This is a genomic window from Enterobacter cloacae complex sp. P2B (assembly GCF_014895985.1).
Lineage (GTDB): Bacteria > Pseudomonadota > Gammaproteobacteria > Enterobacterales > Enterobacteriaceae > Enterobacter > Enterobacter bugandensis.
Genome location: NZ_JADBQQ010000007.1, coordinates 1 through 114,659 on the forward strand (window position 1 = coordinate 1; position 114,659 = coordinate 114,659).

Consider the following 114,659-nt stretch of genomic DNA (forward strand, 5'->3'; position numbering starts at 1 on the left):
CCCGTCGCAGGATGGTGCAGCATGGAAGAATGCCGCAGGCGGCACGGCAAGCACGTTTACGCTGCCGGACAGCTATGCGGGTTACAACGTGCGGGTAATGGTAACGCCGAAGGGCAGCAGCCAGCCGTCGCTGACCGGTACGGTACAGAACAGCCCGGCGGTAGCGGTGTATGGTATGCCGTCTGTGACGGGGCTAAGGATCTCCGGCACGCCGGAGGTGGGGCAGACCCTGAGGGCGGAATATACCTTCACGGCAAACGGGGCCGGTACGGACGTCTCCAGCTTCCAGTGGCAGTGGAAGGATGGCCAGACGTGGAGGAATGTCGCAGGCGGCACGGCAAAAACGTTCACGCTGCCGGACAGCTATGCGGGTTATGACGTGCGGATGGCCGTGACGCCTAAAGGTTCAGGGCAGCCGTTATCTGGCACTGAGGCCTTTAGTGGTGCTGTTACCATAAGATCTAAGCCTGCGCCTTTCGTTACAAACCTGGGTTACAGTGGCAGTACCGGAGCCTGTAACAGAATAACGGCAACCTACACCTACAACGCTAATGGCGGTGCATCTGAAGGCAACACGATATTTCAGTGGAAGTGGGGAAGCACCGTCGTTTCCAACATAAAAAGCGTTACTTTAGGCTATTGGGGGGAAGTCACGCTTTATGTGACGCCAGTTAATAAGGACGGTATCAGAGGAAAGACGGAATCAAAAACGTTTAAAAATACGGGCTTAAGTAGCTGTGATTGGTAAACACGTTAATTCATTCTGAGGTGTTTTTGTAAACAAGGGGGCATAAGCCCCCTGAACTCTACCTGTCGAATATTTTACAAAGTGCAGGGCTAAAATTCATGAATAATGTCTATCCTGAAAAGCAAGCATCAATACTCATTGGCGATGCCGCCACGCAATTATCCTTGCAGGGGATTAATATTGATCATGTTTCGCTTAGTTATTATCTGGGTAAAAAACTTGAGTATGCCCGGAGTATTAATGATTGCTTGTACGCTGAAGTCATTTGTATTGCGCTATCAATGTTGAAGGAAAACGCTAAGTCATCCGGGCAGTGCTGCTGTAAATATAAGGAATGGATTGAGGTATCACTAGATTAAGGGATGGGCTTATTACGTTTTCAGATCTGCCTTTTACTATCTCGGGCGATTTTCACTTCTTCAGCAAAATCCAGTGCTTCTTTGTAATCAAAGCTACGCGTTTTGGCATTATGCCTGCCCGGTAACGGTGCCGGTATTTTCACCCCGAACAGCTTACCCGTCGTCATGAGCGCATACACTAATTCAGCCTCGGTGACATCGGCCATTTTCGCCATAACATTCGTCCTGATACAAAAACTTAACTTCACGTCTAGTCCTCCGTTTGCAAAAGATTTTCAGTCATGTTGCCTTCTGTAAAAATCGATAACGCTGTCGAGATTGGGTCGCATAAAGTTCATGGCATCAATGGTTTCGCACCAGCCCGACAGGGATTCATTTGCTTTTACATACCATGCGTGCTGCTCGCTTCGGGTGTGATGACCCGTGATCAAAACAAGCATGTCGGGTTTAATTCTTCTGATGAACTCCAGATACTTCACCAGATGCGTCTTCGTGCCAAACGTGTCAGCATCGATAATGCACAGTATTTTATCTCTGGCGATAAAATAAAATCTCGCTATTTCTTCAAGCCCTTTTTCGAATAAAAAAGAGTTTGTTCGCACGCAAACCCGAATTTTTTCATGAGTCTGTTTAATTGATGGTTCCATCTTATGTCTCGCTCATCATGGTAAAATATATGAGATGGCTATTAAGCCTACTATTCCTGCCTGAATAGTGGCAAGGCAGTATATTCATTCCTCAGAAGAAAATAAGACGGTGCTGGTCTTCTGATTAATAAGAATCTTCTCTGTATCTATGAGTTAAAAATAAATAAACGATGATTTTATCTGGTGGTATGTTTTACGGTCTGAAGCATTAAGATATGGTCACTGTTGCGTAAACTTGTTGTTTTTATTTTTCTCAAAGAGGATTTTTTCATGACAAAGACAGCCGTTGCATTAGCGACCACAGGCCGCAGGCAGCGGGGCCTGCGGATCGCTCTCTACCTGAAATTTCCAGTCGTAATACGTTTTTGCTTTGGCAAACTGTTTTGGATCGTGACGAAAGCCGACTTTTTTACGTGGCGTACCCTTTCCGAGACTGCGCACGCCAATCCAGCGTCCCTGAGGATCGAGGATCATCCCCCAGTTTTTACTCCCGGTTAGCGGGTCGGCGTAGTGCTGGCGCAGGTGATAAAGCGGTTTTCGCCCGCGTTTATCAATAAGCAGCTGTTCGAAACGCACGGGAAAACAGCCATCACCGTTGCCGCGGTAGGCCTGTATCGCCGCGCGGATTTGATCCCCGCGAAATAAAAGCTCAGCCTCCTGTTGCGCCTGATAACGCATCTGCACCTCATCGCGGCTTTTCAGCAGCGACAACGCCAGCGTAGAGAGCGCAATCAGCAGCAGCAGATAGGTAAAACCTCCCTGTTGTTTAATCGAACGCATCGCGATGATCCTGACCGGGTTTAGGCGGCGTCTCGACGTCAATAATTTGCCCTTCGTCATCGGTCTTCGCCTCCCAGATATCGCGGCGGTTGGTGATGGGATCCAGCGGCATCTGGCGCAGATAACCGGCCTCGATCAGATCCTCCAGGCTGTATGGCCCCGCCAGGCGATCGCGGCGATAGTGATCGATCGCGCTGCGCAGCGCATGCAGGTTATGCTCGCGCACCACCTCTTTGGCTCTGTCCGCGTGCTGGAAAAAACGTGGAGCGACCAGGGTCATCAATGTCGCGATGATCGCCATCACCACCAGCAGCTCGATGAGCGTAAAACCTTTTTCACCATTGCGCATAGGGCACTCCATTCAGACCGCTGGCCGTACTGGTACTACTGACATCAAACACGTCTTTCCCGCCGCCGCTGAAATCGCCGGGTGGCTGCGTGGATGCGCGTAACCGCCAGGTCTCTTCATCATTTTTTCCCTCGCAATCGCACATCGGATCGCGCGGTATATGGCGCAGGAAGTAGATCATCGCGCCAGTGGGCGATGTCTTATCCCGGACGCCTTCCACCAGGCTTTTTAGTGTCGGCGGATATCCCGATTCGCTGGTTTTTTTCTCAATGATGCCGTCCACGCTTGCCTGGTGATAACGGTCAATGGCATCGCGTAGCGTGCGCAGCGACTCACGTAGCTGCGTCTCCTGCTGCCGCTGATGGTAGTTACGCATCAGCGGCGCAGCGGCAGCGGCAAGCGTGGCGAGTAGCGCCAGCGTGACGATCATCTCAATCAAGGTAAAACCGCGCTGGCGCTGCATTACGATGCTCCGTTTTCCGTCTCTGACTCATCGAGGATCGGTGGCGGCAGCGTGGCCGCCCGGTCAGGGAAATGGGCCGGCGGCGCTAGCGCCGGTGCGGTAAACCCGCTGCCCGGCTCGTCGTGCTGCAGGTCGCGCAGTTGGATGCTGTCGCCCGTTAAATCGTCGCTGCCCATCTCAATGGTACTAACGTGGCTTCCCGGTAAATCGAGGTTGCGCTCAATGGTCGGCGTAATTAACAGCACCACCTCCGTGCGCTCTTTGTTGTCGGAATTGCTGCTAAACAGGCGGCCCAGCCCCGGGATGTCACTTAATAACGGCGTTCCTTTTTGGGTCGTGGTTTCATCCTGCTTGATCAGCCCTGCCAGCATCTGGGTCTCGCCGTTCATACTGCTGAGCGTGGTATTGGCTTCGCGTTTCGTGGTGCGGTAATACTTTGCTCCGTTCTCACCGGGTTCTTCGGCGCCCAGGGCACTGAGCGTGAACTTCACCTCCATTGAGATATTGTCATCCATACTGACTTCCGGGGTGACTTCCAGCTTCAGGCCGACGTCCTGATAATCCACTTTCTGTTGCGAAATCCCGTCATTGACGGTTGTGGTCAGTACCGGGATCGTTTGACCAATATCAACCAGCGCTTTTTTATTGTTTTTCACCCGGATCCGCGGGTTGGCCAGCACTCTGGCGTTGCTCAACACCTTTTTCATGTCAATGGTCATATTGTCGATATCGACCATGATATTTTTGGCGCTCAGGTCGCCCAGCGGGATCCCGCTTCCCTTTAAATCACCTTCTTTACTTTTCGCAAAACCCGCACTGATGGTTTGCGGCAGCTTCACGCCAAGCGCTTCGAGATCGTTGGTATTTACTTCCAGCACTTCAACGGCCAGCGTGACCTCCGCTTCAGGCCGGTCGAGCGTCACTAACAGGCGCTCCGCTTTTTCCACGTTCTCCTTTGGCCCGCGCAGGGTGACGGAGTTGGTTCGCTCATCAACGTGCACATCCTTCAGCTTGACCATATTGCGCAGGGCGACGTTGACCTCTTTTGCTTTCGCATAACCCAGGAAGATGGTTTTGACGACCACGTCGCGATAGATCTTCTCTTTTTGCGCGGTGGCGGGGTAGATCAGCAACGTATTGCTGTTCAGCACCTTCTTCCGCAGGTTATTCGACAACAGCAGCACGTTGATAGCATCTTCCGCAGTGGTGTGTTTGGCTATCAGGCTGCCGGTAGTGCTGGAGGAAATATCTTTGTCAAAAATGATATTGACCCCGGTCATCTGGCTGATGGTGTTAAAGATGGCCATCAGGCTGTGCTCGCGAAAATTAAGCGCTATCGTTTTTTGCAGTTCCCGGTTCAGACGCTGCTCCGGCTGGTTGATCCGCGACACCTCACGCATCAGGTGATCGCGCAGCGCGCGCGCCTGGGGCCAGTTGGGATCTTCTTCCAGCACCTGCTGGATTTTGTGCAGCGCGCGTGCCGGGTCGCGGGTGCTGTTAGCCACCGCCTCCTTATACAATGCGTCCAGCGCTCTACGGGCATCGAGTTTGCGTAAGCCCTGCAGGGCGCGCAGGTTGCCGGGCTCATAGGTAAGCGCATCGCGCCACATTTGCGTCGCCAGGGTGTAATTGTTCTGACGCACCGCGAGATCGGCGTTTTTCAGATAGTCATTTACCAGCTTTTTGCTGATGTCAGCCTGCTCGGCGCGAAGCGCAATATCCTGTGGGCTGGCGATGCGCTGTTGGTCTATCTCCTTAAGCCGCTTAACCAGCACCTGCGGCGAGGCGGTCACTGATTCCCGGACCGGAGGCGCCGCACGTTGTGCACAGCCGCTCAGTAGCGCGCATGACAACAAAAAAGTGAGAGCAATTGTTTTTTTCATGATTAATGTGTCGGTTCCGATTGCAGCTCATCCAGTTCCAGCCGCTGCTGGCTATGGGTGGGCTGCCATTCAAACAGGAGGTGGTCGTTCGCCACCGCTTTTAAAATCCAGTTGTTGACCGGCGAACTGCCGATCCAGATCCTGCCGTCCGCCCGGCAGCGCTCGCAGACCGGCCAGGTCTCTTTGCCATCCGTCAGCACAACGATCCTCTGACGGTTTTCCCACCAGGCACCGAGGAGCTGAAGCGGTAGCGGCGGTGCGGTTGGTGTCGCCTCTTCAGGCCGATCGTTTTCCGGCGGCTGTTCTGCTGCGTCTTGCGCCCTGCTATGTGGCGTTGAAAAGAGATCGATGCGCGTTGCGTGAGCCGTCTCCGGCTTTGCTGGCGCGGGGCGCGGGCGTGAGACCGGCTGCGCCTCAAGCGGCGCTTGCGATATCTCGTCATCGGCAAACTGGCTCCAGAAAACAGCACCGGCGGTCAGCACCAGCGCCAGCTGTAAATAGCGCGGCAGTTTCATGGCGACTCCTTCAACAGGCGAAGCTGCACGGTGGCGCTGAGCTGGCTTTCCGATGGCCCGGCGCGCCGCAGGCTTAGCTGCTCAATGCGTAACGGCAAAGTGCGGCTTAGCGTTTCCAGGGCGTCCATCAGCGGCAGATATTCACCGCGCAGCGGAATATCCAGCCGTAGCGCGGTTTTGCCGTCGTCGTTTTCCAGCTGATAGCGGCTGGCGTCGACCTTCATCCCTCGGCTCCTGAACTGCTCAAAAATGAGCCTGACCTGCTGATATTCTCCGAGGCTGATGCGGCTTTGCAGTTCCGGCTGCTGTTTATCCAGCGGCAGCGTGGTTTGTAGCTGCGCCTGGATCCGGGCAAGGTTCTCCTGCAAATGGATGGTGTGCGGCCGCACGCCGCCAAGCCATAACAGCAGCAGTCCTGCGGGCAGCCCGGCGAGCACGAGCGGAACCGTTCCGATGCGCCCGGCAAATAACGCCGCCTGCCAGCGCAGCACGGCGGGTTTATTCTGAAGCCGCATGGTGCGCCTCCGTCGTCACCTTGACGTCGAGTACCGCGTTAATCGGCCAGGCAGGATCGCCCTGCGCCGACTGGCGATGGTTCTCAAGCACCACATGCGCCGGCAACTGCTGTAGCCGCTCGCTAAAGGCGAGCAGGGCGTCAAGATTGCCTGCATTCACCGTAAGCCGCGCATCGCCTTTACTGGCAATGACGTCAATACTCAGGAGCGCAATATCAGGCGTCAGTACGCTGCCGATGTTGTCCAGCAGCTTGATGGCCGGTGGGACGGCCTGCAGTTGCTTAGCCTGGCGCAACCGGCGCTGCTCCGCTTCACGCAGCTGGCGCAGCACCTGCTGCCGTTGGGCGAGCTGCTGCTGTACCTGCGACGTCTCCAGCTCAAGGCGCTGGTGCTCAAACAGGCCATACATCACGGCACCGGTGAGCGGTAAACAGAGGAGTCCGGTTAACAGCAGCGTGCGTACGGCCCACGGGGAACTACGCGTAAACAGCGGCGTCATGAGGACTCTCCTGTAGCGCGACTTCCTGGTGATGCTCACCGTCGGTATGAATGACGTAGCCAGGACAGTCCTGCATTCCGCTTAGCCGGGCGATAACCCGCAGCTGGGCGTCCATCTCCTGCTGTGGCAGGGTGAGTGTCCAGACGTCGCGCCAGCTGTGGTGTTGACGGCTGGCAATCCGGCTATGGTGGGGGCTCATCGTCACAAACAGGCCGTTTTCCGGCAGTGCGGCGGCGAAGTGGCTAAACAGCTTTTGAAACGGCGTGACAACACCGCGAAACCGCAGCCGCTCCCGACGCGCCAGCGCGACAAGCAGGTGCCAGCAAGGTTGCTTCAGGCACGCGGCCAGCGCTGACTGCTGCCAGTTAAGGGTCTCGAAGCGCACCAGCCAGTCGACGGGCGGACTCGCGCGAAGAACCGCCTGCTGTTGGGCGAGCTGGAGCAGTTCCTGCGGTGTGGTCACGCCGTCATGCCAGGGCTGAATTAAAAACGTCAGATCGTCGGTATCGAGGTGAAACTCCACCGCGTCACGCCACGGTAAGACGGAAGGGCGCAGGCGCAGCAGCGTTTCGAGCGCGGCTTCAAGAGGCTCATCTGGCTGGCGTTCATGGGTGGCGAGAACCACGTTGTTGCGGCGCAACCGCACGGCATGAGGCCAGATATCGCACTGCCAGGTGCTAGTGAGTGATAACACGGTTCACCTCCTCCCAGGTGGTTTTGCCTTCGACCACGGCGCGCAGCGCGATGGTCGAGAGCGGAACAAAACCGTCATTCAGCGCCACTTCCTTTAGCTTGCGCCGGGGCGATCGCGCCAGCATTGCCTCTTTCATCGCATCGCTGAAATGCAGCACTTCCGCCAGCGCCAGCCTGCCGCGAAAACCGCTGTCGCGGCAGGTATCGCAGCCTCGCCCTCGACGCCAGCGGGGCGTGAGCTGCTGCAGCGGTCCGGATTGCCACGCCGCGAGAAGGTCATCTGTGGGCGTGGTGTCATCAATACAGTCCGGGCAAATCTGGCGCACCAGCCGTTGCGCCACGACGCCGTTAAGGGCGGTGATCAGGCTGGCGGGCTCCACCTGCATATATAAAAAACGTTCCAGTACGCTAAAGACGTCATTGGCGTGAACCGAGGAGAGCACCACGTGGCCGGTGAGCGCCGCCTGCACGGCAATGCCGGCGGTTTCACCGTCGCGGATCTCACCCACCAGGATGATGTCCGGGTCGTGACGCAAAATGGCGCGCAGGCCGCGGGCGAAGGTGAGCCCTTTTTTATCGTTGACCGGAATTTGCAGCACGCTGTTGAGCTGGTACTCCACGGGATCTTCAATGGTGATAATTTTGCATTCACCACTGTTGAGTTCGCTGAGTGCTGAATAGAGGGTGGTGGATTTCCCGCTCCCCGTTGGCCCGGTGACGAGTACCATACCGTGGGGCAGATGGGTTAACTGGCGAATCGCGCCCAGCGTGTGCTCATCAAAGCCGAGCGTCTCCAGGCGCAGGTTTTGATCGTGAGATTTATCCAGCACGCGCAGTACGGCATCCTCGCCATAGACGCCCGGCATAATGGACACGCGAAAATCGACGGGACGCTGGAGAATCAACGCCTTAAAGCGCCCGTCCTGAGGCGTGCGTCGTTCGGAAATGTCCATGCAGCTTAATACTTTGAGACGGGAGATCACCTGCTCCGCCTGCTGAAGCCCGGCGCAGTGGCGAATGCTGTGCAGGACGCCATCAATGCGGTACTTCACCATCAACCCATCCGCGACGGCACAAAGATGAATATCGCTGGCGCGGCTCTGCAGGGCATCAAACAGCGTGGCGTTAACCAGCTTAATGACGGCGTGGGGTTCACTGGCGATGGCCGATGGGGTGATCTCCAGCCACCGGGCCTCTTTATTCTCTTCACTCTGCTGCTGCTCCAGCTGATCGAGCGTGCGCTGCTGTTTTGCCAGTTCATCAAGGCGGGCATTAAGCTGAGAGAGCGGGGCGAGCGCGGGGAGCGCATTCACGTTATAGGCCCACTGGCGCAGCGCCAGTGAAAACGGATCGCCCAGCGCAACGTGGAGCTGACCGTTAACGCGCAGCGGCAATGCTCGCTGGCTGAGCGATTCGGTCAGCGGCACGGCTTCGAAATCCTCTTCGCTGTCGGCGAGCTGTGTGGGTGAGAGCGGCGTGAGCCCCAGGGAACCGGCGGCTTCTTCTAACGCGCCGGGGAAACTGTCCAGCAGTTCCGCCAGCGCCTGACAGCGCTGCTCGTCTGGCAGGTCGAAAAGGGGTTCTACAGACGGTGAGTGAGACATTATTGCAATCCTCCTGCCAGTTCAAAAATGGGCATGTACAGTAAAAACACGACGAGCCCAACGATGCCGCCAACGACCATCATCAGAATCGGTTCAAAAATTTTGCTAAAGGTTTCAATCGAGCGTTCCAGCGATTCGTCATAAAAAGCGGCGATCCGCTCGCACATGGCAGGCAGTTCGCCGCTGCGCTCGCCGACCTGCAGCAGGCGGCTGGCGACAGGGGTCGTCATCTGTTGCGCTTCCAGCATGCGGGAGAGCGACTCGCCAGCGGCGACGTCGCGGATAACCTGTTCAACCTGCTGACGATGCGTGGCGGGCAGGATCTCCCGGCTCAGCATTAACGCATCTGGCGCGGGAAGGCCGCCCTGTAACAGCAGGCCCAGCGTGCGGTAGAAACGCACCAGCACAGAAAGCTGATGCTGCTGGCGTAAGGCGGGAATGCGCAGCAACAAACCGAGCGCGCGCTGGCGCAGGCGCGGGCTGCGCACCGCCATCACGATGCCTGCGACCGCTGCCGCGCAACCGGCCAGCAGCAGCGAGCCATGGGTTTGCGTCAGGCGTCCCCACCAGAGGATAAGCTGTGCGCTGGCGGACGGGTTCTTCATCCCGTCAAACACCACGGAAAAACGCGGAATAATAAAGCCGAGCAGAAAGAACAGAATTATCCCGCCGGCGGCAATGACAATCGTCGGGTAGAGCAGGGTTGATTTAATCCGCTTGCGCAGAATTTCCATTCTTGATTCGTAAAACTGAAAACGCTTTAGCGCTTTGGGTAAGTGTCCGGTTTGCTCAGAAGAGGCAACGGTGTTAATCAGCAGAGGCGGAAACAGTGCTGGTAACGCCATCATCGCCTGGGAGAGTTGCGCTCCTTCGTAGAGCTTTTTAACCAGCGTATCCAGAACCAGCGAGGTGCCACCATCGCGGCTGCTTTCGCGCAGCGCTTCGACGGCCTCGACCACGACCAGCCCGGCTTCCAGCAGAGCGATAAGCTCCTGCAAGAACAGATTCAGTGGAAAGCGTTTCTCCTTGCGGGCGGGGCGTTCCTGTACCTGCAAAACGATGCCGCCGCCGGCAATAATGCGGGCGCTGGCATCATCAGGCGACGCGGCAAGTACGGTCTGATTGACGCGTTTCCCCCCCTGGAGGATGGTGACGGTATATGGTTTCATTTTGGCGACAGTGTATGGCTCTGCCTTTTAAGGCGGGCATAATGCGGAGCCACTTTTTTTATGTATTGTTGACGAAGCGCGCGGCGCTGGGGGGTATTTGCCGTTCCGGCGTTATACGCCCCCACCGCGTCCCAGGTATAACCAAAGCGCTGGATTTGACCTGCCAGGATCCAGGCGCCGGTCATGACACTTTGGCAAGGGTCGGTTAGCAGATCTTTTTGACTAATACGAAATTTACGCAGCGCATCGAAGTGAATGCTATTGATCTGCATCAGACCGACATCCATTGAGCCATCACGATTTTTGTTGATGGCCCGGGTATTACCGTTGGATTCCACTATCGCTATCGCCTGTAATAGCTCTGGCTCAATGCCGTAACGTTCTCCCGCCAGCTGCCAGCAATCGGCCCGGCAGGAAAATACGCTGAAGATAAACAGCGAATATATGGACAGGCGCAGCATATTCAGAACCCATAAGTGACAGGCTTACCGTCTTTACCGCCGGAGGTTATTTCGACTTCATTAATGGCGTCTTTTGTCCGGGCGGGGTTATGCCACTGGTACGGATTGCCCCAGGGGTCTAACGGCACATGCTGGCTAAGATAAGGGCCATTCCAGTTTTGCGCGTTGGAAGGCTTTTCAGTCAGCGCTTTCAGACCTTGTGTTTCAGTTGGATAACTGCCGGTGTCGAGGCGATATTGCCCGAGTGCCTCAGCAAGCGAGCGCATCTGGCGCATGGCGGTTTTCTCCTTAGCCGAGTCGACATTTGAGAAGACTTTTGGCCCGACAAATCCTGCCAGCAGCGCAATAATCATCAGCACGACCAGCAGTTCAAGCAGGGTGAAACCACCCTGTTTTCGCATCACGTTTGTTGCATATTTCATTGAGAGCGTCCCTAGTTGGATAATAGTTGTGATTAATTCCTGAATTTTCCCTGATAAAAGAGCGGGAACACAGGTATGCCATCTTTTTTAATTGGTGAAGATGGGAAAATTAAATAAAGAAGCGTCTTACAGGATGCGAGAATTCTCCCGCGCTGTCGTTGAAGTATTTATTATAAATGCGAGAGATATTTCTTATTTAACGCGGAGGGTTTCCTGATTCACCACTCTATTATCCCCAACGATCTCGGCGCTAAAAAAAAAGACAATTTGCGAGGTAATCCACAGGACTATCATCACAAAGCAATAAGGAACTTTGATGAAAAAACTTACATTATCTCTGTTAATTGGTAGCGCACTAATGGCGCAGTCGGCTTTCGCGGCGCAGGCACCGCGAGCGGTCACCTATCTGACCTCCTGGGGCGTTCCGGTCGAGTCCGTTGAGGATATGAAAGAGGTGAAAGCGGATACGTTCCTGCTTTCATTTGGTGGCTGGGATGCTAGCGGTAAGCTGTCCAGTTCCGATAATATTGTTGCAGTACCACAATATGATCCCTGGTACATTAATGCGCCAGCCTATGTCGTGTGGAGTCAGCTGAAGCTGGCGCACCCGGAGAAAAAAATGATGCTGGCGCTCGGCGGCGAGACGTATTCCGCGATGTGGTCTTATCTGAATAACGCGCAAACGCGAGAAACGCTGGCGCAGAATCTGGTGAATCTGCTGAATACCAACTTCCCGGTATATAAAAAGAACCTGAAGCCGGAAGAGATGGTTGGGGAATGCCTGAGCGCCGACTGGCAAGGCAAATGTAATATGGCGAACTACCAGAAGGCGGGTACCGTTCAGCTTGACGGCATCGATTTTGACTTTGAAAAGCCCGATCGCGTCACGCCAGAGGAAAATGCAAACCTGCTGGATCTGGCTGAACGGGTTCGTAGCAAGCTCAATGCGTCCGGCAGCAAAAAGCTGCTGAGCCTGACCACCTATCACGTTGGTGCTGACCCGGAGAACTGCACCAACAGCGCGGTAACCGAGAATTGTTCCTTCGTTGAGGCGGCTCGCTCTTCACACCATGGCGAAGTTCTGCCGCTGCTGACGCAGGGGAAAAACGTTTTCGATTTCTTCAACGTCATGGCCTATGACGCCGGCCCACGCTTTAAGTATGACGTGGCGATGGCTAACTACGCCCGGGCGGTGGGTGATAAGAGCAAAATCGTTCTCGGTCAGACCATCAACTCCCAGTGGGGGCCAGAAGGTCGCTTTGTTGAAAACCGACAGAACAACGTAAACCGTGCGGGCTGGCAGGCGGAAAACGGCTATGGTGGGTTCTTTATCTGGACGTTGGGTTCAAACGATCAGCAGCTGTCCATCCCGCAGCAGGTTGACTATTTCAATGAAATGAAAGAGCGCGCGGACCTGATGTCGCCTGAACGCCCGCAGGATACCGTCGCGCCAACTGCGCCAGCAGGACTGAAGGTGCTGAACAATGGCTTGACTATCACCCTTGCCTGGCAGCCCTCCACCGATGACCGTGGCGTAGTGGGATATGACATCTACCGTAATGACATCAAAGTCGGGTCTTCAACGGACACCCAGTGGACCGATAATGCGGTTGAGACCGGCGGTGTGGTGTACCACTACAGCGTGAAAGCACGTGATGCAGCGAACAATATCTCTGAAAGCAGCAACGTGGTTAAGGTAGAAACCGTACAGGTCGAAGAGGGACGTCCTGACGCGCCAGGCGGCCTGGCACTGGTTTCTTCGACGGAAAACAGCCTGACGGTGAAATGGAATGCGGTAGACAACGCGGTGAAATACCACGTACTACGCGATGGGGCGGAGTTACTCACCGTAAGCGGAACGCAGATCTTCGACAGCGGCCTGCGCGCGGGAACAACCTACAGCTACCAGGTGATCGCCGAAAATGCCAAAGGTCATCAGTCTCTCGCCAGTACACCGCTTAAAGCCACGACGAAAGAGGGGTCTGTAACGCCTGAGCCGGAAGGCGAGTGGAAAGTCGGTACGCGCTATAAGACTGGAGAAATTGTCACGTATAACGGCACACAGTATCGCTGCGTGCAGGGGCATACGTCTCAGTCCGACTGGGCGCCGACTGCGGCTGCGACGCTTTGGCAGCCTGTTCCTTAATCTTTCGCGGCCCTCGCAAGGGGGCCATTTTCAGGCGTAAGCACGCCTTATTTATTACTTTTTGTTAACTTATTGTTATCATTTACAGTGCAAAAAATTAACAATAGCACTATTGTAGTGCAATATTTGCACTGTTTTTGTGCGTTTCATGTTCTTTTCTGGCCTTTATCGTCTCAGGATGCCGCTTGCATCTGTAACAATACGTTGCTGTAACCCCTTCATTTACTACCGCTTTTTTAAATCTCTTTTGAACCATTAAAAAATTGGTTCGTTTATTGCTTAATCATTAGCACGATAAGTAGCACGCCATATCAATAACTTATCGTTCATAAAAAGAAAATAACGATGATAGTGAGCGAACCAATATGGAAAAACCGTCACGGTTTCTGGCCAATTCCAGCACCGCGCTTGAGCAACTGCGCGGGCTAATCAACCAGCATGAGTCAACACCAGGCACTCCGCTGCCCACGGAACGTGAGCTGTCGGAAACACTCGGCGTAGGACGACGCGAAGTGCGTCGCGCGCTGGACGTGCTGGAAGAAGAAGGGCGGATCTGGCGTAAACAGGGCAAAGGCACCTTTATTGGTCCGGCTGCCCCTGTTGAACCGCTGGCCCTTCAGGGATTGGTTCAGCAGACCAATCTGCTGGAAGTGATGGAAGCTCGTATACAGATCGAACCCGGCTTAGCCCGGCTTGCGGCACTGCGTGCCACCAGGGAAAACCTCGCGCTCATGCAGCGCATGCTGGAACGCATCGACAAGGTCAGCCCGGATGACCGCGATCTCAATGAACTCTGGGATAGCGCCTTTCACCGCGCCATTGCCGAGGCGGCGGGCAATCGCCTGATGCTCGGCCTGTTTGACGCCATTGACGCCGTGCGGCGCGAACCCGGCTGGCAGCATCTGCGTGAATTAGCCCGCACGCCCGAACGTGTCGACAGCTACAACGACCACCATCACAAGATCATGTCCGCGATTATCCATCGCCAGCCTAATGAAGCAGCGGCCGCCATGCGCGAACACCTGCTCAGCCTGCAAAACGCCCTGATTCAGGCGATCCACCTTGAGGACGATTTCACGCTATGACGACGATCCCGTTTAAGGACTCCACGCCTGTACTCCGGCTGAATAATCTCAACGTTAAGTTTTCCGGCTCGCCGGTCAGCGTCCTGGACGGCATTTCCCTGACGGTCAAAGCGGGCGAAACGCTGGCGCTGGTGGGGGAGTCCGGCTGCGGGAAAAGTATCACCTCACTGGCGCTGATGGGTTTACTGCCCGCCAGCGCGCAGATTGTCAGCGGCGAGATGCAGTTTCGCCGCCACGACCTGCGCAAGCTCTCGCCGCGGGAGTATGCCGACCTGCGCGGCAGCGAGCTGGCGATGATTTTCCAGGAACCGATGACCTCGCTCAATCCGGCCTTCACGTTAGGCGATCAGCTCAGTGAAGCGGTCATGCGTCACCAGAACGTTACTCGCCCGGAGGCGATGAAGGTCGCGCTGCAGATCCTTGAAAAGGTGCAGATCCCGGCGGCGGAGATGCGCCTCAAGGCGTATCCGCACCAGCTTTCCGGCGGCATGCGCCAGCGCGTGATGATTGCCATGGCCCTGATCAACCACCCTAAACTGCTGATTGCCGACGAACCCACCACCGCGCTCGACGTCACCATCCAGGCGCAAATCCTGACCCTGCTGAACACCCTAAAAGAGGAAACCGGCACGGCGGTGCTGATGATCACCCACGATTTGGGCGTGGTGGCCGAAGTCGCCCAGCAGGTGGCGGTGATGTACGCCGGGCAGGTGGTGGAGCAGGGGAGCGTTGAGGCAATATTCGCTGACCCGCAGCACCCGTACACCATCGGCCTGATGGGCTCGATCCCTTCGCTGGGCGCACGCAAAGGCCAGCTCTCCACCATTCCCGGATCGGTCCCGCTGCCGGAGTCCATGCCGAAAGGCTGCCGTTTCGCGACGCGCTGCCCGTTTGCGCAGTCGCGCTGTCATGATGAAAAACCGCAGCTCACCACGCTCGGCGCGGGCCATCAGGTCGCCTGCTTCCGCGTGCCGCTCGAACACCACATTGCCCTGGGAGAGACCGCATGACCACGCCCATTCTTGAAGCCCGGGACCTCAGCAAGCTTTTCCCCGGCCCGAAAAAACTCTTTTCCCCGGCCCGGTTTGTCACAGCGGTCGATCGCGTTTCGCTTGCCGTGATGCCGGGCGAAACGCTGGCGATTGTCGGCGAGTCCGGTTCCGGGAAATCCACCCTCGGCCGTCTGCTGCTGCGTCTGCTGGCCGCCAGCGAAGGACGCGTGTTTTATCAGGGGGAGGAGATTACCCACGCCACAGGCGCCCGTCTGAACCAGCTCCGGCGCGAGCTGCAGATTATTTTTCAGGATCCTTTTGCCTCGCTGAATCCGCGCATGACGGTGGAGCAGATCGTCGGTGAGCCGCTGTGGCTGCACCAGAACATGAAGAAAGCGGACCGTCAGTATCGCGTCGCGGAGCTGCTCAAGACCGTTGGCCTGCCTGCCGCCTGGGCCGGGCGCTATCCGCACGAATTTTCCGGCGGGCAGCGCCAGCGTATCGGCATTGCGCGCGCGCTGGCTTCGGGGCCAAAGCTGCTGCTGGGCGACGAGCCGGTTTCCGCGCTGGATGTGTCGGTGCAGGCGCAGGTGGTTAATCTGCTGGAGAGCCTGAAGCACCAGCTGGGGCTGACGATGGTGATCGTCGCCCACGGTCTGGCGGTGATCCGCCACATGAGCGACCGCGTGGCGGTCATGTACCTCGGGCAAATCGTTGAGCTTGCCACCGTCGACGAGATCTTTGACGCACCGCTGCACCCTTACACCCAGGCGCTGATCGCCTCGGCGCCGCAGATGCAGCCGGGTATTGAGCGCGACGCGCCGCTGCTGCAGGGGGATCTGCCGAACCCGGCGAACCCGCCGTCGGGCTGTCGCTTCCACACCCGCTGCCCGTACGTCACTGACGAATGCCGCCAGGTCGAGCCGATTAATCAGGTGCTCGACGGCGGGCGTCAGGTTGCCTGCCACCGCTGGCAGGAAATTAACCGCGATCGCAGCGTTATCCAGATCGCACCGCCATCCGCAGCCTTTCTGCGCCGCCGCGCGCTGTTTGAACACGCGGCCACTCACTCCTCCCTTCCTTCAAGGAACTCATGATAATGACAATGCGTAATTCTCTTTTGACCGTACTGGGAAGTGTTATGTTGCTTGGCGCGGCGCTGCCCGCCCATTCTGAAAGCGTGCTGCGAATCGGCCTGGGGGCAGACCCGGACATGCTCGACCCGCACCTGGCGCGCACCTACTATGGCCGCTTCGTGTTTGCCTCCCTGTGCGACAGGCTGGTGGACGTCGACGAGCATCTGAAGGTCGTGCCAGGTCTCGCGAAATCGTGGGCCTGGAGCGCCGACGGCAAAACGCTGACCATGGATCTGCGCGAAGGCGTGACCTTCCATGACGGAGAGAAATTCGATGCCGCCGCCGCGAAATACAACCTGGACCGCGCCCTGACCCTCAAAGGCTCCCTGCGGAAAAGCGAGATCTCCTCCGTGGAATCGGTAGAGGTCACCGGCCCGATGCAGATAGCGCTGCACCTGAAAACGCCGGACGCCGCGCTGCTGATGCAGCTTACCGACCGCGCGGGCGCGATGATGGCACCCGAGGCCGCGAAAAAGCCTGACTTTGCCGCCCATCCGGTCTGTTCCGGCCCGTACAAGTTCGACAGCCGCGTGTCGCAGGACCGCATCGTTCTGACCCGCTTCGACAACTACTGGAACAAAGGCGCCTACCACTTCGACAAAATTATCTATCTGCCGATCCCGGATGCCTCCGTGCGTCTGGCGAACCTGCGCGCGGGCGATCTGGATCTGACCGAAGGCATCGCCGCCAGCGACGTCAAAACCGTCGAAGCCGACAGCAAGCTGGCGCTGGCGAAGGTCACCGGCTTGGGCTATCAGGGGATCACCTTCAATATTAACAACGGCAAGGTCCCGGCGAACGATCCGTTCAAAGATGCCCGCGTGCGCGAGGCGTTTTCTCAGGCCATCGACCGCGATGCGTTAAACCAGGTGGTCTTCGAAGGCCTCTACACCCCGGCAAACCAGGCGTTTTCGACGGTGAGCCCGTATCACGTGAATCTGCCGGTTCCGCCGCGCGACGTTGATAAAGCCAAAGCACTGCTCAAAGCGGCAGGCGTCACCGCGCCGCTGACCGTCAACCTGCTGGTGCCGAACAACCCAACCTCGCAGCAGGTGGGTCAGGTATTGCAGGCGATGGTCGCCGAGGCCGGCTTCACGCTGAACCTGCAGATGACCGAATTTGCCACGCTGCTGGATCGCCAGCAGAGCGGTGATTATCAGCTGAGCTTCTCCGGCTGGTCGGGTCGCCCGGATCCGGACGGCAGCATCTACGGCTTTATCCACAGCAATGGCACGCTTAACGACGGCCGTTACAGCAACGCGCAGGTCGATGAGTGGCTGACGCAGGCGCGCCAGAGCACCGACCAGGCCGCACGCCAGCCGCTGTATGACAAGGTGGTGAAGCAGCTGCAAACCGACATGCCGATTGCCTACCTCTACTTCGAGCCGCGCATTTTTGGCTTGAACAAGCGCGTGCAGGGCTTTAAGCCTTACCCGGACGGCATCGTGCGTCTGGCGGGTTTGACGCTGGCCAAATAAACGTCCTGAGGAGAACCCATGCTGGAACTGATTTGCAAACGTCTGCTGCTGGCCGTCCCGACGCTACTGCTGGTAAGCATGATGGTGTTCGGGCTGCAAAAGCTGCTGCCCGGCGATCCGCTGATTGCGATGGCCGGTGAGGAACGCGATCCGGCGGTGATCGCCCAGCTGCGCGCGGAGCTGAACCTGGATGCGCCGATCCCGGTTCAGTATTTCCACTGGCTGACGCGGGCGCTTCAGGGCGATCTGGGCGTCTCCTTACGCACGCACGAGCCGGTGACCGAGCTTATCGCCAGCAAGCTGCCGGTTACGCTGGAGCTGTCGCTGCTGGCGATGATTATTGCGCTGGTGTTTGGCATCAGCATGGGGATCCTTGCGGCGGTGAACAAAAACAGCTGGGTCGATCACGGGGCGAACTTCGTGGCGATCTCAGGGATCTCTATTCCCCACTTCTGGCTGGGGATCCTGCTGATTCTGGTCTTCTCGGTGAACCTGCAGTGGCTGCCCGCGTCCGGCTACGTGCCGTTCAGTGAAGATCCGCTTCAGAACCTGCGCACGCTGCTGCTGCCCGCGTCCGTGCTCGGAACCGGGCTGGCGGCGACGCTGATGCGCCATACCCGCGCGTCGATGATTGCGGTGCTGAAAGCGGATTATATCCGTACCGCACGCGCCAAGGGGCTGCTGCCGAAGGCGGTCATTCTAAAGCACGCGTTTCGCAACGCGCTGGTGCCGGTGATCACCCTCACCACGCTGCTGTTCGGCGAGCTGCTGGGCGGCGCGGTGCTGACCGAGCAGGTGTTCACCATTCCGGGCTTCGGCAAGATGATCGTCGACTCGGTGTTCAACCGTGACTACGCGGTGGTGCAGGGCGTGGTGCTGATTGTGGCGATCGGCTTCCTGCTGCTCAACCTGCTGGCCGACGTGCTTTATGTCCTTATCAACCCGAAAATGCGAGGTTAATGATGGCGGAACTGACGACGCAAACCGTAGCCCCCGCGCTGCCGCGCGCGCAGAACCGGGTGCTGAAGAAATTCCTCGCCAATAAAAGCGCGGTGATTGGCGCGCTTGTGGTGGGTTTCTTTGTGCTGGTGGCGCTGCTGGCGCCGTGGATCGCCCCGTTTGACCCGGTTAAAGCCAACTTCCTCGCGGTGCGCAAAGCGCCGTCAGCGATGTACTGGTTCGGCACCGACGAGCTGGGGCGCGACATTTTGTCCCGCATTATCTGGGGAGCGCGAACCTCGCTGATGGCGGGCTGTATGTCGGTGGTTATCGCGGTGGTCATCGGCGTGCCGCTGGGGCTGGTGGCGGGCTACTTCCAGAAGATGTGGGACGGCGTCATCTCGCGCTTTATCGAGGCGCTGCTGGCCTGTCCGTTCCTGATCATGGCGATCGCGCTGGGGGCATTTTTAGGCCCGAGCCTGACCAATGCGATGATCGCCATCGGTCTTTCGGCGATGCCGATCTTCGCCCGCCTGACGCGCGGGCAGGTGATCGCCATTCGCAACGAAGAGTACATCGACGGCGCGCGGGCGATTGGCCTGCCGGATCGCTGGATCATCATTAAATACGTTCTGCCAAACGTGATGTCGCCGATCCTGGTTCAGGCCACGCTGGCCATTGCCTCGGCGATTATTGCCGAAGCCAGCCTGTCGTTTTTAGGGCTGGGGCAGCAGCCGCCCAATCCGTCCTGGGGGTCCATGCTCAATACCGCGAAAGGTTTCCTTGAGCAGGCGCCGTGGATGTCCGTTTTCCCCGGCGTGGCGATTTTCCTCGCCGTGCAGGGCTTTAATTTACTTGGCGACGGGCTGCGCGATGCGCTCGATCCGCGCCACGACTAAGGAGTCATGATGACCAAAGCGCTTGATTTTACGTCCGGTTACGCTTCACGCCGCCCGCCGATGATGGGCCACAACGCCGTTGCCACTTCGCAGCCGCTGGCGGCGCAGGCGGGAATGAAAATGCTGCAACTGGGTGGTAATGCCGTCGATGCGGCCATTGCCACCGCCATGGCGCTGACCGTTGTTGAGCCGACCGGCAACGGCATCGGCAGCGATGCCTTTGCCATCGTCTGGGACGGTGAAAAACTTCACGGCCTGAACGCGTCCGGGCGCTCGCCGGCCAGCTGGCATGCGGATCTGTTTGCCGGTAAAAGCGCAGTGCCGGAAATCGGCTGGGACGCGGTGACGGTGCCGGGTGCGGTGTCGGGCTGGGTGGCCCTGGCAGAACGCTTCGGCACGCTACCGCTGACCACGCTGGCGCAGCCTGCGATTGACTACGCGCGCAACGGCTTCCCGGTCTCGCCGCTGATTGGTCATCTCTGGCAGCGCGGCTATAACAAGCTGAAAGATCAGCCGGGCTTTAGCGCCTGCTTTGCGCCGGAAGGCCGCGCCCCGCGCGTGGGGGAGATCTTCCGTAACCCGGCGCAGGCACATTCGCTGGAGCTGATTGCCAAAACCAACGGTGAAGCCTTTTACCGCGGCGAGCTGGCGCAGAAAATTGCCGCCTTCGCCCAGGAGCACGGCGCGCACCTGTCAGCGGAAGATCTGGCAAACCATCGCGTGGATTGGGTTGACCTGCTGTCGCGCGACTTCGCGGGCGGCTCGGTACAGGAGCTGCCGCCAAACGGGCAGGGGATCGCCACGCTGATTGCGCTCGGTATTCTGGAGCAGTGCGGCATTGAGAAACATCATCCGGACTCCGTGCAGTCTCTGCACTTATCCATTGAAGCCATGAAGCTGGCGCTGGCGGATCTCGACCGCTACGTGGCGGATGAAGAACATATGGAGTTCGCAGCAAAAGAGCTGCTGAGCGACCACTATCTGAAGTCGCGTGCGGCGCTTATCGATCGCGATAACGCCTCTGACTTTGTGTACGGTTCACCGACGCAGAGCGGCACGGTCTACATCAGCACCGCGGACGCCAGCGGGATGATGGTTTCGTTTATCCAGTCCAACTTTATGGGCTTCGGTTCAGGCATTGTGGTGCCGGATACCGGAATCAGCCTGCAAAACCGCGGCTGCGGCTTTGTGCTCGATCCCAAACACCCGAACGCGCTGGCGGGCAGCAAGCGTCCTTTCCACACCATCATTCCGGGCTTTGCGATGGACGGCAACGGCCAGCCGCTGATGTCCTTCGGCGTGATGGGCGGCCCGATGCAGGCGCAGGGGCACATGCAGATGGCGCTGCGCATCATGCTGCACGGGCAAAACCCGCAGGCGGCCATCGACGCGCCGCGCTGGCGCGTGGTGCAGGGCAGGGAGGTGATCGTTGAATCGACGTTCGATCGCAACACCATTGCCGCGCTGCGCGAGCGCGGGCATCAGATCGTGGTGGAAGATCCGCTCCAGGATTACAACTTCGGCGGTGCGCAGGTGATCTATCGTATGCCGGAGGGGCACTACGTGGCCGCGACGGAGAGCCGCAAAGACGGGCAGGCGTTAGTGAGTTAAAAGAAGCGAGCAACATTGGTAGGCCGGGTAAGGCGTAGCCGCCACCCGGCATTTTTTCACCCAATGCTAAACGGATCCGCATCCTGCCAGGCCGGAAACTTCTCCCGATACTCCTTCAGCGCCGTTAACGATAATTCAGCATCAATGCGCGTCGCCTGATGCGGTTCGGCGGTGGCAATAATCTCGCCCTGAGGGTTCACCACCCGGCTGTCGCCGCGGTAGTGGTGGCCGTTGCCGTCCGTCCCCACGCGGTTACAGCCCACCACGTACGCCTGGTTTTCAATCGCGCGAGCCACCAGCAGCGCCTGCCAGTGCAGCGAGCGCGGCGCGGGCCAGTTGGCGACGTACAGCGCCAGGTCGTAATCGTTGCGGTTGCGCGACCACACCGGGAAGCGCAGGTCGTAGCAGACCAGCGGCAGGATGCGCCAGCCGCGCCACTCGAACACCACGCGTTCGTTACCGGCTTCATAATGATGATGTTCATCGGCCATGCGGAACAGGTGGCGTTTATCGTAAAAATGCACCTTCCCTTCCGGCTCAACCAGCAGGAAGCGGTTCACCGGGCCGCGTTCCGTCTGCAGTGCGGCGCTCCCGGCGATCAGCGCGTTGGTTTGCTGCGCTTTGGCATGCATCCAGGCGACCACCTCTTCCTGGGGCATCGACTGTTTCGCCGCTTCCATCGCAAAGCCAGTGGTAAACATCTCCGGCAGGACAACCACATCTCGCCCGGTAATCTCTTCCAGTTGACGATCAAAGTGGCGCAGGTTGGCAGGGCCATCCATCCACACTAAAGGCTGCTGCAAAATCGAAATCTTCAAACCAGGCACGATACAGACTCCTCAAACGACCCCTTTTTGACACTGTAGCACGTCATTACGAGAAAATGTGGCAATAAAAAACCCCGCACCGGGCGGGGTTTGTCAGAGCGAAGCGGGTTATGCCGCTTCAGGTTTGCGGTGCTTCTCCGGCAGCTTTACCGGCTGCGTCGCCAGCTCTTCCGGTTCGAAATCATCCACGTTAATACTGCGCAGACGGCTCTCTTCAGCTTTCACCAGCAGCGCAGCTTCGTCGTTATTGATAATGCCACCGGCCAGCGCCTGTTTCGCCAGTTCGTCCAGACGAGTAAACGGCAGGTTTTTACCCAGCTGTTTGCAGATTTTCTGGTGAATCGGGTCGGCGGCCATCACGTCCAGCAGCGCCTCTTCCAGCAGGCCCACCGGGTTATGCGGCGTTGGCGCCAGATACTGACCGCGGCCAATGCGGGAGCGGGTTGCGCTCGGAACCTGCAGGATCTTCGCCACCTTGTGGTCCAGCTTGTCGGACGGCGCCAGGTGATGACGACCGGTCGGGAAGATCACCATGCGCAGAGCGCCAGCCACGAAGCGGTTCGGGAAGTTCGCCAGCAGGTCGTCAATCGCCTGTTCCGCCTGATACATCGCATCCTGCACGCCCCAGTGCACCAGCGGCAGATCCGCTTCCTGACGGCCTTCGTCGTCGTAGCGTTTCAGCACCGCAGAGGCCAGGAAGATCTGGCTCAGCACGTCGCCCAGACGGGCGGAGATACGCTCGCGACGCTTCAGGCTACCGCCCAGCACCGCCATGGAAACGTCGGACAGCAGAGCCAGGTTGGCGCTCAGACGGTTCAGATGCTGGTAGTAACGTTTGGTCGCATCGCCGGTTGGCGTCGCGCTGGTCAGGCCGCGCGTCAGGCCCAGCCAGAAGCTCCGCACCTTGTTGCTGCCCACGTGACCGATATGTTTGAACAGCAGTTTGTCGAAGGCGTCCACGTCGTTATTCTGCGCAGCGGCCATCTCTTCCAGCACGTACGGATGGCAGCGAATCGCACCCTGGCCGAAGATCATCATGCTGCGGGTCAGGATGTTGGCCCCTTCCACGGTGATGGCAATCGGTGCGCCCTGATAGCCGCGCGCCAGGAAGTTGCCTTCGCCGAGCATAATGCCTTTACCGCCCGCGATATCCATCGCGTCAATAATCGACTGCTGCGCGCGATGGGTACAGTGGTACTTCACAATCGCGGACAGCACGGCCGGTTTTTCGCCCAGCATGATGCCGTAGGTAATCAGGGATGCAGCGGCGTCCATTACGTAAGCGTTGCCCGCGATGCGAGCCAGCGGCTCTTCGATACCTTCCATCTTGCCGATGGAGATTTTGAACTGACGGCGAATGTGGGCATAAGCGCCAATTCCCATCGCGACGGACTTCAGGCCGCCGGTTGAGTTCGACGGCAGGGTAATACCGCGACCCACCGACAGACATTCCACCAGCATGCGCCAGCCCTGACCGGCCATTTTCGGGCCGCCGATGATGTAGTCAATCGGCACAAAGATATCCTGGCCGCGGGTCGGGCCGTTCTGGAACGGCACGTTCAGCGGGAAGTGACGACGGCCAATTTCCACGCCCGGCGTCGAGGTTGGGATCAGCGCACAGGTAATGCCCAGATCCTCTTCACCGCCCAGCAGTTTTTCCGGGTCGGAGAGCTTAAAGGCCAGGCCGAGCACGGTGGCGATAGGCGCCAGGGTGATATAGCGTTTGTTCCAGGTCAGGCGCATGCCCAGCACCTGCTGGCCCTGCCACTCTCCCATACAGACCACGCCGGTATCCGGGATTGCGCCTGCATCGGAGCCTGCTTCCGGGCTGGTCAGCGCGAAGCACGGGATTTCCTGACCGCGCGCCAGTCGCGGCAGATAGTGATCTTTCTGCTCTTCCGTACCATAGTGCTGCAGCAGTTCGCCCGGGCCTAAGGAGTTCGGTACGCCGACGGTAATCGCCAGGATCCCGGAGACGCCTGCCAGCTTTTGCAGCACGCGAGCCTGCGCGTAAGCGGAGAACTCAAGACCGCCGTACTCTTTTTTGATGATCATCGCGAAGAAGCGATGCTCTTTCAGGTACGCCCACAGCTCCGGCGGCAGGTCGGCCATTTCGTGGGTAATAGCAAAGTCGTTCGCCATGCGGCACGCTTCTTCCACCGGGCCGTCAATAAAGGCCTGTTCTTCGGCGGTCAGGCGCGGCTGCGGATAGTTGTGCAGCTTTTTCCAGTCCGGGTTGCCCTGGAACAGATCGCCTTCCCACCAGGTGGTGCCCGCATCAATCGCTTCTTTCTCGGTGCGCGACATCGGCGGCATCACTTTGCGGAAGCCTTTAAATACCGGCGCGGAGATCATCGACTTACGCATCGGGGCCAGGTTAAACGGCAGCAGAATGATGGCAAGAGGGACCAAAATCCAGATATTCCAGAGACCTGCGACGCCAAGCGCAGCCGTCCAGGCCAGAAGAATCAGGCTGCTCAGGAATAAACTGACGCGGTGATAGAACAACACACCGAGCAGTACAACGGTTGCGAGAATGCTCAAAATCATCATAAAGAAAAGCTCCCTTGCTTGTAGGAGGTCTGACCACTTGTGATGATATGGTTGTAGTTGATGTGAATTCCTTTAGCAATGTGTTTACAAAATAATTACAACCTGGTTCACATTGTTCGCGTTTTCGCCGGCACAAAAAATCAAAACGCCGGACGATTCGCATGGCTTTAGCTTCTCGCTTTTCCCGCTATCCGGTACACTCCACTGTGTTATTTCATCAATACTGAAGGATTATCCTCATGTACCAGGATCTTATTCGTAACGAACTGAACGAAGCGGCGGAAACGCTGGCGAACTTTCTGAAAGATGATGCCAATATTCACGCTATTCAGCGCGCGGCGGTCCTGCTGGCCGACAGTTTTAAGGCCGGTGGCAAAGTGCTCTCCTGCGGTAACGGCGGTTCCCACTGTGACGCCATGCACTTCGCCGAAGAGCTGACCGGACGCTATCGCGAAAACCGTCCGGGCTACCCGGCGATTGCGATTTCCGACGTGAGCCACATCTCCTGCGTAGGCAACGACTTCGGTTACGACCACATCTTTTCCCGCTACGTTGAGGCAGTAGGCCGTGAAGGCGACGTGCTGCTGGGTATCTCTACCTCCGGTAACTCCGCGAACGTGATCAAAGCGATCGCCGCCGCGCGTGAAAAAGGGATGAAGGTCATCACCCTGACCGGGAAAGATGGCGGTAAGATGGACGGTACGGCGGATATCGAAATTCGCGTTCCGCACTTCGGCTATGCAGATCGCGTTCAGGAAATTCACATCAAAGTGATCCACATCCTGATCCAGCTGATCGAAAAAGAGATGGTTAAGTAAGACTTCGCTGGGGGCACCGGTGCCCCCCGCTGTTGTGGAGGTGATGTATGTGCGAACTGCTCGGGATGAGCGCCAATGTGCCAACCGATATCTGCTTTAGCTTCACCGGGCTGGTTCAGCGCGGTGGGGGAACCGGGCCGCATAAAGACGGCTGGGGCATCACCTTCTATGAAGGCAAAGGGTGTCGCACGTTCAAAGATCCACAGCCCAGCTTTAACTCACCGATTGCCAAACTGGTGCAGGACTATCCCATTAAATCCTGTTCGGTGATCGCGCATATTCGCCAGGCAAACCGCGGCGAAGTTGCGCTGGAAAATACCCATCCCTTTACCCGCGAGCTGTGGGGCCGTAACTGGACCTACGCGCACAACGGGCAGCTTACGGGCTATAAATCTCTGGAAACGGGCAACTTCCGTCCGGTGGGCGAAACGGACAGCGAGAAGGCCTTCTGCTGGCTGCTGCATAAGCTGACAGAACGTTATCCGCGCACGCCCGGCAATATGGCCGCCGTATTCAAATACATCGCGACGCTGGCAGCCGAATTGCGTGAAAAAGGCGTGTTTAACATGCTGTTGTCTGACGGGCGCTACGTGATGGCGTTCTGCTCGACGAATCTCTTCTGGATCACGCGCCGCGCGCCGTTTGGCGTTGCTACGCTGCTCGATCAGGATGTGGAGATAGACTTTCAGAAGGAGACCACACCGAACGATGTGGTCACCGTTATTGCAACGCAGCCGCTGACGGGCAACGAAACCTGGCAAAAGATTATGCCAGGCGAGTGGGTGCTATTTTGTCTCGGGGACCGTGTAATTTGACGCCAGCTGCGGGTGGACGACTTCGTGGCTCAGCGGTTTGCTGACCACGTAACGGCCATCGACGATAGAAACTACCGGCGGCTTGTGGGTCTGCTCAAAGTAGTCATAACCCGGCTTCAGCTGTTTCCAGAAATCGGCGTAGTAAGAGTACTTATGGCGCGCCATATTGGCATCGGTCATGCGGAACGGATAGATGCTGACCTGAACGTTAGGCTGCCCAAAGACCAGTGCGCCGGTTACGAACTGGAAAATCTCATCAATGCCGGAGTCGGTCATCGCGTAGCAGCCGACAGACACGCAGGCACCGTGGATCATCAGGTATTTCCCTTCATAACCGTGAGCACGGTCATAGGCGTTCGGGAAACCGATGTTGATGGCTTTATAGAAGCGGCTATCCGGCTTTAGCTGGTTACGCTGAACGTTGTAAAAACCTTCCGGGCTTTTGAAATCGCCCTGACGCTGTTTCGGGCCCAGCCCGCCGGAATAGTTACAAATTTTGTAGCTATCAAGCAGCTGATATGTTTCGCCCATTTTTACAAACAGATCGAGCGTGCGCTCTTCCTTGAAGATTTGAATATAAACCGGGGATCCCATTAACTGCTGTTTATATTCTTTGCTGATCGGCGTGGTGGAGCTGTTGCTGCTGAGCAGCCCGGCAAACGACATGCACGGAATCAGAAGCATCGCAATGAACAATGCGATTTTACGCATACTACAAATTCCTTGATAAAACCTGGACTAACTTGCCAGGACGGCAAAAGAGACCCGAAATCAGATTATTCTGTTAGGTGCGCTCACATTAGCACCGCTATAGATTTTCGCAAGAGCCGGGCGGTGAGTTTACAAATTAGTTTTACTTTATAAACCATCAAAAACGCGCTGGCTCCAGGAACTTTGCGTAATAGCTCGCATTTTGGCGCGCCCGACCGTGGATCCCCTGCCCGAGAGAAGGGGAAAATGTTACACTTTGCGCCCACTGGATCGTTGTTTATGGAAACCTGCTAACCACATGTTTAAAATAAAAAAAGGACTTAATTTGCCGATTGCAGGCGTGCCTGAGCAGCACGTCTCGTGTGGCGCAAGCGTCCGTCATGTCGCAATTTTAGGTGACGATTATCTGGGCATGCGTCCTTCAATGCTGGTGCAGGAGGGCGATCGCGTGATCAAAGGGCAGGCGCTCTTTGAAGACAAAAAAAATCCCGGCGTCATGTTCACGGCCCCCGCCAGCGGCACAGTGGTAGCGATCAACCGCGGCGAGCGTCGCGTGCTGCAGTCGGTGGTAATCCGCATTGAAGGCGATGAACAGCGTGAGTTTGCTCGTTATGATGCGGCAGACCTCGCGACGCTTAGCCGCGAAGATGTGCAGGCTCAGCTGCTCGCGTCCGGCCTGTGGACGGCGCTGCGTACGCGTCCTTTCAGCAAATCACCCGTTCCTGATACCGCCCCGGCTGCCATTTTCGTGACGGCCATCGACACCAACCCGCTCAGCGCAGACCCGCAGCCCATTATCCTGGCGCAGCGTAAAGCCTTTGATGCCGGGCTGACCGTTCTGACTCGCCTGACGCCCGGAAAAGTGCACGTTTGCCAGGCCAGCGGCGGCAAGCTTGGCGGCCATCCGCAGGGGCAGGTTACGTTTAATGAATTTTCCGGCCCGCATCCGGCGGGTCTGGTCGGGACCCATATCCACTTCCTTGAGCCGGTGAGCCTTAAAAAACAGGTCTGGCACCTTAATTATCAGGATGTCATTGCCATCGGTAAGCTCTTTATTACGGGTGAACTCTGCGCTGAACGGATTATCGCCATCGGCGGGCCGCAGGCCGCAAACCCGCGTCTGGTTAAGACGCTTCTGGGAGCAGACATTAATGAACTGCTGGCAGGGGAAACGAAAGAGGGTGAAAACCGCCTCATTTCCGGTTCGGTACTCAGCGGCCGCCGCGCTGTCAATGCGCACGCGTACCTGGGACGTTTCCATCTTCAGGTGAGCGTCGTTCTGGAAGGGCGTGAGAAAGAGCTGTTCGGCTGGGTTGTGCCTGGCGCAGAAAAATACTCCGTCACCCGCACCACGCTTGGCCACTTTCTGCGTCATAAGCTCTTTAACTTCTCTACCAGCACAAACGGCGGCGAGCGCGCGATGGTTCCGATTGGCAACTACGAACGTGTAATGCCGCTGGATATTCTGCCTACCGTGCTGCTGCGCGATCTTCTGGCAGGCGATACCGACGGCGCGCAGGCGCTCGGTTGTCTGGAACTGGATGAAGAAGATCTGGCGCTCTGTACCTATGTGTGTCCGGGTAAATACGAATATGGACCCGTATTGCGCGAGGTGTTAACCCGCATTGAGCAGGAAGGATAACCATGGGATTAAAGCACCTCTTTGAAAAAATTGAGCCGCACTTTACCGAAGGGAAGCTCAAAAAGTACTACCCGCTGTATGAAGCGACGACGACTATTTTCTACACTCCGGGTCTGGTGACGAAAGGGGCAGCGCACGTTCGCGATGCCATCGACCTGAAACGCATGATGATCCTGGTGTGGTTTGCGGTCTTCCCGGCCATGTTCTGGGGCATGTACAACGTTGGTCTGCAAACCATTCCGGCGCTGCATCATATGTACGACGCTCAGCAGCTGGCGCAGGTGATCCAGTCTGACTGGCACTATCGTCTGGCGCAGTCGCTGGGCGTGAGCTTTGCGGCTGATGCAGGCTGGGTCAGCATGATGACGCTGGGGGCCGTCTTCTTCCTGCCGATCTACATGACCGTCTTTATCGTGGGCGGCTTCTGGGAAGTGCTTTTCGCCATCATCCGCAAACACGAGATCAACGAAGGCTTCTTCGTGACCTCCATTCTGTTTGCGCTGATTGTTCCGCCGACTCTGCCGCTCTGGCAGGCGGCGATGGGGATCAGCTTTGGCGTGGTGATTGCCAAAGAGATTTTCGGCGGCACCGGACGTAACTTCCTCAACCCGGCGCTGGCGGGGCGTGCGTTCCTGTTCTTTGCTTACCCGGCGCAGATTTCGGGCGACCTGGTGTGGACGGCTGCGGACGGTTTCTCCGGCGCGACGCCGCTTTCTCAGTGGGCGGCAGGTGGCGGCGAAACGCTGGTCAACAATGCTACCGGCCAGCCAGTGACCTGGTTTGACGCGTTTCTTGGCAACATTCCGGGCTCTATTGGCGAAGTATCTACCCTGATGATTTTGATCGGCGGGGCCATCATCCTCTTTGGCCGCGTGGCGTCCTGGCGCATCGTCGCGGGCGTTATGCTCGGCATGGTGCTTACCGCCACGCTGTTCAACCTCATTGGTTCAGACACGAACCCGATGTTCTCCATGCCGTGGTACTGGCACCTGGTGCTGGGAGGTTTTGCGTTTGGCATGATGTTCATGGCCACCGATCCCGTCTCGGCCTCCTTTACCGACAGGGGGAAATGGTGTTACGGCGCGCTCATTGGCGTGATGTGTGTACTGATTCGCGTGGCCAACCCGGCCTATCCGGAAGGGATGATGTTGGCCATTCTGTTTGCCAACCTGTTTGCGCCGCTGTTCGACTACCTGGTCGTGCGCGCCAACATTAAGCGGAGGAAGGCGCGTGGCTGAGGTTAAAAATAACGACAGCATCAGCAAAACGCTGCTGGTGGTTTTGGTACTGTGTCTGGTCTGTTCCATCGTGGTTGCCGGTTCCGCCGTAGGGTTAAAGCCGCTGCAGCAGGAACAGCGCGCGCTGGATAAACAGCGCAACATCCTGGCCGTGGCCGGGCTGATGCAGGAAGGCATGACGAAGGACGACGTCGCCGACGTGTTTGCTGAACGCATTACCGCACGGCTGGTGGATTTAAAAACCGGCGAGCTGATGGATAAAGACCCTGCGAAATATAACCAGGCGCTGGCATTAAAGGATCCGCAGATGAGCACCGTGCTTGACGCCTCGCAGGATCCGGCTGGCATTAAGCGCCGCAGCAATATCGCGGAGATTTACCTCGTCCGTGACGAGCAGAAGCGCATACAGGAAATCGTGTTGCCCATCTACGGCAACGGCTTATGGTCAATGATGTATGCGTTTGTGGCACTGGATACCGATGGCCGCACGGTCAAAGGTATTACTTATTACGATCAGGGCGAAACGCCGGGGCTGGGTGGCGAAGTGGAAAACCCTAACTGGCGTGCGCAGTTTATCGGTAAAAAAGTGCTTAATGATAACGGTCAGCCTGCGCTGAAGGTGGTGAAAGGAGGCGCGCGTCCTGGGGATGAATTCGCCGTGGACGGTCTTTCCGGCGCCACACTCACCTCTAACGGGGTGCAGCACAGTTTTGATTTCTGGATGGGTGAACTGGGCTTTGGTCCCTTCCTGAAGAACGTACGTGAAGGAGCGCTGAACAATGGCTGATACGGGTGAACTGAAAGAAGTTAAAAAGGTGCTGATTGGCCCACTTTTAGCCAATAACCCGATAACCCTGCAGGTGCTGGGTGTGTGCTCGGCTCTGGCGGTAACGACCAAGCTGGAAACGGCGGTGGTGATGACGCTGGCGGTAACGCTGGTGACGGCGTTTTCCAGCATGTTTATCTCGATGATCCGCCACCACATCCCCAACAGCGTGAGGATCATCGTGCAGATGGCGATCATCGCCTCGCTGGTGATCGTGGTCGATCAGCTGCTGCGCGCGTTCGCCTATGAAACCTCCAAACAGCTTTCGGTGTTTGTCGGGCTGATTATCACCAACTGCATCGTGATGGGGCGCGCTGAAGCCTACGCCATGAAAATGCCGCCGCTGGCGAGCTTTATGGACGGTATCGGCAACGGCCTGGGCTACGGCGTGATCCTCCTGACGGTCGGTTTCCTGCGCGAGCTGATTGGCAGCGGCAAGCTGTTTGGCGTTCAGGTGCTGGATACGGTACAGAACGGCGGCTGGTATCTGCCGAACGGCCTGTTCCTGCTGGCCCCAAGCGCGTTTTTCATTATCGGTTTGCTGATCTGGCTGATTCGTACGCTGAAGCCTGAGCAGCAGGAAAAGGAGTAACCGACAATGGCTCATTACCTGAGTTTATTTGTGCGCGCGGTGTTTGTTGAAAACATGGCGCTCGCCTTCTTCCTGGGCATGTGTACGTTCCTTGCCGTCTCTAAAAAGGTCTCGACGGCATTTGGCCTGGGCGTGGCGGTCACCGTTGTGCTGGGGCTTTCGGTTCCGATTAACAACCTGGTGTTCAACTTCGTGCTGCGGGACGGCGCGCTGGTGGAAGGCGTCGATCTTAGCTTCCTGAACTTCATCACCTTCATCGGGGTGATTGCGGCGCTGGTACAAATCCTGGAGATGATCCTCGATAAGTATTTCCCGTCGCTGTACAACGCTCTGGGGATCTTCCTGCCGCTGATCGCGGTGAACTGCGCCATCTTCGGTGGCGTCTCGTTTATGGTTCAGCGCGATTACAACTTCAGTGAATCGGTGGTGTACGGCTTCGGTTCCGGTATCGGCTGGATGCTGGCGATTGTCACTATGGCGGGGATCCGTGAAAAAATGAAATATGCCAACGTGCCTGCGGGGCTGCGTGGCTTAGGGATCACCTTTATCACCACCGGCCTGATGGCGTTGGGCTTTATGTCCTTCTCCGGTGTGCAGCTATAAGGGTTAACAGATGGAAATTATTCTTGGCGTGGTGATGTTCACGCTGATAGTACTGGTGCTGTCAGGGCTGATTCTGGCGGCGCGCGCAAAGCTGGTTAATTCCGGGGATGTGATCATTGATATCAATGACGATCCGCAGAACCAGATCCGCACTCCGGCAGGGGACAAGCTGCTTAATACGCTCTCGGGCAACGGGATTTTTGTCTCGTCAGCCTGCGGTGGAGGCGGCTCATGCGGGCAGTGTCGTGTGACGGTGAAAGAGGGGGGCGGTGATATTCTGCCTACTGAACTGTCGCATATTACGAAGCGTGAAGCGAAAGAGGGGTGCCGCCTGGCGTGCCAGGTCGCGGTGCGTCAGAACATGAAGATTGAGCTGCCGGAAGAGATTTTCGGCGTGAAAAAATGGGAGTGCGAGGTTATCTCGAACGATAACAAAGCCACGTTCATTAAAGAGCTCAAGCTGCGTGTCCCTGAAGGGGAGAGCGTCCCGTTCCGTGCAGGTGGGTATATCCAGATTGAGTGTCCGGCGCACACTGTGGCGTATGCGGACTTCGACGTGCCCGATGAGTACCGGGCCGACTGGGATAAATTTAATCTCTTCCGCTTTGTTTCCGAGGTAAAAGAGCCCGCGCTGCGCGCCTATTCCATGGCTAACTACCCGGAAGAGAAGGGCATTATCATGCTCAACGTGCGTATCGCCACGCCGCCGCCAAACGTGCCTGACGCGCCGCCGGGCGTGATGTCGTCGTATATCTGGTCCCTTAAGCCAGGCGACAAGGTGACGATCTCCGGTCCGTTCGGCGAGTTTTTTGCTAAAGATACCGACGCGGAAATGGTCTTTATCGGCGGCGGTGCGGGTATGGCCCCTATGCGCTCGCACATCTTTGACCAGCTCAAGCGTCTCGGCAGCAAGCGTAAAATCAGCTTTTGGTACGGTGCGCGCTCGCTGCGCGAAATGTTCTACGACGATGAGTTTGAACAGCTGGCGCGTGAGAATCCGAACTTTACCTTCCACGTGGCGCTCTCCGATCCGCAGCCGGAAGATAACTGGACGGGCTATACGGGATTCATTCACAACGTGCTGTATGAAAACTACCTCAAACAGCACCCGGCACCGGAAGACTGCGAGTTCTATATGTGTGGTCCGCCAATGATGAACGCCGCCGTGATCAAGATGCTCAAAGATCTCGGCGTGGAAGATGAAAACATCCTCCTTGATGATTTCGGAGGCTGATTATGTTGACCTTTCTGGCAACCTTTGCGGTGTTTTTGCTGGTGGTGTTCGGTATGTCTTTAGGCTGGATCATCAAGCGTAAAAGCATTCAGGGCAGCTGTGGAGGTATCTCTTCCATCGGAATGGAAAAGGTGTGCGACTGCCCCGAACCGTGCGATGCGCGTAAAAAGCGCATGGCCCGGGACCAGCAGAGAATCATCTAGGAAAAGGCCGCTTCGTGCGGCCTTTATCATTTATTTTGCCCAGCTTTTGGCTTTGGCTGGTGAGTCTACAAGAACCCCTTCGGCACCCAGTGTTTTCGCCTTCTGGTAATCCTCTTCAGAGTTCACGCCGATAAAAATCAGATGGGCATTGCCCTGAGAGCGGAAGCAGTCAACGGCCTCTTTGTCCCACGTTAATGTTGCAGGAGAGACACCTTCGCCTAAGGTGAATTTCTCGACCACTTCTACTTTTCGGTTTAACTCAAGCCCATACCAGTAATCGTCCATTTTTTGTGAAGGAGGCAGACATTCATGGCTCAACGAAATCGTGGCCAGACGCGTGCGGGTTTCGCTGCGCGTGACAAAGCGGGGGATTTCGACAGGCAATGCTTCCATATAGCGATCTTCGGTTGAATAAACGCGAACGCGATTCAGGCTGTTGGTCTCTTTCAATACGTTAAGCAGCGCGTTGCCCATGGTCGCCGGATCGGCATCCGGAGATTTGATGTCAATAAAAAACCGCGTATCTGGCCAGGTGCTCAGCACCGACTTCAGCGTCGGTATCGGGGAATTAAGCAGGTTTTCCGGCAGGCCCTTATCTTTCCACTTCACGCTGGCATCCGCCTTTGCCAGTTCTTCAGCGGTATACTGTGACACCTTTCCCTGCAAATTGGTTAACGCTTTCAGATCGGCAGGTCGATAGAGAACCGGTACGCCATCCCGACTTAACTGCACGGTAATCCAGACGATATCTGCTTTGTTTTCGAGGGCGAGCTTAATGGCTGGCAGGGTATTTTCAGGTGCATCCGCAGTCCCGCCCCGGTGGGTAACGATCGCAGGGCTAGCAGATGCAGCACTCGCCAGAAACAGTAACGAAATCGGGAGAATTTTCTTCATGAATAATTACGCTCCATTGATTACATAAGTGTATGTATATAAAGGTTTTATTACGAATGTTTGTAACACATTTATATGACAACCGTGAGTAAGGAAAATAGCTGACGCATTTTTTGCCTTTTGTTATACTGTATATAAATACATATGTGGTATGACCGATGCGCAAAATAATCCATGTCGATATGGACTGCTTTTTTGCCGCGGTGGAGATGCGTGACAACCCGGCGCTGCGGGATATTCCCATCGCCATTGGCGGCAGCCGCGTTCAGCGCGGTGTGATCAGCACCGCCAACTATCCTGCACGCAAATTTGGCGTGCGCAGCGCCATGCCGACGGCGATGGCGCTGAAACTGTGTCCGCACCTTACTCTTTTGCCAGGGCGCTTTGACGCCTATAAAGAAGCCTCAAACCATATACGCGAAATCTTCTCCCGCTACACCTCACTGATTGAACCGCTTTCGCTGGACGAAGCCTATCTTGACGTCACCGACAGCCTGCACTGTCACGGCTCCGCTACCCTGATGGCGCAGGAGATCCGCCAGACCATTTTCAACGAGCTGAATCTCACCGCGTCGGCAGGCGTCGCGCCGGTAAAATTTCTCGCCAAAATTGCTTCCGATTTAAATAAACCCAACGGTCAGTACGTCATCACCCCTGAAGAGGTCCCGGCGTTTTTAAAAACGCTGCCGCTTGGCAAAATCCCCGGCGTAGGCAAAGTCTCCGCCGCGAAGCTGGAAAGTATGGGGTTACGCACCTGCGAAGACGTGCAGCGAAGCGACCTGGCTATGCTGCTCAAGCGCTTTGGGAAGTTTGGCCGCGTGCTGTGGGAGCGCAGTCAGGGCATTGACGACCGCGATGTAAACAACGAACGGCTTCGTAAATCGGTCGGGGTTGAGCGCACGCTGAGCGAAGACATCCATGACTGGTCAGAATGCGAAACCATTATTACGGAACAGCTCTATCCGGAGCTGGAGCGACGCCTGATCAAAGTAAAGCCTGATTTACTGATTGCCCGACAGGGCATCAAGCTGAAATTTAACGATTTTCAGCAGACGACACAGGAGCACGTCTGGCCGCGCCTGAATAAAGAAGATCTTATCGCAACGGCGAAAAAGGCGTGGGAAGAACGACGAGGCGGACGAGGGGTGAGGCTGGTGGGACTGCACGTCACGCTGCTGGATCCGCAGCTGGAGCGTCAGCTGGTTTTGGGATTGTAGATTGCACTCATCATAGGCCCGGCAAGCGTAGCGCCGCCGGGCAACAGACGACAAATTACTTCGCAGGGATCGCCTTCAGCAGTTCCGTCAACAGCGTCCAGTAATGGCCGACGCTTTCAATATGAACCTGCTCATCCGGCGAGTGTGGACCGGTAATGGTTGGCCCGATGGAAACCATGTCCATGTCCGGATACGGCTTCTTAAACAGACCACATTCCAGACCCGCGTGGATCACCTGGATGTTCGGGGTGCTGTTGAACAGACGCTGATAAGTTTCACGCACCAGCGCCATCACCGGAGAGCTTGCATCCGGCTGCCAGCCAGGGTAGCTGCCTTTGGCGGAGGTTTTCGCGCCCGCCAGCGCACCCAGAGATTCCAGCATGCTTACTACATACTCTTTACCGCTGTCGATCAGGGAGCGGATCAGGCAGATAATTTCCGCGCTGTCGTCGCTCATGGTCACCACGCCCACGTTCAGAGAGGTTTCCACCACGCCTTTCGCCACGTCAGAATTGCGAATCACGCCGTTTGGCGTCGCGTTCAGCAGCTGAACGAAGCTGTTGCGAGACTGCGCGGTCAGGGCGGCTTTATCCGTAGACACGGATTCCAGCACCACGGTCAGGTTCTTCTCTTTCGCCGACAGTTCGTTTTTCAGGATATCCAGGTAGACGCTGGAGAGTTTTTTCAGCTCGTCCGCTTTCGCCGCTGGCACCGCCACGGTGGCAAAGGCTTCGCGTGGGATCGCGTTGCGCAGGGTGCCGCCGTTGAAGTCCACCAGACGCAGGTCCAGCTCGGCCGCGTGGCCCGCCAGGAAGCGCGCCAGCAGTTTGTTGGCGTTGCCCAGGCCCAGGTGAATATCACCGCCGGAGTGACCGCCTTTCAGCCCTTTCAGCGTCAGCTTGAAGGTCTTGAAGCCAGCAGGGATCGCTTCGCGTGACAGCGGCAGGGTAGAGATGAAATCAATCCCGCCCGCGCAGCCCATGTAGATCTCGCCTTCTTCTTCGGAGTCGGTGTTGATCAGGATATCTGCCTGCAGCCAGTTCGCCTGCAGACCGAACGCGCCGTCCATGCCCGCTTCTTCGGTCATGGTCAGCAGCACTTCCAGCGGACCGTGTTCAACGCTGTCGTCAGCCAGCACCGCCAGCGCAGAGGCCATACCGATGCCGTTGTCCGCGCCCAGGGTGGTGCCGCGCGCTTTTACCCAGTCGCCGTCGATGTACGGCTGGATTGGGTCTTTAGTGAAGTCGTGAACGGTGTCGTTGTTTTTCTGTGGCACCATGTCCAGGTGCGCCTGCAGTACAACCGGTTTACGGTTTTCCATGCCTGCGGTAGCCGGTTTGCGGATCAGAATGTTGCCAACCTGGTCGCGCTCTGCGTGCAGACCTTTTTCCTTCGCCCAACCCATAATATGTTCGGCAAGCTGTTCTTCATGGTAGGAAGGGTGTGGAATGGAGCAAATTTTGGCAAAAATATCCCACAGCGGCTGCGGAGATAATTGAGACAGTTCAGACACGATAAGTCTCCTTGTCGAGGCGCTGCAAACAGGGTTACAGGCCACAGGGTTAGCAGGTTAATAGTTACCACAAGACAGGCTTGCGAGATGCAACTGAGAATACCACTTTCTCTGCTGGCTGGTAGCATAAAGCATGTAAAAACTCAGGCAGGGAGCGCTAAACACTGGTTTTTAGTGCGCCAGATCTCTATAATCTCGCGCAACCTATTTCCCCCTCGAACACTTTTTAAGCCGTATAAAAACAGGCTGGGACACTTCACATGAGCGAAAAATACGTCGTCACCTGGGACATGTTGCAGATTCACGCACGCAAACTGGCTGCGCGTCTGATGCCTTCCGAACAGTGGAAAGGCATTATTGCCGTCAGCCGTGGCGGTCTGGTACCGGGGGCGCTGCTGGCACGTGAGCTGGGTATTCGTCATGTCGATACCGTCTGCATCTCCAGCTATGACCATGATAACCAGCGTGAGCTGAAAGTGCTGAAACGCGCTGAAGGCGACGGTGAAGGCTTCATCGTTATCGACGATCTGGTGGACACCGGCGGTACTGCGGTCGCTATTCGCGAAATGTACCCGAAAGCGCACTTCGTCACTATCTTTGCGAAGCCTGCTGGCCGTCCGCTGGTCGACGATTACGTGATTGATATCCCGCAGGATACCTGGATTGAACAGCCATGGGATATGGGCGTGGTCTTCGTGCCGCCTATCTCAGGCCGTTAATACCAGTACGTAACTTTACACGCCCGGCTATGCCGGGCGTTGTTCTTTTTGGCCTGCCACGCGTTACAATGGGCACTATATGACGTATCCATGGAGGCAACGCAATGACGCAGGCAAATCTCACCGAGACGCTTTTCAAACCCCGTTTCAAACACCCTGAAACGTCGACGCTGGTCCGTCGGTTTAATCCGGGAACCATGCCTGCCGTCCAGTCCGCGTTAGACGGTAAAAACGTGCCCCACTGGTATCGCATGATTAACCGCCTGATGTGGATCTGGCGCGGTATCGATCCTCGTGAAATCCTCGACGTGCAGGCGCGTATCGTAATGAGCGAGTCGGAGCGTACTGACAGCGAGCTCTACGACACGGTGGTGGGCTACCGGGGCGGGAACTGGATCTACGAATGGTCTAAACAGGCGATGCTCTGGCAGCAAAAAGCCAGCCAGGAAGAGGATGCCACGCGCAGCGGCAAGCACTGGCTGCATGCGGCCAACCTCTACGCCATCGCCGCCTATCCGCATTTGAAAGGGGATGAGCTGGCCGAGCAGGCTCAGGCGCTGGCGAATCGTGCTTATGAGGAGGCTGCTCAACGCCTGCCGGGTCAGATGCGCGAGCTTGAGTTCGCCGTTCCGGGCGGTGCGCCCGTCACCGGTTTCCTGCACATGCCTGAAGGCGACGGCCCGTTCCCGACCGTGCTAATGTGCGGCGGGCTGGATTCCCTGCAAATCGACTATTACAGCCTGTATGAGCGCTACTTCGCACCAAAAGGGATCGCGATGCTGACGCTCGATATGCCTTCTATTGGATTCTCATCGAAGTGGAAGTTAACGCAGGATTCGAGCCTGCTGCACCAGCATGCGCTTAAAGCGCTGGAAAATGTTCCGTGGGTTGACCACACCCGCGTGGCGGCGTTCGGCTTCCGTTTTGGTGCCAACGTTGCGGTGCGTCTGGCTTACCTTGAATCTTCACGTCTGAAGGCCGTCGCCTGCCTGGGCCCGGTGGTTCACGCCCTGCTCAGCGATCCTGCCCGTCAGGGCAGCGTGCCGGAGATGTATCTGGACGTTCTTGCCAGTCGACTTGGCATGCATGATGCCTCAGACGAAGCGCTGCGCGTTGAGCTCAATCGCTACTCGTTAAAAACGCAAGGGTTGCTGGGACGCCGTTGCCCGACGCCGATGCTGTCCGGTTTCTGGAAAAACGATCCGTTCAGCCCGAAGGAAGAGTCACGCTTAATCACTTCGTCATCTGCGGATGGCAAATTGCTTGAGGTGCCGTTCAGCCCGGTGTATCAGAATTTTGACAAAGCCTTGAAAGAGATCACGCGCTGGATCGCCCAGAGAGTGTGTTAATAGATTGCTAAATTTCGCTGGTTTGGTAAAACAGTGGCTTCACAAAAGGAGATCGCAATGACGTTACCGAGTGGACACCCGAAAAGTAGGCTGATTAAGAAATTTATGGCTCTCGGCCCGTATATTCGAGAAGAGCAGTGTGAAGAGAATCGCTTTTTTTTCGACTGCCTGGCTGTATGCGTCAACGTGAAGCCTGCACCCGAAAAACGTGAATTCTGGGGCTGGTGGATGGAAATGGAAGCAGAGGAGAAACGTTTTACGTATAGCTATCAGTTTGGCCTGTTTAACAAAGACGGCAACTGGCAGGCTACTACCATCAAAGATCAGGAAGTGATCGATCGCCTGGAATACACCCTGAAAGAGTTCCACGACAAAGCGAGCGCGCTGCTGGCCACCCTGGACCTTAAGTTCGAGCCTGCGGATGACTTTTCCAGCGAAGCGGTGAAGTTGACCGCGTAATGGTTTCTCCCTCTTCCTGTGAAAGAGGGCCGGGGTGAGGGCAGCAGACCGCATTTACCCTGGGCAAAAAAATCCCGGCTTGTATGCCGGGATTTTCTTATCTGGATAATCTTAGAACTGATACGTCACACCCAGCGCAACGATATCATCGCTGCTCACGCCCAGCTTATTATCGTCGTCAATCTGGTTGATTTTATAATCAACAAACGCGGACATGTTTTTGTTGAAGTAATACGTGGCGCCCACGTCAATATATTTCACGATATCTTCGTCGCCAATGCCTTCGATATCTTTACCTTTGGACTGTACATAACCCACGGATGGGCGCAGACCAAAGTCAAACTGATATTGTGCAACCACTTCGAAGTTTTGCGCTTTATTTGCAAAACCACCGGAGATAGGGGCCATATTGCGGGTTTCAGAATAAATAGTGGCCAGGTAAATATCGTTCGCGTCGTATTTCAGACCGGTTGCCCAGCCCTCGGCTTTTTTACCTTCACCGCGCGCCTGCAGGTTCTGCGCGTTGGTGCGATCGGAGCTGGCATAAGCACCAATGACGGAGAAATCGCTGCCGCCGAAGTCATAGGCCAGAGACGTACCAAAGCCGTCACCGTTCTGCTTTTTCACGTCGCGGTTTTCGTTTTTGCCCTGGTACTGCAGGGTCATATCAAGACCGTCTACCATGCCAAAGAAGTCGGTATTGCGGTAGGTGGCCAGTCCGGAGGCACGTTTCGTCATGAAGTTGTCGGTCTGTGCCAGGCCGTCACCGCCGAACTCAGGGAACATATCGGTGTATGCCGCGACGTCATAAAGCGCGCCCAGGTTACGACCGTAATCCAGTGAACCAAAGTCTTTCAGTTTAATACCGGCGAACGCCAGACGTGTTTTCTGCGAGGAGTCGCTTTCAGCTTTGTTACCTGCGAATTCAGCTTCCCAACGGCCATAGCCCGTCAGCTGATCGTTAATCTGGGTTTCGCCTTTAAAACCGAAACGAACGTAAGTCTGGTCACCATCTTTGGTGTCATCATCACTGATATAGTGCATAGCTTTGACTTTGCCGTACACGTCCAGTTTATTACCGTTTTTATTATAAACTTCTGCTGCGTGAACAGATGCGGAAGCCACCACGCCCATAACCACTAATGCCAGAGTGCTCTTTTTCATTTTCGATCCTGTCTTATAAACGCGCTTTAAAAATTCGCTGGACGATAAGCTGATGCTTAAGTCCCGTGAAAAAACAGGAAGGGTTTTATCGTTCTGGAATGAAACTTTTATGACAAACTAAGAATAATTTTAAAAAACTGTGATTTATTATTACGGTAATAAATTTGTCAAATTCTGCCGCTACGCTTCCTGATCCCGCGCAACAAAGTGCCTGGTGATGCACTAAGGCAGTTGGCAACCGGGCTGACTCCTGTTAAAACGTTCGTTCGACATTACTTTCCCTTATCGTTGAACGGCAGAGAATCATGAGTGACAGCCAGACGCTGGTGGTAAAACTCGGTACCAGTGTGTTAACAGGCGGATCGCGCCGCCTAAATCGCGCCCACATTGTTGAGCTTGTACGCCAGTGCGCTCAGCTGCATGCCGCAGGGCACCGTATTGTGATTGTGACCTCCGGGGCGATTGCCGCCGGGCGTGAACACCTGGGTTATCCCGAACTTCCCGCGACGATCGCCTCTAAACAGCTGCTGGCCGCCGTGGGACAAAGCCGACTCATTCAACTCTGGGAACAGCTGTTCTCTATCTACGGTATTCACGTCGGGCAGATGCTGCTGACGCGTGCGGATATGGAAGACAGAGAGCGCTTCCTGAACGCCCGCGATACCCTGCGCGCGCTGCTGGACAACAATATTGTTCCCGTTATCAACGAAAACGATGCCGTTGCCACCGCTGAAATAAAAGTGGGCGATAACGATAACCTCTCTGCGCTGGCCGCCATTCTGGCCGGGGCCGATAAACTCCTGCTTCTGACCGATCAGCAGGGGCTGTTCACCGCCGACCCGCGCTCCAACCCGGAAGCCGAGCTGATTACCGATGTTCATGGTATCGACGATGCGCTGCGCGCCATCGCCGGTGACAGCGTGTCCGGCCTCGGAACGGGCGGGATGGGGACCAAGCTGCAGGCCGCCGACGTGGCGTGCCGCGCCGGTATCGACACCATCATTGCCGCGGGCAGCCGCCCTGGCGTGATTGGCGACGTGATGGAAGGCATTTCCGTTGGCACCCGCTTCCACGCCCAGGAATCCCCACTGGAGAACCGCAAGCGCTGGATCTTTGGCGCGCCGCCTGCCGGTGAACTCACCGTTGATGAAGGGGCAACCGCGGCGATTCTGGAACGAGGGAGTTCATTGCTTCCTAAAGGAATTAAAAGCGTGACAGGCAACTTCTCCCGTGGTGAAGTGATCCGCATCCGTAACCTTGAAGGTCGCGACATCGCGCATGGCGTAAGCCGCTATAACAGCGATGCCCTGCGCCGCATTGCGGGCCACCACTCGCAGCAGATCGACGCTATTCTGGGCTATGAATATGGCCCGGTTGCCGTGCATCGCGATGACATGATTATTCGTTAAGGAGCCAGAACATGCTGGAACAAATGGGCGCAGCCGCGAAGGCCGCCTCTTACAAACTGGCGCTCCTTTCCAGCCGCGAGAAAAACCGCGTGCTGGAAAAAATCGCTGATTATCTGGAAGCACAGTCTCAGGACATTTTGCTTGCCAACGAGCAGGATCTGCTGGAAGCGCGTCGAAACGGCCTGAGCGAAGCGATGCTCGACCGCCTGGCGCTGAACCCGGCGCGTCTTAAAAGTATCGCCGACGATGTTCGTCAGGTTTGTAATCTGGCCGACCCGGTAGGGCAGGTGATTGACGGTGGGCTGCTCGACAGCGGTTTGCGTCTGGAGCGTCGCCGCGTGCCGCTCGGCGTCATCGGCGTGATTTATGAAGCCCGTCCAAACGTGACGGTTGACGTCGCTTCCCTGTGCCTGAAAACCGGTAATGCCGCCATTCTACGCGGTGGGAAAGAGACCTGGCGCACCAACGCCGCGACGGTGAAAGTCATCCAGCAGGCGCTGGAAGAGTGCTGCTTGCCGGCGGGGGCCGTGCAGGCGATTGAGAGCCCTGACCGCGCGCTGGTCAACGAGATGCTGCGCATGGACAAATACATCGACATGCTGATCCCACGCGGTGGCGCGGGCCTGCACAAGCTGTGCCGTGAGCAGTCGACCATTCCGGTCATCACGGGAGGCATCGGCGTATGCCATATCGTGGTGGACGACAGCGCCGAAATTGAGCCAGCGCTGAAGATTATCGTCAACGCCAAAACTCAGCGTCCAAGCACCTGTAACACCGTAGAAACGCTGCTGGTGCACCAGGGGATTGCGAGTACTTTCCTGCCAGCCCTGAGCAAACAGATGGCGGAGAGCGGCGTCACGCTGCACGCTGATCCCAATGCTCTCGCGCTGCTCCAGGGTGGCCCGGCTAGCGTGGTTCCCGTAAAAGCGGAGCAGTACGACGACGAGTTCCTGTCGCTGGATCTGAACGTGAAGGTGGTTGCGGATCTCGACGACGCTATTGCGCACATTCGTGAACACGGCACGCAGCATTCTGACGCGATCCTGACGCGTACGCTGCGCAATGCCGATCGCTTTGTGAATGAAGTGGATTCCTCTGCGGTATATGTGAACGCCTCCACCCGCTTCACGGACGGCGGCCAGTTCGGACTTGGCGCAGAAGTGGCTGTCAGCACGCAGAAACTGCACGCGCGCGGTCCGATGGGCCTTGAAGCGCTGACCACCTATAAGTGGATCGGCTTCGGTGACGATACGATTCGTGCGTAAATAGTCACGGGTGATGCAAAAATAGCCGTTTGATTCAAAAGGGCATTGACGCATCACCCGGTTAGATCTAACCTTTTGCCCCGTGGTTACACTCGTAACCGGCCTCTCAGGGCCGATATAGCTCAGTTGGTAGAGCAGCGCATTCGTAATGCGAAGGTCGTAGGTTCGACTCCTATTATCGGCACTCACACAACAAAATCCTTTAAAAACAATGAATTAAGGCGATTGTCACTCTCGAGGTACAATCTTTTTTTAAGGGATTCTATGACCAACAGTTGCCGCTATGGTTAACAGTGGCTATTCAGGGAAGTTAGCACGTAGCGGCCTGTAGTTGTAAAGCTCGAACAGGTACAAAGCGTGAACAGTCCCCACGAACCGCTATCAACTCGAAGCTGATGACGCTGCCAACGTCTCTAAATCCTCCCGAAACAGATTGATCACACGCATTTAAGCCCGATGTGCGGCCTTGTGGCTGCGTAAACAGGTGAATAGTGGTATTGCTCCGGTAGCTACAGATCCGGCTCTGCCAGCGCTTCGCTCACGCTCCGAAAGGTACATGAGCACCCTGATAAGGTGTGATCCCTCTGACAATCTGATTTGGTCACTGGTGACTTTCGCAAAGCGAAACCAACCAGGTTGGCCAGATGAAGTCGCTACGCTCCGCTTGTCTTCTTACCACTAACGGGGCTTTATGGCTTCTATTGTCTGAAATCTGATACATTGCACAAACATCATATGGATTACTGTAAAGTTCATCATTATGATTATGTGTGCCATTGCCAGTTAAGAAATGCGGAGAGGACAATATGGATGTTACTGATGAGGCTTTGTTGAGTTCTGGCTTTACACCATCGGATTTGAAGAAGATAAAGAATAACGTTGAAAGCTATGGTGGAACGTTGGGGAATGCAATCAGGGACCTGGCCAGGCGATTTATTCTAGCCGTGTGGGTTGTATCCGGTTGCCTTGCTGTATTAATTTTTCTTGTGATGTTCGCATCTGAGCAGAGTGTTTTCTCTGGTGCTATTGGCCTTTCTTGTGGCGCAGCGGTTGCAATTTTTATACAACCGCCTGTACTTGCTTATAAATCTTGGCGATTCTGTAGAGCGAACAAATCTTAATTAGTACTGTTATCAGTAGCCAGAAGATCAAAAATGACTTTCGCTTTGACACCATATCCAGCGATTTTCATCGTTAGCTTAGGCTTGCTCATTGTGTCAACTTTTCGGTAGTAATCACGCGGCAGCCAACGGAATAATCGCCAAGCTCCGGGTTTCCTTGCTAAGCCGAAGATACTATAGACACTCACCCCTAGAGTCACCGTATTATAAAGAGCTAATCCACTTTCTGGGCTAAACCCCATAAATTGTGCGGTCTCCATTGCGCCATCAGCAAAAATCCCTTCCGATTTGGATTGTTCACCATAGCGAAGATGGCTTGCTTCTTTTGTTATACCGTTAATACCATCAACAAATAAAACGGCTCCTGCAAGAACTCCAACAGGGGTCATAGTGGACATCATAACCATCCCACCAAATAATGCTGCTCCAGATACCACTATATGGATTGCCGAAATAACGTATCCGACGATTTTATTGTTTTCCCTGACAAACTCGACCTTTGCATAAAGTTGGGCGGCTCTGGTTCTTAACAGGCGTTCTTGTTCTTGCAGATTATCTGTTTCGGCACGCAGATTTTTGATGCATGCAATGCATTCTTCATCGGTTTTGGCCCGTCGTGCAGTTTCAAATTCTTTCTCTACGACCTGCCTTATCTCTTCGACAAACTTGATACGTGTTATCCCATCTTGCAAATAGAATGCTGATAGCCGATTTGCAGTTTCGACGAGTTTCCGGGCTTCCAGATTTACCATGGTATCTGACCATGTTCTGTTCCAGCCCCTGTTGAGCAGCGCAATATCCATTAAAGACTCCTTCCCAAAATGTGTCTGGTCATTTTACGTGCAATAAAGTCGAAGATAACAGGAAATACTTTCACAACCCGCCACTGTGGGTGTCCCGTTCCTTTATCCTTCCAGTTTACATTCTCCTGTTCAAAATATCCCCGGCTCTGTTGGTGATCTGCTAGACCGTCAGCCCAGGCTCTCGGTGAAAAGCACTTTTCTTCGCCAAATATCGCTACGTGATGCCTTCAGCGACACGCCTCACTGCAACAAGGAGTGCAGTTACACAATGCTGCTTTGGGCTGACGCAAGGGAGATAACTTGATGTTTTGAAGTGCATCTGTTCACTAATTGTACAGCAATTTAACATGTTGTATCTTATAAGTACTTGGCTTTTTTGGTCAGGTATTGCTTTTCGGCGCGTTGGCGTGAAGCGGGGTATACAACAGCGATTTGATCAACAGAAGGATAGCATTCGGGAGGATTTGAGGTGAGTTTACTTGTTCAAGGATTTTGGATGAGTTTATCTGGTCACCCCACAACTTCGGGTTTCAGGCCTTTGATCCTGCCAGAGCATTAAACGCCATAAAAGCATATTTTTCTATTCACCAGCAGATGCAAAGTCACCACGGCGACGTTACCACAACGGGTAGAAGGTCTACCCTCACCTGGCGAAATTCTCCCGTCCTGGCGGTCATAGATGCGTATCTTTTTCCACACCAGCGCATGCAGTCCCATCAATCCCTTCTACGCTTCACCAGAAGCCCTCAGCTGCGATTTCTAGCACCAGATATAACTGGCGTAACGATAATCCATGACTTCCCACAGCGCGATACAGGATTCACCAGAGGGCATCTGTCTTGATGACAGTACGTCGTCTTGCCCTTGAATAGCAATAAGTGTCGCGGCATAAGCAACTTAATCCTCGTCATCATTCTGTAATACCCTACGCAGGATTCGGCTCGATTCCAGTATCGGCAGATCTTCCATTAATAACGCCGATCGCGATGGCAATTTATTAAACAAGCGCTCTGTTTGCGAGGCGAGATAGGCCACCAGAGGATGTGCGTCAGGGTCGCCTGAAATCAACTCCACGTTGTATTGCGTGACCGTGCCTTCACCAAAGACCCCCGAGCAGTAGTTGGTCCCGCCCAAATATCTGAAGTCTTCAATAAAAAAGCTGAACATGCGCATTATTTTGTGAGCATCGCGTTGGTCAGTACGGTTGTCTGCTATCCGAAACAGTATGGTATTACCTTCAATGTCATATTGATAACGAAGGCGGTGCTGCTTAAATAGCAAGATAAGCAGTAAACGATTTATCCTGCTGAACTGTTCCGTCACCCTGACAACGTTGTTAATCATAGTATCTGACTGTTTTTTCATTTTCGCGTGGCGATGCGCCGCGCTTTTGCCGGGCCGAAGCTGTGGCTTTTCGATTCCCTGAAGGAGCTGAGCATCAATGACCCCATGCTCAATGACGTAATGAATATGCTTAATGGCGGGCTCCAGCGCCTCAATGGAAAACAGCTCGGTATAGCCGTCGCCGGCATCAATGCCCGTTTGATATTTGGCCAAAAGAAAATGCAGCATTTTTTCCAGCTTAAAGACCTCGGACTGCGGTAACGCAATGCGGTAAGAATGGGCATAATCCACATCGCCCCAGACCCGTTTTAGCGACTGAATGCGGTTATAGATATTATTGGCTTTACCCACTTTCATCATCTTTTTGGCCGGGAAAAGCAATAAATAGAGAAAAGAAGGGGTGTCCATAAAGCGCCTGTGAATGCGGTAACGGAAAAAGCAATGATAGAAGTTTTTTCATGCCAGGCGTAGCGTAGCGTTCACAATGCTGAGCGCTTCATGCTTAAGGCCGGTATAGCCCCAAAAGGCTATACCGCCACTCCCTCCTATCGTGCAATTAACGCAAACACGCCCCAGCCAATATATTCCCTTGTGTAAGCCACATGGCGCTTAGGCGCTGCCGTCAGCTCCGCGCGCACCTCCTGTGCAAAATCATCGTCGGGGTTTTGATCCAGCCAGCGGCGCAGGGTCATCCATTTCGCGGCTTCGTATCTGTCCCAGCCTTCCTGATCTGCCAGCACCATTTCGACCAGGTCATAGCCCTGGCGATCGAAAGACGCGACAAGGTCGGGCAGGGTGAGAAAGTCTGCGGTGGACGAGACGCCGCAAGCCCGAGCCGTCTCCTCCGTTGCGGGAACCTGTCGCCAGTAAGGTTCACCGATGAGCATGATTCCCCCGGGCTTAAGGCTTTGTGCCAGCAGGTCCATCGTCCCGGCAACGCCGCCCGCAATCCATGTGGCGCCAACACAGGCCGCCACGTCGCATTGTTCATCAGCCACGTAGCCCGCCGCGTCGTTATGCACAAAATGGACGCGTTCGCTGACGCCGAGCGCCTCTGCGCGCCGCGTTGCCTGCGCGGTAAAGATTGGGCTCATGTCGATACCGGTACCGGTAATCCCGTGATCGCGCGCCCAGGTGCAAAGCATCTCTCCCGAACCGCTGCCGAGATCGAGAAGGCGCGCGCCTGGCTTCATGCGTAACACGCGCCCCAGCGTGGCGTACTTTTCTGGCGTGAAGGGGTTATGAATGCGGTGTTCGCTTTCGCTAACAGTAAATATGCGTGGGATATCCATCATCCTCTCCTTAACGATTATCAGGCTGGGCACGGACGTTGTTCAGCCCGGTAGTATTGATACGGTAGGGCTGACCGTTAACGGATTTGATCAGCTTTTTGGTTTTGAGCTTTTTGAAGACGGCGAGCGTGCAGTCGCTGAGCAATAGCCCTTCGCGGCTGTAACATTCAACGGCGGTGACGCGGCCGGACGTATCGCGGACGTGCACAATACGGCCACCTTTGGCGAGAACGTGTAAGGTACGCTGTTCCTGACGGGATAAATTCATACTGGAAAACCTGTTTAATCATCATGTGCAAAACGTGCAAACACACAGCGGTGTCCGCATTCGATTTCGGCGCATTGATAATCAGTCCGGCCTGAAAAGGTCGGGGAGCTGATTATCGGATGATTACATTCTCCAGCATCAAAGCCTCGGATTGAGTTGAAAGGTATTTACGGGGTGAATGATAACACCCGGTCATTGTATGTGTATACCCAGGGTTGAAAAGTGTGATCCCGGTAAGATCACACTGTACCGTTTTTTATATTTTTATCGATTTCAGCCTGTGGCTTTCCGAACAGATAGCCCTGCACGAGATCGCAGCCCAGCGCCTGAAGCCGTTCAAGCTGCGCTTCGGTTTCCACACCTTCTGCAATGACCCGCATATTGAGGCTCTTCGCCATGCCGGTAATCAGTTTAACGATATTAAGCGCATCGTCTTGGGTGGATATCGGATTCACAAAGGATTTATCAATTTTAATTTTATCAAAATTGAGTTCACTCAGCCTCGAGAGCGAGGAATAACCCGTTCCGAAATCATCAATGGAGATTTTTACCCCCAGCGATCTGAGCTTTTTGAGAATAGTGAGCGGCGTGTTGCTGTCACTGAAGAGCGAAGACTCCGTAACTTCCAGCTCAAGGCGGCTGGCCGGCAGACCTGTCTCTTTCAGGATGGACTGAACCATTGCAGTAAATGATTTAGTCCCCAGTTGAACAGGTGAGACGTTTACCGAGATTCTGGCCGGAACCGCCCAGGAAGCCGCCTCCCGGCAGGCAAGTTCAAGCACATTTTTGCCAATCTCATTGATCATCCCTGTTTTTTCAGCAACAGAAATAAAGTAATCAGGCGACAAAATCCCCTTTACCGGGTGTATCCAGCGAATAAGCGCTTCATAGCCGTAAATTTCATTGCTGAATGAATCGACAATAGGCTGGTAATAAACAACGAATTCATGGTTGCTGATCGCGAGAGCCATATCATGCTCAAGGGTTCTGCTTTCCTGCAGCTTCTGCAGCATCCACTGACGGAAGACTTTTATCTGCTGTGAGCCCTCTTTTTTGGCTTCGTAGAGGGCCAGATCGGCAAATTTATAGAGATAATCAGAGCGCCGCTCATTATCAGATAAAACGATACCTACACAGGTGGCAATTTTTATCAGCTGGTTATTGATCGTATAGGGCAGACTGATGTGAGCGCTGATCTCTTTGGCGCGCGAAACCGCCGCGTTCTCGGTCAGGCCGCTGGAGAGAAGTGCAAATTCGTCACCGCCCAGGCGGTAAAACGTATCCGTCGCGTTACTCATTGAGGTAAGCCGTCGGGATACCTGATTCAACAGTAAATCGCCGGCGTCATGGCCATAGGTATCGTTGACCTCTTTGAACCGGTCTAAATCAAATAACATCACCGTGACAGGGGTATGGTTTTTATCTGCCTGAAGGGTAATTTTATTGAGATCGTCCCAGAAGAATAGACGGTTTTTCATGCCGGTAAGGGAGTCATGATACACATCATATTCCAGCTTCGAATTCTGTATTTGCAGCGTTTCTTTTGACCGCTGAAGTTCGTCAGCGAGGGTTTTAACCTGCATGTGGGCTTTAAGAATATTTTTATTCTGATAGATCATTAAGAACCCCAGAATAAAGCTTAATATCACCAGAAGTAACGAAAGTACGGAGTAAATATAATATAGGATCTGTATTTTATGGTTAGATTCATTAATTGTGTTAATATCTTTGGTTAATGCGCTTGAAGACAGTTGACTGAGCGGCGCATCGAGCAGGTGCATATTTGCCAGGTACTTTTTTAATTCTTCATGGCTCATTTTTTCCAGGTTACTGTCCAGATACGCCAGTATTTCTTTCAGGCGTGCAGCGATCTCTTGATGCGTTTTATCGCTCTCAATATAGCGGCCTAAGTCTCCCCCGTTCAGTAACTCGCCCTGGCTGAGCATAATTTCGAGACGCATGCGGGCCTGGTCTATCGTAACGTCATCGGTATCGGTTGCGTATAGACCAAGCCATGATTCAAATCGGTAATACTCTGATACCAGTTGAGCCACGGACCAGGACTCAGTGTAGTGAGTCAGTTTTTGCAGCTCTTGCTGACGATCGTAAACAAGAAATGCAATATATCCCGTCGTGATAAAAAGAGAAAAAATGATACCAACCAGTATCCTGTTCATTATGTTCTCCTGAACTGCTATTCAATCTTCATTTTGCTAACCTGCCATGCTGAACGCGAGTAATAAATTTGATTATTCAACTCAGGAAGACTGTCATAAGGGTATACAATGAATGATGGGCCTTTATCGCGGATACGCATATATTCGCCATTAATCTTTAAGGCAAGAATAGCGTTATATTTCTTAAAATCGCTGAGAGGAATAGCGGTAGCGTAATCATTAAGGGCAATAACATTAACGACAGAACCCTTTGCTCCAACATAATCCATGAGTTTGTTCATTGGAACCCCCTCAAACTTCGTCCTGCCCGTATACCAGGGAGATGTCGTCTCGAAACTCACCATCCCGAGTTTTTCAAGGCTTGCGAGATCAAACACTGCTTTTCCATCTTCGTTAGTATTTTCTATATTCCCGTAAATCGTCAAAATGGGTTTTCCGGCGGGTTTCGGCAGTTCACCCGCCCAGGCTAAACTCTGAACCAGACAGCACACCAGCATTAGGATTAATCGCATTATGGCCTCCACTTTTGCACAGAAGTATATGAATTATAATTTAGTTATCCTACTAGTTTATGTATTTTGTTGAGACGCTACCGTTTTTGGATATGCGTTGCAGGAAACTGTTTTAAAATCATCGAGTTGAAGTGGTTTGGTGCGAGCGGGTTTGACAGCACTGGGAGTGCTTCTTTTTTTAAGTACGCGACCATTATGTGAATAAAGTCGCTTTCGGCTAAAAAACGATCGTTTTTTATTGACGCGCACGAGGCATCGCCCGGGCAGCGTTGCTAACCATAACGTCGGATGCCCCAGACTGCAGGTTACCGGGACAACGACGCCTGGTTATTTTTCGCCAATTTATATGTCGCGCTAATTGTGCCGTTTAATTATCACACTCCGGCGATTTTTTATTCGAGAGCGGATAAAAAGGCCATTTTTTTATTTAATTTTTCTGGTTGCCGCTTTTCGTCATGCTGGCAAAAACGCTATCCCGGTAGATCCAGGCATGTACTAATGCAGCAGAAATATGTAATAGCACCACGGCAAAAAGGAGTTTTGCCAGAAGGCTATGCGCATCGTGGCACCAGGCGAAAAGGGTTGGGCTTACTGGCAAAATCGGTGGGAGATTAAATCCCTCGAACATGACGACGGGCAAGCCTGCTGCCGACAGCTGCGCCCAGCCCAAAAATGGCATTGCCAGCATGAGCGCATACAGCAGCCAGTGCGACGCTTTAGCCGCAAGCACTTGCCAGAAGGGTAAATCAGCAGGCAGCCGGGGCGTCTTGCTACGAAGTCGGTTCACCAGACGGAGCAGCGCCAGCAGTAATATGGCAATCCCCAGAGGGCGATGCAGGTCGATAAGCGCAATCCGGTGATGAAGCGTCGTCATCATTGCGGTACCAATAAACAGCATGGCAAGAATCATCGCCGCCATTAGCCAGTGTAGTCCTCTTGCCAGGGCGTTGAAATGCTGCGGCGCTTTTCCGTGTTCTTGATTCGGGTTCATTTTACCTCCTGCTTTTCAACAGCTTCGGTGGCTTTGCCGTAACCAATTTCCCGTTCCCGGCGACTAAAGGAGTGTGAATACGCGGCAGAACGGGCGTTTAACACCGGATCGTCAGACACGTTCACACCCGAAGGAACCGTCGAGGGGTCGAAGTTAACGTCGCGGCACGGACCGTCAGCCTGGGCTTCGACGCGCGCCACTTCCAGCGTACCGGCCACGATCTGCCTGCGATCGTTAGGCCACGGCCGGGAAGGGTCATCTACCGGATCGCCCGGCTGGGCGAGTTGCAGAACAAAATCCCAGTAGAGAGGCTTCTGAGCAAGCCTCTGGCTGACGCCCTCGAACATGATGTTGCGATCGGCCTTCTGGCGCTGCTCCTCGCTCAGAGACACAAAAGGATCGTGCGGGCGCATCATCCAGCGTACCGCCTGGCGATTTCCGAGACCGTCCACGAGGTAAAAGGCGTTAATGCTGTAGAACGTTGCGCCGGCAAAGCTCCCGGGGGCGGGCTTTTGTGCCGCCCATTTGAGGTATTTCTCTGCTTCCGGATAGGCTTTTAAGAATGCCGCGAGGCGCTGTGGATCCGGCTTGCCGGTGACCGGGTCTGGCGCGGTTGCCCGGTGCAGCGCCAGAAATCCTTCAGGGTCCCGGGTCGCAAAGAAGGGTTCGTTGTTCATCGCCATACGCCACTGCTGGTTATCGTCTGTCCTGAACATTAGGGCCATGCTCAGAGTTTTCGTTGAGCTATCCGCCGCGTGGGGGTCGCCAGTGCCGATGGAAAACCGTCCGACAACAGGGGTGTGCTGCTGGGAAAAGAGGCGCGCGGTTGACAAAGACGTTGCTGAACCGGCTGGAATGAAGTTTCCCGTAAAACACATTCCTTTGCCATGTGCCCGGCGAAATCCGGGAGGAAACGGCGTTGGTGTTTCCGAGACTAATGCCTGACTGGTGGTGCGAGAACCGATCCAACCCGCCGTCCACGCAAATGCGGATGCTATCGCGCCCACGATCGCGGCGATGATGGCCAGCGCTCCCCAGGATTTTTTGGATCGTAAATCCACATTAGACATAGACGTTTTTCCAGTGTGAAAGAATAATGCCTGACACGCGCACGAACATCTGCGAGCCACGCATTAATACAGGGATAAAGTTGAGGCGATTATTTTTTTTATAATCGCGGTAATATGCCAGAGGATATTTTTATGATGAGGCGATTATAGACGCGCTAAAGAATAATAGACTGAAAAGCCACTATTTTTATAACGTGCGTTTTACGCTCTGAGAAGAGTATATAAGGTAAACTTTATTAAAAAAGAATATCACGAAAAGTTTATAATTTTTTGATGCCAGATATTTTCGCGTTCGCCACCCGGCGGGCGGTCTAGCCCGCCTCCAGCATCCCAAAACTCACAATTCGCGAGCGTCCCAGCTCTTTCGCCCGGTACAGTGCCACGTCCGCGGCGCGCAGCAGGTTGTCACTTTGAGCATGCTCTGGATAGCTGGCGATACCAATCGACACATCCACCGGCCCAATCTCGGTCAGCCCGTAGCGAAGCGATAGCGCATGCACGCCGTTGTAAATCTTCTGCGCGCAGGCGTGCGCTTCTGCTTCACCGGCCCCGGGAAGCAGAACCAGAAACTCCTCGCCCCCGTAGCGGAATGCCAGCCCGCCGTCGTGCGCGGCCCGCTGAACAATCGTCGCCACGTTTTTGATTACCTGATCGCCGGCCTCGTGACCAAAGCGGTCGTTAATGCTTTTAAAGTGATCGATGTCGATCATCATGCAGCTTAACGGCTCGCCGTTGCGCATGGCCTGCGTCATTTGCGTGTGCAGGGTGTCTTCCAGATGATGACGATTACGCAGGCCGGTAAGCGGGTCAAACAAGGCTTTTTCCAGCAGCGCGTTGCGCAGGCGCTGATTCGCCAGCGCCAGTCCGAGCGCCTCGGCCATCAGTTCCAGATACGCGCGTGCAGGAGCATTTTCCGGGGTGATGTTCTGGAACGAGAGCAATCCAATGGCCTCGCCCTGGGCGATAAGCGGTACGCACAGTGCGCTTTCCGCCTGTGATTCCGGGAGATGATAGCAGGCGACATCCGGTTCACCGTTAACCGGCGGGTGGCTCTGACCGCGACGCACGGCCCAGCACGCATCGGGGTGGAATGTGGCCTCATCATCTGCCGGTGAAAGCCACTGGGCGACGCAGCGCATTTGCCACGGATCGCGGTCAAAAACGTAGAGCCGGCCCGCTATCCCCGGCGCGATATTGGGCGCAAACAGCTCCGCCACGTTAATCACGTCGTCAAAGTTTTCACACCCCTGCAGCCGCTGGGTCATGCGCGCCAGCAGCTCGCGGATGGCCCAGTCGGCGTCACGCTCTTTTTCCAGCCGCTGTCGCGCAAGGCCGTTTTCACGAAAGATGCGGATGGCCTGGGCCATATCGCCAATCTCATCAATCTGGTTAAAGTTGGGCGTTTCAACCGCGAAGTCCTGAGAAGCCAGACGGTGAACCACGTCGCTCAGGCGTACCACCGGGCGCAGCACGCGGCGTTTTAATATAAAGCCGAGCACAAACAAGAACAGCAGGGCGGTCAGGCCAACCATCACTTCAGAAGCCGTGCGCAGCGCTTTCGATTTTTTCGTCGCCTCCCGTACGGAGGCGATGACACGTTTGTCGAGTATCTGGCGAAAGCGATCGATTTGGGTTTGTGCGCGCTCAAGCTCCTGCTCGTAGGGCATGCCATAGAGCAGGGCAACGGCCTGCGCATCTTCACCCCGGGCCACGCTCGTCAGTGCCGCCTGCTGCTCATCCTGCAGTGCATCAATGATTTTTAAACCATCATGCAGCAGGGCCAGCTCGTCATCTGAAGCGCCGATGTCCTGCAGTTTCTCCAGCTTCAGCTCGATGCTCTTCAGTTTTTTCTCTGACGCATTGTACTCATCCAGGATTTGCGGATTTTTTTTGATGACATACAGGCGCGCTAAATCGGACTGTTTCCAGGCGTCGGTTTCAATATTTTCTGTAAGCTCATCAAAATTTTGACGTAGTTCAATGGCCTGACGTTCGGCGGTGTCAGCTCCGGAGGCCATCAGCATGATAATGCCGGAGGCGATAGTCAGGCAGACCGTGGCACCGTAGGCCCAGTTGGTTATTGTCGCGATTCGCACCTGGAGATCCTTTTACCGCATAAAGAGGATGGCGTTCTTCAAATTATAGAAAACGTATGATTTAAGGCGAAAAAAAAGGCGGCACAGCGCCGCCTGATGTGGTCGTTATCGTCACATCCCTACAAATCTGGAGAGTTTTTTCCCTCTTCGATGAACTCGGCGTCCAGCTCTTCGGCATTCCCCGCGTGATCGCGGCCGGAGAAGAGGTTCCAGCAGGCGATAAACAGCGCGGCGATGAGCGGCCCAATCACAAAGCCGTTAATGCCGTACAGCTCCATGCCGCCGAGGGTGGAGATCAGAATCAGGTAGTCCGGCATTTTGGTGTCTTTCCCCACCAGCAGCGGGCGCAGGATATTGTCCACCAGCCCGACAATAATCACGAAGAAGCCAACAATAAACAGCCCCTGCCAGAGCTGGTGCGTGGCGAACAGGTAAATGGCGGCTGGCACCCAGACAATCGCCGAGCCGACGGCGGGGACCAGCGAGAGAAACGCCATCAGCGCGCCCCAGAGCACGCTGCCGTCGATGCCCACGATGGCAAACGCGATCCCGCCGAGCGTGCCCTGAACGACGGCCACCACTGCCGTCCCTTTCACCGTCGCCCGGGAGACGCCGACGAACTTGGCGAACAGGTGCTGTTTAACAAAATCAGACAGCGGCAGGGAGTCGAGGATCTGGCGTACCAGATACGGTCCATCCTTCAGCAGGAAGAACAGCAGATAAAGCATGATGCCGAAGCTAATCGCAAAGCCAAACGTGCCTTTGCCGATCAGGAACGCGCTGCCTGCCAGATACTGCCCGCCCTGCAGCGCGACGTCGGAGAGTTTTTTCTGGATCTGCGCCGCGTTGGTCAGGTTGTGATCCGCCAGGAAGCCGCTGGCCCAGTCCGGCAGATGGTTGAAGATGCTTGCCACCACTTCCGGGAACTGGGTGTTGTTCTCCTGCAGTTTGGTGTAAACCACGTTCAGCTCAATGGCGAGCGAGGAGAGGATCACCATCAGCGGGATAAAGACAATCAGGCAGATAATGCCGATGGTCAGCAGCGAGGCCAGCCCGTTGCGCTCCCCCAGCGCGGTGCGCAGCTTGTTTTTTACCGGGTTGAAGATGACGGTCAGAATGGCGGCCCACAGTATCGCGGAGAAGTAGGGCGACAGCACGTCAAAGAAGGCCCAGGTCACAAGGGCGAGAATGAAAATAAAGAAACCTTTAGTCAGTCCGTTAAAGCGCATCAGTCAGTCCTGGTTACTAAGAAACTGTGACGACTATAGAACCGATTGCGAGAATTACCAACCCGGCGGCCAGTTCAGCAATATCGCAGTATGAATTTGCGCTTCACGGATAGCACTTTCGACTGACCGAAGATCGCACGCTCCCGCACCATGCTGTTAGTATCTGCTTGCGGAGGTGCTTATGGCCTGGCGTCCCATTCTTTATGTCATCCTCACAACCCACCCCAGACTCAGCGCGCGGCGCGCCCGTTTGCGTCTGGTCATCTAGCTTTTTATTAACAATCGCGGTATAACACCTTCTTTGGATGTTTAGATGTCCATACGTATAGAAGGTAATATGCAAACACAACAAGAAAATGGACAGCTTAAGCGCACCATGAAAACACGCCACCTGATTATGCTCTCGCTGGGCGGCGTGATTGGGACAGGGTTATTCTTCAATACCGGATACATCATTTCCACCACCGGTGCGGCGGGCACGCTGCTGGCGTACCTGATCGGCGCGCTGGTGGTCTGGCTGGTGATGCAGTGTCTGGGCGAACTCTCCGTGGCGATGCCGGAAACCGGCGCGTTCCACGTCTATGCCGCCCGATATCTCGGCCCGGCGACGGGCTATACCGTGGCGTGGCTCTACTGGCTTACCTGGACGGTGGCGCTCGGCTCGAGCTTTACCGCCGCCGGGTTCTGTATGCAGTACTGGTTCCCGCAGGTGCCCGTCTGGGCGTGGTGCGTGGTCTTTTGCGTGGTGATATTCGGCCTTAACGTCATCTCCACGCGCTTCTTTGCCGAAGGGGAATTCTGGTTCTCGCTGGTGAAGGTCATCACCATCATCGCCTTTATCATCCTCGGCGGGGCGGCCGTCTTTGGTTTCATTCCGATGCAGGACGGTTCACCCGCGCCGGGCTTAAGCAACATCACCGCCGAGGGCTGGTTCCCGCACGGCGGTCTGCCGATCCTGATGACCATGGTGGCGGTGAATTTTGCCTTCTCCGGGACCGAGCTTATCGGTATCGCGGCGGGTGAAACGGAAAATCCGCACAAGGTCATTCCGGTTGCGATCCGCACCACCATCGCGCGGCTGATCATCTTCTTTATCGGCACCGTGTTTGTGCTGGCGGCGCTGATCCCGATGCAGCAGGCGGGCGTGGAAAAAAGCCCGTTCGTGCTGGTGTTTGAAAAGGTCGGTATTCCTTATGCCGCTGATATCTTTAACTTCGTGATCCTGACGGCGATCCTCTCGGCGGCGAACTCTGGCTTATATGCGTCCGGGCGCATGCTGTGGTCGCTCTCGAATGAGAAAACGCTCCCGCGCTGTTTTGCCCGCGTGAACAAAAACGGCGTGCCGCTGACGGCGCTCTCGGTTTCCATGCTCGGCGGCGTGCTGGCGCTGTTCTCAAGCGTGGTGGCCCCGGACACGGTGTTTGTCGCACTCTCGGCCATTTCTGGCTTTGCGGTGGTGGCGGTGTGGATCAGCATCTGCGCGTCGCACTTCGTTTTCCGTCGCCGTCATCTGCAGTCCGGCCAGCCGCTCTCTGCGCTGCAGTACCGCGCGCCGTGGTATCCGCTGGTGCCGGTGCTCGGTTTTATCCTCTGCGTGGTGGCCTGCGTCGGTCTGTGGTTTGACCCCAGCCAGCGCATTGCCCTTTATTGCGGGCTTCCGTTCGTCGCCCTGTGTTATGGTGCCTACTACCTGACCCGAAATATGACATCGCAGGAGCCTGAACATGTCGCAGAATAATCCGCTTTCCGCCATCCTTGAAAAACAGCCGTTTGTGGTGCTGGATGGCGCATTGGCAACGGAGCTGGAAGCGCGCGGCTGTAACCTTGCTGACAGCCTCTGGTCGGCCAAAGTGCTGGTGGAAAACCCGGATCTTATCCGTAAAGTGCATCTTGATTACTACCGCGCGGGCGCGCAGGTGGCGATCACCGCCAGCTACCAGGCCACGCCTGCGGGCTTTGCGGCACGCGGTCTGGATGAGGCGCAGTCCCGTGCGCTGATTGGCAAAAGCGTGGAGCTGGCGCGTAAGGCGCGCGAAGCGTACCTGGCCGAAAACCCGCACGCGGGCACGCTGCTGGTAGCGGGCTCCGTTGGGCCGTACGGCGCGTATCTGGCGGATGGCTCAGAGTATCGCGGCGACTACGTGCGCAGTGCCGAAGAATTCACAGAATTCCACCGCCCGCGCGTGGAAGCGCTGCTGGACGCGGGTGCAGACCTGCTGGCCTGCGAAACGCTGCCGTCGTTCACGGAAATAAAGGCGCTGGCCGCGTTGCTGACGGCGTATCCTCGCGCGCGGGCGTGGTTCTCCTTCACCCTGCGCGACAGCGAGCACCTGAGCGACGGCACGCCGCTGCGGGAGGTGGTTTCTTCTCTGCAGGACTATCCGCAGGTCGTCGCGCTGGGCATCAACTGTATCGCGCTGGAAAACACCACGGCGGCGCTGAAGCAGTTGCAAAGCCTGACGCCGCTGCCCCTGGTGGTCTACCCGAACTCGGGCGAGCATTATGATGCGGTAACCAAAACCTGGCACCACCACGGCGAAGCGTGCGAGACGCTGGCGGGGTATCTGCCGCAGTGGCTGGCGGCGGGAGCGAAGTTAATCGGCGGATGCTGTCGCACCACGCCGAAGGATATTGCAGAGCTGAACGCGCAGCGCTGAGTTTGTGCCGGGTAGGGCGCAGGCGCCACCCGGCACAAACCAACCGCACAAAATCAACTATCCTTTCCCGCTTTTTATCTAAAAACGAATCGTTATGAGCGATTCATTTTTATTCCTTTATCAAAATTCCCGCGTTGGAAATACTGCCCTCATAACAACAAGGGGAGCAGGCACTATGGCAATTTCATCGCGAATCACACTTCTCGGCGCGCTGGCGCTGTGGGCATTTCAGGCGCAGGCGGTGGACGTTACCGTCGCGTATCAAACGTCGGCTGAGCCGGCGAAGGTTGCGCAGGCGGATAATACCTTTGCGAAAGAGAGCGGCGCGAAAGTCGACTGGCGCAAGTTCGACAGCGGCGCGTCCGTCGTGCGTGCGTTAGCGTCCGGCGACGTGCAGATTGGCAATATCGGCTCCAGCCCGCTGGCGGTCGCGGCCAGTCAGCAGGTGCCGATTGAGGTTTTCCTCCTCGCCTCGCAGCTCGGTAATTCCGAAGCGCTGGTGGTGAAGAAAAACATCACCAAACCGGAAGACCTGATCGGCAAACGCATCGCCGTGCCGTTTATCTCCACCACCCACTACAGCCTGCTGGCGGCGCTCAAACACTGGGGCATCAAGCCGGGTCAGGTCCAAATTATCAACCTGCAGCCGCCGGCGATTATCGCCGCCTGGCAGCGCGGCGATATTGACGGGGCCTATGTGTGGGCACCGGCAGTAAACGAGCTGGAAAAAGACGGTACCGTGCTGACCGACTCCGAGAAAGTGGGCCAGTGGGGCGCGCCGACACTCGACGTGTGGGTGGTACGCAAAGACTTTGCCGAGAAACATCCTGAGGTGGTGAAAGCCTTCGCGAAAAGCGCGATTGCCGCCCAGCAGCCGTACATCAGCAACCCGGATGAGTGGCTGAAGCAGCCCGCCAACCTGGAAAAACTCTCCCGCCTGAGCGGCGTGCCGGAAGCGGACGTGCCGGGGCTGGTGAGGGGCAATACCTATCTGACCCCCGCGCAGCAGGTGCAGCAGCTAAACGGGCCGGTGGGCAAAGCGATTGTAGATACCGCCACCTTCCTGAAAGAGCAGGGCAAAGTGCCTGCGGTCGCGGCGGATTACAGCCAGTACGTCACCGACCGCTTTGTGAAATAAGGAGTCCGCCATGCTGAACATTACGAACCTGTATGCCGATTACGGTGGTAAACCCGCGCTGGAGGACATCAATCTGATGCTGGGCAGCGGTGAACTGCTGGTGGTGCTCGGCCCGTCCGGCTGCGGAAAAACCACGCTGCTGAATCTGATCGCCGGGTTTGTACCGTATCAGCACGGCACCATTCAGCTGGAAGGGAAAAAGGTGGATGGCCCTGGCGCCGAGCGCGGCGTGGTCTTTCAGAACGAAGGATTGCTTCCGTGGCGCAACGTGCAGGAGAACGTGGCGTTTGGGCTACAGCTTGCGGGTGTGAACCGTGAACAGCGGCTGGCAACCGCGCGGGCGATGCTGAAAAAAGTGGGGCTGGAAGGGGCGGAAAAACGCTTTATCTGGCAGCTTTCCGGCGGCCAGCGTCAGCGCGTCGGGATCGCCCGCGCGCTGGCGGCGAATCCGCAGCTGTTGCTGCTGGACGAGCCGTTCGGGGCGCTGGACGCCTTTACCCGCGAGCAGATGCAAACCCTGCTGCTGCGCCTGTGGCATGAGACGGGCAAGCAGGTGCTGTTAATTACCCACGATATCGAAGAGGCGGTGTTTATGGCGACCGAGCTGGTGCTGCTCTCGCCGGGGCCGGGGCGCGTGCTGGAGCGGCTGCCGCTGGATTTCGCCCGTCGCTACGTCGCGGGGGAGCCGGTGCGCAGCATCAAATCAGATCCGCGGTTTATTGAGCAGCGTGAATACGTCTTAAGCCGCGTGTTCGAACAGCGGGAGGCCTTCTCATGAGCATCGTCTTTAGTGAAAAAACGCGCCGCACGCGTCTGGCGCTGCGCTGGCCTTTCTCACGTCAAATTACGCTGAGCGTCGGTACGCTGCTGGTGCTGCTGGCAGCGTGGTGGGCGGTTGCGGCCCAGCAGTGGGTCAGCCCGCTGTTTCTGCCGCCGCCGGGACAGGTGCTGGCGAAACTCATCTCCATCGCCGGGCCGCAGGGCTTTATGGACGCGACGCTCTGGCAGCATCTCGGCGCAAGCCTGACGCGCATTCTGGTGGCGCTGCTGGCGGCGGTGGTTATCGGTATCCCGGTCGGGATCGCGATGGGCCTAAGCCCGACGGTGCGCGGCATCCTTGACCCGCTGATTGAGCTTTACCGCCCGGTGCCGCCGCTGGCCTATTTGCCGCTGATGGTAATCTGGTTCGGTATCGGCGAAACGTCGAAAATTCTGCTGATTTATCTGGCGATTTTCGCGCCGGTTGCCATGTCGGCGCTGGCGGGCGTGAAGAGTGCCCAGCAGGTGCGCATTCGTGCGGCGCAGTCGCTGGGGGCCAGCCGTACGCAGGTGCTGCTGTTTGTGATTCTACCCGGCGCGCTGCCGGAGATTTTAACCGGACTGCGCATCGGCCTCGGCGTGGGCTGGTCCACGCTGGTGGCGGCAGAGCTGATCGCCGCCACGCGAGGATTAGGGTTTATGGTGCAGTCGGCGGGAGAGTTCCTGGCGACTGACGTGGTGCTGGCAGGGATCGCGGTGATTGCCGCGATCGCCTTCGGATTAGAACTGGGGCTGCGCGCGCTACAGCGCCGCCTGACGCCCTGGCATGGAGAAATACAATGAGTGAACGACTGACCATCACCCCGCTGGGGCCGTACATTGGCGCGCAGGTATCGGGCCTGGATGTGTCCCGCCCGCTGAGCGATAACCAGTTTGAGCAGCTGTACCACGCGGTGCTGCGCCATCAGGTGGTGTTCCTTCGCGAGCAGGCGATCACCCCGCAGCAGCAGCGCGCGCTGGCGTTGCGTTTTGGCGACCTGCATATTCACCCGGTCTATCCGCATGCGGAAGGGGTGGAGGAGATTATCGTTCTGGATACCCACAACGATAACCCGCCGGACAACGACAACTGGCACACGGACGTCACCTTTATCGAAACGCCGCCCGCCGGGGCAATTCTGGCAGCAAAATTACTGCCAGAGACCGGCGGCGATACGCTGTGGGCGAGCGGGATTGCGGCGTTTGAGGCGCTCTCTGCGCCGTTCCGGGCACTGCTGAGCGGCCTGCGGGCGGAGCACGACTTCAAAAAATCGTTCCCGGAATATAAGTACCGTAAAAGCGAAGAGGAGCATCAGCGCTGGCTGGAAGCGGTGGCGAAGCATCCGCCGCTGCTGCACCCGGTGGTGTGCACCCATCCGGTCACGGGCAAGCAGGCGCTGTTCGTGAACGAAGGATTCACGACGCGCATTGTGGACGTGACGGAAAAAGAGAGCGACGCGCTGTTAGGTTTCCTGTTCGCACATATCACTAAACCGGAGTTTCAGGTGCGCTGGCGCTGGCAGGAGAACGACCTGGCGATCTGGGATAACCGCGTGACGCAGCACTACGCCAACGCGGACTATCTGCCGCAGCGAAGGATTATGCAGCGGGCGACGATTTTGGGGGATAAGCCGTTTTACCGCCCTTAACTCCGTCGCACCCGGCGAAAACGGTGCACAATTGCCGGGTGGCGGCTTCGCCTTACCCGGCCTACCAATCCGCGGCCAATTAAAGGTGCGCCTCAATATACCGCTGATAGCGGTTCGCCTTCAGGTAGCACAAATCCACCAGCACCAGACCGTCTACGCAGTTGTTGAACGCCGGGTCGCTGCCAAAATCAATAAACTGCACGCCGCCGGGCTCGCATAGCTCGGAATACTGTTTATACAGCGGCGGTATGCCGCAGCCCAGATTGCCGAGCAGGGATTTCAGCTTCGTCAGATCGTCCACGTAATCCACGCCGCCAAACTGTGCCAGCACGTCCGGTAAGGATGCCGGATACGGCTGACGTGACGCGGCTAGCGGATGCGTCGCGGGGAACCACAGGCGGTAAAAGGCGACCAGCAGATCCCGTGCCGCAGGCGGTAAGCCGCCGGAGATGGAGACGGGTCCAAACAGGTAGCGATAATGTGGGTAACGCGCCAGGTAAGCCCCGATGCCGGACCATAAATAGTCCAGACCGCGACGCCCCCAGTAGCGCGGCTGGATAAAGCTGCGCCCGAGCTCAATGCCGTGCTCAAGCACGTCATGCATTTTGTCGTCGTAGTGGAACAGGCTGTAGCTGTACAGACCTTCAACGCCGCGTTTTTGGATCTGCATGGCCGTCGGCATAAAGCGATACGCCCCGACGATCTCCAGATCCTCTTCATCCCAGAGGATCAGGTGCAGATAATCGTCATCGTAGCTGTCGGTGTCCCGGCGTTTACCGCTCCCTTCCTCCACCGCGCGAAACGCAATCTCGCGCAGGCGGCCCAGTTCGCGCAGAAGAGGTGCCTCTTCCTGCCCGTTGCGCTGCCACAGGTAGATGGTTTTACCGTCGCTGGTTTTACCCAGACACTCCGCCTGCGCCAGCTCGCGTTTCAGGGTGGCCCGGTCTTCCGGACGGGCAATGGCGCACTGGGTTTTGAAGACGCCAGGCAATCCCTTGCCAAGACGCATCACGTGCTGACGGCACTGCTCGGCCATCTCACGTGACGAAAGAGTGGCACTATGCCAGTGATGCCAGGCGATTTGCTGGCCGATTTTAATCGGCAGCTGGCTGTGGCGGCGGCGGAACATCTGCTGCATTAGCAGCAGCATCGACAATGTCGGTGACACCAGCGTGCTGGCATAAAAGAGCAGGCTGTTATGCGCCTGAATATGCACCGGCAGCAGCGGGGCGCGCAGCTTGCTGGCGAGTTTGATAAAGCCGGAGTGCCATTTTTTATCTCGAATGCCTTTGCGCGTGGGGCGTGAAACTTCACCCGCCGGGAAGAAGATCAGCACGCCCGCGTTTTGCAGATGCTGCTCCATCTGAACCAGAGACGATTTCGCCGTCCTGCCGCCCATATTGTCCACCGGAATAAACAGCGAACTGAGAGGCTCAAGGTGGGTCAGCATCCGGTTGGTCACGACTTTAACGTCGCGCCGCACGCGGGAGACGGCGTACATCAGCGCCAGCCCGTCCAGCGTGCCTGTCGGGTGGTTGGCAATAATAACCAGTGGGCCATGTTCGGGGATTTGTTCGAGATCGCGGGCGGAAACGGTGCAGAGAATATCAAGGTGCTCCAGAACTTGCTCCACCATATCCAGTCCTTTCAGGTGGCGGTGAGCGGCGGCAAACTGCTGGAATTCTTCTTCGTAAAACAGCCTTTTTAACAGACTTTTTTGCCAGGGTGCAGGCCTCGCCTGAGGCCAAAGATCGTCGAGAACGCTATCGAGGCTAAACATGATTACTCCTCCTGCCGTCTTGCGAAGACAGTAGAAGGAGCAGATGTCGGTTGTATTGCAGTTTGGTGAAGATTAGCGGAGGATTTTTTTCTCGGCCAGATCCAGCGCGAAGTAGCTGAAGATCAGATCCGCGCCCGCGCGTTTGATCGCGCCCAGGCTTTCGAGGATCACTTTCTCTTCGTCGATGGCACCGGCCAGCGCGGCGAATTTGATCATCGCGTATTCACCGCTCACCTGGTATGCCCCCAGCGGCAGTTCGGTGCGCTCGCGAATGTCGCGCAGAATATCGAGATAGGCGCCAGCAGGTTTCACCATCAGGCAGTCTGCGCCCTGGGCTTCATCAAGCAGGGATTCACGAATCGCTTCCCGGCGGTTCAGCGGGTTCATCTGGTAGGTCTTACGATCGCCCTTCAGCGCCGTACCCGCTGCTTCACGGAACGGACCGTAGAAGGAGGAGGCAAACTTGGTGGAGTAGGACATGATGGCGGTGTCGGTAAAGCCTGCCGCATCCAGCGCCTGACGGATAGCCTGAACCTGTCCGTCCATCGCCGCAGACGGCGCGATGAAGTCCGCACCCGCAGCGGCAGCCACGACCGCCTGCTTGCCGAGGTTTAGCAGGGTGGCATCGTTGTCCACGCCGTGATCGCACAGCACGCCGCAGTGCCCGTGGGAGGTGTATTCGCAGAAGCAGGTGTCGGACATGACCACCATTTCTGGCACGGTATCTTTGCAGATGCGGGACATGCGGGCCACGAGGCCATCCTCTTTCCATGCATCGCTGCCGGTGGCGTCGGTATGGTGGGAGATGCCGAAGGTCATCACCGAGCGGATCCCCGCGTTGGCAATGCGTTCGATCTCGCGGGCCAGATGCTTCTCAGGAATGCGCATCACGCCCGGCATGGCTTCGATGGCTTTGTAGTCATCAATCTCTTCTTCAACAAAAATCGGCAACACCAGATCGTTTAAGGTCAGTGTTGTCTCTTCAAACATGGCGCGCAGTGCGGGTGACTTACGCAGGCGGCGGGGACGTGCAATTAAATCGGTCATGGTATGCCTGATGTTTGTGGAACAAAGAAGGTTAGTGTACCTCAAAGTGAAGTGAGGTGTTTTACTAAAGTGGGCATTTTGATACCGATTAATGGGGCCTGTCTATGATTGCCAGTGAAATATATATAATTAACTAATCCTGCGGAATGTCGGTTCGAATTATTGATGTTAATTCTATTACGAAGGGAATGTATAAATAAAAATGATCTGTTTATAAAACTTATATTATCTTTGCTTGTTTAGTTTATTTTGACTTTTTCTTTATAGTATTTATATTTAGCGCTCTTTTTCTCTCGTTTTACATCTGCTGATTGTCTGGATACGGACTTAAATGAATCATTCATTGAACCTTTTCTGAATGAAACTGCATAATTCACTCCGCAATTAAACATTGCTAATTGATTTACGGACAAACATGCTTACGTCCCTGAGGAGGGATGACCCAATGCAAACATGGAAAAAGAAACTGGTTGTATCTCAACTTGCATTAGCTTGTACGCTGGCTATCGCTTCTCAGGCTAATGCGAAAGATATTTCCGGTACGACATATAATACTTTTGGATATGATAATACCGCATCTACGCCGTGGTATTATGGCTACGCAGATTGGGATTACTCGGATGCCACCCATGATGGTGACATTTATCCGGTCATCAATAAATCAACCGTAAACGGTGTTATTTCGACTTATTATCTGGATGATGGGGTCAATGGCCGTGCGAACGCGTTGAGTATTTCTAATAGCACCATTAACGGCATGATCACGTCAGAGTGTATGACCACGACGTGTGCAGATGGCGTGGATACTGACGGCACCAGTCATACCCAGTACGATCGTTTTAGCCTGACCGTTGATAACTCCACCATCAACGATGCCTACGAGCATTACGCGTATGATGTCGTCAATGGCGAGAATACTGAAACGCATTATCTGGACACCTATGGTCTGGGTAACGCAATTACCCTGGACGTTGAATCTGATATCGTTATTCAGAACAACTCCCACGTCGCGGGTATCACGCTGACGCAGGGTTATCAGGAACTGGATAACACACCATACGACGGCGTTGAAGGCGTTGCTAACAGCAGCAATGTCTTTACCGATACGCTGGTGGTGAAAGACTCCGTGCTGACCTCTGGTGCGTACAGCGATCTGGGCACCAACGGGTTCTACGGTCAAACGGCGAAGCCGAGCGACTACGGTGAAACCAACGCCTCGGCTGCGGATGATGCGGCGTTGATCGTTGCGGCCGGCGCGTCTGATAACGCCATGCAGACCACCGCTACCTTCGATCACTCTACCGTAACGGGTGACATTCTTTTCTCCAGCACCTTTGATAACAACTTCTACGAGAATGGCGATCCGGCAACGGATACCACTGAAGATGGTGTCTATAACCCAACCACCAACGGCTGGGACGGTACCGATACACTGGATGTTACGCTGACTAACGGCAGTAAGTGGGTCGGTGCAGCGCAGTCCAGCGTTGAAGCTATCGGCACTGCGCAGATGTATGGCCAGGGCTACAGCAACGTTGACTGGCACGCTCTGTCCCCGAACAGCATCTGGCCTGATTCTACCTTCGACAGCAACGGTCACGTTGCCGGTGAAGAGGTGTACCAAAGCGGCCTGTTCAATGTGGCGCTGGATAACGGTTCCGAGTGGGATACCCGCAAGGTCTCCAACATTGATGCGCTGACGGTGAACAACCAGTCTCAGGTCAATGTTGAAAACTCCGGCCTGCTGGCGGATTCAATCACCCTGACCAATGCTTCAACCATGAATATTGGCGACAGCGGAGCCGTGGCAACCGACAGCCTGTATCTGGACAGCTATAGCCGTGCGGCACTGACTGAAGAGACAGCAGAGCTGTATGCCAACACCATTACCGTAGACAACGGTGCCGAGCTGGCGCTGGGTCTGGGTCAGGTTGATACGCACAATATGGTACTGACCGATGGCGGCGTGCTCAACGTTGCCAGCCGCGATTATGTGCTGAACAGTGATCTGAACAACGCACGCTATATCACCAACGATCGCTACAACGAGGAGTATGACTACGGTGTTGTCGCGCTGAACTCCGACGGCCATCTGGCGGTGAACGGTGACGTTGCCGGTAACTACAAGGTGCGCATCGACGATGCAACCGGCGCTGGTTCAGTTGCCGACTACAAAAACAAAGAGATCCTTCGCGTCTACGACAATAACGCAGATACCGCAGCCAGCTTTACTGCTGCAAACAAAGCTGATTTAGGTGCTTACACCTATCAGGCGCAGCAGGAGGGTGACACCGTTGTTCTTCAGCAGAAAGAGCTGACTGACTACGCCAACATGGCGCTGAGCATTCCTTCTGCCAATACCAATATCTGGAATCTCCAGCAGGATACCGTGGGTACGCGTCTGACCAACAGCCGTCATGGCCTGGCAGACAACGGCGGAGCGTGGGTGAGCTATTTCGGCGGCAATTTTGACGCGGATAACGGCACCGTCAGCTACGATCAGGACGTAAGCGGCATTATGGTCGGTCTGGACACGCAGATTGACGGTAATAATGCGAAGTGGATCGTCGGTGGTGCAGCTGGTTTTGCGAAAGGCGATATCAGCGATCGTACGGGTCAGGTCGATCAGGACAGCCAGACTGTGATGATCTACGCGTCTGCGACGTTTGCGAACAACGTCTTCCTCGACAGCTCACTGAACTACACCCGCTTTAACAATGACCTCTCTGCAACCATGAGCAACGGTCAGTATGTTGACGGTGATACAAGCTCTGACGCTGTCGGCTTCGGGATGAAGCTGGGCTATGACTGGAAACCAAACCTCTCAGGCTATATCACCCCTTATGCGGCGATTTCCGGCCTGTTCCAGTCAGGCGACGACTACCAGCTGAGCAACGACATGCGTATCGATGGTCAGTCTTACGACAGCATGCGTTATGAACTTGGCCTGGATGCGGGTTATACCTTCAACTACGGCGGCGAACAGGCTCTGACCCCGTACTTCAAGCTGGCTTACGTCTATGACGATGCTGACAATAATGCTGATATCAACTCTGACAGCATTGATAACGGCGTCGAAGGCTCTGCGGTTCGCGTTGGGCTGGGCACCCAGTTCAGCTTCACCAAAAACTTCAGTGCTTACACCGATGCGACTTATCTGGGCGGCGGCGACGTTGACCAGAACTGGGGAGCAAACCTGGGTGTGAAATATACCTGGTAAATAGAAATCGCGGGGGATATTTTCCCCCGCTTTTTTATATGGTTTAAAAATAATAAAGAACCGACAGATACAGATGCTTTGAGGTATGCATGAACGTTAATGCGAAACCACTTTCTGAATTAAGCCGGCTCGCAAAATGTCTGGAAGTCGCCGGTACCCCCTTTAAGATCGAACCACAGCAATTAATAACAACCGGCAATAATGATGATGAGCCATTTACTTTTGTAATACAGTCTGGTCTTACCGCTATCCATCGTAAATCTGATGAACTTCTGATGGGCATTGCGCAGGCACCTTTTATCTATGGTTTGAATGCATGGATAAATGATAGTTATCTGGAATATTCCATGATGACACACACAACCTGTTCTGGGTTTTATTTACCGGCCTCTGCCACGCGTCAACTTATTCAGCAAAATCATCTCTGGCAGGATGCTTTCTGCTGGGTGTCATGGATTAACCATATTCTGGGCAAGCGTGACCTGCAGCTGGTGGGAAATAACTCTTATAGTCAGATCCGGGCGATGTTGATCAATATGGCCGAGTGGGATGACTCGCTGCGCTCAAAAATTGGCGTTATGAATCATATTCAGCGTAGCACACGTATTTCACGTTCGGTCGTTGCAGAAGTCCTGGCTGCGCTGCGTCAGGGGAACTACATCAATATGAGCCGGGGCAAGCTGGTCAGCATCAACCGCTTGCCCACGGAATATTAAGATCAGTTAGACGCAGTAAGCACCTGGGCTTTATTGGCGCTCAGTTCTGCCACCAGGTTATTGATGCCGTCACTCATATTAACGAAGCGCGTGTTCGGAGAACGGGTGACCACCACAAACGCGCCCACGTTGGACTGCGGAATCATTGCCATGTAGGTAATGAATCCGCCGCCGCCGCCGGTTTTCTGAATGATGCCCGGACGGCCATTTTTCGGCGCCATATAGACCCAGCCCATGCCGAGCGCATCGGCTTTACCCGGCACGTCCATCCCGATGACGCGATGCAGCTGAGTACGCTGATAGATAAGGGTCTGCATACGATCGGCCTGGCTGCTGCGGGAGTAAAAATCCGAAGAAAGGAACTGCTGCATCCAGCGCATCATGTCGCCAGGGGTGGAATAGACCCCGCCGCTGCCCACGGCCGCCAGCGTGTTGTTACAGGGGCTTGCGCCTTTCTCTGCCACCATCAGGCGTTTGCACTGGTCCGGGGAAGGGGTAAAGGTGGTGTCTTTCATGCCCAGCGGACGCGTGATCTGCTCTTCAAAAAGCTGCGGGTAAGGTTTGCCCGCCGCCGTTGAAAGCGCATCCGCCAGCAGATCGAACGCCAGGTTCGAGTAAGAGGCCTGCGAGCCCGGGGCGGATTTCAGCGTGGCGGTGCTCAGGTAGTTCCAGCGCTGTTGGCGCGTTGGCCAGACAAAAACGTCGCGGTGCGCCGCGCCGCCCGGCTGCTCGCGCGGCAGAGCGCTGGTGTGCGTCGCGAGGTTCACCAGGCGAATTGGCGTGCCCTGATACGTCGGCACGCGGGCACCCGGCGGGGCGTATTTGCTGAGCGGATCGTCGAGCTTTACCACGCCCTGGTCGAGCAACTTCACCAGCATTTCGCTGGTCATCAGCTTGGTTAAGGACGCGACGCGCACAACGGAATCCAGCTGCGGACGAACGTTATTACCTGGACGCGTTTCACCAAAGCTGCGGAAAACGCGCTGGTTGCCGTCGATGACCACCATTGCCATCCCTGTCGCGCCGCTGCCGTAATAGATAAGGTTCGCGTAGCGATCGGCAATATCGGAAGCCAAAACGGGCGCCGTCAGCGGCTGGGCTGCCTGGGCGGTGGAGAAGCTCACCGCACACAGCGCGGCAAAAGAGAGCAGACAACGTTTCAACGAAAAGCATCCATGAAGTGAATGAGGAAAGTAATGGGTATTTATACTACTAATCGGCACCGTGCAATGCCCCGAATAGCATAACCATAGCGAGAAAAACGTAACCATGGGTAAATATGAAGAATTTCCCTGCGAGCGCTCTCCCATTTTGTGACATCGGGCTTATGATAGGCACCAGTGTTACTCAATCTTGCGGAGAACGGTATGTCTGAAAAGCGTGTGGTAATGGTGGTTGATATGCAGAACGGGGTGTTTGAAACCCCGCGTCATCAGCGCGAGACGTGTGTCTCTCTGATCAACCAGCTTACGCAGGCTGCCGACACGGTGATTTTTATTCAGCATGCCGAGGCCGGGGGGCTGGAAGAGGGAAGTGACGGGTTTGCGTTGCTGCCTGAACTCCATCAACCTGCCGGCGCGCTGTACGTGACCAAAACCGCCTGCGATGCCTTCTATAACACCGGGCTTGAGGCGCTGTTACGCGAGCAGGGCATTCGCGAGTTTGTCATCTGCGGCTGTGCCACCGATTACTGCGTTGACGCCACGGTCAAGAATGGCGTCAGCCGGGGTTACCACATTACCGTGGCGGAAGATGCCCATACCACCGCCAACCGCCCGGCTGCTGAAGCACAGATCCTGATTCACCACCACAACGACGTCTGGCGAAACTTCATTGCGCCGGCGAACCCTGTCGCGGTGAAACGCACCGAAACAATTCTCGAAAACTGGAAAGCGAACTAATAATCAACCCACGGGTCTGACCTTTTTGCCCGAGCCGGGGTCCGGCTCGGGCAAGGTATTCGTGTGGTAATGTGTTGAGCACAGCAACAACCATAACAACAAGAAGGAAGTATCATGTTTAAGTCTTTTTTCCCAAAGCCGGGGCCTTTTTTCCTGTCGGCATTTATTTGGGCACTGATCGCAGTCGTGTTCTGGCTGGCGGGCGGCGGTGCATGGCTGACACGCATCGTGGGGGCGACAGGCGAGGTGCCGATTAGCGCGGCGCGCTTCTGGTCGTTCAGCTATCTGCTGTTTTATGCCTATTACGCGCTGTGCGTCGGGCTGTTTGCGCTGTTCTGGTTTAATTATTCCCCTCATCGCTGGCAGACGTGGTCCATTCTCGGAACGTCGCTGATTATTTTTGTCACCTGGTTTCTGGTCGAAGTGAGCGTAGCCATTAACGCGTGGTATGCCCCGTTCTACGATCTCATCCAGAAAGCGCTGAGCGCCCCTAACAGGGTGCCAATTGGCGAGCTTTATAATCAGTTAAAAATTTTTATGGGCATTGCCATGATCGCTGTCACCGTGGCGGTGCTGAATAATTTCTTCGTCAGCCATTACGTCTTCCGCTGGCGTACGGCGATGAACGAATTCTACATGACCCACTGGGAGCGTCTGCGCCATATTGAAGGTGCTGCTCAGCGTGTTCAGGAAGACACCATGCGTTTTGCGTCAACGCTTGAGGATATGGGCGTCAGCCTGCTTAATGCCATCCTGAAACTGTTTGCGTTCTTACCGATTCTGGTCGCGCTTTCTCCCCATATTTCAGCATTGCCGATTGTCGGACATTTACCGTACGGCCTGCTCATCCCGGCGCTGATTTGGTCGCTTATGGGCACAGGCCTGCTTGCCGTCGTCGGGATTAAGCTGCCGGGCTTAGAGTTTAAGAATCAGCGTGTGGAAGCGGCCTATCGTAAAGAGCTGGTCTACGGAGAGGACGACCCAACGCGCGCTGCGCCCCCGACGATAAAAGAGCTGTTCCGCAACGTCCGTTTCAACTATTTCCGGCTCTATTTCCACTACATGTATTTCAATATTGCCCGTATTTTCTATCTGCAGGTCGATACTGTTTTTGGACTATTCCTGTTGTTCCCGTCTATTGTTGCGGGAACAATCACGCTGGGCTTACTGACCCAGATTACCAACGTGTTCGATCAGGTCAGAAACTCGTTCCAGTATCTGATCAACTCCTGGACCACGCTGGTGGAGCTGATGTCCATCTACAAACGTCTGCGCAGCTTTGAACATGAACTGGACGATCGGGACCTGCAGGAAGTCACCAACACATTTAGCTAATACAGGGAGTTGCTATGTCTTTTGCCGTACCGCGTGCGTTACCGCTGTCCTTGCTGGCTGCCCTCGTTCTGGCGGGCTGTGCCGAAAAAGGGGCTGCTCCGCTTAAAAAGGGCGAGAAGCCCGTGGATGTCGCAAGCGTTGTACGGCAAAAAATGCCCGCCAGCGTGAAGGATCGCAATGCGTGGGCGGATGCGCTGGCAAAAACCTTTGAAAGCCAGAAGATTGCCCCAACCGAGGAGAATATCTGCTCGGTGCTGGCGGTGGCGCAGCAGGAGTCGATGTACCAGTCAGACCCGGTGGTGCCGGGTCTCAACAAAATTGCCTGGAAAGAGATCGACCGCCGCGCGGAATCGATGCATATCCCGGTGTTCCTCGTGCATACCGCGCTGAAAATCACCTCGCCAAACGGCAAAAGCTACAGCGAGCGGCTGGACACGGTGAAAACCGAAAAACAGCTCAGCGCCATCTTTGATGATTTCATTAACATGGTGCCGATGGGGCAGAAACTGTTTGGCTCACTGAACCCGGTTCACACCGGCGGCCCGATGCAGGTGAGCATTGCGTTTGCCGAGAAGCATACCGACGGCTACCCGTGGGAAATTGACGGTACGGTGCGTCAGGAGGTCTTCTCCCTGCGCGGCGGGCTGTGGTTCGGCACGTATCATCTGCTGAACTATCCGGCGAACTACAGCGAGCCCTTGTACCGCTTTGCAGACTTTAACGCGGGCTGGTATGCCAGCCGTAACGCGGCGTTTCAGAGCGCGGTTAGCCGCGCAAGCGGCGTCAAGCTGGCGCTGGACGGCGATCTTATCGCCTACGGCAGCAGCGAGGCGGGAAGCACCGAGCGGGCGATCCGGAAATTATCGACAACGCTTGATATGAGCAACAGCGACATTCGCCGTCAGCTTGAGAAAGGCGACAGCCTGGCATTTGAGAAAACGGAACTCTACAAGAAAGTGTTTGCGCTTGCCGATAAGAAGAGTGGGAAAACGTTGCCGAGGGCAATTCTGCCGGGGATTCAGCTGGAAAGCCCGAAGATCACGCGTAACCTGACCACCGCCTGGTTCGCAAAACGCGTGGACGATCGCCGGGCTCGCTGTATGGGGCTTTAATGGCGACGACGAAAGCGCAGGACGAGCGCGACAACGCCTAAAATCATACACCCCGCGAGGAAGGGAACGAGGCCAAACAGCGTGCTCACGCCAAACCCGATTTCAACCCGCGGGCGTCCGTTATCCTGCACCTGCATCAGGTGTTCATAAACGCCCGGCGCGTGCACCAGCATATTAAGCAGCTGGGAGCCAGCCCAGAAGCAGAACAGGACAAACAGGGCATACGCGATATTACCCGCCGTGGAGGTTTTTGGTTTGCCGCCAAAAATCGGTTTCGACAATGTAAAGTCAGCCATGTTGACCTCCCGAAATATCACTCTGTTTTAATACGCGTCTTACGGGGTGAGTTTGACAGGTCATCGCATTTGTCAATATCAGAATCGTGGTAATTTTCGCTCAGGATTTCTCCTGGATTGTTGATTTCTGCAGCATGTCACAATTTGTTAACTTAAATGAAACTGCACCGCATTTCAGAATTTCCGCATCTGCCACAGACCTGGCGGTGAAACTGTGAGAGGATGTCTTTTTTTCCTGCCGGAGTTGTTATGAAGCTCACGTCCAAACTTCGCCGTGACTGGCACTACTACGCCTTTGCTATCGGGCTGATCTTTATTCTTAACGGCGTCGTGGGGCTGTTGGGATTTGAAGCAAAAGGCTGGCAAACCTATGCCGTGGGCCTGGTGACCTGGGTAATCAGTTTCTGGCTGGCAGGGCTGATAATCCGCCGCCGTCCGGAAGAGACGACAGCGGAGGAGACGGCTAAGGGTGCCGATTAGCCGTTAACGGAACTTTTCAGGGCGCTGTCGGCGGCATGACGCTCCAGCGCCAGCTCGATCAGGCGGGTGATCAGCTCAGAGTAGCCAAGCCCGCTGGCCTGCCACAGTTTTGGATACATGCTGATATTGGTGAAACCCGGCAGCGTGTTGATTTCATTGATCACCACCTCGTTCTCCGGCGTCAGGAACACGTCCACGCGTGCCATGCCGCTGCAGCCGAGCGTCTGATAGGCCTCAATGGCGATCGCCCGGATCTTATCGTTAATGGCCGGATCGATATCCGCAGGAACAACAACCTGGGCGCCTTTATCATCAATATATTTGGTGTCGTACGAGTAGAAGTCGCTGTTTAAGACCACTTCACCGCAGGTGCTGGCCTGTGGGAAATCGTTGCCCAGCACCGCGCACTCAATTTCGCGGCCTTTGATCCCCTGCTCAACCACCACTTTATGGTCGAACTCAAACGCCAGACGGACGGCTTGCGTGAACTCTGTTTCGGTGGTGACTTTGCTGACGCCCACGGAGGAGCCCTGGTTGGCTGGCTTCACAAACAGCGGCAGACCCAGTTCAGCGCTAATTTGCGCGAAGCTGTGCTTGTCGCGGTTGGCCCGGGTGAGCGTCACGAACGGCGCGATATTCAGCCCGGCATCGCGCAGCAGGCGTTTGGTGACGTCTTTGTCCATGCAGGCGGCGGAGCCCAGCACGTCCGAGCCCACGAACGGCAGGTTGGCCATGCGTAACATTCCCTGCAGGGAACCGTCTTCGCCGAGGGTGCCGTGCACGATGGGGAAGACTACGTCGATCTGGGCGAGAGCCTGCGCGTTGCCTGCGTCGATGAGCTGACCCTTCACGACGCCGGGTACGGTGGCGACGCTAATTTCCGAAGGATTAAGGGCGATGTGTGCCGGATCGTGGGCATTCAGCAGATACTGGCTGGCATCGTTAACATGCCACTGGCCCTGTTTATCAATGCCCAACAGCACCACGTCGAAACGGCTTTTATCGATCGCATCGACGATATTTTTAGCCGATTGCAATGACACCTCGTGCTCCGCTGATTTTCCCCCAAAGACAATACCTACGCGCTGCTTTGCCATCTCACTCTCTTCCAGTCTGACGAAAAGCCAATAACATACCACGATGCCCTGCGGGTTTCGCGGCCTTCTGCCATAATGATTTGGGGAACAGTGAGGGGGGAGAGTGAAAGGAAAAACGCTGCTGACCATTTTCATCCTTGGGGCAATCGCAACGGCGGGCTATCGCTGGCTGCCGTCTTACTACAACCCTTTCACGCCGCTGAACCTGGACGACCCGCCTGGCCGCATTACCCAGTATAAGCTGCGGCGCTTAACGCCCGAAGCCTGCGCGAGCCTGTTAGCGCAGGCTAATCAAAAAAAACTGATCCGCACCCAGGCGGTCGCTGACAGCGGCGGGGAATGCCCGCTGAACAACGTCGTGCGCGTGCGTGACTTTGGCCCAGTGAGCCTGAACGGCAGTTTTCTTGCCAGCTGTCCGCTGGCGCTCAGCTCAGCCCTGTTTGTCAGCCAGCAGGCCCGGCCCCTGACTAAACGCTTTACCGGCAGTGAACTGACGCGCATTGAGCACCTCGGCAGCTTTGCCTGCCGCAATATCTACCACCGGCCCGATGCGCGGCGCAGCGAGCACGCCACGGCAGAGGCGCTGGATATCGCCGCTTTTCGGCTGGCGAACGGAGAGCGCGTTACGGTACTTAACGGCTGGAAATCGGCAAAAACGCAGCCCTGGCTTAAGGCTCTGCTGGCGGCAAGCTGCGGTTACTACGGAAACGGTCTTGGGCCGGAATATAACGCGGCGCACGCCAGCCATTTTCATCTGGGAATGCGCGGCTTTGGTCTCTGCCGCTGAAGCATAATCTTCCGCCAGAAAATGGATGAATTGTGACTTATTTCACAAATATGATGACTGGGAAGATAAAACACCAAAGTCAGCGAGGCCGCATCTCTGGTGCGACGTTAAGGCGCGTAACTTGCTAATCTGACGGCGAATTCGCCTAAAAATGAAGACTATTTCTGTATGGAATCCTGGAAAGTTAATCTCATCTCGGTCTGGTTCGGCTGCTTCTTCACCGGGCTTGCCATCAGCCAGATCCTGCCGTTCCTGCCGCTGTACGTGTCACAGCTGGGGGTCAGCTCCCACGAAGCGCTGTCCATGTGGTCCGGGCTGACGTTCAGCGTCACGTTTCTGGTCTCCGCCATTGTGTCACCGATGTGGGGCAGCCTGGCGGATCGGAAAGGGCGCAAGCTGATGCTGCTGCGCGCCTCCCTCGGGATGGCGATTGCTATTCTGCTCCAGGCCTTCGCCACCAACGTCTGGCAGCTGTTTTTCCTGCGGGCGGTGATGGGGCTGACGTCTGGGTATATTCCCAACGCCATGGCGCTGGTTGCCTCTCAGGTGCCGCGCGAGCGCAGCGGCTGGGCGCTGAGTACGCTCTCCACCGCCCAGATCAGCGGCGTTATCGGCGGCCCGCTGCTGGGAGGCTTTCTGGCTGACCATGTCGGTCTGCGCGCGGTATTCATCATCACCGCAATCCTGCTGGTGATCAGCTTTCTGGTTACGCTCTTTCTTATCAAAGAGGGGGGCCGCCCCGTTATCAGTAAATCTGAGCGCCTGAGCGGCAAGGCCGTCTTCGCCTCGCTGCCATACCCGGGACTTGTGATTAGCCTGTTTGTCACCACCATGGTGATCCAGCTCTGCAACGGTTCGGTCGGCCCGATTCTGGCGCTGTTTATCAAGTCGATGGAGCCGGACAGCAACAATATCGCCTTTCTCAGCGGCATGATTGCTGCCGTGCCGGGCGTCTCCGCGCTGATCTCTGCCCCGCGTCTGGGAAAACTGGGCGACAGGATCGGCACGGCGCGCATCCTGATGGCGACGCTGATATTTGCGGTGGTGCTCTTTTTCGCCATGTCGTTTGTTACCTCTCCGCTTCAGCTGGGCGTGCTGCGGTTTTTACTCGGCTTTGCGGATGGCGCTATGTTGCCCGCCGTACAGACATTGCTGGTCAAATATTCCAGCGACCAGGTCACGGGGCGTATTTTTGGCTATAACCAGTCGTTTATGTATTTAGGCAACGTCGCCGGTCCGCTTATTGGTGCGTCCGTTTCTGCAATGGCGGGTTTTCGCTGGGTATTTGCCGCGACGGCGATTGTCGTTTTAATCAATATTATCCAGCTGGCTATTGCCCTGCGTCGCCGCAGACAAATAGCGGAAGCGAAATCAGCGAAATAACCTTTTCGCAGATGTATTATATATTCTTATGGTAGCCGCATTTTTATATAACAAAATGCGGCGTTTTTTTATAGAAAAACGTTTCGCTGAGAAGAACGCTGCGCTAATTTGGCGGCAATGTCACTTTTGCATAAGATACTACTTTTCTCCGCTTTGCATATTTCATTCCTGGTGTTAATTTCAGAGAAAATCCCATAAGGAAATAGCACGATGAAAAATCTCATTGCTGAGTTGCTGGTTAAGCTTGCACAAAAGGAAGAGGAGTCGAAAGAGCTGGTCGCCCAGGTCGAAGCGCTGGAAATAGTTGTCACCGCGCTGCTGCGGCAGATGGCAACATCGGATCAGCAGGCGTTAATTGAAAGCATTGAAGGCGCGCTGGATAAGGCGCGGCCCGATACGCAGGTTCCGCCAGAAGATGCCGAGTTGCTGCAGCAATACGTAAAGAAGCTGTTGAGGCATCCGCGCAGTTAAGCCGTTACTGACATGTCATAGGATTGTCATGCAGGATGCCTGGAGTCGCTCTGTTTTATTTTTGTATTTGTACATGAAGAAAATAAATTGAAACAGAGCGCGCTTTTTAGCGCGTTACATTCCCTGTTAATTACCCCTGCCATTGATGCTGATACCGTCAATTCATGCGCGCTGGAACTGAAATGATAAATTCCCGGCGGAAATCACATCTGCCGGGTGGTTTTTTTCCGGTCACGAACCAGACTTACAGGGAACGTTCACAAAAGGATGGTGCAATGAAAACAACATTACTGGTTACTCTGCTCTCCGGCCTGTTCCTGATCTCCTCGGCGAACGCGGAAGAAAAAACATTAACGCCGCAACAGCAACGCATGACCACCTGTAATCAACAGGCGACGTCCCAGAGTCTGAAGGGGGATGCACGTAAAACCTACATGAGCGACTGCCTGAAAAACGGCGCCGCGAAACCCGGCGAAAAAAGCCTGACGCCGCAGCAGCAAAAAATGCGCGAGTGTAATGCGAAAGCAACCGAACAGTCCCTCAAGGGCGACGATCGCAGCAAGTTCATGAGTGCCTGCCTGAAGAAAAAAGTGTAGTTCTAACGGGTGAGCGGCTCCGGCGGCTCACCCGAAATTTCATACTTTCCCCGCAGACCCCCTCTCTATAATTTGGGAAAATGTTTCAGAATATTCCCAAAAATGATGAATGATGACATTTATTACTACAAAAAGCGCATTCGGGAAGAGTGGAGTTTAACCCTTTCTCAGGATGACCCTCACCGTACCGGCATCCAGTTTGCCAGGCGAGCCCGGCTGGCGCGCGTTGTCGGGCTGGCGGCGATGTTTTTCCCGGTGGCGGAAATTCTGGTCAGCCATTTTTTACCCGGCGGCTGGTGGTTATTGCTGGTGGGGTGGGCATTCATCTGGCCGCACTTTGCCTGGCAGTTATCCTGCCGCGCCGCTTCACCTCATCAGCAGGAAATTTTTAACCTCAAGATGGATGCCGTTATCGCCGGGGTCTGGATCGGCGTGATGGGGATGTATGTATTACCCACTGCGGCGTTGGTGATGATGGTGGGGATGAACATGATGGGCTCTGGCGGCTGCCGCCTTTTTATCGCGGGGATCGTGCTCACCCTGCTTACAGCGCTGCTTACGTTACCGCTTGCTGGCAGAGCGGTGCCCTTTAATCCGGGGGCGCTGGAGTGGGGCTTAACGCTTCCTGTCCTTATGCTTTATCCCATGCTGTTTGCCTGGCTTAGCCATCGAATGGCCGTCAGGCTGGCGGAACATAAGCGGCGGCTGGAAATGATGAGCACCCGTGACGGGATGACCGGAGTCTTTAACCGCCGACATTGGGAAATGCTGCTGCGCAATGAATTTGAGCACTGTCGCCGGAGCCACTGCACCGCCACGATATTGCTGATTGATATCGACCACTTTAAAAACATCAACGATACCTGGGGGCACGACGCAGGCGACAAGGCCATCGTGGCCATTACCCGCCAGCTTCAGATGTCGGTACGGTCAGGCGATGCGATAGGCCGGTTTGGCGGGGATGAGTTCGCAGTGATTATGTCCCAGACGGCCGCTGAAAGCGCCATCGCCGTCATGTCGCGGGTTCACGCGCGGCTGGAAACGCTGTCGTTACCGTGCGCGCCGAAGGAGCCTCTGCGCATCAGCGTGGGCGTGGCCCCCTGGGGGCCGCAGTTTGTACACTATCGGGAATGGTTGAAGGCGGCAGATGTGGCGCTGTATAAGGCGAAAAATGCCGGGCGCGGCCGCACCGAAGTGGCCGCCTGACGCCCGGCCAGACATCAGGATTTACTCAGCTTCTCTGACTTTTCCATGCATTTTGCCATCGCTTCGATAACCGCAGAACGGAACCCGCGTTCTTCCAGCACCCGCACCGCTTCGATGGTGGTACCGGCCGGGGAGCAGACCATATCCTTCAGTTCACCCGGGTGTTTACCGGTCTCCAGTACCATTTTGGCGGAGCCCATCACTGCCTGCGCGGCGAATTTATACGCCTGCGCGCGCGGCATACCGCCAAGCACGGCGGCGTCCGCCATCGCTTCTAAAAACATGAAAACGTACGCGGGGGCTGAACCGCTCACGCCGACCACTGGATGGATCATGGATTCTGCAATCACTTCCGCCTCGCCGAAGCAGCGGAAAATGTTCAGCACGTCCGCCACCTCTTCTGAAGTCACCAGCGCGTTAGGGGTGACGGAGGTCATACCGGCGTTGACCAGTGAGGGGGTATTCGGCATCGCGCGGACGATTTTACGATCGTGGCCCAGCGCGCGCGCCAGCTGATCGAGCGTCACGCCTGCGGCAATCGACACGACCAGCGTCTCTTTATTCAGGCTGGAAGTGATGTCGCTTAACACTTTGATCATGATGTTCGGCTTAACGGCACCAAAGACGATATCGGCAACCTGGGCCACCTCCTGCGCGCTTTCGGCGGCGTTGATCCCGTATTGATCGCGCAACGCGGCGACGTTATCCGGTGACGGGGTATAAACCCAAATCTGACCCGGCAGAACCTGCCCGCTGGCGATCAGGCCGCCCAGGATGGCTTTGCCCATGTTACCGCAGCCGATAAACCCGATTTTCTTGTCCATCATGATTCTCCGTCATTATGCGTTGTTTTCTCTGATTGATAGCTTAACAACGAAATGCAGGCGACAATAGTCGGCAGAGTCATTATGGGGAGACAACATGGCGATTTGGGTTGATGCGGACGCGTGTCCGAATGTGATTAAAGAGATTTTATTCCGCGCCGCCGAGCGCGTTCAGATGCCGCTGACGCTGGTAGCGAACCAGAATATTCGCGTCCCGCCTTCGCGGTTCATTCGCTCCCTCCGCGTGCCGGCCGGGTTCGACGTGGCGGATAATGAAATTGTTCGTCTGTGCAGCGCGGAAGATCTGGTCATCACCGCCGATATTCCGCTGGCGGCGGAAGTGCTGGAGAAAGGGGCGGCGGCGCTCAATCCGCGCGGCGAGCGTTATTCGCCTTCAACCATCCGGGAAAAACTCACTATGCGTGATTTTATGGATACGATGCGGGCCAGCGGCGTGCAGACCGGTGGACCGGACAGCCTGTCCCAGCGCGATCGCCAGCAGTTTGCTGCCGAACTGGATAAATGGCTGCTGGAAGTGAAGCGCCGTACGGCGTAATGATAATTATTGTCAATATATGGTATAGTGTGGCCTCCACAGGGTTGTCATCCCGTACCGCTTTGCAGTAAAGTAATCGACACATCTTCTGCAATTATTTCTTTACACTCTTCAGCCATTCGGCATCAAGGGGAACACCTGGCTATGACCCAACCCATCTTTTTAGTTGGCCCCCGCGGCTGTGGGAAAACCACCGTTGGCGTGGAACTGGCACGCGCATGTCATCGTCAGTTTGTTGATACCGACCACTGGCTGCAGACCGAGGCCGGCAAAACCATCGCAGACATCGTGGAGCAAGAGGGATGGGAAAGCTTTCGCGCCCGCGAAACGGCCGCGCTGAAAGCGGTCACCACGCCGTCAGCCGTCATTGCGACGGGAGGCGGTATTGTTCTGGCCGAATGTAATCGTCACTTTATGCGCGAAAAAGGCATTGTGATCTATCTTTGCGCGCCGGTGGCGGCTCTGGTAGGGCGACTTGAAGCATTTCCTGAAGAGGGACAACGCCCGGCGCTGACGTCACGACCGCTCAGCGAAGAGGTGAGCGAAGTGCTGGCCGAGCGTGATGCCCTCTACCGTGAAGCGGCACACCATGTCGTGGATGCCTCTGCGGCCCCGGAAGATGTGGTAATTCAGATTATTACCGCCCTGCGTCTGGCGTGTGCCAGCTAACCGCCGTCTATACTGATAGCTCAGACATAAAAAAAGGATGAGCTATGCCAACCAGACCTCCCTATCCGCGCGAAGCACGTATTGTTACCGTTGAAAAAGGCAATGGCGACCAGACCGTCACCTGGTACCAGCTGCGTGCCGATCACCCCAAACCGGACTCGCTGATCAGTGAACATGAGACTGAACAGGAAGCGCTGGATGCCAAACGGCGCTACGAAGATCCCGAAAAGTCGTGAATGTTTTCCTAAACGCTCCAATACCGTGCCTGAATCACACTTTTTACTCATCGCAAATGTTAAGCAGGAGTTAATATTTAGTTATTACAGGTAGCTCCGTTATCGGCAGGCGATCTTTACATTTCAGGGCTGAGATCGCCTGCTACGCTTGGTGCTGTTTTGTTGAAAAAACGAACTGTACAGCGTAGAGAGCCTGTACCTGTGTATACGTTTTTGTAGTGATGGAAGGCGAAGAAGATGAAGGCAACGTTGGCGATCCTCACCATTGGTGTGGTCCCTGTAAGCGAAGTGTTACCGCTCTTAACCGAGCATGTATCTGAACAACAGATCACGCATCTCAGCCTGCTGGGTAAGATGAGCCGGGAAGAGGTCATGGAAGACTACGCTGTAGAGGCGGGGGAGGATCCCCTGGCGACGTTATTAAGCGACGGTAAACTGGCGCATGTTTCTCGGCAGAAAATTGAGCGTTCGCTGCAGGCAGTAATAGAAGTACTCGATAATCAGCAATATGACGTTATTTTGCTGATGAGCACCGCCCCCATTAAGGGGCTCATCGCGCGCAATGCGATTTTGCTTGAGCCGATGCGCATTATTCCTCCGCTGGTAGCCTCCATTGTTGACGGCCACCAGGTGGGGGTCATTGTGCCCATCGAGGAGCTTATGGACAATCAGGAAGCAAAGTGGCACGTGCTCGAAAAAACGCCCCTGTATGCGCTGGCAAACCCCTTCTGGGACAGCGAGGCTAAACTCATTGCTGCCGGGAAGGAGCTGCTGGAGAGAGGGGCGGATGTATTGATTCTGGACTGTCTTGGTTTTCACCAGCATCACCGGGATTTACTGCAAAAGGCGCTGGACGTGCCGGTGCTGTTATCCAACGTTCTGATGGCTCGCCTGGCCTCAGAACTTCTGACGTAATGATTTTGCGTGACAGGTGATGAGCATGGCCCCTATAGTGAATTTTTATCTCTGAATATAAGGGCCAGTTCATGCTTCAAAGTAACGAATACTTTTCCGGTAAAGTGAAATCCATCGGTTTTACCAGCAGCAGCACTGGCCGCGCCAGTGTGGGCGTTATGGCTGAAGGGGAATACACCTTTGGCACGGCGGAAGCGGAAGAGATGACGGTGGTCAGCGGCGCGCTGAACGTCTTACTGCCGGGTGAAACGGAATGGAAAGTTTACGCTGCCGGACAAGTTTTCAACGTCCCTGGCCACAGCGAATTTCATTTGCAGGTCGCTGAACCGACCTCTTATCTGTGCCGCTACCTGAAATAATCGTCTTTCCTCTCCCCTTTGGGGAGAGGATCAGGGTGAAGGGAAATTATCTCTGCGCTTCGCCGCCGAGACCTTCCACCAGATTCTGAATTAACGCGGCCAGTTCGCCGGTCATCAGGATAAAGTCCGCGTCAAAGCGCTGGGCGTAATCTTCCCGGTCGATATCTTCGTTTTGATCGCGCAGCTCGTCGCAGAACTTCAGACGCTTCACGGAACCGTCGTCGCACATCACGAACTGAATGCGCTGCTGCCAGTCGAGCGCCAGTTTGGTGACCACTTTGCCCGCTTCAATGTGTACGGCAATCTCGTCGCTCACCAGATCCTGCTTTTTCGCGCGGATCACGCCGCCATCTTCCAGCAGGGCTTTCAGCTCGGCTTCGTCCAGAATCTGGAAACCTTGCGCCGCGGTACCGCTGCGGACCCACTCGGTCAGGGTCAGCTCAATCGGCGTTTCCAGCGCCAGCGGTACGACCGGTAAAGAGCCGATGCTTTTACGCAGCAGGGCCAGCGTATCTTCCGCTTTTTTGGCGCTGGCGCAGTCCACCATGATCAGCCCGTTAACGGTATCGATCCACATCATCGTCTGGCTGAAGCGGCTGAAGGCGCGCGGCAGCAGAGAGTGCAGCACTTCATCTTTCAGCGAGTCTTTTTCGGTTTTTTTCAGCTTGCGGCCCTGCTCGGCTTCCAGCTTGAAAATTTTTGCTTCAAGCGCCTGCTTTACTACCGGCGTGGGCAGAATTTTCTCTTCTTTGCGGGCACAGACGATGATTTGACCCGTGCTGCTGGCGTGGGTCAGTGCATCGCTTTGTGAACCCATTGGCGGAACCCAACCGGTTTTCGCCATATCCTGGCTACCGCAAGGGGAAAAGCTATAAGCGGCTAACTGTTTTTCCATCTCTTCTGCGCGCAGCGAAACGTCGCGGCTGAGACGGTAAACCATCAAATTTTTGAACCACAGCATGATAATTTCCACGGCCTTGTCGTTAAATCAGCGGGCATGATAACGAATTGTCGCATCGCTTGCATTGCTAATCGGGAAGCGTGCTTCTACTCTGTTGATAATCAAAATAATGAGGAGAGTCTTGTGCGTATTGGGATTGATTTGGGCGGCACCAAAACAGAAGTCATCGCATTAAGCGAGCAGGGGGAACAGCTGTTCCGCCACCGTCTGCCGACGCCGCGCGATGATTATCACCAGACGATCGAGACGATTGCCCGGCTGGTTGATATGGCCGAGCAGGCGACGGGCGAGAGGGGCACGGTCGGGATGGGGATCCCCGGCTCCATTTCGCCTTATACGGGTGTGGTGAAAAACGCCAACTCTACCTGGCTCAACGGTCAGCCGTTTGATAAGGATTTGAGCCAGCGTCTGAACCGGGAAGTGCGTCTGGCGAATGACGCTAACTGCCTGGCGGTCTCAGAGGCCGTTGATGGTGCAGCCGCAGGAGCGCAGACCGTGTTTGCGGTGATTATCGGTACCGGCTGCGGCGCGGGCGTGGCCTTTGGCGGACGCGCCCACATCGGCGGCAACGGCACCGCGGGTGAGTGGGGGCACAACCCGCTGCCGTGGATGGATGAAGACGAGCTTAAATACCGCGCCGAGGTGCCGTGCTACTGCGGCAAGCAGGGCTGTATCGAGACCTTTATCTCCGGCACCAGTTTTGCAACCGACTACCACCGCCTGAGCGGCCAGCCGCTCAAGGGGAACGAGATTATGCGTTTGGTGGAAGAACAGGATCCGGTGGCCGAACTGGCGCTTAGCCGCTACGAAATGCGTCTGGCGAAATCGCTGGCGCACGTAGTGAACATTCTCGATCCGGACGTGATTGTGCTCGGCGGTGGGATGAGCAACGTTGACCGGCTGTACGCCACGGTACCAAATCTGGTGAAACAGTGGGTCTTCGGCGGCGAGTGCGAAACCCCGATCCGCAAAGCCGTCCACGGCGACTCCAGCGGCGTGCGCGGCGCGGCGTGGTTATGGCCGGAGTAAACGCAAAACGGCAACTTGCGTTGCCGTTTTTGATGTTTAGAGGGCCAGGGTGAGGGCACCAGACCGAATCGACCCAACACTCACCCCACCGCAAACTCCCTGTCCAGCCTGCTATACCCCAGTCCGTTGATCTTCTTCACCTTGATCTGCACCGGAATGCGCTCTTTCATCGCCTCGACGTGGCTAATCACCCCGATGGTTTTCCCGGTGGCGTTCAGCGCGTCGAGCGCATCCAGCGCGGTATCCAGCGTTTCACTGTCGAGCGTGCCGAATCCCTCATCCAGGAACAGGGAATCAATCCGCGTTTTGTGACTGACCAGGTCAGAAAGCGCTAACGCCAGCGCAAGGCTCACCAGGAAGCTCTCGCCGCCGGAGAGCGTGCGCGTATCGCGCACCGCATCGGCCTGCCAGGTGTCGACCACTTCCAGCTCCAGCGCCTCGCTGGCCTTACGCTGTAGGAGATAACGGCCGTGCAGGCGGTTAAGCTGCTGGTTTGCGAGCCAGACCAGGTTATCCAGCGTCAGCCCCTGAGCGAACTTGCGGAACTTGTCGCCGGTGCTGGAGCCGATCAGCGCGTTGAGATAGCCCCAGTCGTCGGCCTGGCGCGCGGCCTCTTCAATTTGCAGCATTAACGCCTGCTGATGCTGGCGGTTATCGCTGTCCTGTTTAAGCTGCTGGCGGATCTCGCCCTGATGCGTGGTGTTCTCACGAAGCCGTTGCGCCAGCTGCTGCAGCTGGCTTTGCAGGGTAGACACATCCGCGTCAAGTTCTTCCGGGCGCAGCGCAAGGTGCGCCTGCAGCTGCTGATTAGCCTGGCCGGAAAGGGCCGCGGCCTGCTGTATCTGGTTTTCAAGCGACTGTTTCAGCTGTTCGAGGCGGCGAATAGCATCGTCATCCAGCAGCGCGGCAAGGAAAGCATCCCGATCGGCAAAACAGCTTGCGGAGAGCGCCGCGGTGAACTGCGTCTGCGATTGCTGCAGGCGCTCGCGCTCCAGCGCCTCCTGCTGCTGCAGGGCGGCGAGCTGGCTTTGCAGCGACACGCATTCATTGTGGATGGCGCGCCAGTCATCAGGAATGGCCGGTTCAGCCTCTTCACCGTGTGTTGCCGGAAGCGTGTCGAGCAGCGGCTTCAGCGCGCTCATGCGTTCCTGAAGCACGCCGTGCTGCGTATGCTTCTCCTGCCAGTGGGCAAATTCCGCTTCGCGGGCGTGCAGCCAGTCGGCCTCATTGCCCTCTTCGGGAACGCTAAGCGAGAGCGCGAGAAGGGTATGTTCCAGCGCCTGGCGCGTTGCGGTGCGCTGCTGCTGATACTGGCGTTCCTGCGCTTCCTGCTCGTTCAGCTGGTTTTGCAGGGTCAGACGCTGGCTGAGCTGATAAAGCTGGCGCTCGTAGTGTTCCTGCTCGTTCATCCATGGCGCGATATCCTCCTGAATATTCAAAGCGATATTCAAAGACGCGCACGCCTCCAGCCACGCTTTGGTGAGCGCTTGCTCTTCCTGAGACAAGGCCTGCGCTTCGTCTGTCTCACGCTGGATCTGTTGAGCCAGGGCATTAACCTGTCCCAGTACCAGCAGGCCTTCCTCTTTAAGCGCGGCGACCTCTTTTTCGAGCGCATCACGGCGACCCTGGTTATCCGTCAGCTCAAGCGACCGGTAGGTCTCCACGGCAGGATGCTCGTGGGAGCCGCACAGCGGGCAGGGTTTGCCTGCCTCAAGCCGTGAGCGATAGCTTTCCAGATTTTTAATCGTCGCTTCACGTTCGCAAAGGGCTTTCAGGTCCAGATAGTGCTGGTGTTTCTCTTTGTACTGCTGGCGGCGCAGCGCCAGGGTTTCATTGAGCTTTCTCTGCTCCGCCTGGGCTTTCTGCACGCTTTCACCGTTCTGGCTAAGGCGCTTTTGCAGCGGCTGATAGCGGGCATGCAGCGACGTCAGCTGCTGGCGCAGCGTGCGGGACCGGGACTGCTGCTCCATGGCCGCGCTGACCTCATCCGCCGTCAGCGTCAGCGTATTTTCCGGCATCTCAGCCAGCTTCTGACGTAGCTCAGTCATCCGCGCAGCAAGCGCGACGAGCTGACTTTTGTCACGGTTTAGCTGTGAGAACTGGGCGCGCCAGCCGGCAATTTCCTGGCCCAGCAGGCGATAACGCTCATTCTCCGTCAGCCACTGCGCCAGCGCCGTCAGTTCGGCCTGTAGCCGCTCATGGGTACGCAGGGCGGTATTGCGGATCCGCGCGCGCAGTGCGGTTTTGGTCTGTAAGCGAGTATTTACTTCGTTAATTCGCTGCTGGGTTTGCGTCAGACGTGCGGTTTGCTCCTGCTGATGCTCCCAGAGCGGACGAAGCTGGGCGGCGGGCTGGGCAAGCTGGAGTTTTGCCAGTTCCGGCGCCGCGTTCGCCTGCGCCTGTTGCGCCTGCTGCTGCAGGGCGGCAACGCGCTGCTGCTCCCGTACGAGCTCGTCATGACGCGTAAGCCACTGAAAATCTTTCTGTTGGCTTTGCTGCTGGGCCAGCAGGGTTTTCTCTTCGTCAGTAAGTGCCTGCAAACTTTGCTGCAACTGCTGCTGTTGTTCTTCGCTGAGCAGCACGACACCCGCCGCCTGCGCCTCGCATTTTTCCAGCACGCTGCGGGCGGCTTTGTGTTTCTTAAACACCATCGCGGAAATCTGGCCGTAGATTTCGGTGCCGGTGAGTTCTTCCAGCAGTTCTGCGCGGTCGGCAGGTTTGGCATTCAGGAAGGCGGCAAATTGCCCCTGCGAGAGCAGCATTGAGCGGGTAAAACGGCCGTAGTCCAGCCCGGTGAGCGCCGCGGTTTGCTCCAGTTTATCCGACACCTTATCGGCCAGAATCTTGCCATCCTCGCAGCGGGCCAGCTCCACGCGCGGTGCCTGCAAGTTCCCGTCCGGCTGGTTGCGCGCCCGGTTCTGGCTCCAGAAGGCGCGATAGGCAACGCCTTTCACCTCAAATTCCACTTCCGCCAGGCACTCGGCGGTATCGCGCGTCATCAGATCGTTTTGAGCCTGAGAGACCTTATTCAGGCGCGGGGTTTCGTGGTAGAGCGCCAGGCATATGGCATCGAGCAGGGTGGTTTTACCCGCGCCGGTTGCGCCAGTGATGGCAAACAGACCGTTGCTGGCAAAAGGCTCCGCAGTGAAGTCAATTTTCCACTCGCCCTTGAGGGAGTTGAGATTTTTCAGGCGCAGGCTCAGAATTTTCATGCGTTTTCTTCCTCGTCATTGAGGGCATGCAGAGTATGGCTGAACAGCTCGTTGAGCCTGACGCGCTTCGCATCATCGATCTCTTCCTGCGAAAGTCGGCGCTCGAACACCTCTTCTACGCGCAGTTCGCTAAGCGTTTCGCGCTGGGCGCCGAGCAGAATTTTCTCGCGCTGCTCGCGGCTGCGGCGCACCAGCAGCACCTCAACCGGCAACTCTTCGGTTAGCGCCTGAATTTTCCGCTGCATATCGTGCAGGTAGTCATCGGTGGTGATTTCAATATCCAGCCAGACGGGCGGGTTAAGCTCAGCGCCGCGCCACTGCTCAAGCTGGGCGGTGATGGCAGCCAGAGCGCCCTTCAGCACCGCCAGCGGCTGGGTGACCGGCACTTCCAGCGTCTCGACGGTGCTGAGTTTGCCCTCATCAAAGCTCACCAGATGCACGGATTTGGCTTTTCCGGTTTCATCGAAGCTGAGCGAAATAGGGGAGCCACAGTAGCGGATATGCTCACAGCCGCCGATGACCTGGGCGCGGTGAATGTGCCCGAGCGCGATGTAGTCCGCGGGCGGGAAGTTTTGCGCCGGAAAGGCGTCCAGCGTACCGATATAGATCTCGCGGACTGCGTCACTTTTGCTGGCCCCGACGGTGGTGAGGTGCCCGGTGGCAATGACCGGAATGGCCTGTTCACCGCGCAGGGCACAGGCTTCCGCGTGCTGCTGGTGATAGTAGTCGGTGATGGCCTGCAATAAATGCTGCTGCTTTTCCGCGCCCGACAGTCCCGCCTGGCTTTGCACGATGTCGCGCGGACGTAAAAAGGGAATCGGGCACAGTACCGCGCCCGGCGACCCGTCGCGTTTTTTCAGGATCTGCGGCGCGTGCCCGGCGCTGGCGACCACGGTGGTATTGAGAAACGCCAGGATGTCGCGGGATTCATTGAGCGTGGCGACGGAGTCATGGTTACCGGCGACAATCACCAGATGACAGCCGGTCTGCTGCAGGTTCACCACGAAGCGGTTATACAGTTCACGCGCATAGCTCGGCGGCGAACCGGTATCAAAGATGTCACCCGCCACAATAATGGCATCCACCTCGTGCGCCTGGCCCGTTTCCAGAAGCCAGTTCAGGAACGCTTCATGTTCAGCCGCACGGCTTTTGCTGTAAAAATTTTGACCCAGATGCCAGTCCGAGGTGTGAAGTATGCGCATAGGAGATCCGTGGCGAAAAACGATGCGGGCGATTATAAACTGTCAGGGAGAGAAAATAACCGCTGTAATAAAACAACAGTTTGCCATTTATAGTGGTACTGTTTTTCATAAATCTGTCATAAATCTGACGCATAATGGCGCCGCATTACAAACTTGTAACTTAAATAAGATAAGACAGGGCAAAGTATGGCGAGACGTATTCTGGTCGTAGAAGATGAAGCTCCAATTCGTGAAATGGTGTGCTTCGTGCTCGAACAAAATGGCTTCCAGCCGGTTGAAGCGGAAGATTATGACAGCGCGGTGAACCAGCTGAATGAACCCTGGCCCGATCTGATTCTGCTTGACTGGATGTTGCCCGGCGGCTCCGGACTGCAGTTTATCAAACATCTGAAGCGTGAAGCGCTGACCCGCGACATCCCGGTGGTGATGCTCACGGCGCGCGGAGAGGAAGAGGACCGCGTGCGCGGTCTGGAGACCGGCGCGGACGATTACATTACCAAGCCTTTCTCCCCGAAAGAGCTGGTTGCCCGCATTAAGGCCGTCATGCGCCGTATTTCCCCGATGGCGGTGGAAGAGGTGATCGAGATGCAGGGCCTCAGCCTTGACCCAACGTCACACCGCGTGATGACCGGCGAAAATCCCCTCGACATGGGGCCTACCGAATTTAAACTCCTGCACTTTTTTATGACCCATCCGGAACGCGTTTACAGCCGCGAGCAGTTGCTGAATAACGTCTGGGGAACTAACGTGTATGTCGAAGACCGGACGGTTGACGTACATATTCGTCGCCTGCGAAAAGCGCTGGAACTGAGCGGCCACGATCGCATGGTACAGACGGTCCGCGGTACGGGTTATCGTTTCTCGACCCGTTTCTGAATAATGACAGGAGTGTGACGCGTGCTGGAACGTCTGTCATGGAAAAGGCTCGTCTTTGAACTGATCTTATGCTGTATTCCGGCCCTTCTTCTGGGGGCTTTACTTGGGCATCTGCCGTGGTTTCTGCTGGCGGCGGTCACCGGGCTGTTAGCCTGGCATTTCTGGAACCTGCTGCGTCTCTCCTGGTGGCTATGGGTGGACCGCAGTATGACCCCGCCGCCGGGAAGCGGTAGCTGGGAGCCGCTGCTGTACGGCCTGCACCAGATGCAGATGCGTAATAAAAAGCGTCGCCGCGAGCTGGGAAGCCTTATCAAACGTTTTCGCAGCGGCGCAGAGTCGCTGCCGGATGCGGTGATCCTGACGACAGAAGAAGGAACTATTTTCTGGTGTAACGGGCTTGCGCAACAGCTGCTGGGCCTGCGCTGGCCGGACGACAATGGTCAGAACATCCTCAACCTTCTGCGTTATCCCGAGTTTACGCAGTATCTGAAAAAGCGTGATTTCACCCGTCCCCACAATCTGAAGCTGAATAACGGTCGCCATCTGGAAATCCGCGTGATGCCCTACAGCGATCGTCAGTGGCTGATGGTGGCGCGCGACGTGACTCAGATGCACCAGCTGGAAGGGGCGCGTCGTAACTTTTTCGCCAACGTCAGCCATGAGCTGCGAACCCCGTTGACCGTGCTGCAGGGCTACCTGGAGATGATGCAGGAGCAAACCCTGGAAGGCGCGCCGCGTGAAAAAGCGCTGCATACGATGCGCGAGCAAACGCACCGTATGGAAGGGCTGGTGAAGCAGCTGCTGACGCTGTCAAAGATTGAAGCGGCGCCTTCTCTTGCGCTGAATGACACCATTGATGTGCCAATGATGCTGCGCGTCGTCGAGCGTGAAGCGCAGACGTTAAGCCATAAAAAACATCAGCTGACCTTTGACGTCGACAACACGCTGAAGGTGCTGGGCAGCGAGGATGAACTGCGTAGCGCTATCTCCAACCTGGTGTACAACGCGGTAAACCATACGCCGGAAGGAACGGATATCGTGGTGCGCTGGCAGCATACGCCGGCAGGCGCCGAGTTTAGCGTTGAGGATAACGGGCCGGGGATCGCCCCGGAGCATATTCCGCGCCTGACCGAGCGCTTCTACCGGGTGGATAAAGCGCGATCGCGGCAGACGGGGGGGAGCGGCCTGGGGCTGGCGATTGTGAAACACGCGGTGAATCACCATGAAAGCCGTCTTGATATCCAGAGTACCCTGGGTAAGGGAACCCGCTTTAGTTTCGTTATCCCGGAACGATTAATTGCCAAAAAGAGCGCCTGACGGCAGGCGTGTCATTTTACCTTTCCACGGGTCAGCCATCGCTGGCCCGTTTGCTTTGCAGTCAAGCGAAACGCGTGTGAATTTTATACGGTTGGCTGTTTTTTGTTCGCATGATTAGCCATTGGTTTTTCCTATAATTAGCGCATTGTTCTGGTGTGCGTTTTCATACTGGCATATTGTTCTGGTTTTGCGATCCCTCCTTGCCTTTAAACGTTATAAGCGTTTAAATTGCCCCCCAGATACTGTCAGACCGACTGTATTTGCGTGGTAAATCGAAAAACTATTCTTCTCCACGCCAGGACGGGAGCATTTCCCGCTGAAATTGAGCAATTTTTCGGCTGTATCGTCCCGTCAGGGAAATCGAAAAATCTCAACGTTTTCAACACCACATCCACAGGCAGTAAGGTTTTATGACCCATCACTTAAAATCGCGTGACATTATCGCGCTGGGCTTTATGACATTTGCGCTGTTCGTTGGCGCAGGCAACATCATTTTCCCTCCAATGGTTGGCTTACAGGCGGGTGAACACGTCTGGACCGCCGCGTTCGGTTTCCTGATTACTGCCGTGGGCCTGCCGGTACTGACCGTTATCGCACTGGCGAAAGTCGGTGGCGGCGTGGATAGCCTTAGCACCCCGATTGGCAAAGTGGCTGGCGTTCTGCTGGCTACCGTCTGCTATCTGGCCGTTGGTCCGCTGTTTGCCACTCCGCGTACCGCGACCGTTTCCTTCGAAGTGGGCATCGCCCCGCTGACCGGCGACGGCGCGATGCCGCTGTTCATCTACAGCCTGATTTATTTCGCCATCGTGATTCTGGTTTCCCTCTATCCGGGCAAGCTGCTGGACACGGTAGGTAACTTCCTGGCGCCGCTGAAAATTGTAGCGCTGATCGTGCTGGCCGTGGCGGCCATCATCTGGCCAGCCGGCCCGATTAGCGACGCGATGGATGCCTATAAAAACGCCGCGTTCTCTAACGGCTTTGTGAACGGCTACCTGACGATGGATACGCTGGGCGCGATGGTGTTTGGTATCGTTATCGTTAACGCCGCGCGTTCCCGCGGCGTGACCGAAGCGCGTTTGCTGACCCGTTATACCATCTGGGCTGGCCTGATGGCCGGTGTGGGCCTGACGCTGCTGTATCTGGCGCTGTTCCGCCTGGGCTCTGACAGCGCGATGCTGGTTGATCAGAACGCGAACGGTGCGGCTATCCTGCACGCTTACGTTCAGCATACCTTCGGTGGGGCGGGCAGCATGCTGCTGGCGGCGCTGATCTTCCTGGCGTGTCTGGTAACCGCGGTTGGCCTGACCTGCGCCTGCGCAGAGTTCTTTGCGCAGTATCTGCCGCTCTCTTACCGTACCCTGGTGTTTATTCTCGGTATCTTCTCCATGGCGGTGTCTAACCTCGGTCTGAGCCACCTGATTCAGGTCTCTATTCCGGTGTTGACGGCGATCTATCCGCCGTGCATCGTGCTGGTGGTGCTGAGCTTCACCCGTCCGTGGTGGCATAACTCCTCACGAATTATTGCGCCAGCCATGTTTATCAGCCTGATTTTTGGTATCCTTGACGGGATTAAAGCATCAGCGTTCGCTGAAATTCTGCCAGCCTGGACACAGCGTCTGCCGCTGTCCGAGCAGGGCCTGGCCTGGCTGATGCCTACCGTTGTTGCACTGGTTCTGGCGGTTATCTGGGACCGTGCTGCAGGGCGTCAGGTCACATCGAACGCTCATTAATCAACGGCAACAAAATGTTTAACCACGGGGCTTAAGGCCCCGTGGTTTTTTGTTTTTTCGTGTTGAATGGCAAGATTTAAATGGAAAGCACTAACAAACTTAAACGTGGATTGAGCACGCGCCACATCCGCTTTATGGCGCTGGGCTCTGCTATCGGCACCGGTCTTTTTTATGGCTCGGCAGATGCCATCAAAATGGCCGGTCCAAGCGTTCTGCTGGCCTATATCATCGGCGGTGTGGCGGCGTATATCATCATGCGCGCCCTCGGCGAAATGTCGGTTCACAACCCGTCTGCCAGCTCCTTCTCCCGCTACGCGCAGGAAAACCTCGGCCCGCTGGCCGGGTTTATCACCGGCTGGACCTACTGCTTCGAAATTTTGATTGTGGCGATTGCCGACGTAACCGCATTCGGCATCTACATGGGCGTCTGGTTCCCGGCGGTACCGCACTGGATCTGGGTGCTGAGCGTGGTGTTGCTCATTTGCGCCGTCAATCTGATGAGCGTGAAGGTGTTCGGCGAGCTGGAGTTCTGGTTCTCCTTCTTCAAGGTCGCGACCATCATCATCATGATTGTGGCGGGTTTCGGGATCATCATCTGGGGGATTGGCAACGGCGGCCAGCCGACCGGCATCCATAACCTCTGGAGCAACGGCGGCTTCTTCAGCAATGGCTGGCTCGGGATGGTGATGTCGCTACAGATGGTAATGTTCGCCTACGGGGGCATCGAGATTATCGGCATCACCGCCGGGGAAGCGAAAGATCCGGAGAAATCCATTCCGCGCGCCATCAACTCGGTGCCGATGCGTATTCTGGTGTTCTACGTGGGTACGCTGTTCGTGATTATGTCCATCTACCCGTGGAACCAGGTGGGCACTAACGGTAGCCCGTTTGTCCTGACCTTCCAGCATATGGGCATTGCCTTTGCTGCCAGCATTCTGAACTTTGTGGTGCTGACCGCGTCGCTTTCGGCCATCAACAGTGACGTCTTTGGCGTGGGCCGCATGCTGCACGGCATGGCGGAGCAGGGCAGCGCGCCGAAGTTGTTCGCCAAAACTTCACGCCGCGGCACGCCGTGGGTGACGGTGGTGGTGATGACCGTAGCGCTGCTGTTCTCGGTTTACCTGAACTACATCATGCCGGAGAACGTCTTCCTGGTGATTGCGTCCCTGGCGACCTTCGCGACCGTGTGGGTGTGGATCATGATCCTGCTGTCGCAGATTGCCTTCCGCCGCCGTCTGTCGCCGGATGAGGCGAAAGCGCTGAAGTTTAAGGTGCCGGGCGGGGTGGCGACGACCGTGGTCGGGCTGATCTTCCTGGTGTTTATCATTGGCCTGATTGGCTACCATCCGGATACCCGCATTTCCCTGTACGTGGGCTGTGCGTGGATCGTTCTGCTGCTGATCGGCTGGGTGTTTAAGTGCCGCCGTGACCGTCAATTGGCAGAAGCACAGTAATATTTTTATCCCCCCTCCCTCGCGGGAGAGGGGATTTTTGCCTCCTCCCCCGTCCTCCTCCCCCAATAAATCTCGTCATGGTGAGCTATCCTTAACCACCCTGTGGCAAGGTGACGTCAATTTCATCAGAGGGGATTCGTGATGTTAAACGCCTGGCACCTTCCGGTTGCCCCATTTGTTAAGCAAAACAAAGACAACCTTGTGATTACGCTCTGGCTGGCGGGGGAAAATCAGCCGGAACGCGTGACGCTCCGCGCCGAAATTGATAACGAAGAGACCGGGCTGAAAATGCACAAGCTGCGCAGCCAGCCGCAGCCGGGGATTACGGCGTGGCGGGCGAATATCGATTTGCGCACCGGGCAGCCGCGCCGTCGCTATAGCTTTAAGCTTTTATGGAACAACCGCCAGCTGTGGTTTACCCCGCAGGGGTTTAGCCGTTTCCCACCGGCCCGGCTGGAGCAGTTCGCCGTCGATTACCCGGATAACGGCCCGCAGTGGGTTAACGATCAGGTCTTTTATCAGATTTTCCCGGACCGCTTTGCGCGCAGCGAAAAACGCACCGCAGGCCAGGACAAGGTCTATTACCATCATGCCGCGGGTCACGACATCATCCTGAAAAAATGGGATGAACCGGTGACGGCGCAGGCGGGCGGCTCGACGTTCTACGGCGGCGATCTCGACGGCATCAGCGAAAAGCTGCCGTACCTGAAAAAACTCGGCGTGACGGCACTGTACCTCAACCCGGTGTTTAAAGCCCCGAGCGTACACAAATACGATACCGAAGATTATCGCCACGTTGACGCGCAGTTTGGCGGTGACGAGGCGCTGCTGCGCCTGCGTAAGAACACCCAAAAAGAAGGCATGCGCCTCATTCTGGACGGTGTCTTCAACCACAGCGGCGATTCGCACGCGTGGTTTGACCGTCATAACCAGTCGATGGGCGGAGCATGTCATAACCCTGATTCGCCGCAACGTGACTGGTACAGCTTTAACGAGGAGGGGCGCGCGCTGGACTGGCTGGGCTACCCGAGCCTGCCGAAGCTGGATTTCCAGTCGCCGTCACTGGTGAACGAGATTTACGGCGGGGAAGACAGCATCGTGCGTTACTGGCTGAAGGCGCCGTGGAATATGGACGGCTGGCGTCTGGACGTGGTGCATATGCTCGGTGAAGCGGGCGGGGCGCGAAATAACCTTCAGCACGTGGCCGGGATCGCGCGTTCGGCGAAAGCGGCTCAGCCGGAGGCGTTTGTCTTTGGCGAACACTTTGGCGACGCGCGCCAGTGGCTGCAAAACGATGCCGAAGATGCGGCGATGAACTATCGCGGCTTTACCTTCCCGCTGTGGGGATTCCTGGCTAACACCGATATCTCCTACGATCCGAACCATATCGACGCCGAAACCTGCGCCGCGTGGATGGATAACTATCGCGCTGGCCTGTCGCATCAGCAGCAGCTGCGGATGTTTAACCAGCTCGATAGCCACGACACCGCGCGCTTTAAATCCCTGCTCGGCAAGGATGTGGCGCGTCTGCCGCTGGCGGTCACCTGGCTCTTCACCTGGCCGGGCGTACCGTGCATTTACTACGGAGATGAAGTGGGGCTGGACGGCAACAACGATCCGTTCTGCCGCAAAACCTTCCCGTGGGAGGCAGAGAAACAGGATAAGGTGCTGTTCAGCCTGTATCAGCGGCTGGCGAAGCTGCGCAAACAGAGTCTCGCCCTGCGCTACGGCGGCTGTCAGGTGGCGTACGCCCACGATAATGTGGTGGTCTTTGTCCGCGTCTATAATCAGCAGCGCGTGCTGGTGGCGATTAACCGGGGCGAGGCCTGCGAGGTGGTGCTGGATGATTCGCCGCTGCTTAAGGTGGCGACGTGGACGAACAAAGAGGGTAAGGCGACGATACAGGATGGCGTGCTGGCGCTGCCTGCGGTATCCGCGACGGTCTGGCTCGGCAGCTAATGCGCTAAAGTTTCCCCTTTTAAGATGGCGCAAATGCAACGATTTGTGTCAATCTTAACGGATCGTTTACGGTGAAGGTGGAAACATGGACGAGCTATACATCCTTGGCTGTTTATTCCTGGTTTTTGCGCTGCTGGTGGCGCCCGTGCTGGCTGTTATTGGCTTTAATCGCAGCACGGCGGCGCGCCAGGAGATTGCCCGGCTGCGTCAGCGCATTGAGGCACTTGAACAGCGAGGTGTGACAGCGCCAGCGCCGGAGCCGGTGCAGACTGCTGCGCCGGTGGTGGTGACCGCGCCGATGGTTGAGGAGGCTCCCGCGCCTGTCGACCCGTGGCGTGCCGACACTCCCGCCCCCGAGGCAAAACCCGCATCGGCCCCTGAGACAAAATCGCCTTCCGCTTTTGGCGGCATACTGACCTCGCTGGGGCGCTGGTTTATGCAGGGTAATCCCCTGGCGAAGCTTGGCATTCTGCTGCTTTTCCTTGGGCTCTCTTTCCTGCTGCGCTACACCGTTGAACACTCTCTGTTTCCGCTTGAGCTTCGCCTGGCGGCGACGGCGCTGTTTGCCATCGTTCTGCTGGCGGTTGGGTGGCGGCTGCGGCACAAGCAGCCGATCTACGCGCTTATCTTACAGGGCGGGGCGACGGGCATTCTCTACCTGACGGTCTTCGGCGCCTTCCGGCTCTGGCAGATGCTGCCGATGACGCTGGCCTTTGCGCTACTGGTGGTGATTTGCGCCGCGAGCGTTGGGCTGGCCGTGCTGCAGAAAGCGCTGAGCCTTGCCATGCTGGCGAGCCTCGGCGGGTATCTTGCGCCGCTACTACTATCTACCGGGGGTGGCAGCTTTGTGGCGCTGTTTTCCTTCTATCTCCTGCTTTCCATCGGCATTCTCGCCATCAGCATCTGGCAGCACTGGCGCGAGCTCAACCTGCTCGGCCTGCTGTTTACCTTTGGCGTGGGCGGCCTGTGGGGGCTGAATGACTACCGGCCTGAAGACTATTGGATCTGCCAGCTGTTCCTGATTGCCAATACGCTGATATTTGGCGTGCTGAGCGTAGCGCTGTCGCTGCGGGCGCAGGAGAAAGGGAAGCAGATCGTTGACGGCGTGCTGCTGTTTGCCCCGCCGCTGATCGGCTTCGGGATGCAGTACGGCATGACGCAGCACTGGGAATATGGCCCGGCGCTGAGCGCGCTGGGATACGGCGCATTTTATCTCACCCTCGCGTTCCTCGCCCTGCGGCGCTATCCCTCCCTCGGACGACCGCTGGTTCTTGCGGCGCTGGCCATCGGCGGCGGGTTTGCCACGCTCGCCATTCCGCTAGCGCTCTCCGCGCGCTGGACGGCGATGGCCTGGGCGCTGGAAGGGCTGGGTATCCTCTGGCTGGGCATGCAACAGCAGCAGCAGCGCATGAGCTATAGCGGCACGGCGCTGCTGGTGCTGGCGCTCGGCAGCGCGCTGTGGGCGCAAACGAATGGCGTGACGGCGCTGAGTCTGCTGCTGATCTTCTCCATCCTCAGCCTTTGCTGGCTGGCGGCGGCCTGGCTGTGGCGGAACCTCTTTCAGCCGGTTAGCTGGGCGCTGCTGGCAGGCGGGCTGCTGTTCTGGCTGGTGGCGCTCTGGGGCGCGTCGCGGCTGGCGCTGAAACAAGAATTGCCCGTTCTGGCAGGCGTGCTGGCGCTTGCCGCCGTCTCGGTCTGGGGCTGGCGATACGTTGCCGCTCGTCTGGCGTGGCGGGAGCTGGATGCCAGCAAATGGCTGCTGTGGCCGCTGATGCTGATGATGGTGGGCTATCAGCTCTCGCACCAGCAGATGTTTGCCGCCGGCTGGTCAAATCTGGCCTGGGGTATTGCGCTTCCCGCCGCGCTGATGCTGCTGCGGCGCGACGGCGCCCGTTTAGCGCCGCGCATCTCTATGGGGCTGCATCTGGCGCTGTTCTGGATGATATTACTGGCGCTGGCGGCGGAGCTTTACTGGTTTGCCCGCGCGCTGCCGTGGGGCATGGCGGCCTGGGGCAGCGGGCTGGCGATGGCCACAGGCGGCGGGGTGATTATGGCGCTCTCTGCGGCGGTGCGCCGTCGCGGGTGGCCGTTCCGTGAGTGGCCCGCGCTCTACGCGTGCATAGCACCGATCCCCGTGCTCGCGGCGCTGCTGGTATTGCTGGTGGTGACCAATTTCCAGGACGGCGTGGTTTATCGTCAGACCTGGCTGCCGCTGGTGAACCCGCTCGAAGAAGGCGCGGCGTTCGCGCTGCTGGGGCTGGTGGTCTTTTACCGGGCGGTGGATCGCTACTACCCGACACAACTCTCGCAGGCCCGTCCGTGGCCTGCCGTCGCGATTATGGCGTTTGGCTTCTGGTGGCTTAACGGTGCGCTGATGCGCGCCCTGGCCTGGTACGGCGACGTGGCCTGGAATATGGCGTCGCTGTGGGATTCGCGGCTGATCCAGACCTCGTTTGCTCTGTTCTGGATGCTGAGCGCGCTGGTCATCATGGTCCACGCCACCCGTAGGGCTTCCCGTCAGGAGTGGCTTGGCGGTGCCGCGCTGCTGGGCGTGGTGATGGTTAAACTGATGCTGGTGGACAGCGCGGGTGGAGGCGGTCTGTCGCGCGCGGTGGCGTTTATCGGCGTGGCAATACTGGTGCTGATTGTGGGGTATTTCTCGCCGCTACCGCCCAAAACAGGAGATGAAAAATGAAATGGATGAAAGCGGTAGCTTGTACCGCGCTGCTGGCGCTTGCCGGCCCGGCGTTTTGCGACGAGGGACAAACGGAATCGCCCCGGGACTATGCCTTTGGTCGTTCACTCGACACGTCCGAACCTTCCCGGTGGTATCGGGTAACATTGCCGCTTGCCGTCTATGAGCAGAGCACCTCGGCGGATCTGCATGATGTTCGCGTCTTTAACCAGTCGGGCGAGCCGGTTCCCTTTAGCCTGATTGCCGCGACGCGACCGCAGGACCCAGCGCGCTCCACGGCGCTGCGCCTTTTCCCGCTGGATGCCTCGCCGATTGCGGCTGCGTCAGACACGGGTAATAGCGATAAGATCCTGCTCCGTTCCGGAAACGGCGTTGAGATTGTACTGGAAGGGCAAAAAGCTGCCGCGGCCGGGCAACATTACCTGCTAACCCTGCCGGAAAAAGCGTCGGAGGAGGTGGAAATATCCCAACTGCAGCTGCTCTGGAATACCCCTCAGTCGCCGTGGCAGGGAACGGTATCGGTCTATTCCAGCGAAGATCTAAAGCGCTGGTATACCCTGCGCGAGGATATGCCGCTGCTGGACGTGATGAGCGGGCAGGATCGTCTTAAGCTCGATCGGATCGATACCGATATCGTTTTGTCTCCCGATACGAATCGCTATCTCCTGGTGGTGCTGAATGCTCAGAGCCAGGGGGTGACCTTAACCGGCGTTAACGCGATTAGCGCCCCTGCGCGGGCGACACCGGACGCGATCGATCTTGAGGGGGTAGGGGAGCAGCTATCGACAAGCGAAGCGCAGTGGCACTGGGCGCAGCCGCAGCCGCTGAGTGCTATCAGCATTTTACTGAATGGCGACGGCGTCCTTCCCGTGGAGATAGCGTGGCGGAGTACGGAAAAAGACACATGGCACCCCCTGAAAAAAGAGGTGCTTTACCGTCTGGAGGGCAAAACGTCTCCACCGGTTTCGCTTAGCGGAGGCCTGGTGCAGGCGGTGAAAATCACGACGCTGAATGCGCGCCTGCCGGAATACCTGCCGGGCGTCACCGGGTATCGTGACCGCTATGATGTGGTGTTCAACGCGCAGGGAAAAGCGCCATACGTGCTTGCCTGGGGTAATGGCGCTGCAAAGCCTGCCAGCGTGGAGCCTGACATGCTGATCCCAGCCGATCTGCGCAAAACCTATGATATGGAGCACCTGCCGCAGGCCGACATTCTGGATGATGTCGCGTTAGGCGGCGAGGGGCGTCTGACCGCTACTTCTGCGTCCGAGCGGGAGAGCCGGATGAACGCGCTGCTGGTGTGGGGCGTGCTAATTGCGGGCGTAATTCTGCTGGCGGGAATGGCCTGGCGCATCTGGCGAGAGACGCAGCGTAAGGCATAAAAAAAGGCCCGCATAAGCGGGCCTTCTTCGTAAACCGTGCCGATTACAGGCTGGATACGTTCTCAGACAGGTATTTAGCAACGCCGTCTGGGGAAGCAGCCATACCTTCTTTACCTTTTTCCCACTGAGCCGGGCACACTTCGCCGTGCTCTTCGTGGAACTGCAGCGCGTCAACCATGCGCAGCATTTCGTCGATGTTACGACCCAGCGGCAGATCGTTCACAACCTGGTGACGAACGATGCCGTTTGCGTCGATCAGGAAGGAACCGCGCAGCGCAACGCCAGCGTCCGGATGTTCGATACCGTAAGCCTGCTGGATTTCGCGTTTGATGTCCGCAACCATCGCGTATTTCACCGCACCGATGCCGCCTTTGTCGACAGGGGTGTTACGCCATGCGTTGTGTACAAATTCAGAGTCGAAGGAGACGCCAACCACTTCCACGCCACGCTTCTGGAATTCTTCATAACGTTTGTCGAACGCGATCAGCTCAGACGGGCAAACGAAAGTGAAGTCCATTGGCCAGAAGAACAGAACGGTCGCTTTACCGTTGGTGTGCTGTTTGAAGTTGAAGTTTTCAACGATTTCACCGTTGCCCAGAACTGCTGCAGCTGTAAAATCCGGAGCCGGACGAGTTACCAGAACCATATGATTCTCCTGTAGATACTAAGGTTATTTGGAACGCAACGCGAGCCAGTATAGAGAGTGTTCGTTGATAAGACAAAGAGGTGGTGACAATCGTTCCGCCAGCTTTTACCTATCAATGATAGTGCTGTCAGAGCTGCTTGTTTTTCGCCTGCGCCATCATGCGCGGATAGAACTGCCAGAATTGGCTCTCCAGCGCATCGTAATGCTCATCCAGGTCGTACCAGGAGTCGCGCAGCGCATCCAGCCGCGGGCGACGGCTCGCCATACCATTCAAGACATTCTGGATAAAGTCCATCTCGCGATAGCGCTCCAGCCAGCGTTCCGACCATAGGTAGTTATTCAGATTCACAAAGCGCGGCGGCGAATCGGGCAGAATGATCGACACCTGCTGGTGGGCGTAGCGCACAAACGCCGGCAACGGCATCTCCGGCGAGAGCTGTTCCCAGTGGCGAGACAGGAAGTGGTCCCACATCACGTCGAGCGTGATCGGCGCAACGCGGCGCGTTTCAGGGCGAAACCACGCTTTCGCTTCCGTCACCTCGGGCAGATTATCAGTGATGACATCAATGCGGCGGTGCATAAAAATCCCGTCGACAACCTCGGGAGAATACGCTTCAGCGGGGTTGCCGCGCACGAAATCGGCCAGCAAATTGCCGGAAAGGGAGCTGTCAGCGAGGTGTGCGAGATGCAGGTGAGCGAGAAAATTCATGCGTTTTATTTGTCCAGTGGCGGCTAGTTGTTGCAGCAAAAGGGTGTGAGCACTAGACTATGCCGCCTGTTTTTAAGTCACGAGTATACGTCATGCGCGTCGCCGATTTCTCCTTTGAACTACCTGAATCCCTGATTGCTCACTATCCCATGCCTGAGCGCAGCAGCTGTCGCTTACTGTCACTGGATGGGCCAACGGGCGAGCTGACGCACGGTACTTTCACCGATTTGCTCGACAAGCTCAACCCTGGCGATCTGCTGGTCTTTAACAATACCCGCGTGATCCCGGCGCGCCTGTTTGGCCGTAAGGCCAGCGGCGGCAAGATTGAAGTGCTGGTCGAACGTATGCTCGATGATAAACGTATTCTGGCACATATTCGCGCTTCCAAAGCGCCGAAGCCGGGCGCGGAGCTGCTGCTGGGTGATGACGAAAGCATCAAGGCGACCATGACCGCGCGCCACGACGCGCTGTTCGAGGTGGCGTTCGACGACGAGCGCACGGTGCTCGACATCCTGAACGCCATCGGCCATATGCCGCTGCCGCCGTACATTGAGCGCCCGGACGAAGAGGCCGACCGCGAGCTGTACCAGACCGTCTACAGCCAGAAGCCTGGCGCGGTGGCGGCGCCAACCGCAGGTCTGCACTTTGATGAACCGCTGCTGGAAAAGCTGCGCGCGAAGGGCGTTGAGATGGCGTTTGTGACGCTGCACGTCGGCGCGGGCACCTTCCAGCCGGTGCGCGTGGACAGCATTGAAGACCACATCATGCACTCCGAGTATGCCGAAGTGCCGCAGGATGTGGTGGACGCGGTGCTGGCGGCGAAAGCGCGCGGTAGCCGCGTCGTGGCCGTCGGTACGACGTCCGTGCGTTCACTGGAAAGCGCTGCGCAGGCTGCAAAGCGCGATCTTATCGAGCCGTTCTTTGGCGATACGCAGATCTTTATCTACCCGGGCTATCAGTACAAGGTGATTGACGCGCTGGTGACCAACTTCCATCTGCCTGAATCGACGCTGATTATGCTGGTCTCTGCGTTTGCGGGTTATCAGCATACGATGAATGCGTACAAGTCTGCGGTAGAACAAAAATATCGCTTTTTTAGCTACGGGGACGCGATGTTTATCACGTACAATCCGCTGGCTTTGAATGAGCGTGTCGGGGAATAAGTCCGCGGCACCGTATGACAACGTTGGACTGTTTTTCTGACGTCGGAGAAAAAATGAAATTTGAACTCGATACCACCGATGGCCGCGCGCGTCGCGGTCGCCTGGTGTTTGATCGCGGCGTGGTGGAAACCCCCGCGTTTATGCCTGTGGGCACGTACGGCACCGTAAAAGGGATGACGCCGGAAGAAGTTGAAGCCACGGGCGCACAGATTATCCTCGGCAATACCTTCCACCTGTGGCTGCGTCCGGGTCAGGAGATCATGAAGCTCCACGGCGATCTGCACGATTTTATGCAGTGGAAAGGCCCGATCCTGACCGACTCCGGCGGCTTCCAGGTCTTCAGCCTGGGCGATATCCGCAAGATCACCGAGCAGGGCGTACATTTCCGTAACCCGATCAACGGCGATCCGATTTTCCTCGATCCCGAAAAGTCGATGGAGATTCAGTACGATCTCGGCTCCGACATCGTGATGATCTTCGACGAATGTACGCCGTACCCGGCAGACTGGGACTACGCGAAACGCTCTATGGAGATGTCTCTGCGCTGGGCGAAGCGCAGCCGCGACCGTTTTGACTCCCTGCAGAACAAAAATGCGCTGTTCGGCATCATTCAGGGCAGCGTTTACGAAGATTTACGCGATATCTCTGTTAAAGGTCTGGTAGAGATAGGTTTTGATGGCTACGCTGTCGGCGGTTTGGCTGTGGGTGAGCCGAAGGAAGACATGCACCGCATTCTGGAGCACGTCTGCCCGCAAATCCCGGCGGATAAACCACGATACCTGATGGGTGTGGGTAAACCCGAAGATCTGGTGGAAGGCGTACGTCGCGGCATTGATATGTTCGACTGCGTGATGCCAACCCGCAACGCGCGTAACGGTCATCTGTTCGTTACCGATGGCGTTGTGAAAATCCGTAACGCGAAGCATAAGAGTGACACCAGCCCGCTCGATTCCGAGTGCGATTGCTATACCTGTCGCAATTATTCTCGCGCGTATCTGCATCATCTCGATCGTTGTAATGAGATTTTGGGCGCGCGTCTCAATACGATTCATAATCTTCGCTACTATCAGCGCTTAATGTCTGGTTTACGCAAGGCTATCGAAGAGGGTAAATTAGAGAGCTTCGTGACCGATTTTTACCAACGTCAGGGGCGGGATGTTCCACCGTTGAACGTTGATTAATATTAATAATGAGGGAATTTGAATGAGCTTTTTTATTTCTGATGCGGTAGCGGCAACAGGTGCTCCGGCGCAGGGCAGCCCGATGTCTCTGATCCTGATGCTGGTTGTGTTCGGTCTGATCTTCTACTTCATGATCCTGCGCCCACAGCAGAAGCGTACCAAAGAGCACAAAAAGCTGATGGACTCCATCGCGAAAGGCGATGAAGTGCTGACCAACGGTGGTCTGGTCGGCCGCGTAACCAAAGTGGCTGAAAGCGGCTACATTGCTATCGCCCTGAACGACACCACTGAAGTGGTTATCAAACGTGACTTCGTAGCTGCCGTTCTGCCGAAAGGCACCATGAAGGCGCTGTAATCCCAACTTTTCCCAAAGGGAACTGCCGTGTTAAACCGTTATCCTTTGTGGAAGTACATCATGCTGGTCGTCGTGATTATCGTCGGCCTGCTGTACGCGCTTCCCAACCTGTATGGTGAGGATCCGGCCGTTCAAATCACTGGCGCGCGCGGTGTCGCCGCCAGTGAGCAAACGCTGATCCAGGTCCAGAAAACGTTACAAGAAGAAAAAATTACCGCTAAGTCTGTGGCTCTGGAAGAGGGGGCAATTCTTGCTCGCTTCGACACCACCGACACGCAGCTCCGCGCTCGCGAAGCGCTGATGGGCGTGCTGGGTGACAAATATGTCGTGGCGCTTAACCTTGCTCCTGCAACCCCTCGCTGGCTGGCTGCGCTGAACGCAGAGCCAATGAAGCTGGGTCTTGACCTGCGTGGCGGCGTTCACTTCCTGATGGAAGTGGATATGGATACCGCGCTCGGCAAGCTGCAGGAACAGAATATCGACAGCCTGCGCAGCGATCTGCGCGACAAAGGCATCCCATACACTACCGTGCGTAAAGAAGATAACTACGGCATGAGCATCACGTTCCGCGACAGCGCGGCGCGCGATCAGGCTGTAGATTACCTGACCCAACGTCACCGTGACCTGGTGATCACCTCTCAGGGCAGCAACCAGCTGCGTGCGGTGATGACCGATGCGCGTCTGAAAGAAGCGCGTGAATATGCCGTTCAGCAGAACATCAACATTCTGCGTAACCGTGTAAACCAGCTGGGTGTGGCTGAGCCGCTGGTACAGCGTCAGGGTGCTGACCGTATCGTGGTAGAACTGCCGGGTATCCAGGATACCGCGCGTGCGAAAGAGATCCTCGGTGCGACCGCGACGCTGGAATTCCGTCTGGTGAACTCCAATGTCGATCAGTCTGCCGCGGCGTCTGGCCGTATTCCGGGTGACTCCGAAGTGAAACAGACCCGCGAAGGTCAGCCGGTTGTGCTGTACAAGCGCGTGATCCTGACCGGTGACCACATCACCGACTCCACTTCAAGCCAGGATGAGTACAACCAGCCGCAGGTTAACATCTCGCTGGATAGCGCGGGTGGTAACATCATGTCTAACTTCACCAAGGACAACATCGGCAAACCGATGGCGACCCTGTTCGTGGAGTACAAAGACAGCGGTAAGAAAGATGCAAATGGTCGTGCGGTGCTGGTGAAAGAGGAAGAGGTGATTAACATCGCCAACATCCAGTCTCGTCTGGGTAACAGCTTCCGTATTACCGGTATTAGTAACCCGAACGAAGCGCGTCAGCTCTCGCTGCTGCTGCGTGCCGGTGCGCTGATTGCGCCAATTCAGATTGTTGAAGAACGTACCATTGGTCCAACCCTGGGTATGCAAAACATCCAGCAGGGTCTGGAAGCGTGTCTGGCCGGTCTGGCGGTCTCTATCCTCTTCATGATCTTCTTCTATAAGAAGTTCGGTCTGATTGCGACCTCCGCGCTGATCGCAAACCTGGTGCTGATCATCGGCATTATGTCCCTGCTGCCGGGGGCGACGCTGACCATGCCGGGGATTGCGGGTATCGTTCTGACCCTTGCGGTGGCGGTCGACGCCAACGTACTGATTAACGAACGTATCAAAGAAGAGTTGAGCAACGGTCGCTCTGTCCAGCAGGCGATTGACGAAGGTTATAAAGGCGCGTTCAGCTCTATCTTCGATGCGAACGTAACAACACTGATTAAGGTTCTTATCCTGTATGCAGTGGGTACTGGCGCGATCAAAGGCTTTGCGATTACCACCGGTATCGGTGTCGCAACGTCAATGTTTACCGCTATTGTCGGCACCCGTGCCATCGTGAACCTGCTGTACGGCGGCAAGCGCGTCAAAAAGCTGTCTATCTGAGGAGTGCGTTGTGGCACAGGAATATACTGTTGAACAATTGAACCATGGCCGTAAAGTCTGGGACTTTATGCGCTGGGACTACTGGGCCTTCGGCATTTCAGGTTTACTGCTGATTTTGTCCATCGTCATTATGGGCGTGAAAGGCTTTAACTGGGGTCTCGATTTCACCGGTGGTACGGTCATCGAGATCTCCCTGGAAAAACCGGTCGATATGGACCAGATGCGCGAATCGCTGCAGAAAGCGGGCTTTGAAGAGCCGCTGCTGCAGAACTTCGGCAGCAGCCGCGACATCATGGTGCGTATGCCGCCGGTGCACGATGCCAACGGCAGCCAGGAGCTGGGCAGCAAGGTCGTACAGGTCATTAACGAGACCACCAGCCAGAGCGCGGCGGTCAAGCGTATTGAGTTCGTCGGCCCGAGCGTGGGTGCGGACCTGGCGCAAACCGGCGCCATGGCGCTGCTGGTGGCGCTGATCTCCATCCTGGTGTACGTCGGTTTCCGCTTCGAGTGGCGACTTGCGGCCGGTGTGGTTATCGCCCTGGCGCACGACGTGGTGATCACCATGGGCATACTGTCTCTGTTCCACATTGAGATTGACCTGACCATCGTGGCATCCCTTATGTCCGTAATCGGTTACTCACTGAACGACAGTATCGTGGTATCTGACCGTATCCGTGAAAACTTCCGTAAGATCCGTCGCGGCACGCCGTACGAAATCTTTAACGTGTCGTTGACCCAGACGCTGCATCGTACCTTGATCACCTCCGGTACTACCCTGATGGTGATCCTGATGCTGTTCCTCTTCGGTGGCCCGGTGCTGGAAGGCTTCTCGCTGACCATGCTGATCGGTGTCTCCATCGGTACGGCGTCGTCTATTTACGTGGCGTCCGCTCTGGCACTGAAACTTGGCATGAAGCGCGAGCACCTGCTCCAGCAGAAGGTCGAGAAAGAAGGGGCGGATCAGCCGTCCATTCTGCCGTAAGGCGACGTTTAGCGCGTTATCGGAATCCCGGTCTGTTGACCGGGATTTTTTTTATCTGCTCCTGACAAACACTCCTGACAGTATGCTGTCAGGAGCCCTGCCGTAGACTCCTTCTGAACCCACACAACAGGCAGGAGGATGTATGAAAAGCGTAATTAACTGGTTTGAAATTCCGGTTTCGGATATGGATCGCGCCATCAAATTTTATGAGCAGGTGATGCAGCTCGCGCTGCGTCGCGAGAAAATGGACATTGCCGAGCTGGCGGTTTTCCCGAATGAGGATCCCGCCACCGGAGGAGCGCTGGCAAAATTTGACGGCGTTACGCCCTCTTTGCAGGGCGCTATTATTTACCTGCATACTGACAATCTGGCGGCCACGCTCGATCGCATTGCCTCTGCGGGCGGCGAGTGCGTGTTTGGCCCGCTGGAACTGCCGCATGGTATCGGCACTATCGCACTGTTTACCGACAGCGAGGGTAACCGCGTCGGCCTTCATCAACCTGCCTGAGAGCGAATGACGTTATGACCCGACGCGCTGACCGTTTGTTTCAGATTGTGCAGATCCTGCGGGGCAGGCGTCTGACAACGGCTGCGCATCTGGCGGACCGGCTTGGCGTGTCCGAGCGCACGGTCTACCGCGATATCCGCGACCTGTCGCTTTCCGGCGTCCCGGTGGAAGGCGAGGCGGGAAGCGGATATCGGCTGATGTCGGGTTTTGACCTGCCGCCGCTGATGCTGACAAATAAGGAATCCGAAGCGCTGATGGTCGCGATTCGCCTGCTCAAAACCTGGGGAGGTGAATCGCTGTCGCGCGAGCTGGAGTCGGCCCAGGAGAAGGTGCTGGCTATTCTGCCCGAGGAGAGCCGCAGAAAGGCGGAGCAGACGCGGATCTACGCCCCGGATTTTTGCATGCAAAGCCACTCCCGCAGCGATTTTGACATGATTCACCAGGCGATTTCCGCTCAGCGCGTATTGGCGCTGCATTATCGTGATGAAGCCGGGCTACTCTCAAAACGTGAGGTGCAACCGCTGGGGTTGTTCTTCTGGGGAGAGCGCTGGCTGCTGGCGGCATGGTGTGAACGGCGCGATGACTACCGCTGTTTCCGGCTCGACCGGTGTCTCAATGTTGTAATGACGGAGAGGCGGTTCAGTGAGAGTGCGGACAGGTCTTTGGCGGATTTTTTGCGCAAGGTGAAGCAGTAAAAAGCCGGGTGGCGAGGTAAAAGCAAAACGGCAACGATGTTGCCGTTTTTTGTGTTTGCACCCTCTCCCATGGGAGAGGGAAGGGGTGAGGGCACCAGCCCGCACAATCCCGCACTGATTAGAAGTTGTAACCCACGACCAGGTAACCACCCCAGCCGGTAGAGCGGACGCTAAAGTCGCCGTTACCGAAGTTCAGGCTCGCGTCGTCGTTCCACTGGCCACCGTTGTGCCAGTAACGCGCAACAACAGAGTAGTGCCAGTGATCGTAGTTCAGCGCCAGGATGTGGCTGGAGGCGATGGAATCGTTGGTACGCGCTTTCTTGCCGTTCAGGTCACGGAAATCGTCGTCGCCCAGGTCTGAGCCCCAGTCAAAGTTAGTGAAACCGATGTAGCTCAGATTACCGCCCCACAGCTGGGTAATTGGCACGAAGTATTTCACTTTGAAACGGTAGCCGTCCCACTCGTTTTCATTCGCTGCGCCGTAGTTCTGCCACTGGTATTTTGCATACACGTTCAGGGACAGGCTCATCGGCAGGCCGGTGTCAATGTCAGTACCCAGACCCATATACCAGGTGCTCTGACGACCGGACTTATTGCGGCCCATGTCGTAGATGTAGTTGTTCGCGAAGTACCACTCTTTGAACGGACCAAACGCCAGGCTGGTACCGGTCAGTTTGTCGATGGAGAAGCGCGGTTCAATCTCCATGAACAGTGGGGAACCGTGGTTCCAGATACCTTTTGCATCGGTGTTACCACCGAAGAACACAGGCGCATCCATATAGCCGTAGAAATCAAACCAGTCTTTCTTGGCGAACGCTTCATATTCCAGGTAGGTATCGTTGCGGATCTGCGGTCCGAAACGGGTGTGGTAGCTGCCTACCACGTTAACGCTCTGGTGCCACCAGTCGGAGAGGTATTGTGGTTTCTCGTTTTCCGCTGCGTTAACAGTGAAAGAGGAGGACAGTGCCAGAACTGCACCGGCTGCGAGTAATGTTTTTTTCATAATCATGCCACTGATTGAAATTCCCTTCCGGGAGTGAAAAATGCGCGAATTGCGTTTCTAAATATTTCGTGTTTCTGCGGTGCCTATTATAGGAATCCCTGCTCACAAAAATATGTGTTGTTTCACATATCTCTCACACGCGTAATCGATTGCGTTCACGTTTGCGTACTTTAAACGGCCGGGATTGTAGCGGCAATCATTTCTGTTGCCAATCCATACGAAATGTAAATGTTAGCGGAGTGACATTTCACTCCGCTCAAAAGGAAGGGATTACTGCGCGGCAGGTTGGATGTCGTGAATGCGGATAAAGCCTAACTGCTCAGGCGTAAGTCCGCTTAGCTGAAGTGGAATATCCACATCGCTGGGCGCTAACACGCTGGCCGGAGCGGTGAACAGCTGGTTCTTCACGTTCACCTCCTGGTAGCTCTCCGTGGTGCCCTGGATCTGGCCCCACTCTACGGTGCCGCTGAAGGCGGGCAGCGGCTCGTTGGACTCACCGTGAATACGTAATGTTGCGCGCGTACCATCCGCATTCGCCGCCACATTCACCAGAGACATCTTCAGCGTGCCAATCTGGCTATTAAGCAGGGCAGGCGTATTCGCTCCAGGCAGCAGATATACCCCGCTGGTGGATTTGGCGTTCAGCGCGTTTTGCTGGGTGATCTTCACCGTTTCTTTGTTCAGTTTGTCCATCGCCGTGTTGAGCGTATTCACGCTTTGTTTCATCTGGCGGACTTCGGTTTGCTGTGCACAGGCACTAAGGGTGAAGAGGCTCCCCACCAGTAAAATTTTCAGGTAACGTCTTGTCATAGCGTTTATTCCTTGAAATGACGGATCCCCATAATGGTAGCCAGCAACGTACCGCCAGACATAGATCCTTTATCTCAAAAGCTCCTCCTTTGTTGTCAGGCCAGATCAGGGTAAAATGAAAATCAGTTAACCAGATAACAGGGATACCGTATGCATTGCCCATTCTGCTCCGCTGTGGATACCAAAGTCATCGACTCTCGCCTTGTGGGCGAAGGGTCTTCTGTACGCCGTCGTCGGCAGTGTCTGGTGTGCAACGAGCGTTTCACGACCTTTGAGGTTGCAGAGCTGGTAATGCCGCGCGTGGTAAAAAGTAACGACGTGCGCGAGCCGTTTAACGAAGAGAAACTGCGCAGTGGAATGCTGAAGGCCCTCGAAAAACGGCCCGTCAGCGCGGATGATGTCGAAATGGCGTTAAACCACATTAAATCTTACCTGCGTGGCCTGGGCGAGCGTGAAGTGCCGAGCAAAATGATCGGCAACCTGGTGATGGAGCAGCTGAAAAAGCTCGATAAGGTCGCCTATATCCGCTTCGCCTCTGTCTACCGCAGTTTCGAAGATATCAAAGAGTTTGGCGAAGAGATCGCCCGCTTACAGGATTAAGCCCATGCAGGATGAGAAGTACATGGCGCGAGCCATGAAGCTGGCGCAGCGCGGTCGTTTTACCACCCATCCTAACCCCAACGTCGGGTGCGTTATCGTGAAAGATGGCGAGATCGTGGGGGAAGGGTTTCACTATCGCGCAGGCGAGCCGCATGCTGAAGTGCATGCCCTGCGTATGGCGGGGGAGAAAGCGCGAGGCGCGACGGCCTACGTGACGCTGGAGCCCTGCAGCCACCACGGGCGCACGCCGCCGTGCTGTGAAGCGCTGATTGCGGCAGGGGTTTCGCGCGTGGTCGCCGCTATGCAGGATCCTAACCCGCAGGTGGCGGGCCGCGGCCTGTATCGTCTGCAACAGGAAGGGATCGACGTCAGCCACGGCCTGATGATGCAAGATGCGGAAGCCATCAACAAAGGCTTTCTGAAGCGCATGCGCACCGGCTTCCCATTTATTCAGCTTAAGCTGGGCGCCTCGCTGGACGGCCGTACGGCAATGGCGAACGGTGAAAGCCAGTGGATCACCTCGCCGCAGGCAAGGCGCGATGTGCAACGTCTGCGCGCGCAAAGCCATGCTATCCTCACCAGCAGTGAAACCGTTCTGGCTGACGATCCGGCCATGACCGTGCGCTGGGATGAGCTGAATGCCGATACCCAGGCGCTTTATCCGCAGGAGAACCTGCGCCAGCCGCTGCGTATTATTATTGATAGCCAGAACCGCGTGACCCCGGCGCACCGCATCGTGCAGCAGCCGGGTGAAACCTGGATTGCGCGCACCAAAGAAGATACGCGCGAATGGCCGGAAGGCGTGCGCAGCATTATGGTGCCGGAGCATAACGGACATCTGGATCTCGTGGTGCTGATGATGTTGCTCGGCAAGCAGCAGGTGAACAGTATCTGGGTCGAAGCCGGTCCGACGCTCGCCGGCGCGCTGCTCCAGGCGGGGCTGGTGGATGAACTGCTCGTCTACGTTGCGCCTAAACTGTTAGGTCACGACGCGCGCGGCCTGTTTGTGCTGCCTGGCCTTGAAAAACTGGCCGATGCACCGCAACTCACATTCAGCGAGATTCGTCCGGTGGGTCCGGATGTCTGCCTCCATTTAACGACAGCGTAATTGCTCCCGAAATAGGGAAGCAGTGCGCAAAGTATTATGATAAAATCCGCCCCCCTGCGGGGCCAAATGAACCCGTAAAGGAAGAGTATGAACATTATTGAAGCTGCTGTAGCTACCCCGGACGCTCGCGTCGCCATCACCATTGCGCGTTTCAACAACTTCATCAACGATAGCCTGCTGGAAGGTGCGATTGACGCCCTGAAACGTATCGGCCAGGTTAAAGATGACAACATTACCGTTGTTTGGGTTCCAGGCGCTTATGAACTGCCACTGGCGGCGGGCGCGCTGGCGAAAACCGGTAAATACGACGCGGTGATTGCGCTGGGTACCGTTATTCGTGGCGGCACTGCGCACTTCGAATACGTTGCGGGCGGTGCAAGCAACGGTCTGGCACACGTTGCGCAGGATGCTGAAATTCCTGTCGCGTTCGGCGTGCTGACCACCGAAAGTATTGAACAAGCCATCGAACGTGCTGGCACCAAAGCCGGTAACAAAGGTGCAGAAGCTGCACTGACCGCGCTTGAAATGATCAATGTATTGAAAGCCATTAAGGCCTGATTTTTTTGTAAGGGGAATTCCGTGAAACCTGCTGCTCGTCGCCGCGCCCGTGAATGTGCCGTCCAGGCACTTTACTCCTGGCAGTTGTCCCAGAACGACATCGCTGATGTTGAATACCAGTTCCTGTCAGAACAGGACGTGAAAGACGTTGACGTTCTGTACTTCCGTGAACTGCTGTCGGGAGTGGCGACTAATAGCGCGTATCTCGATGGCCTGATGAAGCCATACCTGTCCCGTCTGCTCGAAGAGTTGGGCCAGGTGGAAAAAGCAGTGTTGCGTATCGCGCTGTTTGAGCTGTCTAAACGTGATGATGTGCCGTACAAAGTGGCCATCAACGAAGCGATCGAACTGGCGAAAACCTTCGGCGCTGAAGACAGCCACAAGTTCGTTAACGGCGTACTTGATAAAGCCGCACCTGCGATCCGTCCCCACAAAAAGTGATCCGCAAACCGGAGTTCTGCATTGCCTGACGGGCAGTGCAGCTCCGGTTTTTTCTTTTATTTGCTGAGGCATAACGTATGGCATGCGGCGAATTCTCCCTGATTGCCCGTTATTTCGACCGTGTCAGAACCTCTCGTCTTGATGTTGAAACCGGCATTGGCGATGACTGTGCACTTCTCAATATTCCTGAAAAGCAGACGCTGGCAATCAGCACCGACACCTTAGTGTGCGGACGTCATTTCTTACCTGATATCGATCCTGCCGATCTGGCGTATAAAGCGCTGGCGGTCAACGTCAGCGATCTGGCGGCAATGGGCGCTGACCCGGCCTGGCTGACGCTGGCCCTGACGCTGCCGGAGGTGGATGAAGCCTGGCTTGAAGCGTTCAGCGATGCGCTGTTTGAACAGCTGAACTACTACGATATGCAGCTGATTGGCGGCGATACGACTGCCGGGCCTTTGTCGATGACGCTGGCGATCCACGGCTATGTGCCGCTCGGTCGCGCGCTGAAGCGCTCGGGCGCTAAACCGGGCGACTGGATCTACGTGACCGGTACGCCGGGAGACAGCGCGGCAGGGCTGGCGATCCTTCAGGATCGCTTAAACGTGAAGGACGCTGACGATGCGGCGTATC

111 protein-coding genes and 1 tRNA gene (1 of these 112 running past the window's edge) are annotated in these 114,659 nt (G+C 56.2%); 69 read left to right on the top strand and 43 right to left on the bottom strand.

Translation table 11 applies throughout. The features are described from left to right. Both IM313_RS06340 and IM313_RS06345 read left to right on the top strand, forming a co-directional pair. Positions 1-748 (top strand): hypothetical protein (locus IM313_RS06340; RefSeq protein WP_193056094.1); only part of this gene is annotated, 748 nt, incomplete at its 5' end. A 98-nt stretch (positions 749-846) separates the two neighbouring features. Next, positions 847-1,107: a hypothetical protein gene (locus tag IM313_RS06345; RefSeq protein ID WP_049137435.1), complete on the top strand. Its 261-nt coding sequence runs from the start codon at positions 847-849 to the stop codon at positions 1,105-1,107. Between the two features lie 20 nt (positions 1,108-1,127). On the opposite strand, the gene IM313_RS06350 is transcribed toward IM313_RS06345, so the two are convergent. From IM313_RS06350 to gspG, 14 genes are all read right to left on the bottom strand, one after another. Continuing rightward, complete coding sequence (locus IM313_RS06350) at positions 1,128-1,322, bottom strand: hypothetical protein (protein WP_048960601.1); 195 nt, start codon at positions 1,320-1,322, stop codon at positions 1,128-1,130. Between the two features lie 60 nt (positions 1,323-1,382). Then, positions 1,383-1,754 carry a hypothetical protein gene (locus IM313_RS06355; protein WP_041911158.1) on the bottom strand — a complete coding sequence of 124 codons (372 nt, stop codon included), beginning with the start codon at positions 1,752-1,754 and terminating at the stop codon, positions 1,383-1,385. A gap of 291 nt (positions 1,755-2,045) precedes the next feature. Continuing rightward, positions 2,046-2,534, bottom strand: a complete 489-nt coding sequence (locus IM313_RS06360) for a type II secretion system protein (protein ID WP_045259774.1) — start codon at positions 2,532-2,534, stop codon at positions 2,046-2,048. Beyond that, a complete protein-coding gene (locus IM313_RS06365; RefSeq protein WP_080339181.1) occupies positions 2,521-2,883 on the bottom strand; it encodes a type II secretion system protein in 363 nt (120 codons plus the stop codon). The genes IM313_RS06360 and IM313_RS06365 overlap by 14 nt, the downstream gene beginning before the upstream one ends. Beyond that, a complete protein-coding gene (locus IM313_RS06370) occupies positions 2,870-3,346 on the bottom strand; it encodes a type II secretion system protein (RefSeq protein WP_028012053.1) in 477 nt (158 codons plus the stop codon). Before IM313_RS06370 ends, IM313_RS06365 begins: the two co-directional genes overlap by 14 nt. After that, complete coding sequence (locus tag IM313_RS06375) at positions 3,346-5,139, bottom strand: secretin N-terminal domain-containing protein (protein WP_370528597.1); 1,794 nt, start codon at positions 5,137-5,139, stop codon at positions 3,346-3,348. The genes IM313_RS06370 and IM313_RS06375 overlap by 1 nt, the downstream gene beginning before the upstream one ends. A 92-nt stretch (positions 5,140-5,231) precedes the next feature. Then, on the bottom strand, positions 5,232-5,744 hold the full coding sequence (locus IM313_RS06380; protein ID WP_045630687.1) for a hypothetical protein: 513 nt from the start codon (positions 5,742-5,744) through the stop codon (positions 5,232-5,234). Continuing rightward, positions 5,741-6,259, bottom strand: a complete 519-nt coding sequence (locus tag IM313_RS06385; protein ID WP_182034038.1) for a hypothetical protein — start codon at positions 6,257-6,259, stop codon at positions 5,741-5,743. The genes IM313_RS06380 and IM313_RS06385 overlap by 4 nt, the downstream gene beginning before the upstream one ends. Beyond that, complete coding sequence (locus IM313_RS06390) at positions 6,243-6,758, bottom strand: hypothetical protein (RefSeq protein ID WP_192971513.1); 516 nt, start codon at positions 6,756-6,758, stop codon at positions 6,243-6,245. The genes IM313_RS06385 and IM313_RS06390 overlap by 17 nt, the downstream gene beginning before the upstream one ends. After that, positions 6,736-7,452, bottom strand: a complete 717-nt coding sequence (locus IM313_RS06395; protein ID WP_192971512.1) for a hypothetical protein — start codon at positions 7,450-7,452, stop codon at positions 6,736-6,738. Before IM313_RS06395 ends, IM313_RS06390 begins: the two co-directional genes overlap by 23 nt. Continuing rightward, positions 7,436-9,055, bottom strand: coding sequence for a GspE/PulE family protein (locus IM313_RS06400; protein ID WP_053087960.1), 1,620 nt, complete (start codon positions 9,053-9,055; stop codon positions 7,436-7,438). The genes IM313_RS06395 and IM313_RS06400 overlap by 17 nt, the downstream gene beginning before the upstream one ends. After that, positions 9,055-10,224, bottom strand: a complete 1,170-nt coding sequence (locus IM313_RS06405) for a type II secretion system F family protein (RefSeq protein ID WP_192971511.1) — start codon at positions 10,222-10,224, stop codon at positions 9,055-9,057. The genes IM313_RS06400 and IM313_RS06405 overlap by 1 nt, the downstream gene beginning before the upstream one ends. Then, positions 10,221-10,685: a lytic transglycosylase domain-containing protein gene (locus IM313_RS06410; RefSeq protein WP_032644836.1), complete on the bottom strand. Its 465-nt coding sequence runs from the start codon at positions 10,683-10,685 to the stop codon at positions 10,221-10,223. The genes IM313_RS06405 and IM313_RS06410 overlap by 4 nt, the downstream gene beginning before the upstream one ends. A 2-nt stretch (positions 10,686-10,687) precedes the next feature. After that, positions 10,688-11,107, bottom strand: a complete 420-nt coding sequence (gene gspG, locus IM313_RS06415) for a type II secretion system major pseudopilin GspG (RefSeq protein ID WP_045630682.1) — start codon at positions 11,105-11,107, stop codon at positions 10,688-10,690. A 316-nt stretch (positions 11,108-11,423) separates the two neighbouring features. Here gspG and IM313_RS06420 point away from each other — a divergent pair, with 316 nt between their 5' ends. From IM313_RS06420 to IM313_RS06455, 8 genes are all read left to right on the top strand, one after another. Beyond that, on the top strand, positions 11,424-13,253 hold the full coding sequence (locus IM313_RS06420; RefSeq protein WP_048960608.1) for a glycosyl hydrolase family 18 protein: 1,830 nt from the start codon (positions 11,424-11,426) through the stop codon (positions 13,251-13,253). A gap of 365 nt (positions 13,254-13,618) precedes the next feature. Beyond that, entirely contained in the window at positions 13,619-14,338 is a 720-nt protein-coding gene (locus tag IM313_RS06425) for a FadR/GntR family transcriptional regulator (RefSeq protein ID WP_028012064.1), read from the top strand. Then, on the top strand, positions 14,335-15,348 hold the full coding sequence (locus tag IM313_RS06430) for an ABC transporter ATP-binding protein (RefSeq protein ID WP_047367562.1): 1,014 nt from the start codon (positions 14,335-14,337) through the stop codon (positions 15,346-15,348). Before IM313_RS06425 ends, IM313_RS06430 begins: the two co-directional genes overlap by 4 nt. Then, a complete protein-coding gene (locus IM313_RS06435; protein ID WP_045259782.1) occupies positions 15,345-16,427 on the top strand; it encodes an ABC transporter ATP-binding protein in 1,083 nt (360 codons plus the stop codon). Before IM313_RS06430 ends, IM313_RS06435 begins: the two co-directional genes overlap by 4 nt. Positions 16,428-16,429: 2 nt before the next feature. Next, positions 16,430-17,944, top strand: coding sequence for an ABC transporter substrate-binding protein (locus IM313_RS06440; protein WP_028012067.1), 1,515 nt, complete (start codon positions 16,430-16,432; stop codon positions 17,942-17,944). An 18-nt stretch (positions 17,945-17,962) separates the two neighbouring features. Further along, on the top strand, positions 17,963-18,904 hold the full coding sequence (locus IM313_RS06445; RefSeq protein ID WP_028012068.1) for an ABC transporter permease: 942 nt from the start codon (positions 17,963-17,965) through the stop codon (positions 18,902-18,904). Positions 18,905-18,906: 2 nt separating this feature from the next. After that, a complete protein-coding gene (locus IM313_RS06450) occupies positions 18,907-19,782 on the top strand; it encodes an ABC transporter permease (protein ID WP_028012069.1) in 876 nt (291 codons plus the stop codon). A gap of 9 nt (positions 19,783-19,791) precedes the next feature. Beyond that, positions 19,792-21,393: a gamma-glutamyltransferase family protein gene (locus tag IM313_RS06455; protein ID WP_047367565.1), complete on the top strand. Its 1,602-nt coding sequence runs from the start codon at positions 19,792-19,794 to the stop codon at positions 21,391-21,393. A gap of 56 nt (positions 21,394-21,449) precedes the next feature. Here the strand turns inward: IM313_RS06455 and IM313_RS06460 are convergent, their stop codons facing one another. Next, complete coding sequence (locus tag IM313_RS06460; protein ID WP_192971508.1) at positions 21,450-22,220, bottom strand: amidohydrolase; 771 nt, start codon at positions 22,218-22,220, stop codon at positions 21,450-21,452. 108 nt (positions 22,221-22,328) lie between these two features. Beyond that, positions 22,329-24,773 carry an acyl-CoA dehydrogenase FadE gene (gene fadE / locus IM313_RS06465; protein WP_048999721.1) on the bottom strand — a complete coding sequence of 815 codons (2,445 nt, stop codon included), beginning with the start codon at positions 24,771-24,773 and terminating at the stop codon, positions 22,329-22,331. Positions 24,774-25,012: 239 nt separating this feature from the next. On the opposite strand from fadE, the gene lpcA reads away from it, so the two are divergent. Together lpcA and IM313_RS06475 are read left to right on the top strand one after the other, a co-directional pair. Next, the gene (gene lpcA, locus IM313_RS06470) at positions 25,013-25,591 is read left to right on the top strand and encodes a D-sedoheptulose 7-phosphate isomerase (RefSeq protein ID WP_003863232.1); all 579 of its coding nucleotides are present in this window, start codon (positions 25,013-25,015) and stop codon (positions 25,589-25,591) included. Positions 25,592-25,638: 47 nt separating this feature from the next. After that, the gene (locus IM313_RS06475; protein WP_028012073.1) at positions 25,639-26,406 is read left to right on the top strand and encodes a class II glutamine amidotransferase; all 768 of its coding nucleotides are present in this window, start codon (positions 25,639-25,641) and stop codon (positions 26,404-26,406) included. Here IM313_RS06475 and dpaA read toward each other — a convergent pair. Then, positions 26,377-27,117: a peptidoglycan meso-diaminopimelic acid protein amidase gene (gene dpaA / locus IM313_RS06480; RefSeq protein WP_041911140.1), complete on the bottom strand. Its 741-nt coding sequence runs from the start codon at positions 27,115-27,117 to the stop codon at positions 26,377-26,379. The two genes, IM313_RS06475 and dpaA, sit on opposite strands and share 30 nt — an antisense overlap. A gap of 298 nt (positions 27,118-27,415) precedes the next feature. Between dpaA and IM313_RS06485 the strand changes: the two genes are divergently transcribed. Genes IM313_RS06485 through nqrM form a run of 7 tightly spaced genes read left to right on the top strand, consistent with a single transcriptional unit; the run spans position 27,416 to position 33,455 of the window. After that, positions 27,416-28,759, top strand: coding sequence for a Na(+)-translocating NADH-quinone reductase subunit A (locus IM313_RS06485; protein WP_192971507.1), 1,344 nt, complete (start codon positions 27,416-27,418; stop codon positions 28,757-28,759). Between the two features lie 2 nt (positions 28,760-28,761). After that, on the top strand, positions 28,762-29,997 hold the full coding sequence (locus tag IM313_RS06490) for an NADH:ubiquinone reductase (Na(+)-transporting) subunit B (protein WP_192971506.1): 1,236 nt from the start codon (positions 28,762-28,764) through the stop codon (positions 29,995-29,997). Continuing rightward, the gene (locus IM313_RS06495; RefSeq protein WP_192971505.1) at positions 29,990-30,784 is read left to right on the top strand and encodes a Na(+)-translocating NADH-quinone reductase subunit C; all 795 of its coding nucleotides are present in this window, start codon (positions 29,990-29,992) and stop codon (positions 30,782-30,784) included. Before IM313_RS06490 ends, IM313_RS06495 begins: the two co-directional genes overlap by 8 nt. Beyond that, the gene (locus IM313_RS06500) at positions 30,777-31,415 is read left to right on the top strand and encodes an NADH:ubiquinone reductase (Na(+)-transporting) subunit D (RefSeq protein ID WP_028012078.1); all 639 of its coding nucleotides are present in this window, start codon (positions 30,777-30,779) and stop codon (positions 31,413-31,415) included. The genes IM313_RS06495 and IM313_RS06500 overlap by 8 nt, the downstream gene beginning before the upstream one ends. A gap of 6 nt (positions 31,416-31,421) precedes the next feature. Beyond that, on the top strand, positions 31,422-32,018 hold the full coding sequence (nqrE, locus tag IM313_RS06505) for an NADH:ubiquinone reductase (Na(+)-transporting) subunit E (RefSeq protein WP_003863217.1): 597 nt from the start codon (positions 31,422-31,424) through the stop codon (positions 32,016-32,018). A gap of 10 nt (positions 32,019-32,028) precedes the next feature. Beyond that, complete coding sequence (gene nqrF, locus IM313_RS06510) at positions 32,029-33,252, top strand: NADH:ubiquinone reductase (Na(+)-transporting) subunit F (protein ID WP_045259789.1); 1,224 nt, start codon at positions 32,029-32,031, stop codon at positions 33,250-33,252. 2 nt (positions 33,253-33,254) lie between these two features. Beyond that, a complete protein-coding gene (gene nqrM, locus IM313_RS06515; RefSeq protein ID WP_041911135.1) occupies positions 33,255-33,455 on the top strand; it encodes a (Na+)-NQR maturation NqrM in 201 nt (66 codons plus the stop codon). Positions 33,456-33,485: 30 nt separating this feature from the next. Here nqrM and IM313_RS06520 read toward each other — a convergent pair whose 3' ends face one another. After that, on the bottom strand, positions 33,486-34,349 hold the full coding sequence (locus IM313_RS06520) for a glycerophosphodiester phosphodiesterase family protein (protein ID WP_192971504.1): 864 nt from the start codon (positions 34,347-34,349) through the stop codon (positions 33,486-33,488). A 158-nt stretch (positions 34,350-34,507) separates the two neighbouring features. On the opposite strand from IM313_RS06520, the gene dinB reads away from it, so the two are divergent. Continuing rightward, complete coding sequence (gene dinB, locus IM313_RS06525) at positions 34,508-35,566, top strand: DNA polymerase IV (protein ID WP_041911133.1); 1,059 nt, start codon at positions 34,508-34,510, stop codon at positions 35,564-35,566. A gap of 55 nt (positions 35,567-35,621) precedes the next feature. On the opposite strand, the gene pepD is transcribed toward dinB, so the two are convergent. Then, a complete protein-coding gene (gene pepD, locus IM313_RS06530) occupies positions 35,622-37,079 on the bottom strand; it encodes a cytosol nonspecific dipeptidase (RefSeq protein WP_192971503.1) in 1,458 nt (485 codons plus the stop codon). Positions 37,080-37,339: 260 nt separating this feature from the next. On the opposite strand from pepD, the gene gpt reads away from it, so the two are divergent. The 3 genes from gpt (at position 37,340) to crl (ending at position 39,606) form a co-directional block, all read left to right on the top strand. Then, on the top strand, positions 37,340-37,798 hold the full coding sequence (gpt, locus tag IM313_RS06535) for a xanthine phosphoribosyltransferase (protein ID WP_003863205.1): 459 nt from the start codon (positions 37,340-37,342) through the stop codon (positions 37,796-37,798). A gap of 104 nt (positions 37,799-37,902) precedes the next feature. Beyond that, complete coding sequence (gene frsA / locus IM313_RS06540) at positions 37,903-39,147, top strand: esterase FrsA (protein ID WP_192971502.1); 1,245 nt, start codon at positions 37,903-37,905, stop codon at positions 39,145-39,147. 57 nt (positions 39,148-39,204) lie between these two features. Beyond that, positions 39,205-39,606 carry a sigma factor-binding protein Crl gene (gene crl, locus IM313_RS06545; RefSeq protein WP_008500249.1) on the top strand — a complete coding sequence of 134 codons (402 nt, stop codon included), beginning with the start codon at positions 39,205-39,207 and terminating at the stop codon, positions 39,604-39,606. 111 nt (positions 39,607-39,717) lie between these two features. Here crl and phoE read toward each other — a convergent pair whose 3' ends face one another. Then, on the bottom strand, positions 39,718-40,770 hold the full coding sequence (gene phoE, locus IM313_RS06550) for a phosphoporin PhoE (protein WP_028012086.1): 1,053 nt from the start codon (positions 40,768-40,770) through the stop codon (positions 39,718-39,720). A gap of 305 nt (positions 40,771-41,075) precedes the next feature. Between phoE and proB the strand changes: the two genes are divergently transcribed. From proB to IM313_RS06570, 4 genes are all read left to right on the top strand, one after another. Next, entirely contained in the window at positions 41,076-42,179 is a 1,104-nt protein-coding gene (gene proB / locus IM313_RS06555; protein WP_014882684.1) for a glutamate 5-kinase, read from the top strand. An 11-nt stretch (positions 42,180-42,190) separates the two neighbouring features. Continuing rightward, positions 42,191-43,444 carry a glutamate-5-semialdehyde dehydrogenase gene (proA, locus tag IM313_RS06560; RefSeq protein WP_192971501.1) on the top strand — a complete coding sequence of 418 codons (1,254 nt, stop codon included), beginning with the start codon at positions 42,191-42,193 and terminating at the stop codon, positions 43,442-43,444. A 111-nt stretch (positions 43,445-43,555) separates the two neighbouring features. Further along, positions 43,556-43,628 (top strand) — tRNA-Thr (locus IM313_RS06565). Between the two features lie 622 nt (positions 43,629-44,250). Next, complete coding sequence (locus tag IM313_RS06570) at positions 44,251-44,565, top strand: hypothetical protein (RefSeq protein ID WP_049119897.1); 315 nt, start codon at positions 44,251-44,253, stop codon at positions 44,563-44,565. On the opposite strand, the gene IM313_RS06575 is transcribed toward IM313_RS06570, so the two are convergent. The 10 genes from IM313_RS06575 to IM313_RS06620 form a co-directional block, all read right to left on the bottom strand. Further along, positions 44,562-45,368, bottom strand: coding sequence for a DUF4225 domain-containing protein (locus tag IM313_RS06575; RefSeq protein WP_049119898.1), 807 nt, complete (start codon positions 45,366-45,368; stop codon positions 44,562-44,564). The genes IM313_RS06570 and IM313_RS06575 overlap by 4 nt on opposite strands. 897 nt (positions 45,369-46,265) lie before the next feature. Continuing rightward, complete coding sequence (locus IM313_RS06580) at positions 46,266-47,120, bottom strand: GIY-YIG nuclease family protein (RefSeq protein ID WP_049001814.1); 855 nt, start codon at positions 47,118-47,120, stop codon at positions 46,266-46,268. A gap of 137 nt (positions 47,121-47,257) precedes the next feature. Beyond that, the gene (locus IM313_RS06585; protein ID WP_049001819.1) at positions 47,258-48,004 is read right to left on the bottom strand and encodes a cyclopropane-fatty-acyl-phospholipid synthase family protein; all 747 of its coding nucleotides are present in this window, start codon (positions 48,002-48,004) and stop codon (positions 47,258-47,260) included. Positions 48,005-48,014: 10 nt separating this feature from the next. Then, on the bottom strand, positions 48,015-48,272 hold the full coding sequence (locus IM313_RS06590; RefSeq protein ID WP_028012097.1) for a YjhX family toxin: 258 nt from the start codon (positions 48,270-48,272) through the stop codon (positions 48,015-48,017). Between the two features lie 239 nt (positions 48,273-48,511). Then, positions 48,512-50,449 carry a bifunctional diguanylate cyclase/phosphodiesterase gene (locus IM313_RS06595; protein WP_047367578.1) on the bottom strand — a complete coding sequence of 646 codons (1,938 nt, stop codon included), beginning with the start codon at positions 50,447-50,449 and terminating at the stop codon, positions 48,512-48,514. A 17-nt stretch (positions 50,450-50,466) separates the two neighbouring features. Next, positions 50,467-50,961, bottom strand: coding sequence for a molybdopterin-dependent oxidoreductase (locus IM313_RS06600; protein WP_028012099.1), 495 nt, complete (start codon positions 50,959-50,961; stop codon positions 50,467-50,469). 427 nt (positions 50,962-51,388) lie between these two features. After that, the gene (locus IM313_RS06605) at positions 51,389-51,952 is read right to left on the bottom strand and encodes a cytochrome b (protein WP_041911125.1); all 564 of its coding nucleotides are present in this window, start codon (positions 51,950-51,952) and stop codon (positions 51,389-51,391) included. Continuing rightward, the gene (locus tag IM313_RS06610) at positions 51,949-53,022 is read right to left on the bottom strand and encodes a catalase family peroxidase (protein WP_192971500.1); all 1,074 of its coding nucleotides are present in this window, start codon (positions 53,020-53,022) and stop codon (positions 51,949-51,951) included. Before IM313_RS06610 ends, IM313_RS06605 begins: the two co-directional genes overlap by 4 nt. A gap of 311 nt (positions 53,023-53,333) precedes the next feature. Then, entirely contained in the window at positions 53,334-55,118 is a 1,785-nt protein-coding gene (locus IM313_RS06615; RefSeq protein ID WP_192971499.1) for a diguanylate cyclase, read from the bottom strand. A 119-nt stretch (positions 55,119-55,237) separates the two neighbouring features. Beyond that, positions 55,238-56,347: an AI-2E family transporter gene (locus IM313_RS06620; RefSeq protein ID WP_045259869.1), complete on the bottom strand. Its 1,110-nt coding sequence runs from the start codon at positions 56,345-56,347 to the stop codon at positions 55,238-55,240. A gap of 337 nt (positions 56,348-56,684) precedes the next feature. Here IM313_RS06620 and mmuP point away from each other — a divergent pair, with 337 nt between their 5' ends. From mmuP to tauD, 6 genes are all read left to right on the top strand, one after another. Continuing rightward, complete coding sequence (gene mmuP, locus IM313_RS06625; protein WP_001194698.1) at positions 56,685-58,085, top strand: S-methylmethionine permease; 1,401 nt, start codon at positions 56,685-56,687, stop codon at positions 58,083-58,085. Further along, positions 58,072-59,004 (top strand): homocysteine S-methyltransferase, encoded by a 933-nt coding sequence (mmuM, locus tag IM313_RS06630; RefSeq protein ID WP_192971498.1) that lies wholly within the window; start codon positions 58,072-58,074, stop codon positions 59,002-59,004. The genes mmuP and mmuM overlap by 14 nt, the downstream gene beginning before the upstream one ends. A gap of 175 nt (positions 59,005-59,179) precedes the next feature. Then, positions 59,180-60,142 carry a taurine ABC transporter substrate-binding protein gene (gene tauA, locus IM313_RS06635; RefSeq protein ID WP_126326890.1) on the top strand — a complete coding sequence of 321 codons (963 nt, stop codon included), beginning with the start codon at positions 59,180-59,182 and terminating at the stop codon, positions 60,140-60,142. A gap of 10 nt (positions 60,143-60,152) precedes the next feature. Next, complete coding sequence (gene tauB, locus IM313_RS06640; protein ID WP_192971497.1) at positions 60,153-60,920, top strand: taurine ABC transporter ATP-binding subunit; 768 nt, start codon at positions 60,153-60,155, stop codon at positions 60,918-60,920. After that, on the top strand, positions 60,917-61,744 hold the full coding sequence (tauC, locus tag IM313_RS06645) for a taurine ABC transporter permease TauC (protein WP_041911117.1): 828 nt from the start codon (positions 60,917-60,919) through the stop codon (positions 61,742-61,744). Before tauB ends, tauC begins: the two co-directional genes overlap by 4 nt. Beyond that, a complete protein-coding gene (gene tauD, locus IM313_RS06650; protein ID WP_192971496.1) occupies positions 61,741-62,589 on the top strand; it encodes a taurine dioxygenase in 849 nt (282 codons plus the stop codon). The genes tauC and tauD overlap by 4 nt, the downstream gene beginning before the upstream one ends. Positions 62,590-62,668: 79 nt before the next feature. On the opposite strand, the gene IM313_RS06655 is transcribed toward tauD, so the two are convergent. Together IM313_RS06655 and hemB are read right to left on the bottom strand one after the other, a co-directional pair. After that, entirely contained in the window at positions 62,669-64,369 is a 1,701-nt protein-coding gene (locus IM313_RS06655) for a lysophospholipid acyltransferase family protein (protein ID WP_192971495.1), read from the bottom strand. A gap of 72 nt (positions 64,370-64,441) precedes the next feature. Beyond that, entirely contained in the window at positions 64,442-65,416 is a 975-nt protein-coding gene (gene hemB, locus IM313_RS06660; protein ID WP_028012112.1) for a porphobilinogen synthase, read from the bottom strand. Between the two features lie 445 nt (positions 65,417-65,861). Between hemB and IM313_RS06665 the strand changes: the two genes are divergently transcribed. Both IM313_RS06665 and IM313_RS06670 read left to right on the top strand, forming a co-directional pair. Beyond that, complete coding sequence (locus tag IM313_RS06665; RefSeq protein WP_192971494.1) at positions 65,862-68,636, top strand: autotransporter outer membrane beta-barrel domain-containing protein; 2,775 nt, start codon at positions 65,862-65,864, stop codon at positions 68,634-68,636. An 89-nt stretch (positions 68,637-68,725) separates the two neighbouring features. Continuing rightward, complete coding sequence (locus IM313_RS06670) at positions 68,726-69,352, top strand: helix-turn-helix domain-containing protein (protein WP_059357346.1); 627 nt, start codon at positions 68,726-68,728, stop codon at positions 69,350-69,352. A gap of 2 nt (positions 69,353-69,354) precedes the next feature. Here the strand turns inward: IM313_RS06670 and ampH are convergent, their stop codons facing one another. After that, positions 69,355-70,515 (bottom strand): D-alanyl-D-alanine-carboxypeptidase/endopeptidase AmpH, encoded by a 1,161-nt coding sequence (gene ampH, locus IM313_RS06675; RefSeq protein ID WP_192971493.1) that lies wholly within the window; start codon positions 70,513-70,515, stop codon positions 69,355-69,357. 204 nt (positions 70,516-70,719) lie between these two features. Here ampH and IM313_RS06680 point away from each other — a divergent pair, with 204 nt between their 5' ends. The 3 genes from IM313_RS06680 to IM313_RS06690 all read left to right on the top strand — a co-directional run bounded on the left by IM313_RS06680 (position 70,720) and on the right by IM313_RS06690 (position 73,700). Continuing rightward, on the top strand, positions 70,720-71,253 hold the full coding sequence (locus IM313_RS06680; protein ID WP_041911110.1) for an isochorismatase family protein: 534 nt from the start codon (positions 70,720-70,722) through the stop codon (positions 71,251-71,253). Between the two features lie 114 nt (positions 71,254-71,367). Further along, positions 71,368-72,588 carry a peptide antibiotic transporter SbmA gene (gene sbmA, locus IM313_RS06685; protein ID WP_028012117.1) on the top strand — a complete coding sequence of 407 codons (1,221 nt, stop codon included), beginning with the start codon at positions 71,368-71,370 and terminating at the stop codon, positions 72,586-72,588. A gap of 14 nt (positions 72,589-72,602) precedes the next feature. Next, positions 72,603-73,700, top strand: coding sequence for a DUF1615 domain-containing protein (locus IM313_RS06690; RefSeq protein ID WP_049001844.1), 1,098 nt, complete (start codon positions 72,603-72,605; stop codon positions 73,698-73,700). Here IM313_RS06690 and IM313_RS06695 read toward each other — a convergent pair. Next, the gene (locus IM313_RS06695; protein WP_014882725.1) at positions 73,697-73,996 is read right to left on the bottom strand and encodes a DUF2755 family protein; all 300 of its coding nucleotides are present in this window, start codon (positions 73,994-73,996) and stop codon (positions 73,697-73,699) included. The genes IM313_RS06690 and IM313_RS06695 overlap by 4 nt on opposite strands. A gap of 249 nt (positions 73,997-74,245) precedes the next feature. Between IM313_RS06695 and IM313_RS06700 the strand changes: the two genes are divergently transcribed. Next, complete coding sequence (locus IM313_RS06700) at positions 74,246-74,476, top strand: DUF2754 domain-containing protein (protein ID WP_028012119.1); 231 nt, start codon at positions 74,246-74,248, stop codon at positions 74,474-74,476. Here IM313_RS06700 and ddlA read toward each other — a convergent pair. Next, the gene (gene ddlA, locus IM313_RS06705; protein WP_049001847.1) at positions 74,473-75,573 is read right to left on the bottom strand and encodes a D-alanine--D-alanine ligase; all 1,101 of its coding nucleotides are present in this window, start codon (positions 75,571-75,573) and stop codon (positions 74,473-74,475) included. The two genes, IM313_RS06700 and ddlA, sit on opposite strands and share 4 nt — an antisense overlap. A gap of 103 nt (positions 75,574-75,676) precedes the next feature. Here ddlA and IM313_RS06710 point away from each other — a divergent pair, with 103 nt between their 5' ends. The 5 genes from IM313_RS06710 to adrA all read left to right on the top strand — a co-directional run bounded on the left by IM313_RS06710 (position 75,677) and on the right by adrA (position 80,016). After that, positions 75,677-76,360: an extensin family protein gene (locus IM313_RS06710; RefSeq protein ID WP_048959629.1), complete on the top strand. Its 684-nt coding sequence runs from the start codon at positions 75,677-75,679 to the stop codon at positions 76,358-76,360. 168 nt (positions 76,361-76,528) lie between these two features. Beyond that, on the top strand, positions 76,529-77,743 hold the full coding sequence (locus IM313_RS06715) for a multidrug efflux MFS transporter (protein WP_041911106.1): 1,215 nt from the start codon (positions 76,529-76,531) through the stop codon (positions 77,741-77,743). Positions 77,744-77,953: 210 nt separating this feature from the next. Beyond that, a complete protein-coding gene (gene iraP, locus IM313_RS06720; protein ID WP_028012123.1) occupies positions 77,954-78,214 on the top strand; it encodes an anti-adapter protein IraP in 261 nt (86 codons plus the stop codon). A 275-nt stretch (positions 78,215-78,489) separates the two neighbouring features. Further along, entirely contained in the window at positions 78,490-78,810 is a 321-nt protein-coding gene (gene psiF, locus IM313_RS06725) for a phosphate starvation-inducible protein PsiF (RefSeq protein ID WP_041911105.1), read from the top strand. A 102-nt stretch (positions 78,811-78,912) separates the two neighbouring features. Then, positions 78,913-80,016 carry a diguanylate cyclase AdrA gene (gene adrA, locus IM313_RS06730; protein WP_192971492.1) on the top strand — a complete coding sequence of 368 codons (1,104 nt, stop codon included), beginning with the start codon at positions 78,913-78,915 and terminating at the stop codon, positions 80,014-80,016. A 14-nt stretch (positions 80,017-80,030) separates the two neighbouring features. Here adrA and proC read toward each other — a convergent pair whose 3' ends face one another. After that, the gene (gene proC, locus IM313_RS06735) at positions 80,031-80,840 is read right to left on the bottom strand and encodes a pyrroline-5-carboxylate reductase (RefSeq protein WP_041911103.1); all 810 of its coding nucleotides are present in this window, start codon (positions 80,838-80,840) and stop codon (positions 80,031-80,033) included. Between the two features lie 97 nt (positions 80,841-80,937). On the opposite strand from proC, the gene IM313_RS06740 reads away from it, so the two are divergent. The 5 genes from IM313_RS06740 (at position 80,938) to ppnP (ending at position 83,575) form a co-directional block, all read left to right on the top strand. Continuing rightward, entirely contained in the window at positions 80,938-81,396 is a 459-nt protein-coding gene (locus IM313_RS06740) for a YaiI/YqxD family protein (RefSeq protein ID WP_010428006.1), read from the top strand. A gap of 144 nt (positions 81,397-81,540) precedes the next feature. Further along, positions 81,541-82,065, top strand: coding sequence for a shikimate kinase AroL (gene aroL / locus IM313_RS06745; RefSeq protein ID WP_028012127.1), 525 nt, complete (start codon positions 81,541-81,543; stop codon positions 82,063-82,065). A gap of 44 nt (positions 82,066-82,109) precedes the next feature. Continuing rightward, positions 82,110-82,301 (top strand): protein YaiA, encoded by a 192-nt coding sequence (yaiA, locus tag IM313_RS06750; RefSeq protein ID WP_003859135.1) that lies wholly within the window; start codon positions 82,110-82,112, stop codon positions 82,299-82,301. Between the two features lie 237 nt (positions 82,302-82,538). After that, complete coding sequence (locus tag IM313_RS06755; protein ID WP_028012129.1) at positions 82,539-83,216, top strand: AroM family protein; 678 nt, start codon at positions 82,539-82,541, stop codon at positions 83,214-83,216. A 71-nt stretch (positions 83,217-83,287) separates the two neighbouring features. After that, complete coding sequence (gene ppnP, locus IM313_RS06760) at positions 83,288-83,575, top strand: pyrimidine/purine nucleoside phosphorylase (RefSeq protein WP_008503270.1); 288 nt, start codon at positions 83,288-83,290, stop codon at positions 83,573-83,575. A gap of 46 nt (positions 83,576-83,621) precedes the next feature. On the opposite strand, the gene rdgC is transcribed toward ppnP, so the two are convergent. Then, a complete protein-coding gene (rdgC, locus tag IM313_RS06765) occupies positions 83,622-84,536 on the bottom strand; it encodes a recombination-associated protein RdgC (RefSeq protein ID WP_014882739.1) in 915 nt (304 codons plus the stop codon). Between the two features lie 123 nt (positions 84,537-84,659). Between rdgC and mak the strand changes: the two genes are divergently transcribed. Then, positions 84,660-85,565 carry a fructokinase gene (mak, locus tag IM313_RS06770; RefSeq protein ID WP_192971491.1) on the top strand — a complete coding sequence of 302 codons (906 nt, stop codon included), beginning with the start codon at positions 84,660-84,662 and terminating at the stop codon, positions 85,563-85,565. Positions 85,566-85,645: 80 nt separating this feature from the next. Here mak and sbcC read toward each other — a convergent pair whose 3' ends face one another. Together sbcC and sbcD are read right to left on the bottom strand one after the other, a co-directional pair. After that, positions 85,646-88,777, bottom strand: coding sequence for an exonuclease subunit SbcC (sbcC, locus tag IM313_RS06775; protein WP_192971490.1), 3,132 nt, complete (start codon positions 88,775-88,777; stop codon positions 85,646-85,648). Next, entirely contained in the window at positions 88,774-89,979 is a 1,206-nt protein-coding gene (sbcD, locus tag IM313_RS06780; RefSeq protein ID WP_192971489.1) for an exonuclease subunit SbcD, read from the bottom strand. Before sbcD ends, sbcC begins: the two co-directional genes overlap by 4 nt. 186 nt (positions 89,980-90,165) lie before the next feature. Here sbcD and phoB point away from each other — a divergent pair, with 186 nt between their 5' ends. From phoB to IM313_RS06815, 7 genes are all read left to right on the top strand, one after another. Further along, positions 90,166-90,855, top strand: a complete 690-nt coding sequence (phoB, locus tag IM313_RS06785; RefSeq protein WP_008503265.1) for a phosphate response regulator transcription factor PhoB — start codon at positions 90,166-90,168, stop codon at positions 90,853-90,855. 21 nt (positions 90,856-90,876) lie between these two features. Further along, a complete protein-coding gene (gene phoR, locus IM313_RS06790) occupies positions 90,877-92,172 on the top strand; it encodes a phosphate regulon sensor histidine kinase PhoR (RefSeq protein WP_049001866.1) in 1,296 nt (431 codons plus the stop codon). Positions 92,173-92,582: 410 nt separating this feature from the next. After that, complete coding sequence (gene brnQ / locus IM313_RS06795; RefSeq protein WP_028012134.1) at positions 92,583-93,902, top strand: branched-chain amino acid transporter carrier protein BrnQ; 1,320 nt, start codon at positions 92,583-92,585, stop codon at positions 93,900-93,902. Between the two features lie 80 nt (positions 93,903-93,982). Then, positions 93,983-95,356 (top strand): proline-specific permease ProY, encoded by a 1,374-nt coding sequence (gene proY, locus IM313_RS06800; protein ID WP_049001868.1) that lies wholly within the window; start codon positions 93,983-93,985, stop codon positions 95,354-95,356. Between the two features lie 141 nt (positions 95,357-95,497). Continuing rightward, positions 95,498-97,315 (top strand): maltodextrin glucosidase, encoded by a 1,818-nt coding sequence (gene malZ / locus IM313_RS06805; RefSeq protein ID WP_049001870.1) that lies wholly within the window; start codon positions 95,498-95,500, stop codon positions 97,313-97,315. An 85-nt stretch (positions 97,316-97,400) separates the two neighbouring features. Next, positions 97,401-100,010 carry a DUF2339 domain-containing protein gene (locus IM313_RS06810; protein ID WP_192971488.1) on the top strand — a complete coding sequence of 870 codons (2,610 nt, stop codon included), beginning with the start codon at positions 97,401-97,403 and terminating at the stop codon, positions 100,008-100,010. Then, entirely contained in the window at positions 100,007-101,392 is a 1,386-nt protein-coding gene (locus tag IM313_RS06815; RefSeq protein WP_192971487.1) for a DUF3999 domain-containing protein, read from the top strand. The genes IM313_RS06810 and IM313_RS06815 overlap by 4 nt, the downstream gene beginning before the upstream one ends. A gap of 43 nt (positions 101,393-101,435) precedes the next feature. On the opposite strand, the gene IM313_RS06820 is transcribed toward IM313_RS06815, so the two are convergent. After that, positions 101,436-102,038: a peroxiredoxin gene (locus IM313_RS06820; protein ID WP_008503347.1), complete on the bottom strand. Its 603-nt coding sequence runs from the start codon at positions 102,036-102,038 to the stop codon at positions 101,436-101,438. A 127-nt stretch (positions 102,039-102,165) separates the two neighbouring features. Next, positions 102,166-102,747 carry an ACP phosphodiesterase gene (gene acpH, locus IM313_RS06825; protein WP_041911095.1) on the bottom strand — a complete coding sequence of 194 codons (582 nt, stop codon included), beginning with the start codon at positions 102,745-102,747 and terminating at the stop codon, positions 102,166-102,168. 92 nt (positions 102,748-102,839) lie between these two features. On the opposite strand from acpH, the gene queA reads away from it, so the two are divergent. The 7 genes from queA to IM313_RS06860 all read left to right on the top strand — a co-directional run bounded on the left by queA (position 102,840) and on the right by IM313_RS06860 (position 109,506). Continuing rightward, on the top strand, positions 102,840-103,910 hold the full coding sequence (gene queA, locus IM313_RS06830; protein ID WP_047367601.1) for a tRNA preQ1(34) S-adenosylmethionine ribosyltransferase-isomerase QueA: 1,071 nt from the start codon (positions 102,840-102,842) through the stop codon (positions 103,908-103,910). Positions 103,911-103,963: 53 nt separating this feature from the next. Next, positions 103,964-105,091: a tRNA guanosine(34) transglycosylase Tgt gene (gene tgt / locus IM313_RS06835; RefSeq protein ID WP_045259930.1), complete on the top strand. Its 1,128-nt coding sequence runs from the start codon at positions 103,964-103,966 to the stop codon at positions 105,089-105,091. A 22-nt stretch (positions 105,092-105,113) separates the two neighbouring features. After that, a complete protein-coding gene (yajC, locus tag IM313_RS06840; protein WP_000007630.1) occupies positions 105,114-105,446 on the top strand; it encodes a preprotein translocase subunit YajC in 333 nt (110 codons plus the stop codon). Between the two features lie 27 nt (positions 105,447-105,473). Further along, positions 105,474-107,321 carry a protein translocase subunit SecD gene (gene secD / locus IM313_RS06845; protein WP_072031998.1) on the top strand — a complete coding sequence of 616 codons (1,848 nt, stop codon included), beginning with the start codon at positions 105,474-105,476 and terminating at the stop codon, positions 107,319-107,321. 10 nt (positions 107,322-107,331) lie between these two features. Further along, the gene (gene secF / locus IM313_RS06850; protein WP_047367602.1) at positions 107,332-108,303 is read left to right on the top strand and encodes a protein translocase subunit SecF; all 972 of its coding nucleotides are present in this window, start codon (positions 107,332-107,334) and stop codon (positions 108,301-108,303) included. Between the two features lie 142 nt (positions 108,304-108,445). Beyond that, entirely contained in the window at positions 108,446-108,811 is a 366-nt protein-coding gene (locus tag IM313_RS06855) for a VOC family protein (RefSeq protein WP_192971486.1), read from the top strand. A gap of 14 nt (positions 108,812-108,825) precedes the next feature. Continuing rightward, on the top strand, positions 108,826-109,506 hold the full coding sequence (locus IM313_RS06860) for a YafY family protein (protein WP_028012145.1): 681 nt from the start codon (positions 108,826-108,828) through the stop codon (positions 109,504-109,506). Positions 109,507-109,624: 118 nt separating this feature from the next. On the opposite strand, the gene IM313_RS06865 is transcribed toward IM313_RS06860, so the two are convergent. Both IM313_RS06865 and IM313_RS06870 read right to left on the bottom strand, forming a co-directional pair. Beyond that, entirely contained in the window at positions 109,625-110,509 is an 885-nt protein-coding gene (locus IM313_RS06865; protein WP_028012146.1) for a nucleoside-specific channel-forming protein Tsx, read from the bottom strand. Positions 110,510-110,779: 270 nt separating this feature from the next. Then, positions 110,780-111,319, bottom strand: coding sequence for a DUF3251 domain-containing protein (locus tag IM313_RS06870; RefSeq protein ID WP_150142945.1), 540 nt, complete (start codon positions 111,317-111,319; stop codon positions 110,780-110,782). Positions 111,320-111,469: 150 nt separating this feature from the next. Here IM313_RS06870 and nrdR point away from each other — a divergent pair, with 150 nt between their 5' ends. The 5 genes from nrdR to thiL all read left to right on the top strand — a co-directional run. Continuing rightward, entirely contained in the window at positions 111,470-111,919 is a 450-nt protein-coding gene (gene nrdR / locus IM313_RS06875; RefSeq protein WP_008503337.1) for a transcriptional regulator NrdR, read from the top strand. A 4-nt stretch (positions 111,920-111,923) separates the two neighbouring features. Continuing rightward, positions 111,924-113,027, top strand: coding sequence for a bifunctional diaminohydroxyphosphoribosylaminopyrimidine deaminase/5-amino-6-(5-phosphoribosylamino)uracil reductase RibD (gene ribD, locus IM313_RS06880; RefSeq protein WP_049001889.1), 1,104 nt, complete (start codon positions 111,924-111,926; stop codon positions 113,025-113,027). Between the two features lie 87 nt (positions 113,028-113,114). After that, positions 113,115-113,585, top strand: a complete 471-nt coding sequence (gene ribE / locus IM313_RS06885) for a 6,7-dimethyl-8-ribityllumazine synthase (protein WP_006176874.1) — start codon at positions 113,115-113,117, stop codon at positions 113,583-113,585. Between the two features lie 21 nt (positions 113,586-113,606). Beyond that, positions 113,607-114,026, top strand: coding sequence for a transcription antitermination factor NusB (nusB, locus tag IM313_RS06890; RefSeq protein ID WP_006809908.1), 420 nt, complete (start codon positions 113,607-113,609; stop codon positions 114,024-114,026). Positions 114,027-114,103: 77 nt separating this feature from the next. After that, positions 114,104-114,659 carry the 5' portion of a thiamine-phosphate kinase gene (thiL, locus tag IM313_RS06895; protein ID WP_041911088.1) on the top strand. 416 nt of this gene lie beyond the right edge of the window, so only the first 556 of its 972 coding nucleotides appear in the window; it begins with the start codon at positions 114,104-114,106; its stop codon lies beyond the right edge, outside the window.

Coding starts and splice junctions, on each gene's coding strand:
- IM313_RS06345 (WP_049137435.1), top strand. CDS start 847: ATGAATAATGTCTATCCTGAAAAGCAAGCATCAATACTCATTGGCGAT.
- IM313_RS06350 (WP_048960601.1), bottom strand. CDS start 1,322: ATGGCGAAAATGGCCGATGTCACCGAGGCTGAATTAGTGTATGCGCTC.
- IM313_RS06355 (WP_041911158.1), bottom strand. CDS start 1,754: ATGGAACCATCAATTAAACAGACTCATGAAAAAATTCGGGTTTGCGTG.
- IM313_RS06360 (WP_045259774.1), bottom strand. CDS start 2,534: ATGCGTTCGATTAAACAACAGGGAGGTTTTACCTATCTGCTGCTGCTG.
- IM313_RS06365 (WP_080339181.1), bottom strand. CDS start 2,883: ATGCGCAATGGTGAAAAAGGTTTTACGCTCATCGAGCTGCTGGTGGTG.
- IM313_RS06370 (WP_028012053.1), bottom strand. CDS start 3,346: ATGCAGCGCCAGCGCGGTTTTACCTTGATTGAGATGATCGTCACGCTG.
- IM313_RS06380 (WP_045630687.1), bottom strand. CDS start 5,744: ATGAAACTGCCGCGCTATTTACAGCTGGCGCTGGTGCTGACCGCCGGT.
- IM313_RS06385 (WP_182034038.1), bottom strand. CDS start 6,259: ATGCGGCTTCAGAATAAACCCGCCGTGCTGCGCTGGCAGGCGGCGTTA.
- IM313_RS06390 (WP_192971513.1), bottom strand. CDS start 6,758: ATGACGCCGCTGTTTACGCGTAGTTCCCCGTGGGCCGTACGCACGCTG.
- IM313_RS06400 (WP_053087960.1), bottom strand. CDS start 9,055: ATGTCTCACTCACCGTCTGTAGAACCCCTTTTCGACCTGCCAGACGAG.
- IM313_RS06405 (WP_192971511.1), bottom strand. CDS start 10,224: ATGAAACCATATACCGTCACCATCCTCCAGGGGGGGAAACGCGTCAAT.
- IM313_RS06410 (WP_032644836.1), bottom strand. CDS start 10,685: ATGCTGCGCCTGTCCATATATTCGCTGTTTATCTTCAGCGTATTTTCC.
- gspG (WP_045630682.1), bottom strand. CDS start 11,107: ATGAAATATGCAACAAACGTGATGCGAAAACAGGGTGGTTTCACCCTG.
- IM313_RS06420 (WP_048960608.1), top strand. CDS start 11,424: ATGAAAAAACTTACATTATCTCTGTTAATTGGTAGCGCACTAATGGCG.
- IM313_RS06425 (WP_028012064.1), top strand. CDS start 13,619: ATGGAAAAACCGTCACGGTTTCTGGCCAATTCCAGCACCGCGCTTGAG.
- IM313_RS06430 (WP_047367562.1), top strand. CDS start 14,335: ATGACGACGATCCCGTTTAAGGACTCCACGCCTGTACTCCGGCTGAAT.
- IM313_RS06435 (WP_045259782.1), top strand. CDS start 15,345: ATGACCACGCCCATTCTTGAAGCCCGGGACCTCAGCAAGCTTTTCCCC.
- IM313_RS06440 (WP_028012067.1), top strand. CDS start 16,430: ATGACAATGCGTAATTCTCTTTTGACCGTACTGGGAAGTGTTATGTTG.
- IM313_RS06445 (WP_028012068.1), top strand. CDS start 17,963: ATGCTGGAACTGATTTGCAAACGTCTGCTGCTGGCCGTCCCGACGCTA.
- IM313_RS06450 (WP_028012069.1), top strand. CDS start 18,907: ATGGCGGAACTGACGACGCAAACCGTAGCCCCCGCGCTGCCGCGCGCG.
- IM313_RS06455 (WP_047367565.1), top strand. CDS start 19,792: ATGACCAAAGCGCTTGATTTTACGTCCGGTTACGCTTCACGCCGCCCG.
- fadE (WP_048999721.1), bottom strand. CDS start 24,773: ATGATGATTTTGAGCATTCTCGCAACCGTTGTACTGCTCGGTGTGTTG.
- lpcA (WP_003863232.1), top strand. CDS start 25,013: ATGTACCAGGATCTTATTCGTAACGAACTGAACGAAGCGGCGGAAACG.
- IM313_RS06475 (WP_028012073.1), top strand. CDS start 25,639: ATGTGCGAACTGCTCGGGATGAGCGCCAATGTGCCAACCGATATCTGC.
- dpaA (WP_041911140.1), bottom strand. CDS start 27,117: ATGCGTAAAATCGCATTGTTCATTGCGATGCTTCTGATTCCGTGCATG.
- IM313_RS06485 (WP_192971507.1), top strand. CDS start 27,416: ATGTTTAAAATAAAAAAAGGACTTAATTTGCCGATTGCAGGCGTGCCT.
- IM313_RS06490 (WP_192971506.1), top strand. CDS start 28,762: ATGGGATTAAAGCACCTCTTTGAAAAAATTGAGCCGCACTTTACCGAA.
- IM313_RS06500 (WP_028012078.1), top strand. CDS start 30,777: ATGGCTGATACGGGTGAACTGAAAGAAGTTAAAAAGGTGCTGATTGGC.
- nqrE (WP_003863217.1), top strand. CDS start 31,422: ATGGCTCATTACCTGAGTTTATTTGTGCGCGCGGTGTTTGTTGAAAAC.
- nqrF (WP_045259789.1), top strand. CDS start 32,029: ATGGAAATTATTCTTGGCGTGGTGATGTTCACGCTGATAGTACTGGTG.
- nqrM (WP_041911135.1), top strand. CDS start 33,255: ATGTTGACCTTTCTGGCAACCTTTGCGGTGTTTTTGCTGGTGGTGTTC.
- IM313_RS06520 (WP_192971504.1), bottom strand. CDS start 34,349: ATGAAGAAAATTCTCCCGATTTCGTTACTGTTTCTGGCGAGTGCTGCA.
- dinB (WP_041911133.1), top strand. CDS start 34,508: ATGCGCAAAATAATCCATGTCGATATGGACTGCTTTTTTGCCGCGGTG.
- gpt (WP_003863205.1), top strand. CDS start 37,340: ATGAGCGAAAAATACGTCGTCACCTGGGACATGTTGCAGATTCACGCA.
- frsA (WP_192971502.1), top strand. CDS start 37,903: ATGACGCAGGCAAATCTCACCGAGACGCTTTTCAAACCCCGTTTCAAA.
- crl (WP_008500249.1), top strand. CDS start 39,205: ATGACGTTACCGAGTGGACACCCGAAAAGTAGGCTGATTAAGAAATTT.
- phoE (WP_028012086.1), bottom strand. CDS start 40,770: ATGAAAAAGAGCACTCTGGCATTAGTGGTTATGGGCGTGGTGGCTTCC.
- proB (WP_014882684.1), top strand. CDS start 41,076: ATGAGTGACAGCCAGACGCTGGTGGTAAAACTCGGTACCAGTGTGTTA.
- proA (WP_192971501.1), top strand. CDS start 42,191: ATGCTGGAACAAATGGGCGCAGCCGCGAAGGCCGCCTCTTACAAACTG.
- IM313_RS06570 (WP_049119897.1), top strand. CDS start 44,251: ATGGATGTTACTGATGAGGCTTTGTTGAGTTCTGGCTTTACACCATCG.
- IM313_RS06575 (WP_049119898.1), bottom strand. CDS start 45,368: ATGGATATTGCGCTGCTCAACAGGGGCTGGAACAGAACATGGTCAGAT.
- IM313_RS06580 (WP_049001814.1), bottom strand. CDS start 47,120: ATGGACACCCCTTCTTTTCTCTATTTATTGCTTTTCCCGGCCAAAAAG.
- IM313_RS06585 (WP_049001819.1), bottom strand. CDS start 48,004: ATGGATATCCCACGCATATTTACTGTTAGCGAAAGCGAACACCGCATT.
- IM313_RS06590 (WP_028012097.1), bottom strand. CDS start 48,272: ATGAATTTATCCCGTCAGGAACAGCGTACCTTACACGTTCTCGCCAAA.
- IM313_RS06595 (WP_047367578.1), bottom strand. CDS start 50,449: ATGAACAGGATACTGGTTGGTATCATTTTTTCTCTTTTTATCACGACG.
- IM313_RS06600 (WP_028012099.1), bottom strand. CDS start 50,961: ATGCGATTAATCCTAATGCTGGTGTGCTGTCTGGTTCAGAGTTTAGCC.
- IM313_RS06605 (WP_041911125.1), bottom strand. CDS start 51,952: ATGAACCCGAATCAAGAACACGGAAAAGCGCCGCAGCATTTCAACGCC.
- IM313_RS06610 (WP_192971500.1), bottom strand. CDS start 53,022: ATGTCTAATGTGGATTTACGATCCAAAAAATCCTGGGGAGCGCTGGCC.
- IM313_RS06620 (WP_045259869.1), bottom strand. CDS start 56,347: ATGCGCTTTAACGGACTGACTAAAGGTTTCTTTATTTTCATTCTCGCC.
- mmuP (WP_001194698.1), top strand. CDS start 56,685: ATGCAAACACAACAAGAAAATGGACAGCTTAAGCGCACCATGAAAACA.
- mmuM (WP_192971498.1), top strand. CDS start 58,072: ATGTCGCAGAATAATCCGCTTTCCGCCATCCTTGAAAAACAGCCGTTT.
- tauA (WP_126326890.1), top strand. CDS start 59,180: ATGGCAATTTCATCGCGAATCACACTTCTCGGCGCGCTGGCGCTGTGG.
- tauB (WP_192971497.1), top strand. CDS start 60,153: ATGCTGAACATTACGAACCTGTATGCCGATTACGGTGGTAAACCCGCG.
- tauC (WP_041911117.1), top strand. CDS start 60,917: ATGAGCATCGTCTTTAGTGAAAAAACGCGCCGCACGCGTCTGGCGCTG.
- tauD (WP_192971496.1), top strand. CDS start 61,741: ATGAGTGAACGACTGACCATCACCCCGCTGGGGCCGTACATTGGCGCG.
- IM313_RS06655 (WP_192971495.1), bottom strand. CDS start 64,369: ATGTTTAGCCTCGATAGCGTTCTCGACGATCTTTGGCCTCAGGCGAGG.
- hemB (WP_028012112.1), bottom strand. CDS start 65,416: ATGACCGATTTAATTGCACGTCCCCGCCGCCTGCGTAAGTCACCCGCA.
- IM313_RS06665 (WP_192971494.1), top strand. CDS start 65,862: ATGCAAACATGGAAAAAGAAACTGGTTGTATCTCAACTTGCATTAGCT.
- IM313_RS06670 (WP_059357346.1), top strand. CDS start 68,726: ATGAACGTTAATGCGAAACCACTTTCTGAATTAAGCCGGCTCGCAAAA.
- IM313_RS06680 (WP_041911110.1), top strand. CDS start 70,720: ATGTCTGAAAAGCGTGTGGTAATGGTGGTTGATATGCAGAACGGGGTG.
- sbmA (WP_028012117.1), top strand. CDS start 71,368: ATGTTTAAGTCTTTTTTCCCAAAGCCGGGGCCTTTTTTCCTGTCGGCA.
- IM313_RS06690 (WP_049001844.1), top strand. CDS start 72,603: ATGTCTTTTGCCGTACCGCGTGCGTTACCGCTGTCCTTGCTGGCTGCC.
- IM313_RS06695 (WP_014882725.1), bottom strand. CDS start 73,996: ATGGCTGACTTTACATTGTCGAAACCGATTTTTGGCGGCAAACCAAAA.
- IM313_RS06700 (WP_028012119.1), top strand. CDS start 74,246: ATGAAGCTCACGTCCAAACTTCGCCGTGACTGGCACTACTACGCCTTT.
- ddlA (WP_049001847.1), bottom strand. CDS start 75,573: ATGGCAAAGCAGCGCGTAGGTATTGTCTTTGGGGGAAAATCAGCGGAG.
- IM313_RS06715 (WP_041911106.1), top strand. CDS start 76,529: ATGGAATCCTGGAAAGTTAATCTCATCTCGGTCTGGTTCGGCTGCTTC.
- iraP (WP_028012123.1), top strand. CDS start 77,954: ATGAAAAATCTCATTGCTGAGTTGCTGGTTAAGCTTGCACAAAAGGAA.
- psiF (WP_041911105.1), top strand. CDS start 78,490: ATGAAAACAACATTACTGGTTACTCTGCTCTCCGGCCTGTTCCTGATC.
- adrA (WP_192971492.1), top strand. CDS start 78,913: ATGATGAATGATGACATTTATTACTACAAAAAGCGCATTCGGGAAGAG.
- proC (WP_041911103.1), bottom strand. CDS start 80,840: ATGGACAAGAAAATCGGGTTTATCGGCTGCGGTAACATGGGCAAAGCC.
- IM313_RS06740 (WP_010428006.1), top strand. CDS start 80,938: ATGGCGATTTGGGTTGATGCGGACGCGTGTCCGAATGTGATTAAAGAG.
- aroL (WP_028012127.1), top strand. CDS start 81,541: ATGACCCAACCCATCTTTTTAGTTGGCCCCCGCGGCTGTGGGAAAACC.
- yaiA (WP_003859135.1), top strand. CDS start 82,110: ATGCCAACCAGACCTCCCTATCCGCGCGAAGCACGTATTGTTACCGTT.
- IM313_RS06755 (WP_028012129.1), top strand. CDS start 82,539: ATGAAGGCAACGTTGGCGATCCTCACCATTGGTGTGGTCCCTGTAAGC.
- ppnP (WP_008503270.1), top strand. CDS start 83,288: ATGCTTCAAAGTAACGAATACTTTTCCGGTAAAGTGAAATCCATCGGT.
- rdgC (WP_014882739.1), bottom strand. CDS start 84,536: ATGCTGTGGTTCAAAAATTTGATGGTTTACCGTCTCAGCCGCGACGTT.
- sbcC (WP_192971490.1), bottom strand. CDS start 88,777: ATGAAAATTCTGAGCCTGCGCCTGAAAAATCTCAACTCCCTCAAGGGC.
- sbcD (WP_192971489.1), bottom strand. CDS start 89,979: ATGCGCATACTTCACACCTCGGACTGGCATCTGGGTCAAAATTTTTAC.
- phoB (WP_008503265.1), top strand. CDS start 90,166: ATGGCGAGACGTATTCTGGTCGTAGAAGATGAAGCTCCAATTCGTGAA.
- brnQ (WP_028012134.1), top strand. CDS start 92,583: ATGACCCATCACTTAAAATCGCGTGACATTATCGCGCTGGGCTTTATG.
- proY (WP_049001868.1), top strand. CDS start 93,983: ATGGAAAGCACTAACAAACTTAAACGTGGATTGAGCACGCGCCACATC.
- malZ (WP_049001870.1), top strand. CDS start 95,498: ATGTTAAACGCCTGGCACCTTCCGGTTGCCCCATTTGTTAAGCAAAAC.
- IM313_RS06810 (WP_192971488.1), top strand. CDS start 97,401: ATGGACGAGCTATACATCCTTGGCTGTTTATTCCTGGTTTTTGCGCTG.
- IM313_RS06815 (WP_192971487.1), top strand. CDS start 100,007: ATGAAATGGATGAAAGCGGTAGCTTGTACCGCGCTGCTGGCGCTTGCC.
- IM313_RS06820 (WP_008503347.1), bottom strand. CDS start 102,038: ATGGTTCTGGTAACTCGTCCGGCTCCGGATTTTACAGCTGCAGCAGTT.
- acpH (WP_041911095.1), bottom strand. CDS start 102,747: ATGAATTTTCTCGCTCACCTGCATCTCGCACACCTCGCTGACAGCTCC.
- queA (WP_047367601.1), top strand. CDS start 102,840: ATGCGCGTCGCCGATTTCTCCTTTGAACTACCTGAATCCCTGATTGCT.
- tgt (WP_045259930.1), top strand. CDS start 103,964: ATGAAATTTGAACTCGATACCACCGATGGCCGCGCGCGTCGCGGTCGC.
- yajC (WP_000007630.1), top strand. CDS start 105,114: ATGAGCTTTTTTATTTCTGATGCGGTAGCGGCAACAGGTGCTCCGGCG.
- IM313_RS06855 (WP_192971486.1), top strand. CDS start 108,446: ATGAAAAGCGTAATTAACTGGTTTGAAATTCCGGTTTCGGATATGGAT.
- IM313_RS06860 (WP_028012145.1), top strand. CDS start 108,826: ATGACCCGACGCGCTGACCGTTTGTTTCAGATTGTGCAGATCCTGCGG.
- IM313_RS06865 (WP_028012146.1), bottom strand. CDS start 110,509: ATGAAAAAAACATTACTCGCAGCCGGTGCAGTTCTGGCACTGTCCTCC.
- IM313_RS06870 (WP_150142945.1), bottom strand. CDS start 111,319: ATGACAAGACGTTACCTGAAAATTTTACTGGTGGGGAGCCTCTTCACC.
- nrdR (WP_008503337.1), top strand. CDS start 111,470: ATGCATTGCCCATTCTGCTCCGCTGTGGATACCAAAGTCATCGACTCT.
- ribD (WP_049001889.1), top strand. CDS start 111,924: ATGCAGGATGAGAAGTACATGGCGCGAGCCATGAAGCTGGCGCAGCGC.
- ribE (WP_006176874.1), top strand. CDS start 113,115: ATGAACATTATTGAAGCTGCTGTAGCTACCCCGGACGCTCGCGTCGCC.